We start from the raw sequence: 92,295 nt of genomic DNA on the forward strand, positions 1-92,295 counted from the left end.
TTCCCGGTCAGTGGTGGCGCATTATAGGGAGTCAGAAAAATCTGGCAAGTGTTTTTTTACATTTTTTTTCTAACTGCCTATTTACCACCCAAAAAGGCTACTTTTTGATTCTTTTTAGCGTTTCTGGCAACTCTGCGATACTGTTAATAACAATATCTGCATTATTGATTGCTTCATCGGTGACTGGCTCACCACTTTTCACTAATACAGTTGTACCGACTTTAGCAGCTTTACCCGCCAACATATCAGCAAGTTTATCACCCACCATAATAGATGATGCCATATCTATTTTTAAAAAAGCCTGTGCGTCTAATAGCATTCCTGGCTTTGGCTTACGACAATTACAGTCTTGGCGATATTCTTCTACTGTAGCCTCAGTATGATGAGGGCAAAAATAAATACCGTCTAAGTCGATACCGCGATCTGCTAATGACCAATCCATCCATTCTGTGAGTTGCATAAACTGGTCTTCTGTATAAATTCCCCGACCAATACCTGACTGGTTAGTTACAATAACTAATGCATAACCCATCTTTTTTAATTCGAGCATCGCTTCAATTGACCCTTCAATAAATTCGAAATCATCAATTTTATGTACATAACCATGATCGATATTAATTGTTCCATCTCTATCTAAAAAGACTGCTGGGATCCCGTTACTCACCTGTTTACTCCTAAAATTTAGTATCTTTTTAGTATCTCATGAAAAGAAATAAAAGGAGAATAGAATAAATAGAACAATCTTTATTGACTTAGACGTCTAGACGCCTTAACATCCAACCTTATTAGATACACTATCTAAAAACAATTCAGATAAAGTTAGAAACTATAAATGATAAAGCTCTCAAATATTAATAAAGTTTTCCAGCAAGGAAGCCGTAACATTCAAGCGCTTACTGATATTAGCTTGCATGTGCCTGCTGGTCAGATCTATGGCGTTATTGGTGCTTCAGGTGCGGGTAAAAGTACGCTTATTCGTTGCGTGAATATGCTTGAACGCCCAACTTCAGGCCAAGTTATTGTTGATGGACAAGATTTAACATCAATGACTGAAAAAACGTTGACGAGAGCACGTCGCGGCATTGGCATGATTTTCCAGCATTTTAACCTGTTATCTTCACGTACCGTCTTTGATAACGTTGCTCTCCCCTTGGAACTTGATAATACGCCTAAAGAAAAAATTAAAGAGCGTGTAAATGAATTACTCGATTTAGTTGGGTTAACTGAAAAGAAAGATGCATACCCAGCAAACCTTTCTGGCGGACAAAAGCAACGTGTTGCTATAGCTCGCGCATTAGCTAATTCACCAAAAGTATTACTATGTGATGAAGCGACAAGTGCGTTAGACCCCGCGACAACCCGTTCAATTTTAGAATTATTAAAAGATATTAACCGTCGATTAGGCTTAACTATCTTATTAATTACTCACGAAATGGATGTTGTAAAACGTATTTGTGATCAAGTTGCTGTAATAAGTGGCGGTCAATTAATTGAGCAAGACAAAGTGAGTGAAGTATTCTCTCACCCGAAAACACCTGTCGCTCAAGCGTTTATTCAATCAACATTAGTTATTGATATTCCAGATGATTATAAAGAACGATTAAAAACGGAGCCAGGTAAGGAATTATCACCATTACTCAAGCTCGAATTTACAGGGCAGTCTGTTGATGCACCTTTAATTTCAATGGCTGTACGCAAATTTGATATTGATATTAATATTTTAAGTTCACAAATTGACTACGCCGGCGGCGTGAAATTTGGTGTGATGCTCGCAGAGCTACATGGCATCAATGGTGGGGTTGAATCCACAATTGCATTTTTAAAAGAGCATCATGTGAAAGTAGAGGTTTTGGGTTATGTCTGAGAGAATGATTTACCTGCTGATTAACGGCACAATTGACACTATCACAATGACCTTTGTTTCCGGCTTTTTAGGTTTTGTTTTAGGTTTACCATTAGGTGTATTGCTCTATATTACACGCAAAGACCAAGTAATGGAGAATGTAGGGCTATATCGTGCTCTTGCAGTTGTAGTAAACATTTTCCGCTCTGTGCCATTTATTATTTTACTGGTGTGGATTATTCCATTAACTTCGTTTCTTGTTGGAACGACTATTGGTTTAAAAGCAGCAATCGTTCCTTTAACAATTGGCGCTGCGCCGTTTATTGCTCGCATGGTTGAAAATGCGTTATTAGAAATTCCAAGTGGTTTAATTGAATCAGCCCGTGCGATGGGAGCAACTCCACTTCAGATTATTCGTAAGATTTTGATCCCTGAAGCATTGCCAAGTTTAATTAATGCAGCCACTATCACGTTAATTATGTTAGTCGGATATTCTGCAATGGGTGGTGCAGTTGGTGCCGGTGGTTTAGGTCAAATCGCACTACAATATGGTTATCAAACCTATAACCCTGTTGTGATGAATACCGTTATTGTGCTCCTCGTCATTTTAGTAAACCTAATTCAGTTTGGCGGCGAGTATTTAATGAAAAAAGTTTCACATCGATAGTTAGTAAAATAGCTGCGCCGTTAAGGTGCTTATAAAGTCCGTTTTAAAGGGGTAAACCAATGTCTATTAAATTAAAATCTATCGCAGTTGTCGGCGCGCTATTAGGCACACTCGTTCTCACTGGTTGTGGTGAAAAAGAGAAAGATGCCAACAGCATCAAAGTTGGTGTGATCATGGGCAAAGAATTAGAAGTTGCTGAAGTCGCACAGAAAGTTGCTAAAGAAAAGTACGGTTTAAATGTTGAGCTCGTTTCATTTAATGACTTCGTTTTACCTAATGAAGCATTAAGTAAAGGCGATATCGATGCGAACGCATTCCAACACAAGCCTTATCTTGATCAACAAATTAAAGATCGTAACTACAAATTAGTTCCTGTTGGAAATACCTTTATTTATCCAATTGCGGCTTACTCTAAAAAAATTAAGTCGGTAGATGAACTCGCTGATGGCTCACAAATTGCGTTACCAAATGACCCAACTAACTTAGGCCGTTCATTGCTGTTATTACAGCAACAAGGTTTAATTAAATTAAAAGATGGTACTGGCTTAATGCCAACTGTTTTAGATGTGGTTGAAAACCCGAAAGACCTGAAATTTGTTGAGTTAGAAGCGCCTCAATTACCTCGTGCTTTAGATGACCAAAAAATTGCATTAGCGATTATCAATACGACTTGGGCGAGTAGTGCTACACCTAAATTAACACCAGCAAAAGATGGTTTATTTGTTGAAGATAAAGATTCTCCGTACGTAAATATTATTGTTGCTCGTGAAGATAATAAAGATAGTGAGAACGTGAAAAAATTTATTCAGGCATATCAATCAGATGAAGTAGCAAACAAAGCTAATGAAGTCTTCGATGGTGGTGCAGTTAAAGGTTGGTAATCTTTTTTATTATTTAAAAAACGATTAAAATACTAGACGGCTTAACGCCGTCTAGTATTTTTTGTAATTTATAGACTATAAAAACAACGCGGCATTATTTTGAATCATATAAGAAAGGTATAACTTATGAGACTGTTATTGCTCACTTTGGTAACATTTGTGTTAGCCGGGTGTGGAATTAACCAATACACGAGTCCAGGGCAAAATAAAGGTTTCACTAGTATGAAATTGTCTAAACCTGTACCGAAAGTAACAGAGCCAGACACAGCAAACGTTAAATTAATGAATAGCCCAGAAGAATTATTAGGGATGCCTTTCAAAGATTTAGGTGTTGTTTCTGGGGAATCTTGTCGAGAAAGCGTTCAAAGCCCTCCGGCAAATTTGAATACCGCAAAAAACAGTATGTTAACACAAGCTGCCTATATTGCGGCTGATGCCGTACTTTTACACCAGTGCCAAACCATGACCTCTCCTGGTTGTTATCAGGCAACTATCTGTGAAGGCAGTGCATTACAAATTGTTGAATAAATATCTTATGCAATCTTTTCAGTTTAATGTTATTGGGCACATTGAATCACCTTATAAAGAAAAGTTTGCAATCCCTCGCCAACCTGGACTTGTTCAGGGAGGTGCGGGACGCTTACATCTGCATTCTCAATTCAACGACTCAAATGCGGTGCGAGGACTCAGTCAATTTAGCCATGTTTGGGTTCTATTCGTTTTTCATCAAACAATGAAAAATGGCTGGAAACCGCTAGTGCGTCCTCCAAGGCTTGGTGGCAATGATAAAATGGGTGTTTTCGCAACCCGTTCAACATTTAGGCCAAACCCAATAGGCATGTCTCTTGTTGAATTACATGGAATAACAATAGAAAACAATCAAGTAACCCTTGAGCTTGGTAGCATTGATTTAGTAGACGGCACCCCTGTTATCGATATAAAACCTTACTTGCCCTTTGCTGAGGCAATACCAACTGCAACTGCGGGGTACGCACAGGACATACCTTCAGATGATATGCAGGTTATATTTACCCCAGAAATAGAAACTGAATTAGATGATTATCAAAATCACTACCCAGGTATTAAACAATTTATTTCACAAGTTTTAATGCAAGACCCTCGCCCCGCATATAAGAAACAATCTACTGAAACACGTGACTATGCAGTCCATTTATTAGATTTTAATATTCGCTGGCGGGTAATTGATGGTGTGACTGAAGTATTCGCTATCGAACCATACGAAAAATCACGTTAACCCCTTTTGGCAAGTCTCCGTCACTGGTAGACTAGCTCACTATATACCTTGGCAAATAAGTCGTTTGCCATAACTTGTTGTTCTAATGGAACCTATACAATGCGTACTAGCAAATATCTGCTCTCAACTCTAAAAGAGACCCCTGCGGATGCAGAAGTTATCAGCCATCAGCTGATGCTGCGTGCAGGAATGATCCGTAAACTTGCTTCCGGTCTGTATGACTGGTTACCCACTGGTGTTCGTGTTCTACGTAAAGTAGAAACCATCGTCCGTGAAGAAATGGAAAATGCAGGCGCTATCGAGGTATCTTTACCCGTCGTTCAGCCTGCAGATTTATGGCAAGAAAGTGGACGTTGGGAACAGTATGGACCTGAATTGCTGCGTTTTGTTGACCGTGGTGAGCGCCCGTTTGTTCTCGGCCCGACCCATGAAGAAGTGATTACAGATTTAGTCCGTAACGAAATCACCTCTTACAAACAATTGCCATTGAATTTATTCCAAATTCAAACCAAATTCCGTGATGAAGTTCGCCCACGTTTTGGTGTGATGCGCTCGCGTGAATTTATTATGAAAGATGCATACTCTTTCCACACTAGCCAAGAATCATTGCAAGAAACCTATGATGCGATGTACGAAGCCTACAGCAAAATTTTCACGCGTATTGGCTTTGATTTCCGTGCCGTTCAAGCTGACACTGGCTCTATCGGCGGTAGCGCATCCCACGAATTCCAAGTATTAGCAAAAAATGGTGAAGATGACGTTATTTTCTCTACCGAATCTGATTATGCCGCTAACATTGAATTCGCAGAAGCATTAGCACCAACAACGCCACGTTGCGCTCCAACAGAAGAGATGCGTCTTGTTGATACTCCTAATGCAAAAACAATCGCAGAGCTCGTTGAGCAATTCAATTTACCTGTTGAAAAAACTGTTAAGACATTGATTGTTCATGCGAAAAAAGATTCAGGTCACACGCTCGTCGCTTTATTAATTCGTGGCGACCATGAGTTAAATGAAATCAAAGCAGAAAAACACCCATTAGTGGCCAGCCCATTAGAATTCGCCACGGAAGCTGAAATCAGAAATGCAGTGAATGCTGGCCCAGGCTCTTTAGGCCCAGTCAATATGCCACTACCGATTGTTATCGACCGTAGCGTTGCAGTAATGAGCGACTTTGGTGCAGGCGCAAATATTGATGGTAAACACTATTTTGGCATTAACTGGGAACGTGATTTGGCGTTACCAGAAGCTTTTGATTTACGCAACGTTGTTGAAGGAGACCCAAGCCCAGACGGTAAAGGTGTACTGCAAATTAAACGTGGTATCGAAGTTGGCCATATTTTCCAATTAGGTACTAAGTACTCAGAAGCAATGAAAGCTTCGGTCCAAAATGAAGATGGACATAACCAAATCGTCACCATGGGTTGTTATGGCATTGGTGTAACGCGTATTGTTGCCGCTGCTATTGAACAAAGCCATGATGACCGAGGAATTATTTGGCCGGACGCAATTGCTCCGTTCCAAGTGGCTATTTTACCAATGAATATGCACAAATCTTATCGTGTTAAAGAAGTTGCAGAAAAACTTTACGCTGACTTAAAAGCAAATGGTATTGATGTGATTTTCGATGACCGTAAAGAGCGCCCAGGTGTGATGTTTGCCGATATGGAGCTGATTGGTGTTCCATACACTATCGTTATTGGTGACCGTAACTTAGACAACAACCAAATTGAATATAAATCACGCCGTAGTGATGATAAAGAATTGGTTGGCTTAGAAAATGTCATTAGCTTCCTAAAAGGTAAGCTCGGTAAATAAAATAAGTTAAAAGCTAGAAAATAAAGCCCAAATTTCGGTTATTTGAATTTGGGCTTCTTTTTTAGATGTCTCGGTACGAACCAATCTTAAAACCATCCGCCAAAATCTGTGATTTTAAATTTTCAGATGTTAATACTTCCAATTCATTTAAACGTGGATAAGCATAGTTACTTTTTAATAGCGCATTATCAATAAACGCAGGATGACTCATAACTTCAATAGAATTATTACCTTGTGCTTTAGCTTCATTAATAATCTTCAAAAATAACGCTTCTGAAATTTGATCACCATAAAACTCACTACTGAAACAGTCAGTGCTTGCCACTTGATATGATAATGGCGGCCAATTTTTCTCTAATTGGCGATCAACACGTAACGCGACCCCCTTTTCTTGGGCGAAAGCAACTACAATTGGAAAAATACCCTCAATCATATGAACATGATGATGGCTATCTATATGGCTCGGTTTTTGACCAAAAATTTCGATAAATTTTTGATATTGCAGATTTAGCTCTTGTTCAATCTCAATCAATGGTAAATCATTAATATCAATATCCCAAAGCCATTTACCCAATAGCCCATCACGGCTGAGAGTAGGCATTAATGAGAAAGGCTTCCCAGCCGTTAAAACAAAATGCATCCCCACTGCCAGATTCGGATTCTCTTGGCTTAATTTAGCCGCATGGGATATTGCGGGCATATTCATCATCGCGCTTGTTGAATGAACAACCCCATTACGATGAGATTCAATGATGCCGTAATTAACGGCCTCGCAGAGTCCAAAATCATCGGCATTTACAATAAGTAATACAGCCATATGCTCTCCCTTGACACTATAAGCTATTTGGCTAATTAACCTTCTTGCTCAAGCTGTTGTATTGCTTTAGCGAAGTTCGGTAGGTGTTTTTTATGGGCGATTAGTAATTCCTTAGAAATTAAACGCGCATCGTTATCAGAATGAATTAATGGGTTTAGATTCATCGCCAATAAAACATCATTAAACTGACCATTTACTGCAGCTTGGCTAGTGGTAATTTCAAAAGTTTTTAAGGTATAAATTAAACCAAGTACTTTATCATCAAAATGCTTTACTCGTGGGTGCGGTTTTGCGCCATCACGACCTAATAAGCATGTCATTTCGACTGTCCAGTCTTCAGGAATATTATCAATATGCCCATGATGTGGAATATTAACGTAGTGCTCCGTTTGTTTGTCATTGTATATTGCATTGATGACTTCACAAGCGGCATCTGAATAATAAGCTCCACCTCTTAATTCAAGCTCTTTAGGTTTTACATCTAATGTTGGATTTTTATATAGTTCAAAGAGTTGATGCTCAACTTTTTGCACGACTTGAGCCCTAGCCCCCCCTTTATAATACTCGCCAAGCTCAATCGCTAGCATTTCCTTAGGTTTAAAATAGTACAATAAATAAGAGCATGGGATCAGATTTAATCCACGAATTAATCCTTCATCAAAAGCAAGGTCTGTAATATTTTTAACTGAATTTGCGCTTAATGTTCCAGAGGCAATCCCTTCTAATAACTCATTAAACCGTGATGAACCATTTACAATAACGTCTTTGATAAAAACCATATGATTTAAACCAAATAAGTCGATAGATAATTCATCGCTATCGGATAGTTTCAAAACATCGGTAATAAACATTTTCATACCGATAGGTATATTACAAACACCAATAAAACGTTTGAAGTTAGTGTGGCGATAAACAGCTTCAGTTACCATACCTGCGGGGTTGGTGAAATTAATTACCCAAGCATTCGGGCAAATTTCTTCGACATCTTTAATAATATCAAAAATCACAGGTATTGTTCGCAGCCCTTTGAATAAGCCACCAGCACCGTTAGTTTCTTGCCCCAAATAACCATGTTTTAAGGGGATTGATTCATCCAACGCACGTGCTTTTAATTGCCCAACTCTTAATTGAGTCGTCACGAAATCAGCGTCTTTTAATGCTTCTCGCCTATCAAGCGTTTTAAATATCTTGAGTGGTATATTGGCATGTTTAACCATGCGCTCGCATAAATTATAGATAATATCTAATTTTTCTTTACCTTCATCAACATCCACTAACCATAATTCAGTAATAGGTAACTCATGGTAACGTTTAATAAAACCTTCTAGTAATTCAGGAGTGTAGCTACTCCCTCCCCCAATGGTGACAACTTTTAATTTCTGATTCTGAGTCATATTAACCTCATTGTACCTTTATAATAGACATAGAAAAGCACACCATCTTTATAGAAAAAGATGGATATGCTTGAGACGCATAGAAATGGGAAGATTATTTAGGTAATAATTTAACCTACCATTTTTTGTTCAACACTAAATAGATTTTTTCTGTAATCACTTGGTGTTAATGAAGTTAGCTCTTTAAATTTTTTAACAAATAAACTTGGACTGCTATAACCGGATTCAAAAGCAATATCCGTAATTGAATAATTAGTTATTTCGAGTTGCTTTTTAGCAAAATTAATTCTGATATCATTAATAATCTGCATTGGCGTTTTGCCATAATAGCGTTTTGTTGCCCGAGTTAAGTACTCTTGTGATTTTCCCGTTATCGAAATCATATTTTGTAGAGCACTTTCACTAAACATAGCGATATCATGCATTTCTTCCAATGTATTTTTTAGCCATTGAGGGGCATCATCTCGCATACTTTTTTCACGATAATGGCGTAATCGATTTACGACATTAAATGTAACCAACTCAATAAATTCATTAAATTCACTATCACGAAAATTTAATGATGCAATCACGGACTCTATATAAGCCATAAATTCATTTTTTAATTGATAGCCTTGCGATGCAACAAAATAACTTGGTAATAGTGGTAAATAATGTTTATCAAAAAATGATTTACTAATTCCAACATTGAGTATCCGTGTAGGCCCAAAATCATAAGAGCTTTCATGATGCGACCCTATTGGGAGAAAAATAAAATCTCCCCGCTCTAATAAAACTTTTTTCCCATTAATTATTTGATAACAACGCCCCGTTAGAACAATCATATATTCATAATAATCATGTTGATGCAGTCCACTTGCACTCTCAACTTTATTATAAATAAAGACATGAAAGGTTTTATTATTAAAAAGTTCACTTTCTTGAACGAGTTTAATTTCAGCATTAGTGTCGGTTCTATTCATCAGTGCCTGCATCATGGCTCCCTCTCTAATGGTTTAATTTTTCATGTAACTCAATTAACTCTGTAATTAATTCACGGGCTAACATGGCATTCATTAAATGATCTTGTGCATGAACCAGAACTAAGCTAACTTTGATTCGTCCTTCACCCATATCACTTTCAATCAATTGAGTTTGCACTTTATGCGCCTCATTCAGCGAAGAGTGCGATTGTGCCATTAAACTTTTTGCCGTCACAAAATCACCTTCTTTCGCCTTTTTTAATGCGGTATAAGCCAAGCTTCTTGCTTGCCCTGCATTAATAATCAGCCCCATGACAACTTCTTCAAGTTCATCCATAGTCGCATCTTCTTGGATATCATTAAGTTCAAACATACTTTTATCTCTATTTTGATGGGAGGAGCAAGCTCCCCCTTATTTTAAAACTTAAGTGCGTTAGCAATATCTTCTTCACTCTCTTCTTCATCGATTGTGTTTTGTGCTTTATTAGAAATCACAACGAACGGAAGATAAACGAGTACAGCCACACCAAGGTTAAATAATGCAAGTAGTAAGGCAGCGATACTACCATTAGTATTGAAGAATGCAGCAAGCCCCGTCGGCATTGTCCATGGTGCGATATTCGTCACTGGTGGGATAATCCCTAAATAATAAGCCGCGACCATTATTCCTGCCAATAAAGGCTGAATAAGAATAAATGGAATAAACATAACCGGGTTCATAATGATCGGTAGACCAAAAATAATCGGCTCATTAATTTGGAAAATACCTGCCGGTAATGCTAATTTCGCAACCTGACGATGGTCGGCACGACGTGATGCGATAAAAATAGCGATAATTAATCCTAATGTAGCGCCCGTTCCACCTAAGAATACATAGGAGTCAAGCATCGGTTTTGCCCACATATGGAAGGATTTACCCGCAGCAATCGCAGCATCAACTGAACCATACTCTGCATATAAAGACACGTTTTCTAATGCCCACGGTGTCATTATACCGCTGTCTAATGCGGTTAATGCAAGAGAACCATGGATACCAAAGAACCATAATAGAGAGGTAAATACAACATATGCCCAGCCAACAACATTCCCCATAGAAGCAAGTGGTGTGGATACTGTGTCCATAATGATTTGATGGAAATTACTACTAATACCGCTTAGCGCCCACGACACAATTCCCATAATTGATAAGATGATAAAACCAGGAATAAGTGCAGAGAATGAACGAGATACGGATGGTGGTACGCTATCTGGTAATCTAATCACCCAATTACGGCGAACAATAAAAGTGAACATTTCAGCAACGACTAACCCTAGAATGATCCCTGAAATGATATTAGCCCCACCGAGCCAATTAGCACCAACGGCATAAGCACCATTGACGTCATATGGTGTGACTGTCATAAAAGAAGCAACAGCTAACAAACCAGCAGCAAGTGGATCAACCTTACGTTCTTCCGCCAGTGCCATCGCAATAAAAAAAGGTGCCATTAAGGACATAATTCCCAATGTCCCGTTATAAACGTTTCCACCAATGGCTTTAAAACCATTTAGTGTTTCTATCGTTGAAGGCTCTAGTCTAACCCCCAAAGAATAGAAAAATGACCCTGTATCAAAACTCAGAAAAACATTATTAATTAACACAAACATTGCCCCAACTAAGGTCAGAGGCATAATTCGAATAAAACCATTCTTTATTGCATTAACATGAGGTTGCTTTCCCAATCTAACAGCGAATGGAAGGAGTACCTTTTCAAGCGAAGTGATAAAAAGACTCATAAAAATACCCTCAATTTTTTGAGTATGCTCCATTCTTAACTAATTACGTTATGTTAATAACGTTAATGTTGATGGAGTTATTATGTTGTAGAGGTTGTAAATAGCTTTTTGGTATTAGCTTGCAGTTTGTTTTTTTATAATTGCAACTGCAGCTTTTAGTACACCGAGCCCATCCACTTTTCCATACAAAAGTGAATCAATAACTTCAACTGGCTTGTTAGGTAATAATTTTTGGATATCCGATAACATCCAAGCAATTTGCGGGCCGAGTAATATCACATCCGCATCTACACCTTTTTCTGAAGCTAAGCTTTCAGGGAAGGCCTCTATATTGACAGGTACATCGTATTTTTCTGCTTGCTGTCTCATTTTGTTAACTAGCAGTGAGGTAGACATTCCTGCAGAACAAAATAGATAAATATTTTTCTTATTCATTCCTTATCCTTTGATTCGTTCTATTTTTTATTACCGCTATAACTTATAAGTTTTCTTATAGACTTATCATCTAACCCAACCCTACACACTAAAGCAATTAATTATCTCTAGTTGAATTGAGTATACTGCCTTCCCAGCATTTTCGATAATTCAAACTAACCAACAATTGTCTCCCATTGACCAGCAGCCATGACAATCCTCACATTTATATAAATATTTTGCGTCAATAAAAAAGTTATATTGATATCAAATAATGATAAGAAAAAAATTAAAGATGGGTAATACGGCGTTTTAATTGGTAATTTACAGCCCAAAAAGAAGAAGACCCACTTCAGTTGAAGTGGGTCTTCTTAAGAAAGAAAAAAGTACGAATTAGTTGCAAGAAGCAGATTTGTCGAACTTAATTGCACCTGTTGGGACTAATGCGGAATCAAACTGGCCATCTTCCATTGAAGGACGAATGGTATAATAACCTTCAATTTCAGCATAGACAGGTGTACCACCATCTACCCCAGTTTCTCCATACGCTTTTTCTAATTCAACACCAGAAACAGCGTATTGGCGACCACTATCGCACTCTTTGAAAACAGCTGCATCAGCCATATAGCGGTACTGCCCCACTTTTTTACTTGGCTTAACTTGGTCTAACGTATAATTCATCTGTGTTTCAATCGGGTTACCGTCTAAATCCAGCAAGGTCACTGATTGACCATCTGCTGATTGGGCAAAATAAGTACTTTCACCTTTAGGATTAGTTGCTCGTAGTTTATTATTTTCTATATCCCATTTACCAGTATCATGGAAAGCTGTATCACCATCTTTCGTTCCTAAGTAAACGAGCTGTTCAACATAACTACCATCTTGGTTAACTAACAATGTTGCCTCAATACCAGAGCAATCCGCGCAAGGTAAAACCCCTGTATAGACTTTATCGACTGGTGCTGCATCAATATTTTTTGTCGCACTCTGGCAGCCAGCTAACGTAATACTTCCAACCGCCATTAAGACTAACATTAGTGATTTTTTCATTATAATTCCCTTAAAACCATGTGTTTTAACTTGTTAACCAATATAAACATCATAGCATTTCATCTAATAAAAATATGTCAAACATAAGAAAATTCGGACATTACTGATAAAATACGTTGTGTATTGATTTAGTGAATAAGAATTGTCTTTTTCCCTGCGCTGTGATTATAGTTATTAAAGTTACTGTGCTATTATCGTACTAAGCACATTTTTGCTTAGTACAACATGTTCAAGGCGGCAATAACCGCCACTAACACAGTGGTGAGGGAATATGTCTACAGATACTGAATATCAACCTATCAATTGTGATGATTACGAATATCTAGAAATCGCATGCCAACGTCAGCTAAAGTTGCAAATAATACTTAATGACGGCGTGAATATTGAGGGGAAGGCCAGTGATTTACTCCTACGAAAAAAAGTTGAGTACCTGATTGTTGAGACACATGATGGAACCAAGGAGTTAAGATTGGATTGCATAATTTCCTTCAGTCATCCTGAAATCGGCACAATTGTTGTCGACCACTCTCACTAATACTCACGATTTTGAGTCCTTCTATAGCCCCTTATGGTAATCACAGTCATAAGGGGCTTCTCATTAATTTAATACCTTAAATTCCCCCTCTTTTTGCCAATCGATGGCAATGCCCAGAGACGCTTCATCAACCAACCCCTCAGGGGTAATAAAGCACCCTACTGCGGTAATGAGCTGGTCGTTATAATAAATTAATGGCACTCTTTCTCTCATCCATGGAGCTACGCCTAATTCTTGCCAGATCTTCTTACTGCTTCTGGAACGATGGCGTCCTACTATTTTCAATGTGCCTTGCAGCCCAAAACGGATTGTCACATTTTCATGCGAAAGTGGTGGCCGTATCTGCCCCTCTCCTTCCATAACTTGTAATATTCCTAAGGATTCAGGTAACTCAATAGCCTCAGGAAAAGCCCATTCAAACTGTTTATTTAATAGACTATTAATGCGCTTAACAACCCACAATGCGCCTTGATAACGACGAATTTCAAATTGCCCTAAGCGGCAAATAGGGTCAGCGTCTTGCCGAGCTAACGCGACTTCTTGCCAAATACGTTCCAATTGGTTAAATGGCGGCATTGGTAATTGGTGCAAACCAACCCAACGACGAATTAACGCATTACGTTTGGAAGATGAACACCCTTGCAAATCATCTATAAATAGGCCCCCTCGGTAATCCATCATACCTTCAAGGGTCTCTTTTAATAACTCATCGAGTAATGATTCTTGCTCAGCACATAACGCGGCACTGCGCGCGACAGCATGAGAAAAATGTGGCCAGCGCTCAGACAAAGTCGGCATAATATGAAGACGTAAAAAATTTCTATCATAACGGTCATCTTGGTTACTATCGTCCTCAACCCACGACAATTGTTGTTCTTGCATATAAGCTTCTAGCGCTATACGGGGTGTTGAAAGTAATGGGCGTAATAGCCATGTTGAACCGCAACACGCTGAAAAACTCAATAATTCAGGCATTGAAGACAACCCTGCTGGCCCACTACCACGCTTTAACGCTAACATGAAAGTTTCTGCTTGGTCATCAAGATGTTGAGCCGTAACTAATACCTCGCCTTCTTGTAATTCTTCTCGGTAAGCCTGATAACGAGCTTCTCGTGCTGCTGCTTCAATACCTTTTTGGCTTGAATCAACCACGACATGTCGGCAAATAAAAGGAATGTCCCATTGTGAACATAATTGAGCACAATGCTGCTCCCATTCGTTTGCTTTTCTATTCAAGCCATGATGAATATGAATAGCACGAATTTCTAGTGAAGGAAGCCGTTGTTGCCGAATAAGATAAAGTACATGTAATAAAACTGTAGAGTCAATACCACCACTGAATCCCACTAGAATTTTTTGAATACCACTTATTTTATTAAGAACTTGTTCAACAATTACTTGCGAATGCTGCGCCATTTATTCGCCCTTCTTACGACTTCTGACTTTGGCTTTTTGCGCCAACACACAGAACACCAGAAATAATTACCAGTAATACCCCAATTGCATACGCAATTTCAAAAACATCATTTAAGATTAACACTAACCAGAGTACCGATAATACGGGAGATAAAAATACCACAGAAGCTATTTTCGCTGAATGACCTGTATTCATCGCCTTAAACCACAAAATATAAGACACCCCATTGATTAAAATGCCATTAACCAGTGTTGGCCAAAAAGCTGCTTTTGAAGGTAACTGCATTTCACTAAATAGTATCAGTAAGGCAAAAGAAGTTAGCGTTGAAAAAATAAATAACCACACAGTACTAATATAGGGGTCTATCGAATATTGGCGAGAAAAAACTGACATTAGTGCAAAGCAAAATGCACCACTAAAAACCAGTAATAACGCTGTTGGGTTTTCAACATGTAGCTGTGTAATTTGCCCTTTAGTAAAAGTAATAATCACCGCAATAAAACCAACTATGATGCCAATTATTTGTCTTCCAGCTAATTTATCTTTTAGCAATACTACTGATAACAAGATAATAACTAATGGCCAGCTATATTGAATGACCAATACGGCGATACCATTTTCAATGGAATATCCGTAATACAGTAACAAGTAGAATAAACAATCAAGAAAACCAAGAACAAAGACTTTGATTAGTACATCTCTTGGCAAGATAAACAGTTTTGTCAGCCGATACCCAGAAGCAAGTGCAACAATAATTACAGATATCGCTGAAATTAAGTTTGACCAAAAAAGGAATTGGAAGCTATCCATACCTTCTTGCCCAAAACGAGAGACAATAGGAATAAAGCTCCATATCAATACGCAAGTAAAAGCATATAGCAAATAATTATATTGTCGCACCCTAGTTCCTATCTATTATTATTTTCAGCAGATGAATAATTTAAATCAAAACACTCTGTTATCATTAAAAATGACTAGCTTAAAAATAAAAAAACGGGAGCTGGCAAAAAGCAAACTCCCGTTTTTATTAACGATTAGCGGTTAATAATTAGCAATAACCATAGTCCATCAGACGCTGATAGCGGCGGTTTTTCAACGCTTCGGCATCTAATGCATCTAATTCGTTTAAGTCCTCATTCAGGCGTGCTTTTAGCTGTTCCGCAATTTCATCATAATTACGATGTGCACCGCCTAATGGCTCAGGAATAACATTATCAATTAATTTCAGTTCTTTAAGACGTGGAGCAGTAATCCCCATCGCCTCTGCTGCTAGTGGTGCTTTATCTGCACTTTTCCATAGAATGGAAGCACAGCCTTCTGGTGAAATAACAGAATAAGTACTGTATTGCAGCATATTGACTTTATCACCAACACCGATGGCAAGAGCACCGCCAGAGCCACCTTCACCAATAACAGTACAAATGACTGGGACAGATAAACGTGACATTTCACGTAAATTACGTGCGATAGCCTCTGACTGACCACGCTCTTCAGCACCAACGCCCGGATAAGCCCCAGGAGTATCAATAAAGGTAATAATAGGCAAGTTAAAACGCTCAGCCAGTTCCATCAGACGCAATGCCTTACGGTAACCTTCTGGGGCTGGCATACCAAAATTACGACGGATTTTTTCTTTTGTCTCACGCCCTTTCTGATGCCCAATAATCATAACTGGGCGACCATCTAAACGCGCCATTCCACCCACAATGGCTTTATCATCTGCATAAGCACGATCACCTGCTAATTCTTGGAAATCAGTAAAAATGCGAGAAATATAATCCAATGTATATGGACGACGTGGATGACGAGCGAGTTTAGCGATTTGCCAAGCTCCTAGATCAGAGAAAATTTTACGTGTCAGTTCAACACTTTTTTCACGTAAACGAGCAACCTCTTCATCTAGGTTGACTTCTAAGTTGTTATCTTGACGGCTAACCGCTGTTAGAGAATCAATTTTCGCCTCTAATTCCGCGATTGGCTGTTCAAAATCAAGAAAATCCAGACTCATAATATTCCTATTTTAGTCAAATTCTAATTCTACCTGCTCACTACCCAGCAGAGTTCGAAGATCGTTCAGAAGGGGATCCACTGGCGTCACACGCCAAACAACACCAAATTTAAGCTTGGCTCTGGCATCATCCTTCTGGTAATACAGATGAACCGGGATCGTTCCTGAACGATGAGGTTCAAGAGTACTGCGAAGCCGGTTCAGCAATTGATCGTTAATTTGTTTATCTGACAGTGAAATTGCAAGTCCTCGTGCATATTTCTCCCTTGCTTCACTAATATCCATTAACTCACGCACTGTCATTTTATTACCACCATTGAAATCATCAAAGCTGACCTGACCGGTGGCTATCAGGATATTGTCTTTTTCCAACATATGTTGGTATTTATCGAGTGCATCTGAAAATAACATAATATCCAGACGACCGGAACGATCATCAAGCGTACAAATACCTATTCTATTTCCACGCTTGGTTGTAATGACTTTAGCTGAAAGTACTAAACCTACCACAGTTGTCACTTGACCACGAGGGGTGGGGTTCACATCTTTTAATCTAAGCCCATTAGTATAGCGCTCTATTTCGCTCAAGTATCGCGTTATTGGATGCCCTGTTAAATATAAACCAAGCGTTTCGCGTTCACCATCCAATACCACCTGCTCTGGCCATTTAGGCACACTGGCGTATGAACTTTCAACTTGTTCAGGTGCTTCCGCTAATACACCAAACATATCTGCTTGGCCTATTGCCTCTGCTTTAGCGTGTTGGTCAGCCGCTTTTAATGCATCTTCAAGGGAAGACATCAATGCCGCACGGTGAGGGCCTAATCGGTCAAATGCCCCTGCCATGATAAGCTTTTCCATCACACGACGATTAATTTTTTTAATATCGACTCGCGCACAGAGGTCAAAAATCTCTTTAAATATCCCGCCTTGTTGACGCGCTTCAACAATCGCTTCAATCGGGCCTTCACCGACCCCTTTAATTGCACCGATACCGTAAACTATCTCACCTTCATCATTCACATGGAAGTGATATAGCCCACTATTGATATCTGGTGGCAATACTTTTAAGCCCATTCGCCAACATTCATCAACTAAACCGACCACTTTTTCCGTGTTGTCCATATCAGCGGTCATTACAGCAGCCATAAATTCAGCGGGATAGTGAGCTTTTAACCATAATGTTTGATAAGAAACTAAAGCATAAGCTGCTGAGTGCGATTTATTAAACCCATAACCGGCAAATTTCTCTACCAAGTCAAAGATTTTCATTGATAACTCGCCATCTACCCCGTTTTTGATTGCTCCTTCTTCAAAAACAGAACGCTGCTTCGCCATTTCTTCAGGTTTCTTTTTCCCCATCGCACGACGCAGCATATCTGCACCGCCAAGCGTGTAACCGGCTAAAACCTGAGCAATTTGCATAACCTGTTCTTGGTATAAAATAATACCATATGTGGGCTCTAGAACAGGTTTTAATGATTCATGTTGCCATTGTACATCTGGATACGAAATTTCTTCACGACCATGCTTACGGTCAATAAAGTTATCTACCATGCCTGATTGTAATGGCCCGGGGCGGAATAATGCTACCAGAGCGATCATATCCTCAAAGCAGTCGGGACGTAATCGCTTAATTAAGTCCTTCATTCCACGGGATTCCAACTGGAATACTGCCGTGGTTTCTGAGCGCTGCAGCATATCAAAGCTTTTTTGATCGTGCAGCGGAATCGCCGCAATATCAACCGGCTCTAAGTTTTTCTTAGCACGGCGCGCGTTGATCATTTCCAACGCCCAGTTAATGATCGTCAACGTCCGTAAGCCGAGGAAGTCAAACTTCACTAGCCCTGCATATTCGACATCGTTTTTATCGAATTGCGTGACGGGGTTATTACCTTCCGCATCACAATACAGTGGCGCAAAGTCAGTAATTTTAGTTGGAGCGATAACCACCCCACCCGCATGTTTACCGGCATTTCGAGTGACCCCTTCGAGTTTACGCGCCATATCGATAAGCGCTTTAACCTCTTCATCAGCTTCATAAATTTCAGGGAGCTGTGGCTCTGCTTCGAATGCTTTTTCTAGTGTCATACCGGGATCTGGCGGCACTAATTTAGAAATTCTATCAACAAAACCATATGGATGCCCAAGTACACGCCCCACGTCGCGGATAACCGCTTTTGCCGCCATCGTACCAAAGGTAATGATTTGTGAAACGGCATCACGCCCATACATTTGGGCTACGTGATCAATGACTTGGTCGCGTTTTTCCATGCAGAAATCGACGTCAAAGTCAGGCATCGAAACACGCTCAGGGTTCAAGAAACGCTCAAATAGTAAATCGAACTCCAACGGGTCAAGGTCAGTAATTTTGAGTGCGTAGGCAACAAGGGAACCTGCCCCCGAACCTCGTCCAGGCCCAACGGGTACGCCGTTATCCTTCGACCATTGGATAAACTCCATAACTATCAAGAAGTAGCCAGGGAAACCCATTTGGTTGATTACGTTGAGTTCGATATCTAAACGCTCATCATACTCAGGACGCCTTTCTGCCCTGATTTTTTCATCAGGAAACAGAAATTCTAAACGCTCTTCGAGCCCCTCTTTAGAGCGCATGACTAAAAAGTCTTCTGTTTTCATATCCCCTGTTGGGAATTGAGGTAAGAAGTATTCACCTAAACGGATCGTCACATTACAACGCTTAGCAATCTCTACACTGTTTTCTAGCGCTTCAGGGATGTCAGCAAACAGCTCACACATCTCTTCTTCGGAACGTAAATATTGCTGAGGGCTATAATTTTTAGGCCTTTTTGGATCTGCTAATGTAAAACCATCATGGATAGCAACACGTATTTCATGAGCGTCAAAATCACTACTTTCAATAAAACAAACATCATTCGTTGCAACGACAGGTAGGCCTTTTTTAGTCGCTAACTCGACAGCCGCATGTAGATAACTTTCTTCATCAGGCCGCCCTGTTCTGACTAACTCTAAATAGTAGCTATCTGGGAAATGAGTTTCATAGAATGCAAGACACTCATCCACTAAGGATTGGTTTCCCCTTAATAGAAATTGCCCGACATCCCCTTTACGGCCACCGGACAGAAGAATCAAGCCGTCTTTGTGCTTGGCCAGCCATTCTCGTTTTATCGTTGGCCCAACCGCACCATAGCCCTTTTGGTATGCTTCAGAAATCAGTAGGGTGAGGTTTTGATAGCCTTCATTATTACGCGCTAAAACAGTTAGGTGAGATATTTCATCACCTAATAATTCACTTTCCACATAAAAATCAGCGCCAATAATGGGTTTGATCCCCGCACCATGCGCTGCACCATAAAACCGGACTAACCCGCAAAGGTTAGTAAAATCGGTGATCGCGAATGCAGGCATACCCATTGAAGCCACTTTTTTAACCAGTGGCCCCGTTTTGGCTAGCCCATCAATCATGGAATAGTCACTGTGAACACGTAAATGAATAAAACGAGGTGATGCCATCGACCTAATACCTACTTATTGCTGTCTAAAGCTCTTCTCACAGGAGCAAAGCTTTTACGATGGAATTCGGTTGCACCATACTGCGCCAATTTTTCTAAATGATACGCGGTTGGGTAGCCTTTATGCTTCGCAAAACCATATTCAGGAAAAGCTTTGTCCAACTCAACCATTTCCCTATCCCTAATCACTTTAGCTAAAATGGATGCTGCGCTAATTTCTTGTACTAGGCTGTCGCCCTTAATTACTGCTTGTGAAGGCATTGGCAATTCAGGACAACGGTTACCATCAATTAAAACATACTCAGGAATAATGGATAAACCGGCAACAGCGCGCTGCATAGCTAACATAGTTGCATGTAATATATTTATATTATCAATTTCTTCTGGTTCTGCGCGACCAATACACCAACACAATGCTTTTTCTTGAATTTCATCAAATAATTTCTCACGTTTTTTTTCGGTGAGTTTTTTTGAGTCTGCCAACCCTATAATAGGGTTATTGGGATCAAGAATCACCGCTGCTGTCACTACAGCTCCGACTAATGGGCCTCGGCCTACTTCGTCAACACCAGCGATTAAATTTGCTTTTGGATAGATAAATTCCATTAATTTTTGACCATATCTAATACAGCTTCAGCCGCTTGTTTATCTGCGTCACAACGAATAAGCTGATGTAATTGTAAAAAAGTTTCTTTCAGGTTTTCAACCCGCTCGCCACCTTCTAGGAGTGGAAGCAACTGCTGTGCAAGTTTATCAGGCTGGCAATCCTCTTGTAGTAACTCTTTGACAATATCTTTTCCTGCTAACAAATTAGGCAAAGAAACATACGGCGTTTTCACTAACCGTTTTGCCAACCAGAAGGTGAAAGGTTTCATACGATACCCCACCACCATTGGGCATTTTGTTAGCATACATTCAAGTGCTGCCGTTCCTGATGCTAATAAAGTCGCATCTGCTGCAATCATTGCATCACGAGCTTGGCCATCTAAAGTATGAATTTGCAGCTCAGGCGTAGTATTTTGCTTTATCTCATCAAACTGCTGGCGGCGTTTTTCATTCACCAACGGCACCACAATATGTAAATCCGGGATATTACGCTGTAATATTTTCGCTGTATTAAGAAAATCTGCGCTTAGCATTTCGACTTCGGAATGACGACTTCCTGGTAGTAAGGCTAAACATTTAACATGCTCAGGAATATTCAGCCGATGTCGAGCGGCTTGTTTATCAGGGTGTAATGGAATGGCATCCGCCATTGTGTGCCCGATAAAACGGCAAGGAACATTAAAACGATCGTAAAAGGCTTTTTCAAAAGGTAAGAAAGCTAATACTAAATTCGTTGAACGACCGATTTTAAATACCCGTTTTTGACGCCATGCCCAAACTGATGGGCTAACATAATGAATGGTTTTAATCCCTTTCGATTTTAAGCGCCCCTCAAGGGTAATATTAAAATCAGGGGCATCAATTCCAACAAAAACATCTGGCTGTAATTCGGTAAAACGCTGGGTTAGATCCTTACGGATGGATAATAACCGAGGTAGGCGGCCGAGGACTTCAACGATACCCATGACGGCAAGCTCTTCCATTTCATACCAAGCTTCACAACCTTCGGCTTGCATTAAAGGACCAGCAACACCAACAAAGCGAGCATCTGGTATTTGCTCTTTAAGTGCACGGATAAGCCCCGCACCGAGAATATCACCAGATGTTTCTCCGGCAACAAGGCCAATAGTAAGTGGGCGGCTATTATTCACCGAAATTCGCTCCTTATTAAAGGCCTCGATTCATTAATACTAGATTAACGAATAATACCACGTTTAGACTGCGCTGAATCCTCTAAGAAATCACTAAACACTTTAACGTGTTCATTCGCTTTTGCCGCTTCTGCGATTTCTTCACGAGCTTCTTCTAACGATTTACCTGAACGATATAACACCTTGTATGCATTACGAATAGCATGTAGTGATTCTTTTTCAAAACCGCGGCGTTTTAGACCTTCAAGATTTAAACCAAATGGTGTCGCGTGGTTACCTTGTGCAATGACATAAGGCGGCACATCTTGTGCAACACCAGAGCAGCCACCAACCATAACATGAGCACCAATTTTACAAAACTGGTGAACTGCGGTCATCCCACCAATAATGGCATAATCACCAAGTGTTACATGACCACCTAGAGTACCGTTATTTGCAATAATACAACGGTTTCCAATGATACAATCATGAGCAATATGCACATTCACCATTAGTAAGTTATCATTGCCCACTTTTGTCAGGCCAACATCTTGAACAGTACCACGGTGAATGGTTACGCTTTCACGAATACGGTTTCTGTCCCCGATTTCAACTCGCGTTGGTTCGCCTTGGTATTTAAGATCTTGGTTAATCTCACCAATGGAAGCGAACTGGAAAATCACATTGTCACGACCAATTTTTGTATGGCCATTAACCACAACATGAGATTTCAGTTCAGTACCTTCACCAATTTCAACATTCGCGCCAATATAACAAAAAGGGCCAATACGAACATTGGCACCGATGATAGCTCCATCTTCTACGATAGAGGATGGATGAATATAGGCTGTTTTATCAATCATATCAGACCTCACGACGACGGGCGCACATCATTTCTGCTTCGCAGGCCACTTCTCCATCAACTTTAGCAACACCTTTAAAACGTGCAACTCCGCGGCGTTCTTTGATAAATTCTACTTCTAAGACCATTTGGTCTCCTGGTAGAACGGGACGTTTAAAACGCGCATTGTCTATCGCTGCAAAATAGTACAACTCACCCGGCTCTAATTTTCCAACGCTTTTAAACGCAAGAATTCCTGTCGCTTGCGCCATGGCTTCTAAAATCAATACACCAGGGAAAATAGGTTTACTTGGGAAGTGTCCTTGGAAAAATGGCTCGTTAAATGACACATTTTTCACTGCACGTAATGATTTGCCTTTTTCAAAATCCAATACACGGTCAACCAGAAGGAATGGGTAACGGTGCGGAAGCAGTTCTAAGATTTCTTCTATATTCAGAGTATGATTATCACTCATCGAAATACTCTTCCTGTCTATTAATACGGTTTAATTAATGAATCGGCCTGCTTTAACCTTAAATTAGGTTAACTGGCAGGCCGGAAAACGTAACTCAGATAACTATTTTAGCCTGAATTACAAAATGATTACTGTTTTTTTTGATTTTGGCTATCTAATTCACGCTCAACATGTTTCAGCCGCTTATTCATCTCATTGATATTTAAGACTAAAGCGGCTGTTTTACGCCAAGTTTTATTAGGCTGTAAAGGAATCCCTGAAGAATATACTCCTGGTTCAGTGATAGGTCTCATAACCATCCCCATTCCTGTTACTGTGACCTTATCGCAAATTTCCATATGGCCGTTGATAACACTGGCACCACCAATCATACAGTAACGGCCGATTTTTAAACTACCAGCCATGATAACACCACCAGCAACTGCGGTATTATCACCAATTATGACATTGTGTGCAATTTGGCACTGGTTATCGATAATAACCCCATTGCCAATTACTGTGTTATCTAAAGCACCTCGGTCAATGGTTGTACTCGCACCGATCTCAACACGATCGCCGATGATCACTGTGCCTAATTGAGGAATTTTGATCCAATTACCACGATCATTCGCATAGCCGAAACCATCAGAGCCAATGACTGTGCCAGATTGAACTAAACAGTGTTCGCCAATCTCAACATTGTGGTATACGCTGACATTCGCCCACAAACGGGTTCCTGTACCAATACGCGTATTTTTGCCCACAAAACAACCTGCGCCAATCACCACATTATCGCCAAGCTCAACACCACTTTCGATAACGGCATTTGCGCCAATTGCGACATTCTTACCAAGTTTTGCATCATCAGCAATTACCGCTGATGCATGGATATCTTCAGCTGGGCTTGGCGTTGTATCCATAATTTGAGCCATGCGTGCATAAGCAAGGTATGGGTTATCCACTACCAGAGCAGCCACTTTGCATGCTTCAAGATCTTTTGCTGTGAGAACCACCGCTGCAGCTTGGCAATCTGCCAATTTGTCACTATAACGGCTGTCAGATAGAAAAGTAATCTGTTGATTATTCGCTGAATGCATTGGAGCAATACCGGTGATGGTAATATCACCATCACCGTGTAATTGTGCATTCAACTGCTGAGCAAGGTCAGCCAATCGAATTGAAGACATCTATTATTTAACCTGTTTTTGAACCTGACTTGTAATGTCAACGCTATCTTTTGCATAAGCAACTGCATTTGCATCGATAACGACATCATAGCCTTCTTTAGCTGCAACAGCCTTAATAGAGTTCTGAATACGAGTTAAAATTTTAGTACGCTCTTCGCCTTGGCGACGGCGGTTGTCTTCTTCAAATTTTTGAGCTTTTTCAGCGAATTGATCACGTTTAGTCATGAGTTCAGATTCAAGCTTTTCGCGCTCACTTTGTTTCATTGTTGCACCATCACGACGCAATTTTTCAACGCGAGTTTGCAAATCTTTTTCTAGATTTTGTAACTCAGTCGCACGACTTTTGAATTCACTTTCAAGCTGTTTAGCAACGGCTTCACGCGCTGGCATATTTTGGAAAATTTCACCAACATTGACGATAGCGATTTTCTCAGCATAAGCCCCCGCAGACATTGCTAAAGCAATACTCACACCCGCTGCACACAACAATTTTTTCACACTAAACTCCTTAACCCATACGTATGGCTGGAAATTTTGGTTGCTCCCACAAAAAATGGGAGCCTTCATAGATAGAAACTGGAATAGATTACCACGTTCTACCAATATTAAATTGGAACTGTTCTGATTTATCCCCTTCGTAGTCCTTAATCGGCTGCGCATAAGAGAAGACCAGTGGTCCAAGTGGAGACATCCATTGTAAAGCCACACCCGCAGAAGCTCGGATATTGCTTGCCTTACCATAGTCAGGCATACCTTCGCGCCAAGCCGCAGGAATACTGTTCCAATTAGTGTCCCATACCGTACCTGCATCAACAAAGAGAGAGGTACGAACGGAGTTCGAATACTTCTCGTCAATAAATGGAGTCGGAGTGATTAACTCAAATGATGCCGCGTACATCGCATTACCACCGACCGCATCACTTGATGGGCTTCCAGGCTCTGGGCCATCTTTTCCATTAATTTTCTTCAAATAAACCGCTTTTGGACCGATATTATTCGAACGGAAACCACGAATGGTGCTTGAACCACCCGCATAGAAGTTTTCATAGAATGGCATTTGCTTACTGCCAATACCATCACCATAACCTGCTTGTGCACGCCCCAGAACTACCCAAGTTTCGTCTTCGTCCAGTGGATAATACTGCGCTGTATCAAAGCGTAGTTTATAGTATTCGTTATCAGAACCAGGAATTGTCACTTTACCCGATACGTTCGTTTTATTACCCGATGTCGGGAAGAAACCACGGTTTAACGAGTTATAAGTCCAACCTAAGTTAAGTGTGAAATCATCCGCATCAAAGCTTTCTTTATTACGTCCGTTCTCTGTAACTGGTGGATTTTTACCCATAGAATCAAGGTAATCCCACATAGCAGCTTGAGCACGCATATCCGAAAGTCGGTTATGAACATAACCCGCACCGACGCGGAAAGAGTTATTTTCATTAAATGGGAAGCTTAAGAAACTGTCTAGGCCATACGTTTTGTTGTTATAGCCTGATAGATCCGCATCTTTCGCACTAAAGTCGTTATAGAAAATACGACCGCCTAAGCTCACACCATTAACGGTGAAGTACGGGTCAGTAAATGAGAATTCAACGTTAGTTGAGTAGTCATTTTTACTTGCGTTAATACCAACTGCGTTACCTGTACCTAACCAGTTATCTTGTGTAACCCCAACTTGGAAGCTCACACCACTTTCAGTACCAAAACCGATACCAAAGTTCATTGAACCAGTATTACGCTCTTTAACCTTGTAGATAACATCTACTTGGTCAGGGCTACCAGGTACACGTTGAGTCTCTACATCAACAGTTTCGAAATAACCTGTACGATTCAGACGTTCTTTACCTAGTTCAACTAAATCATTCCCGAGCCATGCACCTTCCATTTGGCGCATTTCACGACGTAAAACAGTATCTTTACTGGTGTCATTGCCTTGGAAACGAATCTCACGCACATAGAAACGGTTACCTGCATCAATGTTTAAGTGCAATTTAACTGTTTTATCTGCATCGTTGATTTCAGGTTGTGTCATTACTCGAGGATATGCATAACCATAGCGGCCAAACATATCTTTGATTTTGTTTTCCATACTTGTCACTTGAGCACCGTTATATAATTCTCCCGGTGTAATAGTGATAAGCTCTTGGATTTCAGTTAAATGATCAGCCGTATTACCATTAACTTCGACACCCGATATTTTATATTGGTCGCCTTCAGTAATGTTAATAGTAATATAAATACCTTTTTTGTCTGGGGTCAGACTGACTTGCGTGGAGTCTATATTAAAACGCGCATAACCACGATCAAGATAAAAACTGCGCAGAGTTTCTAAGTCACCCGCCAGTTTTTGCTTCTGATATTTCTGGTCAGCAGCGAGGTTCCACCAAGGAACATCATCACGCAATTGCAGCTTATTAACTAATTCTGCTGTAGTGTAATTTTTATTACCTACAATATTAATTTGCTGAATTTGAGCTGAAACACCTTCAGAGAAAACAAATTTTAAATCCACACGGTTACGTGGCAAAGGCGTTACAACAGCTTTTACTGTTGCATTATATTTACCAACGCTATAGTAAAAGTCTTCTAAACCTTTTTCGATATTTGCAATTGTCGTGCGGTCGAGTGCCTCACCAACGCGGATATTTGAAGCTTCCAAGTTCTGCTTGAGCATATCATCTTTAACAGACTTATTGCCTGTAAAGGTGATACTTGCAATCGTTGGCCGCTCTTTAACTTGAACGATCAGCGTGTTTCCATCACGCAGGACCCTAACATCTTCGAAGTTACCGGTTGAAAATAGGGAACGAATCGAACGGCTGATATCATCGTTATCAACTGAATCGCCAACCCTAACTGGCATGTTCAATAATGCTGCACCAACGGCGACGCGTTGTAGACCTTCGAAACGAATGTCTTTAACTACGAATCCGTCTGAACCGTATGCAGTGGCGCTGCCGAAAAGCAGCGACGCTATGAGCAACTTTTTCATCGCCATCGTTGTTATGCGTATTCCTTACTGGTCCCCAGCTTACAAAAATTAGAAGCGAGAGAAATCATTAAAAAGTGCAAGTCCCATTAACAGAATCAATGCCATTGCACCTATCCGAAAACTAAAGTCTTGTACTCGCTCAGACACCGGACTTCCTTTAATTTTTTCAATTAATAAGAAGAGCAAGTGCCCCCCATCTAAAACAGGCAATGGAAACAGATTGATGATACCTAAATTGACGCTAATAAGCGCAATAAACATCAAATAATATACCAAGCCTGACTCGGCGGATACCCCCGCACCTTTAGCGATAGATATCGGACCGCTTAAGTTATTGAGTTTGACATCCCCAACAACCAGTTTACCCATCATATTGACCGTCAACTTCATTAACTGCCACGTCTTATCACTGGCTTGGTAAAACGCAGAAAATGGCCCATATTGTTGCACCATCTTATATTCATCTGCTAACGGTAACACTGAAAGTTCTACGCCTGCAAACCCAATTTTCTCCCCACGCGGCCCATCTTGGCTATCAGGGGTCAACGTGAGTGAAATCAATTGCTGCGACCGTTGCACTTCAAGTTTTAACGGGACGCCCGGGTTATTACGAATAATTCGTGTAACGGGATCCCACAGGCCCAGAACTTCCCCGTTAACACTCACTATTCTGTCGCCTTTCTGCAAACCTGCCCGTTCACCAGCTAACCCTTGCGTTACTTTTTGGATAACAGGGTCAATTCTTGCAGAGACAGGCATTATACCTACCGACAAAATTGGATCTTGTTTCTCTGGATCAAACTGCCAAGTGGTTAAATCAACCGTTTTAGTAATCGGTTCATTATAACCACTGGGTAATACTTGCGCTGTCAGTTCACGGTCACCGATTTTACCGACCAATGCTAAACGAACTGAATTCCAATCAGGAGTTTCGATGCCATCAATAGATTTTAGTTCCATTTTTGGTTCAAAATTTGCAATTGCCGCAATAGAGCCTGGCTTTACGTCTTCAATGACAGGTTTCACAGAAGGAACACCAATCATAAAGACTATCCAATAGACAACAATTGCTAATAAAAAGTTCGCGATTGGCCCTGCACCAATAATGGCAGCTCGTTGACCGACAGTTTTATTGTTAAACGCTTGATGGCGACGTTCAGGAGAAACGCTACCAACTCGCTCATCAAGCATTTTGACATACCCCCCTAAGGGGATTATCGCCAAAACAAATTCGGTACCATTCTTATCGACTTTGCGCCATAAGGTTTTGCCGAACCCTATAGAAAAGCGCTCAACATAAACACCACAGCGGCGAGCAACCCAGTAATGGCCGAACTCGTGTACTGTAATTAACACACCTATTGCGATAATAAATGCAACTAAACTCCAAATAAATCCCATGTATCTTCCTAAAGACCAAAACCGTTAAAAATTAACAAATTTAGCCCAGCAAAAACTGGGATTGCCGCTGTTAGGCTATCAATACGATCCAAGATACCGCCATGCCCTGGAATTAAGTGGCTACTATCTTTAATACCTGATTGGCGCTTAAACATACTCTCAGTTAAATCACCAAACACAGATACTACAACAACAATAATTGAAGTCACTAGCAAATAATCAGGCATCACGGGGATTGGCGCAAAGGCGCTAAATAACCATGAAATAATCCCAGCAGTTATAAGGCCACCCACCAAGCCTTCCCATGTTTTACCAGGAGATACCTTCGGTGCCATTTTGTTGCGCCCGATAGTACGACCAAATGCATAGGCACCTGAATCAGCCCCCCAAACTAGCAACATGACATACAATAACCACCAAGCTCCAAAGAATGTATCACTTTGATAACCAACGGTTCTTAAAACCATCATTCCACAATAAAATGGGATAATCGTTAACACGCCAAATAATAAGCGAATAACAACTGATTTGCCCCAAGAAGCGGAGGCGGGATAGGTAACAACTAAAATAATCGCTATCCCCCACCAAATAAGGCCAGCCCATAAACCATACAAAATCATAGGCTCAGAGGAGAACTGATTTATATCGGAAATAGAAAATTGCATTGCAAGTAATATTGCAGCAAAAACAACCGCTAAGCCTATGCGCTTAGCTTGAGAGTGCCAGCCGACAAATTGTGCCCATTCCCAAGCACCTAAAGCACAAACCGCGATCACGACAAGCCCAAAATTCGCTGGGGAAAGTAAAAACAGCGCCGCAATAACAATCGGTATTAAAATTATCGCAGTAAGCAAACGATATTTCAGCACATCTTTCCCCTATTCTTTGCCCAGTTCATCATCTGATTCAGCTCCACCATAACGGCGCTCACGCTTACTAAAAGCATCAACTGCACTCTGAAACACCATTTCATCAAAATCTGGCCACAAAACGTTGGTGAAATAAAATTCCGCATATGCGACTTGCCATAATAGGAAGTTGCTTATGCGATGCTCCCCCCCAGTTCTTATGACTAAATCGACATTTTCTTGGTCATGCATACAAATATGGTTATCGATACTTTCTTCATTGATGTCATCAATAGAAAGCTCACCACTTTGTACCTTTGCAAATACTTGTTTTACACTGTTACTAATATCCCAGCGGCCACCATAGTTCGCTGCAATATTCAGTTTTAGCCCAGTGTTGTTTTGCGTTAATGCTTCTGCCTTATCAATTCTTTTTCTGAGGCGTTCACTAAAACGGCTAATATCACCAATGACTTTTAGTTTTACATTGTTTTTATGTAGGTTCTTAACTTCATTATCAAGAGCAAAAACAAATAGCTCCATGAGAGAACTGACTTCTTTCTCTGGCCTTCTCCAGTTTTCACTGCTAAAAGCATACAATGTGAGCGAACTAATCTTATTTTTTACCGCAAAGCGCACAGAATTACGGACAGATTCAACGCCTGCCTTATGACCTGTAATTCTGAGCTTCCCTCTTTGTTTAGCCCATCGGCCATTACCATCCATAATGATAGCAACATGCTTAGGCATCATTGAATCAGAGAGATTTTCACCACTAGAGTTCATTAAATATTAATCCTTGTGAGTACCACTTTGAGTATACAGACCAATAATAACTACTATTATTGAATTTGCTGATAAGACACATCCTTAAATCTCTAAGAGGTACTATGTTATTTTTCTTTTTTTAAACACATCACATATTAAAGAGTTATTATGGCTATCAGCAACTAAATAAAACACATACCAGCGTTAAATTGTCTGAGCGATTATTTTTTCTGCATTTTTACGCGCTCGTTCGTCGATTTCTAAGACCTCTTCAATCGAAACAGGTTCAGAAAAAACTTGGCTATCTAATACATTGCGATTAATTTTTGCTATATCCGTAAAGCGTATTTTGCCTTCGAGAAAAGCAGCAACTGTCATTTCATTCGCTCCATTAAGTGCCGTCGTAGCGGCTTGCCCTTGGTGGCAGGCATCGATTGCAAGCTTCAAGCAAGGATAGCGTTGATAGTCAGGCTGAACAAATGTTAATGATGAAAGTGTTGCAAAATCAAGAGGTTTCGCACCAGACATGATACGCTGAGGATAAGCCATACTGTATGAAATTGGAGTGCGCATATCAGGCGTGCCCAGTTGTGCTATCACGCTGCCATCTTTATACCGAACCATGGAATGAATTACAGATTGAGGATGGATAATCACTTCCATTTGCTCGGCGCTCGCATTAAAAAAATAGCAAGCCTCAATATATTCTAGACCCTTATTCATCATTGTCGCTGAATCGACTGATATTTTTCGCCCCATCGACCAATTTGGGTGGTTACATGCTTCATCAGGAGTCACATTATCAAGATGCGATAACGGTGTATCCCTAAATGGCCCACCTGATCCGGTTAAAACAATACTTGAGATACCGGAAGCTGATAAATCGGCAAAACCTAAATTCAGTTGAATAATTTCAGGTAAACTCTGGAAGATAGCATTGTGCTCGCTATCAATAGGAAATACTGTTGCATTGTGCTTACGAATCTCATTAAAGAATAAACGGCCACTAGTAATTAAAGACTCTTTATTCGCTAATAATATTCTTTTACCTTTGCGTATTGCCGCTAAAGTAGGAAGTAAACCGGCAACCCCAGTAATAGCTGACATAACTTGGTCAGCATCATCCAGACCAGCAAGGTCAATTGCAGCTTGTTTTCCTGACAAAACTTCAGTTTTACAATTATTCTCAGTCAAAATAGTTTTTAGCGCTTTTGCTGACGATTCATCCGCCATTGAGGCATATTTCGGATTAAACTCAAGGCACTGTTTCGCCATTTCAGTGACATTCTTTCCTGCCACTAGAGCAACGATTTGAAATTTTTCGGGATTTTGGCGAACAACAGAAAGTGTATTTGTACCAATTGAGCCTGTAGAACCTAGGATTGTCAGACATTTCATAGTGATTGAGTACTCTGTATTAATTCAATACTGAGATTATATCAGCTTAGAGGTTAGAAAGGATTTTTTAATAAGCTTGAAAAATAATAAAGCCACGCTAACGCACACTTTTACAGTTTGCATTGGTGGCTTTATTATTATGATGGATTAAAACTCCATCAACTCTGCTTCTTTTTGCGCTAATGCTTCATCAACTTTTTTGATGTAGCTATCAGTCAGCTTTTGGATATCATCTTGTGAACGACGCTCGTCATCTTCACTGATTTCTTTATCTTTCAGTAATGCTTTCACTTTGTCGTTAGCATCACGGCGAACGTTACGGACTGCGATACGGCCTTGCTCTGCATCACCACGAACCACTTTAATTAAGTCTTTACGACGCTCTTCCGTTAATGGAGGAAGTGGAACACGGATAACAGTACCCGCTGATGATGGGTTTAAGCCTAAATCAGATGCCATGATTGCTTTTTCAATCGCAGGTGACATGCTACGGTCAAAAACAGAAATAGCTAATGTGCGTGAATCTTCAACAGTGACGTTAGCTAATTGGCGCAAAGGTGTCGCTGAACCATAGTACTCAACAGTGATACCGTCTAATAGGCTTGGAGATGCACGGCCTGTGCGAACTTTACTAATTTGGCTTTTGAATGCTTCAAGGCTCTTTTCCATACGGTCTTGAGCATCTTTTTGGATTTCGTTAATCACGTTTTCAACCCTTAAGAACTGGTTATTAAAGGCCGCATGCGACCTCGCTTAAATTGTCTGAATTTATATTAGATAATACATTTAAACTCAGGTCATGTCTCTGAGTATTAATTGTGAGAAATCAGAGTTCCTTCATTTTCGCCCATAACAACGCGACGTAAAGCGCCCGGTTTATTCATATTGAATACGCGAATCGGTAAGTTATGGTCACGTGCTAATGTGAATGCCGCTAAATCCATCACTTTAAGTTCACGTTCCAAAACCTCTTGGTAACTCAGATTTTCATAAAGGACTGCGTCTGGGTCTTTAGCAGGATCTGCTGAATACACACCATCAACTTTTGTCGCTTTTAACACGACATCCGCTTCAATTTCAATACCACGTAGGCATGCAGCGGAGTCTGTTGTAAAGAATGGGTTGCCTGTTCCTGCAGAAAAAATAACGACACGGCCGTGACGTAACAAGCTAATGGCCTCTGCCCAGCTATAGTTATCACAGACACCGTTAAGTGGGATCGCAGACATCAGTCTTGCATTCACATAGGCGCGATGTAATGCATCACGCATTGCGAGTCCGTTCATCACAGTTGCTAGCATCCCCATGTGGTCTCCGACAACACGGTTCATTCCAGCTTGTGCCAAACCAGCACCACGAAACAGGTTACCACCGCCAATAACCACACCGACCTGTATACCCAGTTCTATGAGTTCTTTAATTTCCTGAGCCATACGATCTAAAACGCTAGCATCGATACCAAAACCTTCTGCCCCTTGTAAGGCTTCGCCACTTAATTTAAGCAGAATACGCTGATAAACGGGTTTTGCATTGGTTGCCATGGTGTTCTGTCCTAACAGATATTTATTGGGGTAACACACGTAGAATTACAGTGTTCTACGTACCTAAATTTTGAATTAGTTTAAATATAATTTTTTTATACACAAGAATTCTAGCGCAATGCCTATGACGCTAACATCGCAGGGAATATACGTATATAAAACAGAGCCGCCAATTGGCGGCCCTTAGTTGATTACTTGCTCATTGCAGCAACTTCTGCTGCAAAGTCAGTTTCAACTTTCTCGATACCTTCACCTACTTCGAAACGAAGGAAACCAGAAACAGTAGCACCTTTCTCTTTCAGTAAGTCACCAACAGATTTGCTTGGGTCCATTACGAAAGGCTGGCCAGTCAGAGAGATTTCGCCAGTGAATTTGTTCATGCGACCGATAACCATTTTTTCAGCGATTTCGCGTGGTTTGCCAGATTGCATTGCGATGTCTAACTGGATTTGGTGCTCATGAGCAACAACATCAGCAGGAACATCATCTGGAGTCACATATTCAGGTTTGCTTGCAGCGATATGCATAGCGATGTGTTTCAGTAATTCTTCGTCAGCGCCTTCAGCCGCAACTAAAACACCAATACGAGCACCGTGCAGGTAGCTACCTACTTGTGCGCCTTCCAGGATAGCAACACGACGAATATTGATGTTTTCACCAATTTTCGCAACTAATGTTGTACGAGCTTCTTCGAATTTTGCTTTCAGCGCATCGATGTCAGCATTTTTGTCAGCAACAACAGAAGCCAAAACTTCTTTACCGAATGCTAAGAAGCCTGCGTCTTTAGCAACGAAGTCAGTTTCACAGTTCAGCTCAACCAGAGCACCTGTTTTACCACCGTTGAAAACTTCAGTCAGGATAACACCTTCAGCTGCAACGCGACCTGCTTTTTTAGCCGCTTTTGCTTGACCTGATTTACGCATGTTATCAATCGCTAATTCGATGTCGCCATTAGCTTCAACGAGTGCTTTTTTACATTCCATCATACCTGCGCCAGTACGTTCGCGCAGTTCTTTTACCAATGCAGCGGTAATTCCAGACATGTGATTTATTCCTCGATATTCCCCGTGGGAGTCTTCCCCACGTGGATAGTTCTGATTCATATATAAAAGGGGCCTAAATCAGGCCCCTTCTAACATATAGCAGTACCTGTATAGCAATACCTAAATAAGGGTTTGGGCCTTATTACTCAGCTTCTACTAAGCTTTCTTCTGCTTGAACAGCCAGATCTTGTGAACGACCTTCACGAACGGTGCTTGCTACAGCGCCCAGATACAGTTTGATTGCACGGATTGCATCATCGTTACCAGGGATAACGAAGTCGATACCGTCTGGATCAGAGTTAGTATCAACGATAGCAAATACTGGGATACCCAGGTTGTTTGCTTCTTTAATAGCAATGTGTTCGTGGTCTGCATCGATAACGAACAGAGCGTCAGGTAAACCGCCCATATCTTTGATACCGCCTAAGCTGTTTTCTAACTTACCAAGTTCACGAGTACGCATCAGCGCTTCTTTCTTAGTCAGTTTGTCGAAAGTACCGTCTTGTGATTGAACTTCTAAATCTTTCAGACGTTTGATTGACTGACGAACGGTTTTCCAGTTAGTCAACATTCCGCCTAACCAGCGGTGGTTAACGAAATACTGATCACAGCTGTTAGCAGCTTCTTGAACGGCTTCGCTTGCAGCACGTTTAGTACCGACAAACAGAATTTTGCCTTTACGAGAAGCAATTTTAGTCAACTCAGCCAGAGCTTCGTTGAACATTGGAACAGTTTTTTCCAGGTTGATGATATGAACTTTGTTACGCGCACCGAAAATGAAAGGTTTCATTTTTGGGTTCCAGTAACGAGTCTGGTGACCAAAGTGTACGCCTGCTTGTAACATATCGCGCATGGAAACAGTTGCCATTTAATACCTCTGTATTTAAGTAATTGGGGTTATGCCTCCACAAATCCCATGCTACCGACTCCAAAGCTGCGTTAAAACGCATAAGAGCACCCCGGTGCACGTGTCGATTTGTGTGTGTTATTACACAATTGAGTTTTAAGTTTCGCACATCCAATATTTTATCAACGACTTTATCTTGATGCCATAAAATGACATTTCGATGATGGTGATAAGAAATAAATGGATTGCCGGCGCGCTTTATACCATAAAACCAACCTAGAAGCCAACTTTTGTTGCTTTTTTCGCTCACAAAAATGCCTAAAAGTGGTTTTGATTTAAAGCCATTGACCTGAGCAATATTTAACCATTACTCAGGTCAATTATAGACGCTATTCGGTAAGATAAAAAAGCCTTATTTTTGCAATATCGTCTAGATGGTCTTCGTTACTATTTTTTTGCATTTTGTGCTGTTAAAAGCTCAAAATGAACAAGCTCCACTCCTTTCCTTATCTACTATAAAGTGACTTCGACTTTCGAGTCCGCTCGATAGCTAGTTGGCAGAAAATGCGGTGGCTGTTACCATATATCTCATCGATGTAAAATGGGCTACCTATTTTTCCCCCTCTTTTTTAACATGCCATCAAATCAATGTTGGCATGAATGGACTAAATTCATGGCTATTATTATCAAAACTGAAGAAGATATTCAGAAAATGCGTGTTGCTGGCCGCTTAGCAGCAGAAGTGTTAGAAATGATTGCTCCGCACGTTGTGCCGGGTGTTAGTACAGGTGAATTAGATCGACTATGTCATCAACATATTGTTGACGTACAGCAAGCTATCCCTGCGTGCCTGAATTATCACGGTTTTCCTAAATCTGTTTGTATTTCTGTCAATGATGTCATCTGCCACGGCATTCCTAGTGATGATAAAATCTTAAAAGATGGCGATATTGTTAATATTGACGTCACCGTTATTAAAGATGGTTTCCATGGCGATACCTCCAAAATGTTTATTGTTGGTAAACCAACTATTCAAGGTGAGCGCCTTTGCCAAGTCACACTAGACAGCTTATATTTAGCAATCCGGATGGTTAAACCGGGTATTCGCTTACGTACTTTGGGTAAAGCCATTCAAGAATTTGTCGAAAAACAAGATTTCTCAGTTGTGCGTGAATATTGCGGCCACGGCATTGGCCAAGGTTTCCATGAAGAACCACAAGTTCTGCACTATGATGCTGACGACAGTGGCGTGGTTCTACAAAAAGGGATGACTTTTACCATTGAGCCTATGGTCAATACAGGCGATCACCGTATTCGCACCATGAAAGATGGCTGGACAGTTAAAACCAAAGACCGCGGTTGGTCTGCACAATATGAACACACGTTAGTTGTGACGGATAACGGCTGTGAAATCCTCACTCTACGTAAAGAAGAAGAGCCGTTTATCTCTGCAGTATTAGTTAACGAATAATCTTCTCCATTGAGCCTTCCTAACCGAAGGCTCTTCCTCTGTTCATTTTTATCAAAAAACCGTAAGCTGGTAGCTAACCCCCTATTGCTATCAATACGGAAAGATAAAGATGACTGTAAATTCAGCTTCCTACCTCCCCCCTAATCAATTTAGTACTCTTGACCTTGAACTTAATTTATTAAGACAACATGTCGATGATTTCGATCAGTGGCTGGAAGAGGCTTTCAACCAAGGTAAAGATGTTGTCGACCTTATTCACTTGCGAAGTGATTACCTTGATGCGTTACTCACTCGATTATGGCAATCCTTTCAATTTGATAAGCAGCCTGATATGTCACTAATCGCCGTTGGGGGTTACGGGCGCCATGAACTACATCCACTTTCTGACATTGATATTTTAGTTTTAAGTAAAAAACCGCTTCCAGAACACATCGCTAGCGAAATTGGGCAATTTATCACTCTATTATGGGATTTGCGGTTTGATATCGGCCACAGCGTCCGTTCCCTCGCTGAATGCATCGAAGCCGGAAATGCAGATCTAACCACCGCAACTAATCTCATTGAATCACGGTTAATTTGTGGTGATGTCGCCCTGTTTTTACAATTACAAAAAACTATTTTTAGCGATGATTTTTGGCCTTCCGCGCTCTTTTTTGCTGCAAAAATTGAAGAACAACAAGAACGCCATCAACGCTACCATAGCACTAGCTATAATTTAGAACCCGATATTAAAAGTAGCCCTGGGGGATTACGGGATATCCATACCTTACTATGGGTCGGGCGGCGTCATTTTGGTGCAACCACCGTCGATGAAATGGTAGGTTTTGGTTTTCTCACTGAAGAAGAGCGCCAAGAACTCAAAGAGTGCCTAATATTTTTATGGAAAATTCGCTTTGCGCTCCATTTAGTGGTGAAACGTTATGATAATCGACTGCTATTTGACCGCCAGTTTAGTGTGGCTCGGTTACTGGGTTATGAAGGCGAAAAAAACCAACCCGTTGAACGAATGATGAAAGATTTCTATCGCGTCACTCGCCGTGTTCGGGAACTCAATCAAATGCTATTGCAGTTATTTGATGAAGCTATTTTAACACTTAACCCTAACGAAAAGCCCCGTCCTATTGATTCTCTATTCCAATTACGCGGATCATTGATTGACGTTATTGATGAAGAGTTATTTATCAAGCAGCCAGCCGCTATTTTAAAAATGTTTTACCAAATGGCTCGCTACCCAAATATTACAGGGATCTATTCCACTACTTTACGGCAACTACGTTATGCGCGGCGCAACCTTTCAGTACCATTATGTGAAATCCCTGAAGCCCGAAAACTGTTTATCAAAATTCTACGCCACCCTCGCGCCATCAAAGGTGCATTTGTCCCAATGCACCTTCATAGTGTACTGAGCGCTTATACCCCACTCTGGAGCAATATCGTTGGTCAAATGCAGTTCGACCTATTTCATGCATATACCGTTGATGAACACACTATTCGCGTACTGCAAAAAATTGATAGCTTTACGTTAGAAGAAAATCGTCGTGATCATCCATTGTGTGTCAGTGTTTATCCCAAATTATTGCAACCTGAACTTTTACGATTAGCTGCCATTTTTCACGATATAGCTAAAGGCCGATCAGGAGATCATTCCGACCTTGGCTCTGATTTTGTTTATGATTTTGCCTTACTGCATGATTTTTCTGTCAAAGAAGCTGAATTAGCTTCATGGTTGGTTAAAAACCACTTATTGATGTCGGTGACAGCTCAACGGCGTGATATTCAAGACCCCGATGTCATTAAACAATTTGCAGGGGAAGTTAAAACTGTTTCACGGCTTAACTACTTGATGTGTTTAACGGTTGCAGACATTTGCGCGACAAATAGCACACTGTGGAATAGCTGGAAACAAAGTTTAATTCGTGAACTTTTTTTATCTACAGAACATCAATTAAATCAAGGCATGCAGAGCACCCCTGACTTACGCGAACGCATTCGTCATCATCGTTATCAAGCTTTATCATTACTACGCCAATCATCAATTGATGAAGAAAAACTGCTGGGGTTATGGTCCCGCTGCCATGCCGATTATTTTTTACGTCATACGCCATCCCAATTAGCATGGCATGCTAAGCACTTACTAGCCCATGACTTGAGCCAGCCTTTGGTATTAATCAGCACACAACCTAAACATGGCGGAACAGAAATTTTTATTTGGTGCCATGATAAACCCCATTTATTTGCCGCTGTCGCCAGCGAATTGGATCGGCGAAATTTAAGCATTCACAGTGCTCAAATTTTTACTAACAAAGACAATATGGCCATGGATACCTTCGTCGTTCTTGAGCCTAACGGTAACCCTCTATCCAAAGACAGATACGACCACATCCGAAAAATGTTGTTATTAGCCGTTCAGCAACCAGAAATATCACTGCCTAAGCCACGTACTCTGCCGTCAAAATTACGTCACTTTACCGTGCCAACAAAAGTCAATTTTCTACATTCCACCAACGACCGTCGCACCTATATGGAACTGTTCGCCTTAGATCAACCAGGTTTATTGGCTCGCATCGGTCATATTTTTGCTCAAATGGAAATTTCTCTATATGGCGCACGCATCACGACAATTGGCGAAAAAGTGGAAGATTTCTTTGTTTTAGCTGATAAGGAACACAAAGCGTTGACTAAAAATATGCAACAAGAGTTATCAGAAAGGTTGACAGAGGCCCTAAAATCGAAGGATAAAATATAGCGTCCATCACATTTTTATGGTGAACGTTCACTTTTTATAACATTCAAGAGGAAAATACAATCAATGCAGCATTTACAAGCGATCATTGAACAAGCGTTCGAAGAGCGAGCCAGTATCACACCAAATACGGTATCAAACTCAGTAAAACAAGCCGTGTTAGATACCATTGCATTACTCGATAGCGGAGAATTACGTGTAGCTGAAAAAATTGCCGGTGTTTGGGTTACCCATCAATGGCTGAAAAAAGCTGTTTTGTTATCATTTCGCATTCAAGATAACCAAGTGATTGACGGTGCAGAAAGCCGTTATTTCGATAAAGTTCCAATGAAATTTGCGGATTATGACCAAGCTCGCTTCGAAAAAGAAGGCTTCCGAGTTGTTCCTCCTGCCGCTGTTCGTAAAGGCGCTTATATCGCTAAAAATAGCGTATTAATGCCGTCATATGTCAATATTGGTGCTTACGTCGATGAAGGCACAATGGTAGATACATGGGCAACCGTTGGTTCATGTGCACAGATTGGTAAAAACGTGCATTTATCTGGTGGTGTAGGGATCGGTGGCGTATTAGAGCCATTGCAAGCTAACCCAACAATTATTGAAGACAACTGCTTTATTGGTGCTCGTTCTGAAGTGGTCGAAGGGGTGATTGTTGAAGAGGGTTCCGTTATTTCAATGGGGGTTTATCTGGGGCAAAGCACCAAAATCTATGACCGTGAAACAGGTGAAACTCATTACGGCCGAGTCCCTGCTGGCTCCGTAGTTGTTTCAGGTAATTTGCCATCTAAAGATGGTCGCTACAGCCTGTATTGCGCCGTCATTGTAAAAAAAGTTGATGAGAAAACTCGCGGTAAAGTGGGTATTAATGAATTATTAAGAATGATTGATGAGTAATTAAACGCCTAAAATCTCACGCCAAACCTGTTACTGGTTTTTATAATAAACTTTTATAGTGAGCCACTGTAATTAGGTTAAAAAACTAAAGCTATCCCGAATCGCATACCCCCGTATGCAACTCGGGTGGCCATATCAGTGTTACCTTTTAATATTAGCGCATTAATTGCAAAGAGAAGTTTGTCAATTTCTACAAATCGCGCATAATATGTCCGTGGCTTTTGCCGTTTACCTCTAATAAAACTGTATTATTTTATTTTTCATTATAATGATGCTGTTTGTGTAATAACATCATTATATCTATCACCCAAACGAATTGGATAGATAGCTTATTAACGAGAAATAGACCGATATTGTTACGGCCTGCTCACACTATCACTTTGTTCACCGACTCTGTCTCTACAGTAAAGCGAGCTAACATGTACGATAATTTGAAAAGTTTAGGCATCAGTAACCCTCAAGATATTGACCGCTACACCTTACGCCAAGAAGCGAATAATGACATTTTAAAAATTTATTTTCGCAAAGATAAAGGGGAGTTTTTCGCTAAAAGCGTAAAATTTAAATACCCACGCCAGCGTAAAACTATTGCGGATGGTAATAATAATTTCAAAGAAATTAATGAAATTAACACTAACCTACGTTACGCCATTGAAGAACTAGATCAAATTTGCCAAACAGATCAAACTGACATTGATTTAAAACACAAAATTCTCGATGACTTACGCCATCTTGAACATGTGGTTTCAAATAAGATCGCAGAAATTGAAGCAGATCTAGAAAAATTGACCCGTAAATAATTTACAGGTGAAATGATTAATTTACTGCGCCGTAGCACTGCCAATATTTATCATTAATATAGGTAATACTACGGTGCAGACATTTAAAGCAGCTCCGCCCATGCTTCAACCCAAGGCTTAGCAAACTCCTCAGGAACATCCACCTCAATTGCATCAATAAATAAAATATCGCCAATACGGGTCGCTGATTGTTCAGCTAACAGTTCATCGAAACGAATACCTGCGCCACAAAAACTTTCATAGCTGCTATCACCTAAAGCAATTATTCCGTAACGTAAATCAGGTTGATAACCGACAACATCTTTGATTTCACTATATAACGGAGCGATGGTGTCAGGTATATCCCCTTGCCCTGTAGACGAAGTCACAATAAGTGCAATTTCATTACCTGAATTATAAAGTTGCCAATCGCTCAAGGTGGGCTCATCAAAAACAACCACTTCATGCCCTTGCTGCTCTAAAATTTCTTGTGCTGTTTCCGCAACAGCTAAAGAGTTACCATAGACAGTTCCAACAAAAATGCCTATTTTTGACATAACATTCCCTCTATTTCATAGTTAACTTGATGAGTTAATAACGTTTATCCCTAATTTTGCAACTGTATCTGACCATCCAAATTGCTCAATTAATGATAACCATTGTGTATCCCACGTAGCCACTAACGATATATTTTCTTTTGTTATTGGGTGATTTAAATTTAATAAGCTGGCATGTAACATCAGGCGAGACACTGAAAAATGCGTATTCACCCCTCGGTTTTGGCGTAAGTCTCCATGCTTGCTATCACCAATAATAGGGTGACGAAGATGAGACATATGCCTTCTCAATTGATGTTTACGGCCAGTTTCAGGTTTTAACTCAACTAAACTAAATCTTGATGTTTCATATCGCCCAATCGCAATAGCGCATTCAACTGTCGCTATCGGTTTACAGTGGGTAACGCATTCCTGTAAAACAGGTTCACGTGATGCATGTTTATCCGCAATTTTATCTAACTCTTCTAATAGCGGGTAATCGATGGTTTGCTCTTCGGTTAAATAACCGCGAACGACAGCGTGATACACTTTTTCTAACTGATGGTTTTCAAATTGAGCCGATAACAGCCTTGCGACGTCACTCGATAACGCAAATAGTAATATACCTGACGTCGGCCTATCGAGGCGATGAATGGGGTAAACATACTGGCCAATTTGGTCACGTAGTGTCTGCATCACAAATACGGTTTCTTTACTGTCCAGCCAACTGCGATGCACTAACATACCAGCAGGCTTATTAACCGCTACCATATATTCATCGTGATAAATAATTTCCAGCATCAATAAATTACCCGCAGGTCTTAGTGGAGAAAAAACCATCTAACTCACGCAAATAATTGATAAGTAGAGTATATTGTTCTTCTTCATCATGCTTATACGCTTCTTCAAAATAAGGAGCGACCGCAAAATTAGTTGGCAGCGTAGCCCCTTGTTCAATTAACATTTGTAGACGAGGTATTAAAATCCACTGCAGCCACTCTATAGCCTCCATCGTATCAATACAAAAAGGCTCTACGCTGTTAAAAGCCTCGGGTGAAGGTGGTTGTTCATTCCAAAGAGATTTTAATTTCATTTCCTCTTCTAAGTGACGAAGTTTCTCAATAATACGTTGTTCAATATTCATACTTAAACTCATTTAGTGATGGCTGCAGCAAATATACGGTATTTTCTATCATAATTCTGTCGGATACATGGGGTTAAGCCTTAGCAAATACAAGTTTATTTATTTTGCATATTGATAATAATTATTATCGTAGCTATTAATCGAACAACTCATTTAATAAGATTTGTTTATGTTTTGTTGCAGATAGCACATGTAAGATTAAATGTTTTATCAATTTAGTACTTACAGAATAATTAACAACAAAATGGTTTATCTATGGGACGACTAAAACAGTGGCGTAAGGAAAATAAAGTCTGGAAAGCTTTAAACTCTAACTATATTGAATTAAAAAGAAAAATACGTATTTCAAAGCTACCTTCGTCACAATATCAGCATTATCAAGTTATGTGCCAAAACTACCGTAGTGCGCAATTTTCTTCAGTTATTGAAGGCGTTCCTCATTTTATCGAACGCCCTATAAATAAGTATCTACATAAAAGCTGGAGCGGAAAACAAAAACTATCAACCGCCAGCTACACGCTCAATTTAATTGAAAGTACATTCAAGCCCGAAGCTATTGAAGCTATGTTTTCTGCTAAGCGAGAAGGGCTTCTCGTGGCAAACATTGAATTAAAATCAGGAGAGTTCGCTCAATTAACATTGATTTACTCTCAATACCCTCGAGAAGGCGACCTCACTTTACACTTGAGAAATGAGACCGGTGACGATATTTATTTAATGAGTTTTTCCTTCGGCCCAGAAGGACAATTGTACGTGTGCTCTTTGCAAGGCCCTTCCACTGAACAAAGTGTCGATCAAGTTAGGTTGATAACTAAGCAAATGCACGGTATTAGGCCCAAAAATTTATTAATGTCAGCGGTTTATGCAGTAGCAGCCTTCTTTGATGTAAAATCAATATTAGGAATTTCAAACCAGTGTCATATTAAGAGCCAGCATTTGAAATCAAGCTATGATACGTTTTGGCAAGAATGCGGTGCCACGAAAACACCTGATGGTTGGTTCCAATTACCTATTCAAGAACCCGTACGAGATATAGAGTCAGTGAAAAGCCAGCGTCGTGCTGAATTTCGCCGCCGAGAAGCGCTCCGAGATTCCATGACCCAAGATATTATTGCTTCGCTAACTAAAAATTCAATTAGATTAGAACATTGATTTAAATAAATTAAAGTATCTTTAATTTTTTCACATCACTCCGCTACAATAGGTATTAACTAAAAAAGCCAGTCAACCGAAGCTGACTGGCTCATACTTTAAAATTTACGCATCCTGCTAATGACTTCCCGTCATTCAACATCCTGTTGATTAAAACAAATTTATAGATTTATCACCTAATCGCGTTCCATCGCCTTGTTTTAAACAATTTTTACACCTCACATGAAGGTATAAAAAGCTAAACGAGTTTACCCTGTCCAGCGCGATAAGAATGCATTAAATCTATTAATGAAACAACCTAGCAAAATAAACAATAACACGGTAAAAATACGCAAAAAGTACAAACCAGATAGTAACGCCATGAAATTAAAAGTTAAATAATTATCATTACAATATAAAGAACATTTTTTAAGAAATTACTTAGCTTAATTGTAGGCATTTACTTACACAAACCCGCTTAAAAACACTTACCCCTGAGGCTCAACAACAACCACTAGCTCATCGAGAAAACTTGTTAAATTCGAAGAAAGTACACGCCTTTCCTGACTACCAAATTTTTCTAATATAATTTCCCCCGTGAGATTACACATTGATATCATTTCAATCTCTGATTCCAACGTTGCAATGAATAACGTGGGTGATAGTTTTAAACGCTTTTGAGTCACTAAATGACCAATTAAATTTTCTTGCAAACGAATGAAATCATCTTCATTCCACACCTGTACTAAACTCAACGTAATATCACGAAATGTGGCTTTCATATCGCCAGCAAGCTGTGCAGTATAAAAAGCATGGATATCACCTTGTAAATTAATCTCCAATGCTGTCGCAACTTTATCTAAGCTCGTATCCTTTATTGGAAATGGTTGAGGTTCCCAGTAAACCCAGTTTTCACCTGTGCGGACAATACATGGCGATGGAATACCATATAAGTCTGTTGAGGCGGGAGGTAACCCCGTTTGTTGGTGCCATTGTGAAACATATTTCTGAGTAAAATTATGTAGTGCGGCAGAATGTGAAGTATTCATAATTATGTGTTTTTTGTCGTCAATTTAAAGAGAAAGGCGTCAATGTTGTCGATAAATGGTATTATGACAGAAGTTCACAGACGAAGAAAATATCCCAATTTTACCTATTAGCCTCATTTTCAGTTTATGAAGTATAAGGACCTATATGTCACACTACCAGAATAATCCCGCACTTAATAATTTAACTCTTGGAAAGAAAACGGATTATCATGATCAGTATGATGCCACATTATTACAAGCTGTCCCTCGTAGCTTAAATCGTGACCCTTTAGCCATTCACGCTAAAGCACTTCCATTTCACGGTGCTGACATTTGGACAATGTATGAGCTTTCATGGCTAAATCAGCGCGGTGTTCCCCAAGTAGCAATCGGCTCGATTAGTGTTGATGCAAATAGCGAAAACTTAATTGAATCTAAGAGCTTTAAGCTTTACCTAAATAGTTTTAACCAAACACGTTTTGAAACTTGGGAAAATGTGCGAAGCGCTTTGCAAAATGATTTATGCCGCTGTGCTAATGGCCAAGTAAGCGTTACACTTCATAAATTAGAGCACTTTGCTCATCAACCTATCCAGCCATTACTTGGCGAATGTATTGATGAACAAGAGATTGATATTGATAATTATGAGTTTAATCGAGATTATTTGGCGAATAGCACCCAGCAACAAGTTGTTGACGAAACGTTAGTGAGCCATTTATTAAAATCAAACTGTTTAATTACCAACCAACCTGACTGGGGCTCTGTGCAGATCCACTATTGTGGACCCAAAATTGATCGTGAAGCCTTATTACGCTACTTGGTCTCATTTCGCCATCATAATGAGTTTCACGAACAATGCGTTGAACGCATTTTCACTGATATTATGCAATTGTGTAAACCTGAAAAATTAAGTGTTTATGCACGCTATACTCGCCGTGGAGGGCTTGATATAAACCCATGGCGTAGTAATGAAGAATTTACGCCAGAACTAGGTCGTTTATCACGACAATAAGTATATATAGTTGAAAAGTAAGTGTAATTAATACATTTGCAGTACAATTCACATATCAAGAACCCATGGGGTAAAGGAGTACTACTTGATTACTCATATCAGTCCATTAGGATCTATGGATCTACTCTCTCAACTTGAAGTTGATATGCTAAAACGCACGGCCAGTAGCGATTTGTACCAATTATTTCGAAATTGTTCTTTAGCCGTTTTGCATTCAGGCAGCTTAACTGATAGCAGTAAAGAGCTATTAGAAAAAAGTAAAGATTTTGATATCAATGTATTACGCCGTGAGCGTGGCGTTAAGCTTGAACTTATCGACCCACCAGAAAAAGCTTTTGTTGATGGTAAAATTATTCGCACCTTACAAGCAAACCTATTTGCCGTATTGCGTGACATTCTATTCGTCCATGCGCAAATTACCCATGCCAAAGAACAATTTAATTTAGACCTCGAAAATGGCACACATATTACCAATATGATTTTCTCTATCTTGCGTAATGCCCGTGCCCTGCATATCGATGAAGACCCGAGTATGATTGTTTGCTGGGGCGGCCACTCAATTAATGAAATTGAGTACCAATATGGCCGTAAGGTAGGTAATGAGCTTGGGTTGCGTGAGCTAAATATCTGTACAGGCTGTGGCCCGGGTGCCATGGAAGCACCGATGAAAGGTGCAGCAGTTGGCCATGCACAACAACAATACAAAAATAGCCGTTTTATCGGCTTAACTGAGCCTTCAATTATCGCCGCTGAGCCACCAAACCCATTAGTGAACGAACTCATCATTATGCCTGATATCGAAAAACGTTTAGAGGCATTCGTTCGATTAGGTCATGGGATTATTATTTTCCCAGGAGGTGTCGGTACCGCCGAAGAGTTACTGTATTTATTGGGTATTTTAATGGACCCAGCCAACAGTGAACAAGTTCTACCACTGATTTTAACGGGCCCAAAAGAAAGTGCGGAATACTTTGAAGTATTAGACGACTTTATTCGACACACTTTAGGTGATGAAGCCAGTAAGCATTACCAAATTATTATTGATGATGCTCAAGAAGTCGCTCGTGTAATGAAACGCAGCATGCCACAAGTTAAAGAAAATCGCCGTAGCACAGGTGATGCCTATAGCTTCAACTGGTCAATTAAAATTGCTCACGATTTACAACATCCATTCGAACCAACGCATGAAAATATGGCATCACTGAACCTCCACCCAGGGCAAGCACCTGAGAAACTGGCTTCAGATTTACGCCGCGCTTTCTCCGGTATTGTGGCTGGTAACGTGAAAGAATTTGGTATGAAAGCCATCGAAAAACATGGGCCATTCAAAATTCACGGCGATAGTGAGCTAATGAAGCGTATGGATGTGTTATTACAAGGCTTCGTTGAGCAACATCGTATGAAATTACCGGGTGGTACGGCATACGAACCTTGCTATGAAATCGTGAAATAAGTAAATGTTGGCGTATTTATGATCCACTTATTAATTATTGATGCATTAAACTTAATACGCCGTATCCACGCGGTGCAAGGAAGCCCGTGTGGAGAAACTTGTTTATCTGCAATATCGCAGTTGATCGCCCATACTGATGCCACGCACATTGTTGCAGTGTTTGATGAAGAAGGACGTCACCAAAGCTGGCGCCATGAAAAACTCCCCGATTATAAAGCGGGGCGACAACCTATGCCTGAAGATCTGCATGCTGAACTCCCCACCCTAATAGCCTTATTTAAAGAAAAAGGGGTTCACTGCTGGCAGTCTGAAGGGGATGAAGCCGATGATTTAGCCGCTACCTTAGCAACACGCATTGCGGGATCGGGGCACACAGTTACCATCGTATCCACAGACAAAGGTTACTGCCAACTACTTTCCCCTAACTTAAGAATTCGCGATTATTTTCAAAAGCGCTGGCTAGATATCCCTTTTATCGAAAAGGAATTTGGCGTTTCTCCTAATCAACTTCCTGATTATTGGGGGCTTGCAGGGATCAGTAGTAGTAAAGTTCCCGGTGTTGCAGGGATTGGTCCTAAAAGTGCCACGACACTATTGCAACAATATCACTCTATTGAAAATATATTTGCCAATTTAGATAACCTTGAAGAGAAATGGCAGAAAAAGCTCATCAATCAGCAGGGAATTGCATTGATTTGCCGAGATATTGCGACTTTAAGAACCGATATCCCGATACGAGGGAATCTAAATCAGTTGCGTTATGCACCCAACTAATAGAAAACAGAAAAGCCACTTAATGATGAAGTGGCTTTTTTATTGACTGATTCTATAAATTAATAATACTCACGTGCCATTGGATTTGCCGACCATATCCTCATCACATGTACAGTTACTTCTTCGCGGTCATGATAAAGCTGTTTCGCTTGAATCAACACATTAACGCCTTGCTCTTTAAGCTGTGCTTTCATCTTTTCTAAGATATGTGAAACTTCTTCATAGCGCTTTTTCATCGGCAATTTTAAGTTAAAAATGGCCTCTCGGCACCAACCTTGAGCAAGCCAATCAGTCATTAGCGCAGCAACTTTAGCTGGTTTTTCAACCATATCGCAGACTAACCAAGTAATATTATGGGAAGTAGGCTTAAATTTAAAACCATCTTCACGGTGATGCTTAACCTGCCCTGTATCCATAAGGCTTTCCGCCATTGGGCCGTTATCTACAGCATCCACCATCATACTGCGTTTCACTAATTGATAAGTCCATCCCCCTGGGCATGCTCCAAGATCGACAGCTTTCATCCCACTAGCTAGACGTTCTTCCCATTCTTCATAAGGAATGAAGACGTGGAAAGCTTCCTCAAGTTTTAAGGTTGAACGGCTCGGTGCATCTGATGGGAATTTTAACCTTGGGATCCCCATATAGAAATTTGAACTATTATTGGTATACGAATACCCGGTATAGCAGCAACCAGGGGCAATAAAGAACACATGAATAACGGGTCGCTTAAAGTTTTCGATTGGCAATAAGATTTTTTCTTTACGTAATGCATTACGTAAAGGTACCGTAAACTTGCGGCAAAACTTCAAGAGTTCTTTCGATTCATTGGTATCAGCAACTTCAACACGGAGATCTCCTGCCCGCACAACTTGCTGACTCAATGCATTTACAATCGGGGTAATACGGTCTTCAGGCGGTAAATCCTTAAGTAAATCCCCTATTACAATCATTTGACGAGCAAAAATTAATTCTCGAAAAGGCAACGTTCGTGCGAGTTTGTCCGCATCTTCTGCTTGGTAGCACTCAAAAATAACATAACCACTGTTTTCTTTTACGCGGGCAAAACCATAAATTTCTTTTTGCCCTGCTTTATCTGTAATTTCTGCTGCACATTCTTTTTCAAAGCCTGGACGGCAATATAGTGCAATTTTATTACTCATTGCGTGACGCCGATTTCCTTAGACGCATAGCGCCAATAACTACTAACAGCCAACCAATTAGGAAACATACACCACCTATTGGCGTAAAATAAGAGAAGTATTTTACCTGCAATAGTGCCATACAATAAAGGCTACCGCTAAAAAGAAGTATCCCAACAGAGAAAAACACACCTGACCAATAGAACCACAGAATTATTTTACGTAATAAAATTGCCCCTAGCACCATTAGTGCAACAGTATGCAACATTTGATAACGTAGCCCTATTTCAATCCAGTCCATTTGATGGACACTCATAATTGACGATAACGCATGTGAACCAATAGCTCCAAAAGCAACAGTAAAGAAGCCACTAATTCCTGCAAAAATTAACATCAAACGACTATTCACAGTAACACCTTTTATTTAAATACTTGATTACTGAATAAGCGCCACATCTTGGTCACCCGTAATAAAACCTAATTTTTCTTGTTCACTTGCCGCCTGCCCAAGAATCCATTGGCGAAATGCAGCTATTTTGCCTAAATCTGCCTGATTTTCTTGGCAAACTAAGTAGAATGCATTTTTACTAACTAACACCTCACTAAAGGGACATACTAAGCGCCCTGCGTCAATTTCATTTTTAGCCATAACATTATTCGTCAGTGCAACTCCCTGACCATGAACAGCAGCTTGAATAACCATCGCACTATGACTAAAAATGGGACCTTGCTGTACATTAACGACATTTTGTAACTCTAGTTGCTTAACATATGCTTGCCAGTCTCTTCGTGAAGAATCGTGAAGTAACGTATGTTTTGCTAAATCTTCAGGAATTTTTAGTTGGCTATCTCCAGTTAATAAAGATGGTGAACATACCGGCATTAAATATTCAGCATAAAGCCTATCTGTTCTTAGCCCTGGCCAATTACCTTTACCGTAGAAAATAGCGACATCAACGTCATCTGCCAATTTATCTTCTTCTCTATCTACAGCTTGGATCCGCACATCAATTCCTGGATAGGCCTGGTTAAAGCCTGAAAGCCTTGGCACCAGCCACTGAATCGCAAAACTTGGGGATAAACTAACCGTTAATGCTCCTTTTGCACTTCTGGCTTGTAACTTACGCGTTGCCTCGTTTAAAGAAGAGAAAATCTCTTTAATATCAAGGTAATAACTTTGACCTTCTTCTGTCAATAACAATGATCGGTTGCGCCGACGGAATAATTTCAGCCCAAGGAAATCTTCTAAACTTTTCATTTGGTGGCTAACGGCCGCTTGAGTTACAAATAATTCTTCTGCTGCCTTAGTAAAACTTAAATGACGAGCAGCAGCATCAAAGACTCTCAGTGCATTTAGGGGCGGTAATCTTTTAGACATAATCACTTCTACTTGGCATCTTGTTATGCATTAGTTTTTTTCATCCGAAGCATTATAATTTGTCCCTTGAGGATACGCTAGTAAATACCTATAGTATGCACACTTCCTAAGCCGGAACGAAAAGTTACAGAGTTTAGTTACTTTGAAACTTTTGGCTTTGTGGTTGTGATGTTGTGTTTGCAAGTTGTCTGGTTGAACCAGACCTTTGTAGCTTTAGCTACTGTTTTTTCACTTCCTGTACATTTACCCTGTCTGTCCATAGTGATTTTATATAGTGCACCGCCAACGCGCGGTGCTTTTTTTTACTCTTTTTTAATGCTATTTCGGTATTTACTTAAGCAATTTAACTTAATAAATACAAATAACTATAGATAATTGTAAGTGTACCGAAAAAACTTTCAGTAAGATATTTAAGATAAATCTTGAAAATTAGTTACTAAGTACTTAAAAAAATAAATTTATAAACAAAAGGCATTGCATTGCAACGCAAAACACTGAATCATCTTGAAACCACATCTAGAAGAATTGCTAACAATTAATACCAAACGTAACAAAATATTTCAATGGTTAGATTAAAAAATGATAAGTTTAAATTAATCAGAAAATAACTATAAATGTACTAATAAATGTACAATCAACTAACACTGCACTCAGTAAAATCAAATACATTGAAATTTTGACTAAAAAGAAAATACTCATGGATCATTTTAGCGCCACCACATTTCGCCTCGCCTTCCCAGCGATAGACTCATCAACACTATTTTTTGATAGTGCGGCAACAGCATTAAAGCCTATCGCCATGATCAATGCATCTAATGACTATTATCGCTTGTCTGGCAGTTCGGTATATCGAGGGCAGTCATCTGAATCATTGAAATTAACACGTGATTATGAGCAGGGGCGAATCCGTGCTGCAAAATATATTCATGCTTCCAGTGAAAAAAATATTATTTGGACACGCGGAACAACTGAGTCAATTAATTTAATTACACAAGGTTATTTTCGCTCAACATTAAAACCTGACGATGAAATTATTGTCAGTGAAATAGAACATCATTCAAATTTATTACCTTGGATTATGCTTTCACAGCAAACTGGCGCAAAAATTATAAAATGGCCGGTTGAAAAGAACCTGACATTGAGTCTTGATGTACTCCAATCTAAATTATCTGAAAAAACGAAAGTCATCGCTATCACTCAAATGTCCAATGTAACTGGCTATCAACCCGATATACAAACGGTGACTCAGCTCGCTCACCAAGTAGGAGCTTTAGTCGTTGTTGATGGCGCACAAGGTGTCGTTCATAGCCCGATTAATGTCAGTGAGCTGAATATTGATTTCTATGCATTTTCAGCACATAAGTTATATGGGCCAACTGGGCTTGGAGTTTGCTACGCCAAAACAGAACTTTTAGAGCAAATGACCCCTTGGCATGGTGGAGGGAAAATGTTGACCCACGTCACATTTGACGATTTCACTCTTGCACCTATTCCACAACGATTCGAAGCCGGAACACCGAATATTGCAGGGGTAATTGCCTTTTCTGCTACCCTAGAGTGGCTGGAAGGAATAAATTTAACACTAGCAGAAACATATAGTTGCTCACTAATCGAATATGCCACTAAAAAACTATCGGCACTTCCCGGCTTTATTCGCTATAGTGTGCCTGATTCTCCTTTGCTATCATTTAACTTCAAAGATATTCACCATAGTGATCTAGGTGCCCTCTTGACCGAACAAAATATTGCATTACGCTATGGTCAACATTGCACCCAACCATTAATGGATGCATTAAATATCAGTGGCTGCTTGCGTATCTCAATGATGCCGTACAACAACCGGGAAGACGTCGATAAATTTATCGATGCAGTCACCGTTTCACTTTCTATACTCAATGAATAAATCAATAAAGGAAGCCTAATGACTTCGACTAACCATGAACTTGCTCCGCACCCATTCGGTACAGAGATTAAAATTCAAGAAATAGTTGAACAGTTTTCCACACATAAAGCATGGGAAGATAAATACCGTTTATTAATTCAATTTGCGAGAAAATTGCCGGCGCTGTCTGATGATGAAAAGCTGCAAACTCAAGAGGTTAAAGGCTGTGAAAACCGAGTTTGGATTGGAGCACTTCTCAATGATGATGAAACATTTCATTTTTATGGGGATAGTGAAGGCCGAGTGGTGAAAGGGTTATTTACCATTTTGTTAGCGGCAATAGAGCAAAAAACAGCGAAAGAAATCATGGAAATTGATTTTAATAACTTATTAGCTCAAACCGGCTTACCTAGCCAGCTCAGCGAATCCCGCCAAAATGGTATTCAATCACTCATTACGGCAATTCAAAATATTGCCAATGAAATGACACCTGCGTAATTCATTGAATGAGGCTATCTATCGCAATAGCCTCATTCACTTTACTGCTGTTCCATTTCCCGTTGTGATTTTGCTATCATCTTTTTAAGTGCATGTGAGACAGCAATAAACCCAAAACTGGCTGTAACCATAGTCACCGCACCAAAGCCTGAAGCGCAGTCCATACGCTTAGAGCCATCCGCAGTGCTTTTTGCCGCACACACAGTGCCATCACTTTGCGGATAAACAAGCTGTTCAGTAGAAAAAACACAGTCAATCCCGAGCTTTCCTTTGCCATTTTTAACAACGTTAAAATCGGATTTTAAGCGTTCGCGCAACTTAGCGGCTAAAGGGTCTTGAACCGTTTTAGCTAGGTCTGTCACTTGAATCTGTGTTGGGTCGATTTGTCCACCAGCCCCACCTGTGGTGATAATGGGTATTTTAAAGCGTCTACAATACGCTAACAACGCAGCTTTAGGCCTTACACTATCAATGGCATCAATGACATAATCAAACCCCGTGCTAAGGTAGTGAGCGACATTATCAACAGTAATAAAATCATCAATAACATTCACTACACATTCGGGGTTAATTTCTAAAATACGATTTTTCATCACATCAACTTTTGGTTGCCCAACTGTCGACTTGATGGCATGTAATTGGCGATTGGTATTAGTCACACAAATATCATCCATATCAATTAATGTGATATGCCCAATACCTGAACGAGCAAGCGCCTCCGCGGCCCACACGCCTACCCCACCAATGCCAATGACACAAATGTGGGAACGTGCAAAAAGATGAAGAGCATGTTGCCCATATAAACGCCCGATCCCAGCAAAACGCTGCATCCAAGCATCAGAAAGCTTAGCTTGCATAATAACGAACAACCTCAGTTAAAACTGTAACTACATTGAACCAAATAGCGGCTGGCTTTTTTTCAGCACCCAAACTCGCCCGTAATGGTTATAAAAACCGGCCATTTTTCCGGCTTCATGGCCTATACCGTGGTAAATATCAAAATGATGCCCTTTAATCGCACCACCAACATCCAAGGCTACCATCATACGCATTTCGTACTGCCCCGTAAATTTCCCATTATTATCTAACACAGGGATCTCCGCGAGTAAGGCTGTTCCCGGTGGAATGAGAGTTTTATCTGATGCAACAGATGCTTTAGCAATTAAAGGAACCGCACTTGCGCCTCTAACAGGGACAAATGATTGCGGTTTAAAAAATACAAATGACGGATTTTCTTCTAATAGCTGGCGAACTTCTTGCTCGCTATGCTGATTCGTCCAATCATGGATAGCTTGTAATGACATTTGGCTCAGAGGAACTTCACCGCGGTCTACCAGCACTTTTCCGATACTTTTATAGGCGTGACCATTTTTACCTGCATAACCAAAGAAATTCAGTGGGCTGCCATCCCCAAAATCAACATAACCACTTCCCTGAACTTCCATCATAAAATTTTCAACCGGCGAATTACTATAAGCTAAAATTAAATGATCACTCAGGGCACCATTATAAATCGCCGCTCGGCTAGGTAAGCGTGTTTTTCCTTTTGGCGGCATACCGTACAACGGATAACGAAATTCACCTTGAGCCATACGGCGCGCCTCGATCACAGGTGTGTAATACCCTGTAAATTGTACGTTTCCATAATTATCAGCGCCTTCCATTTGGAAAGCGGTTAAATTGAAATTTGCCAATTGAGCCGGGTTCCCCCCCGCCATCAACCAGTTTTCTATAGCATGATAGGTATCGTTGTTATTTTTAAACAATCGCGGTGATGCATTTTTAATTTCATTAACTTGTTGATTAAAATCTGGCGCATTTATTGGTCGCCCCTGTACATTCACTTGATTTACTTTCTGTAAATCTTGTACTAAGCGACCATCTTTATATTGTTGGCCTTTATCCGTTGGATGGGTTTGGCATCCAGCTAATAAGGAAAGAAATACGCTGGTTACTAACCATTTTTTTACTATTTGTTTATTGACGATTTTTGTTAGCCCTATATTCATGCTCTACCACCCAAATAAATCCAACAATCCAATATGAAGCGCACAATAGCAAACCCAATTAGGGAATGAAACGTGTAAATATATTTAGTTAGGTTATTTTCCTCTCTCTACTCACTAAAGAGCAAAAAACAGGCAGACAGAACAGATTTTGTTCTGTAAATGCTAAATTTTGAAAAAAAAACACGAAAAAACTTGCATCAGATCTCATCCCGAGTATAGTGCCCGCATCGGACGCGGGGTGGAGCAGCTTGGTAGCTCGTCGGGCTCATAACCCGAAGGTCGTTGGTTCAAATCCAGCCCCCGCAACCAATTACTGATTAAATCAGTAAAGTAACAAAAAATCTGCAGTATAAAGTCGTAAAAATTCAGTCGCGGGATGGAGCAGCATGGTAGCTCGTCGGGCTCATAACCCGAAGGTCGTTGGTTCAAATCCAGCTCCCGCAACCAATTTTTTACCTCTTCAGTCGCGGGGTGGAGCAGCATGGTAGCTCGTCGGGCTCATAACCCGAAGGTCGTTGGTTCAAATCCAGCCCCCGCAACCAATTCTTTCAAATACCCTTTCTAATTCAATTACCTTTTTAGTACCACTATAATAAATTCTATTTTTACCCATCGATAAAAACAAAAAAGGCGACTCACACACGTTTATCACCTTTCTTTATTTTAATCTGATTTAAATTAATTAGTTGCGAATTGCTAATGCACCGCCATTACGGAAATAAGCTTTTACCCCTTCAAAAATGGATTCTGCCATTTGTTGTTGGAATTTAGCTGTTTTCAATTTCCGCTCTTCTTCTAAATTACTAATAAAAGCCGTTTCAACGAGAATTGATGGGATCTCTGGAGCCTTCAACACTGCGAACCCGGCTTGGTCAACTCTGTTTTTATGCAACTTGTTAACTTTTCCCATCCGTTTTAGTACTTCGTCACCAAATTTCAAACTGTCGTTAATCGTCGCTGTTTGCACGAGATCAAACATCGTATGGTCGAGATACACATCTCCACTTTTACTCACACCACCCACTAAGTCCGCTTCGTTTTGTGTTTGTGCTAGGTAGCGAGCCGTATTACTGGTCGCACCTTTCGTTGATAACGCAAAAACAGAAGAACCGCGGGCTGAACGGTTAGTAAACGCATCTGCATGAATTGAAACGAATAAATCAGCCTGCATTTTACGTGCTTTCGCCACTCGGACTTTTAACGGAATAAAGACATCTTCATTACGAGTCATATAGGAACGCATTTTAGGGTCTTTATCTATCAAAGCTTTTAAGCGCCGTGCGATCTGTAAAACCACATCTTTTTCACGTGTCTTATATTTGCCTATCGCACCAGGGTCTTCACCACCATGCCCTGGGTCGATCATAATAATAATGGGGCGATCCGTCCCTGCTTTTCCAGGCTTCTTCGCTTGAGCAGGCATGCTTTCCTCAAGATCACCTTTATTATAATCCTCAAGTAATGCCAATAGAGGATCATCATTGGTGTCAACACCTTTACCTGGATAAAAATCAAGAACTAAGCGGTGCTTAAATTCCGCAACAGGGGCCATCGAGAAGAATTGAGGACTAACTTTATTTTTAACTTCAAATACCAAGCGAACCGTTTTCGGATCAAATTGCCCAACTCTAACCAGTTTAAGGTAAGGATCACGTGTTTGAATTTGGGTTCCCATATCCTTTAATACATTATTTAACTGCACCCCTTCAAGATCGACCACAATACGCTCAGGGTTATTAAGCACAAACTGGCGGTACTTCAATGGAGTACTAGATTCCAATGTTACCCGGGTATAGCTGGATGCAGGCCAAATGCGCACAGCCACCACGCTGCTACTCGCAGAAAAACCGAATGGGCTAATGCTCAGTAACATAACTGCAGCTGCGCCCTGAATAAAACGACGCTTCGATGGGTTGTGATCTTGGTGACTCATCAATAATTCCGAACCTAGAACTGAAAAATAAAGTGATTTTAGGATAATTGCTAATAACTAGACTTGAAATACGCACTCTAACTAATCATTTGCACTCTGTCATTAAGAATATATCAAAGCATCTATAGAGTTACATTAATGAGTATAACCTAATCATACCGAGAGAAAATATTTGTGAGTGACTTTCTGTGTCAATTTTATGCAATTTAATTTTCGTAGAGTATATCTAGTTAAATTTAGAGATATGTAAACGATAAAAATAAAAATGTTACTTTTTTTATCCCATCTTTTACTTGATATTTCCCAACAAAAAGAATAAAAATACATTATTAACGAATAAAAATTCAATTAAGAGGGTTGTTATGAAAGAGCGCAGCACCGAGTTGGTTGATGAGTTTCGCCATTCGGTCCCTTATATAAACGCCCACCGCGGCAAAACATTCATTATTATGCTTGGTGGTGAAGCGATTGCGCATGAAAATTTTCCTAGTATTGTCAATGACATAGGATTATTGCATAGTTTAGGCATCCGAATTATTGTCGTTTATGGTGCTAGGCCTCAAATTGAGGATATCTTAGCTGAACACAAATATGATGCGGTTTATCATAAACATACTCGCGTAACAGATGCGAATACACTTGAATATGTAAAACAAGCTTCTGGAGCTTTACAATTAGATATCACGGCTCGGTTATCTATGAGCTTAGGTAATACCCCGCTTCAAGGCGCACATATTAATGTGGTTAGTGGTAATTTCGTTATTGCTCAACCTCTAGGGGTTGATGATGGCATTGATTATTGCCACAGCGGAAGAATCCGCCGTATTAATGAAGAAGCCATTAATAATCAGTTAGATAATGGTTCCATTGTGTTGATTGGGCCGGTTGCAGTCTCTGTCACAGGAGAAAGTTTTAATCTGACCTCTGAAGAAATTGCAACTCAATTAGCAGTAAAAATGAAAGCGGAAAAACTGATCGGTTTTTGCTCCTCACAAGGTGTAGTAGATAAAGAAGGCAATATTTTGTCTGAATTATTCCCAAATGAAGCAGAAAACCGCATTCAAGAGCTGGAATCTGAGGGCGATTACTACTCAGGAACCGTGCGTTTTCTACGTGGAGCCGCAAAAGCTTGTCGCCGGGGTGTCCGCCGTAGCCACCTATTGAGCTACCAAGAAAATGGTTCTTTAATTCAAGAATTATTCTCTCGCGATGGTATTGGTACCCAAATAGTCATGGAAAGCGCGGAACAAATCCGCCGTGCAAACATTAATGATATTGGTGGAATATTAGAACTTATTCGCCCATTAGAGCAGCAAGGGATTTTAGTTAGACGTTCACGTGAGCAATTAGAAATGGAAATTGATAAATTTACCATTATTGAACGTGATAACTTAGTCATCGCTTGCGCAGCGCTTTACCCTTACCCAGAAGAAAAATTAGGTGAAATGGCATGTGTCGCTGTTCATCCTGATTACCGTAGTTCATCTAGGGGAGAGGAGTTACTGCACCGTATTGCCGTACAAGCAAAACAATTTGGTTTAGACAAGCTATTTGTACTAACAACTCGTAGCATCCATTGGTTTCAAGAGCGTGGTTTTACCCCCGCGGAGATTGAGATGTTACCAATGAAAAAACAGGCTTTATATAATTACCAGCGCCGCTCTAAAATATTGATTTTAGATTTAAAAAACCAAGCTGATAAGTAAATATTAGAACATTCAAAATGAGCACTATTTAGTCAATTACTTTAACCCCAAACTATACAAGGATGCATAGTTTGGGCTATGGCTTTAACACAAATGAATAACCACTAAGCTATCTGAATAACCCTTGCTTTCTCACACAAAGGAATGGAGTCTAAATGCGCTTGTATTGCAGCTTTCATCTCAGCGAAAGAAGTACCATAAAAATAAAATGCCGTTTCTGTCGGGCCATCCCAAACCCCGTGAATACTCCCAATATCTTCCACTGCTTCATCTAGAGTATCGAATACTTCATTGATATCCCCATTTTCATAAACGTCATCAGCGAGCTCTGTCCCGTTGAAATAAATAGCCATACCTTCATCTGAGCCAAAATCGATTCGAACATCTTCGCCATGAATGAATAAACGAGAGCCCTTTGGAGCTAACATTGAAGAAAAAAGTTGAATAATTAAACTGATATTTTCGTCACTAGCTTCTTCAAGTGCTATTTCTATATCGCATTCTTGCGCTTCGCCATTATCACTTAATAATGTTCCACCACCTGTAACATGGATATTTTTACCCATGCTTTTCATGACTTCATTAAATGCATCTTCTAAATCACCACGCCTAATCGGTTCAAGTCTTGCATTTAATGTTACTGTAATTGCCGTCATTGCTTGCTGGTTATCCATCTCATTACCTTTACTTTTGGGTTAAATATTCACGTAACTTACATATAAACTAGTCACATTAATTGGGTCGCTAAACCACTTCGCCGCTTGGTTGGTGTTTCAACTGCTCGACGTAATACCTTTGGGCTGCCATAAAGAGATAGCTCTTTTTTAGCTCGAGTTATCGCCGTATACACCAGCTCACGAGTCATTACGGGAGAATATACATTTGGTAAAACTAATGCGGTATGAGCAAACTCCGAACCTTGTGATTTATGAACGGTCATTGCATAAGCTGTTTCATGTTGTGGAAGTCGGTTAGGTTGTACCCCACGAATAGTCCCATCTGGAAATTGAAAATAGGCTCTCAGTGCATTTTCTTCATCCGGTAAAATGATACCTATATCCCCATTAAAGAGTCCTAATGGGCTGTCATTACGGCTAATCATAATTGGCCGGCCTGCATAGTGTTTATTCAATAAATTATATGGACGGTTTATTATCCCTTGCCTATGAAATAATTTTTCCAATTTATCGTTAAGGCCAATGACGCCAAAAGGGCCTTCTCGCAGAGCTGTTAGTACCCGATATTGGTTAAATTTTTTCAAAACTTGCTCAGGATCTTCTTTATTTTTAACCGCTAATAGATATTCCTTATAATTTTCAGCGGCATCTAATAAAATTTTCGCGTAATCATCTGCGGTTTCTTGAATATAACTATGTACATCTGGCCGCTGCTGATTTAGTAACTGTTGAACTCTAGAAACATTACCTTTATTTACAGCAAAAGCGAGTTGGCCAATTCCTGAATCTGCCGAAAAACGGTAGCTTTTACGTAGCAAACATAGGCTATCACGAATAACTGGGCCGCTTGGTGATGCATAAGATTCAACTGAATGCCCTGTTAACTCCGAAAGTTGGGACGCTCTTTCTGCACTATAACCGTTATCAGCAAACTGACAGATATCCCCTAATACTGCCCCTGCCTCGACTGAGGCTAATTGGTCTTTATCACCTAGAAATATTAACTTTGCATTTTCAGGTAATGACTCAAGTAATTTGCTCATCATGGGTAAATCTACCATTGAGGCTTCATCAACAATCAGTACATCAAGAGATAAGCGATTATCTCGGTTATAGCGAAACTGCTGGCTCTCAGGTTGAGCCCCTAGTAAACGGTGCAATGTTTTTGCATGATTAGGCAAAACAGCGTGTTCTTCATCGGTTAAAGGCATTTTTTTCATCGCCTCTCCGAGGGACTCCGTCAACCTAGCTGCAGCCTTACCGGTTGGAGCCGCCAACTCTATTCTAATTTTATGGTGATACTTAGTTTCAAGTTTAATTAATGCAGCAAGGATACGTGCAACTGTTGTGGTTTTTCCTGTTCCTGGCCCCCCTGATATAATTGACACCTTACTCGTTACAGCAACTGCTGCTGCAACTTTTTGCCAATCTATATCATCAGTAATGGGAAATAAGCTGTCTAGTACATTCTTAATTTGAACATTATTTTGCTTATCTATTAATGTATTAGAGAAAAATTTCGCAACATACTGCTCATATTGCCACATCCGTTGAAAATATAAATATTCCCCTGAAAGCACCAAAGGAGAGATTTTGTTTTCTGTTGATAATGACACTGCATTTGCTTGTCTGAGCGTTTGATAGAGCTCTTGCTCACTCGGCTCTCCCATTTTTTGCCAAAACGCAGTTGCTAACTCTGGATGCCTTCCCGCAAACAATTTTTCGGGGTCAACATCCGCCAGTGCTAGGCAAACGTGCCCAGCCATAGTTTCTGCGCTAAGGAGTGCGGCAATCATAAGTACTATAGGACACTTATCATCAGAAATGCTGTAAGCAAATTGTACATCTAGAGGTGTAAAGATATTCTTCTCAATAGCCTGATTAAATAGGGATTTCATTAAGTTGGTTCCCCTTGCTGAACATTTTTAAATAAGCTATCTAACGCTTCAATAAAAGGCTCTATAGGGCGATAAAAGAAAATGCCGTTACTTGAGTGAATATTATCTATGCCTCGTAAAAATAAATAATAAACGCCACCAAAATGAGTTTCATAATCATAATTAGGCATTCTTTGCTTGAGGTAACGATGTAACGCTAACGAATATAGTTGATATTGCAAATCATAGCGGTGGTCTATCATCGCTTCAGCCATGGCTTCTTGCGTATAAAAACTGGCATCTTTCCCTAAATAATTTGATTTATAATCAAGAAGATAAAATTTGCCTTTCCAGTAAAAGGTGAGGTCAATAAACCCCTTTAAAATACCCTGAACTCTCTCAAAATTTAGCGGAGGACAACGTTGTGATAATGGGTCATATTGGTGCGTTATCTTATCTAAATGACTGGCACTCAATAGGGAATCAATAGGGAGATAAAACTGCATTTCATCCAATTGGTCTTGAGCCTGTAATGCAGATAAACATAAGCCGTCTTCTGATAGTGGTGCCTGTACAATTGCATGCAGCCATTCTTGCAGCATTGGTGCCCACTGTATGTCAAACCCTGAGGATTCAAGTTTTTCAGACAACCATTCTTGAGAAACATGCCCACTAAAATCAATCTCCTCCATCAAGCTATGCAAAAATGTTCCCGGTGATGCACCTTTAGGAAATTGATGAGGAGTTAGGATAAGAGACTCGTCTTCCTGTTGCTCCACATCAACACTAGCCTCAATATCCATATTAGGGGCTAATGAATTAGCAAATTGCAATGCTGAAACTGATTCTTCTGCTTCAGTATGGCTTGAACCGTAACTTAACCCAGAATAGCTGGTAACACGCCAATGGTCATTAAAATGACGAGTCACTGCTCTTGCCGATAAGTTTACGCTATCATTTTGTTCTAACAATACGCGTTCCGACTTAGGCTGATTAATCACTGCAACATCAATAACGTCATTGCTAATTTCAGCCAGCATATCATTCAGTAGTAGGCTATCTCCTGCTTGCCCTTTTTGGATGACGTAACCCAGCGCAGATAAGTGTAAATCGGTTTCACCACTTTTTTTTCTGTTACCTTTAATTAATGGTGCAATACCGACACTACAGTGATAGATAGCCCTTGTGAGTGCTACATATAATAAGCGTAGGTCTTCTGCTAGACGCTCTTCATCAGCTAGAGCAACATTTTCTTCACTATCGTTTAAATCTAGCCGTACTGCATAATCCGTTCTATCGTGATATAAACCTTTAGATTGGGGTAGAAAATTGCTCGCAAAAGGCAACCAAACAATCTTATATTCAAGGCCCTTAGATTTATGTATGGTACTGATCTGCACCAAATGTTTATCACTTTCAAGACGCATTTGTTGTGCGTCAGATTGATGATCAGGATGAGCAATTTGTTGCGCCAGCCAACGTGTTAGTGTGTGCTCACCTTCAAGCTGTAATGACATTTCTTGTAACAGCTCACCAATATGCATCACATCCATCAAACGGCGCTCTCCATCGGCACCTGATAATAACGTTTCTGCAATTTTCCTCTGCGCCATGACAATTCTAAGCATGGGGAGCACGCCTCGTTTTTGCCACACCATGGCATAACGAGCAAATTCATCTACAATTTTTTCCCACGATTTTTCATCATGGTTTAAGTCATCAATTTGTTTAGCGGTTAAACCCAATATTCCTGTCGCCAATGCACTGCGCAAAACACGTTCTTTTTCCGGTGTTAAAACTGCCTGTAGTAACCACAGTAAATCTCTCGCTTCCGGTGTTGAAAATACACTTTCCCGATTAGATTGAAACACAGAAGGGATATTTAACCGATTTAAAGCATCACGAATCAATACAGCTTCACGTCGGCTACGAACCAACACAGTAATATCAGAAGCTTCTACAGGAGTATGTGCTCCTTTATTGTCAAAATAGCTACTACCCTGAAACCCGCCTTGTAAATATTGTGCGATTTGCGCTGCACATTGTGAAGCTGTTGCCTGTTCATATTCAGCAACTGAGACACCTTCTGCTTCCACTTGCCAAAATGTAAGTGCTTTGACCACTTCGCCATCATGAATAAGTTTTTTACCGCTATTTTGCTTAGCGAAATTAACGGGTTGAAAAGGAATTTGCTCAAAAATAAATGGTGACTGACAGCGGCCAAATAAGTGATTAATAGCTTCAACCATATTTTGCGATGAACGATAGTTAGTCTCTAATGTGTAGTGAGCACTAACTTCATTTTTTGCTTCGATATAGGTGAAAATATCTGCGCCCCGAAAAGCATATATAGCTTGTTTAGGGTCGCCGATGAAAAGTAATGCGCTGTCATTAACTTCCCGATAAATTCTTTGAAAAATACGGTATTGCTGTGCATCTGTATCTTGAAACTCATCTATCATCGCAACAGGAAAGCGTTGACTAATAGCTTGAGCTAAAAATTTCCCACTTTCTTGAGCAAGAGCACCGTCTAAACGGGTCAATAAATCATCAAACCCCATTTCACCACGATTATGTTTTTCATTAGTAATCGCTTCCCTCACCTCTGAAATGGCCAGTGGAATAACCAGATCTTTTAGAGTTAATGATTGAGAAAGTAGCTCATCTATACTTTGGAAAACAATATGTTCTGGCCCTAAGCCACTTTTTGATTTTTTATGTAATACCGTTTGTGAGAAACGTTCAAGATCTTTAGGAAGCTGATAATCTTCTGTTTTTTCTTGAGCCCATTCGCCTATTTTTATCAGCCATGTAGGTAGAAAACGAGTACTATAACTTCGTTTATCCACATCTGAATCAGCGATAAGCTTCTCAAAATCCGCTGAGTTTTCTAACCAGGCCGTTTTAACTGACTCAATTAACAAGATTAGCCGCTGATGCCGTTCTTCTAGAGTTTCTACTTGTTTCGGTTGGTTAATAATTAAAGGAATGTCACCTTGCAAGAAAGGTTTAATCTCCGAAAGTAATGCTTCAGGACTAGTCCACAGTGACTGAATGACTTTCGTCATGGAGTAATTCAGAGGATAAAAATGGCGGCGCCAAAAGTCTGCACAAGCTTGTTTTTGAATCGGAAATTCATCTTGAATCATTGTTTGTTCGAACAATACTCCCGACTCAAATGCATTATGAACTAGCATTCTTTGGCAAAAACCATGGATAGTATATATGGCGGCTTCATCCATTTGCCTTTCCGCTACCTGCAACCATTGCGCAGCGAATTTTCTTTGGGATTCCCCCGAAAGCTCAGCTAATAATTCAAGATACTCAGGTTGCGACTCGAAACCAACGCCATTTCTTAAGCAAACTAAGCGCATATCATGAATACGTTGACGAATACGTCCCCGTAACTCATTCGTCGCAGCCTCAGTAAATGTTACAACTAAAATTTCTTCAACACTTAACGGCCTAGGAAACGCATTAACGCCTCCCAGGCCTAATAAAAGCCGCAGATAAAGTATACCAATTGTATATGTTTTACCCGTTCCTGCAGATGCTTCAATTAACCGCTGCCCACGCAGAGGTAAGGAAAAAACATTCAGTAATTGGGACTCTACCTGCACTTTATTCACTCAGCATCTTCCTTTATTGGTAAAATCTTTTGCAACTGAGAAGCTGTTGGGTAAAGCACCCAATCTTTCAGATGAGCATACCCCACTTTAGTATCAACTCCTTGGCCTATAACTTGGGAGCTAACTGCTAACCCCTTATGCTTTATAACTGCATTTTCATAATACTCAATGACTTGTTCTTTCGTTGCTGTCCCTAAAGTTGCAATAACTTTTTCACGAGTATCAAAACTGAAAATATTTCTCGAAAAATCAGATGAATAACGGCCTACTTCCTCATAGAACGTTTGAGGTGGTTGATTCATCTCCATGATAATAGATTGTTTATATTGATTAAATTCATCTATCGGCAGTTTTTTCAGTTTCTCTAATGCTTGAAGATAGAATTGTTGGTAACGAGTATTCAAGTAACTCGGTGTTTTGGCATTACTTTGAATTAAAAAGCCCATTCCCCACTGATCCCCCAGCCCTGCTTTAAAAGCAAATACTGCGTAACCCAGTTGCTCATTGGTTCTTAATTGGTCATAAAACCAAGGCTGAATTACCTTAGAAAGAATACCTGATAATACTGCGCCATCAATGCGGCTATAACCGTCCGGAATAAAGATTTCAGCAAGTGCATTATCTGAGCTATTCCCCTGTTTATGGAAATCTGCTAGGTAATTTTTGTCGATAACTACAATATCACCACGCCACCAATTGGTACCTTCGCTCTTTAATAATTGCTGTGCATCTTTAATAGTTTTAATGCTTTGCGACTCAGTCATATTACCAAAGACCAGCGCTTGTAATGCTGCACTTTTAACTATCATTTCACGGTAGTTAGTGATGTCTTGCAATGAAATTTTATCTAGCTCGGCTAAACGCTGTTCTTGCTCAAAATAAGGTACACTATTAATACGCTGAAGCGGTTGCATCGCTAGCTCATAAGCTTTCGCATTATTAGCAACTTCAATTTGCTCTTTATACCAAGATTTTGCTTGAGCTAATTCTTGTTCCGTTGGCTCAAAATTCAGGTATAGCTTTATCATGGATAAAAAGAGTTCAGGTAAATGTTGGGTGTAACCACTGGCATTTAATTGCAGACCGATTCCCTGAGAAACAGAGACAGACATGCCAGCTACAGATGCCTGATATTGCAGTTCATCCATTTTCAATGAAGCGATATATTGTAATAAAGAGCCCGTTACTTGTTGCTTAGCATCTTTATCACCTTGGTTAGAACGTAATGATAAAGTGATACTCGCCTTTGGCTCATCTGCAAAATATTGACTTGGCATATATAACACTCGTGTATTGCCATCTTGATAGATGAATTCGGGGTGTTTATAAACCTTATCAGCTTTAATTAGTGATAAATTATCAGCAATATACGGGTTTAAAGCAGGCAATTTAAAATTCATTTTAGATTCTAAACTTGCCCAGGTTTTAAATTGTTTTGCTGTGATTTTATTGACCTGATACGGTGCATCGACAAAATAGGCTTTTTTGTTATTCGGTTCATTTGGACTAATAAACCAAATCCTCGCCTCTTGCGCAGTGAGCTCTGATAAACGCTGTTTAATCGCTTCAGGGTCATACTTATCTGCAATGTAATCTGAATCAAGAACATGATTAACAGGAACATCAATCATTTGGTCTGATAACCATTCAATGTAGTTCATATCCCTGACAATTGAACCATAACGGAATGATAAATTAAGAACTTTTGCTATTTCATCAAAGTAACTTTTATTGACCCCATCATTTTTAATTAACTCAAGATAAGAAAAGATAGCTGCAATAATTTCGTCTCTTTCTTGTAACCCTTTATCAGTCAATGTCACATAAATAGAGAATGAACCATAGTTTCTATCTAAATTTGGAGTGGCAGAGGCACTGATACCTTCAGCAAGCCCTTGCGATATTAACCAATCAGCCAATGTTCCGGGGCTTCTATTACCAATTAAGTAACTAATATAGTTGTCACTTTTACTGCGAAAATCTGCCATATTATTTTTAATACTGAATTCAATTTGTATGGCTTTTTGCGGTTGCGCTGGCACATAATGAATAATAATGCCTTTTTCATTATCCGTTACTGCTGGGATATTAACAGCGGGAACACTTGCGTTAAAATTAGGTATACGCCCAAATGTTTCCTGTGCAATATTCGCTAATGATTCGATAGATTGGTCGCCGTAAAGCACTGCATTCATTAGGTTTGCAGAATAATACTGCTTATAAAAACCCACAAGCTCATCTTGTAGTTTGCTATTAGGTTTATCTTTCAGAGTCTCTAAATTTCCCCCCGAAAAACGTGAGTTCGGGTGTAATGGGTTCAATGTTTCAGAACGTACTTGCCATATACGCATCCCGTCACGAGAACGTGCCATTGTAAGTTCTGCATTAACTGCATTACGTTCTCTGTCTGCATTAATCGGGTCTAAAAGTGGCTCAGCTAATGCATCTGCAAGCCTATCCGTCGCTTCTTTTAATGCACCATTTTCAACTTCAAAGTAATAAGCAGTACGATGAGAAGCGGTACTTGCATTATGGCTACCACCGTGTTTTTGCAAAAATTCAGAGAAACTACTTGGCTCTGGGTACTTTTTGGAACCCATTAAAACCATATGCTCTAAATAATGAGCCAGCCCTAATTGGCTATTTGGGTTTTCAATACTACCAACAGGTATCGATACCGCAGCCAATGATTTTGTTGCTTTGGCATCTGATACCAATAAAACCGTCATATCATTACTAAGTTTGATGGCTTTATATTCCCTAGGGTCTCTTTCACTTTTATTTACTGTTTCAGGCAAAACTTGCCAAAGTGGTTGCGCTGCTATTGCTTGACCACCGAAAAAAATTATCAGTAATAAAAATAGATGAGCGATATTTTTGGATAAATATTGCATCCTTTGTTGCTCTCCTGTCATTTCAAGTATTTTGTCATCGGTAATAAAAACCGTTGAGTGTTTGATAACAAAGATTTAATCATCGCATCATCAATGCTTCTACAAGTTCTTGACACATAATCGTCTTCCATCTCACCTTTTTGCATCTGACTTCCTTGTAAGCTTTGGAGCAAAGCAGATAATGCTTTTTGTTGAATTTCTTCACTCGAAAAATCGTACTGTTTTGTCTTTTTATCAAAGCAAGCTTTAACCCAACTCCAACCACTTTGAGAAAGAAGAATTAACGGGGAATTAAACCCTTCACAATAGCCTACGACTAAATCTTGTAGATAAGCCAATGCATCTTCTTTGCTAATAGCAGCAAACTGCCAAATACTATTATCTCTTCCTAGTGCAAGGCTTTCCCCTTCACCAATTTGCGAGTTAAATAGCAAATGTTCCACCCATAGCTGTACCCCATCATTAGCAGTTAAGTAAGCCGGGCGATATCGTACCATTCCTGTTTCATGAATATTTTTCAATAAACCAGTAATTTTTATCCCATTTAACTGAAAATCTAATGGATAATCAAATAGCTGCATATCATATTCTTTAACTTTTTCAGCTAATGGCGATATCTCGTTCAACTGCTGTTCCCAAAAAAGTTGACCAAATTGCCTAGCAGGCAGCTGACCCGATGCTTTTAAAGCAGAATAAAAAGGCTCAATGTTCTTATCTTTGACAAGTAAATCTAAAATTTGATCATTAATTTTATATCGTTGTAATCTACCTAAGTTAAATGGCTCTTCTTCTGGCAGTTCGGTTTCTTCAATAGAAAAATGGACTTTCAAACGCTGTTGAAAAAATGCCCTGATAGGGTGACGATAAAATCGTAATAATTGTTCTAAAGAAATTTCAGTAATGGGCTCTCGAGTTTCAAGTATTGAACAAAATGGTTCATCAACTTTATTTGTTGTTTTTGCGGCAGGTAACCACTCACTCGCAAAACTCTGATAAGGCGTTTCAGGCAAGAAATTTTCTTTTGCGAATGGGACTCTATTATGCTGGATGACCAGATGCTCACTTAATCGTTTAGCGCTTTCATCAATAGTCAAAGTTTCATCACCAACTAAACAAAAGCTTTGGCAAATATAATCAATTAATTCAGTAACTAATACCGATGGATTACAAGGCTGATTATCACGAATAGAAAGCCCAATATAACTAACATAAAGTTGTTTAGATGCTGAATTCAATGCTTCTAAAAACAGATATCTATCATCATCCCGGCGTTTTCGGTCTCCACGCATAGGCTTTTCAGCCATCAAATCAAATCCTAATGGTGGTATATTTCGCGGATAAGCACCATCATTCATCCCCAGTAAGCAGACAACTTTAAATGGTACTGAACGCATTGGCATCAAAGTGCAAAAATTAACGGCTCCAGCCAAGAAACGTTGACTAATTTTTTCATCATCAAAGCGAACTGAAAGTTCATCACGAATTAAACGCAATGGAACTTGTTCTTCATATCCTGAAGTTATCGCATTATCAATGATTTGATGCCACTGTTCTGTTAATAGTGCGAGAACAAGTTCAGTTTCCCCATCAACCATAAAGTAGCTATCAAGTAGTTGCTGACAAAGTTCTTTCCACTCTTCAAGTAGGCGTTCTTGTGCTAATAAAGAGCGCCATTCTCTTAGTGTATTAATTAATAGCGCTAATTTCCCGGCAAGCTGGGCGGCTAAGCCACTACACTCATCATAAGGTAAAATACCATTCCACGGGCCATTTCTGCTATCCATTGCATAGCCAAGCAACATTCTACTTAAGCCAAATTCCCATGTATTTTGCCCTATCACTGGTAAAGCAAAAGAACGTACATTATCGTCATCAAGCCCCCAGCGGATCCCTGATTCATTAACCCAGCGGCGTAATAAACTTAACTCGCTTTCATCAATACCAAAACGTTGAGAAAAAGCAGAAACTTCAAGTAGGCTAAGAACTTGCTCCGTTGAAAAACGACTCTGAGGTAAGTCGAGTAGCATAATAAATGCTTGTAAAATTGGGTGAGCTTGCAGTGCTTTTCTATCTGAAATTGAAAATGGGATATAACGAGTTGATGCCGTATTACCAAAAACAGCCTGAATATAGGGTGCATAGCTGTCAATATCGGCCACCATGACTATCACATCACGCGGTGTTAGCGATGAATCTTGCTCAAAGAGAGAAAGCAAATGATCTTGTAATACCTCGACTTCACGCTGTGCACTATGACATAAATGGAATGTTATCGAATCATCTAGCTCATTGATTGGTCGTTTACCAATACTCGTTTCATAATTTTCTAATGTTGTCCCTAATTGAGCATGGTTTTCGAGATCTAAAATATCCTGCTGAACATTCTCTAATAAATTGGCTCGTTCAGTATCAACATAGGCCGAAATTTCATTCGCACTATCGATTTGAGAAATAAAGTATAGGTTGTCTCGACCTAACCTTCCCCACGAGGCAAGCAGTGGGTTTGCGATATCCTGTTCGCCATTTTCATTAAATAAATTAGGAATATGCTCTTCGAGTTTAAAACGTGAAATTTCATGTTTATCAAGATAATGGCGAAGTTTTCTTTGCTGTAACCTAGCTAAAAACGACGCGCTTTGAATGTCCCCCCAATAATAGCGACAAGGGTTAGTAAACATTAAATGAACATCTGTATGTTCTGCTATTGCATTGATAGCTTGTAGATAAACAGGTGGAAGAGATGAGATACCGCAAATAAAAATACGCTTTGGCAGCAATTTTCCTAAATCAGGGTTCAATGATAATGTATCAATAAAATGTTGATATAAATTAGCTCGATGCCAAGGTGGCTGTTTTAGTTCATTTGAATATTCAACAAGGCACTGCCATAGACGTTTTTGCCATAGTTGATTTTCACTTAGCCCCTCTATTAGTTCATTTTTTTGCCATACTCCAACCCATTGTGGGCGATAAACCAAATATTGGTCAAATAAATCAGCAATCCTACCAGCAAGCTGATGAAGTTTACGTTTATCTGTATCTTCTTGAAGATAATGCTTTAAAGGTTCAAATTCTTCCTCATTAATGACAGTTGGCAATATTGTCATTAGTTTCCATGTCATAGCTTGCTTGGTATAAGCGCTTTCTTTTGGAATATCCGGTAAGACTCGCCTAAACATGTCCCAAATGAACGTTGCTGGTAAGGGATAGCTAATATTTGCAGCAATACCAAACTGCTTAGCAAGTTCGATTTGCAGCCATTGTGACATTCCAGGGCTTTGTACTAAAATTATTTCTTGCTCAAAAGGGTGAGAAAGTGGTTCATTTTTCATTAAATGAGTCATTAGATCTTTTAATAAATCTAATTGATTAGAATGATACACTTGGAACATAGTACTCTCCTGTTGAGCAATACCAACGGCTTAATGAAAATGGCTGTTTTTTTATCGTTAACGATACCATTAACTCAGTACAGTTATCGGCTCGCGGTAAGCGAGTTGTTTGTATTTTCCACTCAGGGTAACGCAAATTTGGATCTATGGAAGAATTTTTCTCCCCTGATATTGGTTCCCCTAACATTGAGCTTTTCTCTAATGTACTATGTAACACTCTAATGGCCGAAGAATTCATATACAATTTATTAAAATTCAATATGATATATTGCGAATAGTTTACCAAAGCTACCAGTGAAATAGCAAAAATAACCACGCCAATCATTGCCTCTACTAATGCAAATCCTTGCTGCTTTGTTTTCATTAGCAAAATCCTTTTTTTATCACTGGGCAATAATCTAACCACCCTTTTTTACGAGAGAAAAACTGTTGCTTATTTGCATCCCATACTACCCATCGATAAACTTTAATATCATTCCCTAAGAGATAATGACTTTGCCCCGACAGCACGAAATCCGCCCCTTTGTAATGTTTTAAGCAACTTTTCCATTGTTGATTTTCCTCTTTCTGGCAAACCCAACGCTTTAATCCTCTATATTGACTATCCCAATGTAATGTTCCCCCCCAAGCAAGAGCTGACTCTGCTTTATTAAAAGCATCGAAATATTTAATTTCCTTATGCAACTCATCCCGAGCTCGTTCTTGGAAAAAATGCACCGATTTAATCAATAATGTGCCTATTGTGATAAAAATAATAACCATAAGCAGAGAAACGTTTCCCTGTTGTTGCTCTATATTCTTCATAGATTTCTAACTAAGACCGCTATTCGGTAATTAAATGTTTGATTAGGTAATAACTCTGTTTTAAGGCTTATTTCCATTTCAAGTAATTGGGTATTTTCCCGCCAATCAAATGCTAATTTTTTAACTTTGATTAGCTTCTCATCAAATAATGATTGCCAACGAGTCCCATCACAATTTCGGACATTTCGATTAGACTCTAATTTTTCATTATTTAACCGATAACCAAAATAATCAGAATCTTTAGATTTGGATTTAATATCTTCCCACCTACCCGATAAATCTTGGTCATAAGCAAAAATAATGCACGAGTTATTCCCTTTGCTTAAAAATTTTGATGTGATTTTTAAAGGTTCTTCACCACAATTTAGGCTACTACAGTAACCTATCCTTCTAAAATCTTTTTCCATATTTATCAATGTTTGCCTTATATCCTTGTCTATTTGGTATTGAATGTAAGTTCGATAGGTTTGCTTAAATAATGTAGGAATAGCACTCATCGCTGATACACAAACAATGCTACTGATAGCCATTGCCATTAATATTTCAATGAGTGTAAATCCCTGCTGTTTTTTTAATTTATCGTTATTTAAGGGATTCAACATTTAGGTACCCCTGTCATTTTTTTATGACTACAGCTTCTAATACGGCCTAATGAAGAAATATAAATTGTGATTTGCTGATTCTGATTTTTTAGCTCTATGCTAAAAGCACGGATCGTTCCCTGCTTACCATATAGCTGAATTGAAGTACGGCTTGCTTTACTAAGTTCTATTCCTTGGTGCCTTTTTGCTGTTAACTTGCCAACCTCTTGCTTGCTGTTCGCATCTTTAACATCAAGCTGCCAATCATTTCTACCAGCCTTAACGGATAATATTTGATACCTATTTAAATAGACACCTTCTGTCATTTGGCTATAAATAAACTCAGATACTTGCCTAGCCGCATCGATTAACCGCTGCCTTTCTACTTGCTGTTGCCATTGATATAAACCAGAAAAAATAACAAAAGAACAAATAAATAAAACAGTCATAATCTCAATTAAGGTGAAACCACGCTGCGTTGTATTTAATTCAACTTTCATTTTGTTGTGACCCCACTTTTTATATGCAAGACAGAGATTGCCAAAAAAAATCTGTCTAGCGAGGTTTGTCATTACAAACTGCATAACGCTTCGCAACAAAATAAATAAATGCATAACAATACAAGTCAATTTGCGAGCTGCTTCGCAAAGAAATAGTTAATTCAAAATAAATGTAAGAAAGTAAATTAATTATGAACCAAGATAAAATTCATTAAGAAAGATGGGATAGATAAAGGAGGAAAATTGATGATAAGTTAAAAAACGATAATAAGATGGTTTTCCGATAAAACCATCTTAGTAAACAATTTATTCGCTAATCAAACAGTAAACGGATATTTGATAGCCTCATGGCACTGGTACCCTTCGAGAGTAAAATCATCCGAAGTCACCCATGTTTCGAGGTCTTCTAATGACTGAATTTTGGGGTTAATAAACAATGAAGGGGAAGCAAACGGCTCACGTTTTAGTTGGACATCACGCATTAAAGGCAGTTGGTTTTCATAAATATGTGCATTCACAATTTTATGGTAAGCCTTACCTGCTTTATGGCCTGAAATACGAGCCATAAGAGCTAGCAAAACAAAACATTGTACTTGGTTGAAATTTAAACCAAGCGGTACATCACAGCTACGTTGGTAAGATGTTAAATGTAGGGTATCACCTAGCAATGAAAAAGTATGAGTATGCATGCAGGGACGCAAGCAACCCATTTCAAATTCACCAGGGTTATAGAAAGTGATAATTTCTGCGCGGTCATCAATTCCATTTTTTAAGTTATTGACGACTTTTTTCAGCTGATCTAAATGTGTTCCATCTGGGCGTTGCCATGAGCGCCCTTGAACACCATATACGCGGCCCATATCATCCTCACCTTTGCGATAAGGGTTATTCAGCCATGCTTGGTTCTCATTTGCATTGGCATTCCATGTATTACAACCAATTTCACGAAATTGAGCCGCATTGTCGTAGCCACGTAGATAACCAAGAAGCTCAGCTATCGCCGCTTTATAAAAGCTTTTACGAGTCGTAATCAAGGGGAATTGATTATTGCCCACATCATATTCAAGGTCAGCGTTAATAACGGTTAAACAACGAACGCCTGTTCGTTTATTTTCAACCCATTGCCCTTCATCAATAATACGTTGGCATAAATCAAGATACGGCTTCATAGTGACTCTCTTTTAAAAAAATAACTTAAGTGGCTAACCTTTGTCTCGTTGTACTTCATTGCTTTATTTACAAAATAGTTATATTCAACAGACTAAGTTAGCCCCAATAATTGTATTTATTAACTCTTTGTAGGCTCTTTTAGTGGCTTATGGGCTGGCACATTTTTGCCATATTTGTAAGCCCAAACAATCATCAGAACGCCAATAATAATCATCGGAATTGATAGAATTTGTCCCATACTAATACCACCAAATAAACCAAGCTGTGCGTCTGGTTGCCTAAAGAATTCAACAATAATCCTAAATGCACCATAACCAATCAAGAATAACCCGGAAACACTCCCCATTGGACGAGGTTTACGCACAAATAAGTTCAAAATAAGGAACAGAACAACTCCCTCTAAGAACATTTCATAAAGCTGTGATGGGTGTCTAGGTAGCACACCATACTGCTCTAATATGGGTAATAACGAAGGGTCCTGTGCGGCAAGTTGAATATCTTCACTGCGTGAATGTGGGAATAAAAATGCCCATGGCGTATCGAGTGTTACTCGTCCCCATAGCTCCCCATTAATAAAGTTCCCAATACGGCCCATGCCTAAGCCAAATGGGATCAATGGTGCAACAAAGTCAGATACTTGCAGGAAACGACGGCGAGTACGGTGAGCAAACCACATCATGGCACATATCACACCGATTAGGCCGCCATGGAAGGACATGCCACCATCCCAAACCTTAAATAGATATAAAGGATCGTCAAGAAAAACAGGGAGATTATAAAAGAAAACGTAACCTAACCGACCACCGACAAATACGCCAACAAAGCCAACATACAGCAAGTTTTCTACTTCGTTTTTTGTCCAGCCACTATTGGGTTTTGCAGCGCGACGCCCTGCTAGCCAAAGGGCAAAAACAAAGCCAACAAGGTACATAAAGCCATACCAGTGTAACGATACTGGCCCAATCGAGAACATAACAGGATCTATTTCCGGAAATGCTAAGTAGTTGTTACTCATTGTTCCCCACTTTTTAATCATTAAGCCAACTACTCGTCGACTATTACATATTCAACAGGCTTCAATTTGTGAAGCCCCTGAAGCATACAACAAAAAGTATAGTCATTTATACTTGATATTTTTCAAACTAAACCAAATTAAATACTTACATCTTGTTGTAAGTTAAATCCCACCACGTACAAAACCGCCTAAATGGTGTTGCTCCATAAATTCACTCGCCTCTAGCCTGACACTATCACTCGTTTCCGCAGCCAATAACTTAGGTACTAACTGCGACATCAAGGCTGGGTCAAGCTGGCGGATTAAATATTTCATGCGAGGAACACTACGCCCACTCATACTTAAGGAGCGATATCCTAGAGCAATTAATACCATTGCGCTGAGTGGCTGCCCTGCCATTTCCCCACAAACACATACAGGGAGTTGAAGGCGTTGGCACTCTTCACTTACTTTTGCTAAAAAGCGCACAATTGAGGGATGAAGATTATCATATAGCGCCGCTACATGGGTGTTATTACGGTCAACAGCAAGTAAATATTGTGTAAAGTCATTAGTCCCGATAGAGATAAAATCAACGCGTTTTTTTATTTCCGGTAATAGAAATAGCAAAGAAGGAACTTCAAGCATAATACCAATTTGGGGCATCTCAACTGGCATTTTTAATAAAAAACTCACTTCGTCCCTTGCTCTTTTTATCAGCAAAATTGCTTCGTCTATCTCATTAACACTGGTCACCATCGGTAATAAAATACGTAAATTACCTGAAAACATATTCGCCCGTAACATAGCCCTTAGCTGGATTAAAAAAATCTCGGGCTGGTCCAGCATGATGCGAATACCGCGCCAGCCTAAGCTTGGGTTTTCTTCGCTAATTGGCATGTATGGCAACTGTTTGTCCGCCCCTATATCAAGGGTTCTTAACACTACAGGCTTGGTAGGGAAAAGTTGTAAAACTTCTTTATAGAGTTGTTTTTGCTCATCTTCCGAGGGAAAACCATTGTGCAACATAAAAGGCAGTTCAGTACGATACAGGCCAACGCCATCAACCCCTGTGTTAATCTGTTGCTCGTAGCGCGGACTTAAGCCTGCATTAAGGTAAATATGAACTTGTTCGCCGCCTTTAAGTGCTGCATCTTGTTCAAGAGTTCCTTCCGCTAAGCGACTAATAACATTTTCTTCTTCAATGATTTGCTGGTATTCCTGAACAATTAAATTTTCAGGTTCAATAAAGAGCTCACCACGGTAACCATCTAATATTAAATGGCGGTTATGTAATAACGAAGGCTCAATATCCGCCCCCATAATCGCAGGAATTCCCATAGCTCTGATTAAGATAGCTGAATGAGAATGCGTTGCTCCGTCACGCACAACTACACCGGCAAGTTGTTCAATAGGTAACTCAGCCAATACACTAGCACTTAATTCATCAGCAACTAAAATAAAACGTTCTGGCCATTGCTCATTTGCGGTAAGTGAATCATCAAGATGAAATAATAAGCGTTGACCTAATGCTTTTAAATCGGCCCCTCTTTCCCTTAAATAAAGGTCACGCAGGCGAGAAAACTGCTCTACATAATTTTCAATAACTGTTTTAACTGCCCATTCAGCAGTTGCGTTATCATTGATGGCGGCAAACAGATGTTTTTTTAGCTGTGGGTCACTCAGTAAATGATTGTAGAGATCAAATATCGCCGCACTTTCTTTTGCTGAGCTCGCCATAAAACGTTTACTAATACGACGACATTCCGCTGTAGCACTTTCGAGGGCGGCGACAAGGCGTTGTTTTTCTTTGTCGATATCAATAGCGCTTGCTTGAAAAATACTATCTAAAGAAGGTTGGGAACTATCTTGCCATCCATAAGCCATTGCAATTCCTTGTGATACAGGAATCGCTTTAATTCTATTTTGCCGATATTGCCCAAAAATACCTTTTGCTTGTGCTTGCGACAAAATCACGGCGAGTTGCATCGACAACGTTACCATGAAAGATTCTTCGGTTTCATTAAACAGCCGTTTTTCCCGTTGCTGTACGACCAGCACGCCTAATAATTGGCGACGGTATACCACGGGAACACCTAAGAAAGCTTTTAATTGTTCTTCTTTAAGCTGAGGCAGGAATTTATATTGAGGATGTTCACGAATATCGGCTAGATTGAGCATCTCAGACTGGCGCCCTACGGCCCCTACGACACCTTCATCAAAACCTAGACGAATAGCAATCCCGCTAGGTTTTTTTAACCCGCGGGTTGCCATTAAGTAATAGCATTGGCGAGGGTGATCAGCTAAATAAATAGAACAAACGTCTGTTCTCATTGCTTTGCAGGTCTCATTCACCAACACTTCTAGCGCATCAGTCAAACTTGTCGCCATTGCAACTTTTTCGACAATTTCACGTAAACGCGTCAACATAGGCTACTTTGCTCCACGCCTACGGTTATTAAAAGAGGGCCGTTGTGGTAATTTTTGTTCCTGTAAAGGCATAACTACGGGAGCGAATTCTTTCATGACACGCCGATAAACTTCACGTTTAAAAGAAACCACCTGCCTAACAGGATACCAATAACTGACCCATCGCCAGCCATCAAATTCTGGCGATTTACTGCGCTGCACGTTTATATCGGCATCATTGCATTGAAGTTGAAGTAAAAACCAACGCTGTTTCTGCCCAATACAAACAGGTTTTGTATCCCAACGCACCAAACGCTTGGGTAATTTGTAACGTAACCAATTACGGGTAGATGCCAATAACCTGACATCTTTACGCTGTAGCCCGACTTCTTCGTATAGCTCACGATACATCGCCTGTTCCGGCGATTCCCCAGGATTGATGCCTCCTTGAGGAAACTGCCATGAGTGCTGACCATAGCGGCGGGCCCATAAAACTTGCCCTTGCCGATTACAAATTACAATTCCTACATTCGGGCGGTAGCCATCATCATCAATCACAGACTACCTCAATAACCAAATTTGAAAGATGCCTAATTGTTTCACACATACCTAAACTGGTAAACCTATATCAATACAGTTTGCAGATATGTCTGAAGTCACTACAATAGTGAACATCTCAACGGGGTGCCGAACTTATTTCGGCTGAGAAATAACCCGTAGAACCTGATCCGGTTAATACCGGCGTAGGGATTTGAGCCTCCGTCTGCATATCTGCACCGGTTTCTCCTCAAATCCTGTGTCACTATCTTTTAGCGCAGGAAAAAGCATGTTTAAAAACAAAATTATAGCATCGTTCTTTACCTTTGGTGCACTCAGTTTAAGTCAATTAGCATGGGCGGATAAACCAACGCTTACTGTTTATACCTACGATTCCTTTGCCGCAGAGTGGGGTCCAGGACCACAAATTAAAAAAAATTTCGAAGCGCAGTGCGATTGTGAATTAAAAATAGTGGCGCTGGGGGATGGTGTAGCCCTGCTAAACAGACTCAGAATGGAAGGAAAAAATAGCAAAGCAGATGTGATTTTAGGATTAGATAATAATTTATTAGATTCTGCTGAAAAAACAGGCCTGTTTGCTCCTGCCGACATTAATACCAGTGCATTGAAGCTGCCTATTTCGTGGGATAGCTCAACATTCATTCCTTATGACTATGGCTATTTCGCATTCATATATGACACTAATAAAATTAAACAACCACCAACAAGTATGGATGCATTATTAAATAGTGAAAATAATTGGAAAATTATTTACCAAGATCCTCGAACCAGTACGCCCGGACTTGGCTTAATGCTGTGGATTGAAAAACTGTATGGCGACAAGTCTGCGGATGCATGGCAAAAAATGGCAGGCAAAACACTCACCGTAACTAAAGGTTGGAGTGAAGCTTATGGCCTGTTCTTAAAAGGGGAAGGTGATTTTGTACTCAGTTATACCTCATCGCCGGGTTATCAAATGCTTAATGACCAAAAAGATAACTATGCTGCGGCATTATTTAATGAGGGTCACTATATGCAAGTTGAGGTGGCAGCAAGGCTGAAAAATAGCCCACAGCCGGAGCTTGCCAAGCAGTTCTTGCAGTTTGTCTTAACGCCTGAATTCCAAAATACCTTGCCAACAACAAACTGGATGTATCCGGTCATTGATATTCCCTTACCTGAGGTATACAACCAGTTACCTCTACCTGAAAAAGCCTTACAATTTAGTTCTCAAGAAGTGGCCAAAGAACGCCAAAATTGGACTCGTTTATGGCAAACCGCCGTCAGTCGCTAATTAATTTGTCTCTACTACCGGGGGCGTTGGCCTCCGGATTACTGATTACGGTTGCACTTATTAGTTTTGGTGCACTGTGGTTTTTTGCACCTGAAATTTCAATGACTGACATTATTAGCGATAGCTATTTGTGGCATGTGATTGGCTTTACTTTCTGGCAGGCTTTTTTATCCGCTATTTTTTCTGTAATCCCTGCTATTTTTCTTGCAAGAGCACTACACCGCCGTCGTTTTTTTGGGCGAACCCTATTTTTACGCTTATGTGCAATGACGTTGGTTCTTCCGGTGTTAGTTGCCGTATTTGGTATTTTATCAGTTTACGGGCAAACGGGTTGGCTGGCTAAACTTTGTCAATTACTGGGATTTAATTACACCTTTTCACCTTATGGCCTAAAAGGCATTTTGTTAGCGCATGTATTTTTTAACATGCCACTGGCAACACGTATGCTATTGCAATCTTTAGAGAATATCGCTATTGAGCAACGGCAGATTGCAGCACAACTGAGGTTTAATGAGTGGCAGCAATTCACTATTTTAGAATGGCCCTATTTACGGCGGCAAATATTACCCACTGCCGCATTAATTTTCATGCTGTGCTTTGCCAGCTTTGCGACGGTTCTCGCTCTGGGAGGCGGCCCGGCAGCAACCACCATCGAATTGGCTATTTACCAAGCACTTAATTATGATTTTGATTTAGGACGAGCCACCCTTTTGGCGCTCATCCAGCTGTTTTTCTGTGTCGGTTTAATGTTTATCTGCCATAGAGTAAATAGTGTATTTTCAGTGGGGTTTAGCCAACAAGCGCAATGGGTTGACCCCGCTGATAACGCATTTCGTCGTATTCGTGACCTGCTGCTCATTGTCGCTGCCATGTTATTGCTACTTCCCCCACTATTCGCGGTTATTTTCGATGGGTTAAATGGGCAACTTTGGGCGGTATTGCAGCAACCCGCCTTATGGCAAGCCACGGCAACCTCTGTGTTTATTGCACTGTGTGCTGGTACTGTCTGCGTGGTACTTACCTTAATGTTGTTATGGAGCAGCCGTGAATTGCGCTTACGCCAAGCGGCTCGTCTAGGGCAAGCCTTAGAACTTAGTGGGTTAATTATTTTAGCCATGCCCGGTATCGTGCTCGCGACAGGTTTTTTTATCTTTTTTAATGAAACGGTAGGCTTACCTGAATCCCCTTACCCATTAGTTATCATGACTAATGCTTTGTTAGCCATTCCCTATGCGTTAAAAGTATTAGAAAACCCTATGCGAGACAGCGCTGAACGCTATAACCCATTGTGCCAATCACTTGGCATTTCTGGTTTTAATCGTTTCCGAATTATTGAACTTAAAGCATTACGCAAACCTATTTTCCAAGCTCTCGCATTTGCTTGTGTTATCTCAATTGGTGATTTTGGTGTTGTCGCGTTATTTGGCAATGATAACTTCCGCACACTCCCTTATTATCTTTATCAGCAAATAGGGGCTTACCGGTCAAACGATGGGGCTGTTACGGCCATGTTATTGTTATTACTTTGCTTTTGCTTATTTAGCTTGATTGAACGTATCTCAGGAAAACACCATGATTAAATTGACTCAGCTAGATTACCAATACGACAACCTGACAATGTCATTTGATTTTTCTGTTCAGTCCGGTGAGTCTGTGGCAGTTATGGGGCCAAGTGGTGCAGGGAAAAGTACGCTATTAAGCTTGATTAGCGGCTTTCAATTTCCCAAAAGCGGTACAATTGCGCTCAATGGCGAAGACCATACTTTTAGCCCTCCGGCTAAGCGCCCTGTTTCTATGTTATTTCAAGAAAATAATTTATTTTCACACCTGACAATCCGGCAAAACATTGGTCTTGGACTGCAACCCAATTTACGTCTGAATAAAACGCAAATTCAGCGAGTTGAGCAAATGGCGAGCCGTGTCAGCCTGAGTGAATGTTTAGATAGGTTACCGGCACAACTGTCGGGGGGGCAACGTCAACGCGCGGCATTAGCACGCTGCATGATCCGCAATCAACCAATTTTATTACTTGATGAGCCTTTTTCAGCTCTCGACCCTGCATTACGCCGAGAAATGCTGCTATTACTCAGGGAAATTTGTGCAGAAAAATCAATCACATTGTTAATGGTTTCGCATAATGTTGATGATGCTTTACAAATTGCCCCGCGGACACTGGTTATTGCAGAAGGGAATATTGCCTACGATGGTGATACTCAATACCTATTACAGGGACAAAGCGCTGCGTCTGCTTTACTGAGTATCACAAGCGTTTCCAATAATTAGCACTGTATAAATTCACACTATTCGCGTATATTTATCGTAACTATTTTTTATGCAAGTTTTATGCGAGTAGCCTAATGACCCAACTTATCGCTCCAGCAGAAAGAGGCTTTATTCTTAGCCGTCACTGGAAAGACACCCGCCACGGTGTTGAGGTCTCTTATTGGCTACTCACTGATAACCAACCTCAAAAGGTCACTGTTCCCTATCAAAAAGCCATTGGTTTTTTAGCTGAATCTCAATTCCCTCAAGTAAAACATCTATTAGATGAACAACCCAATATTACCTACCGGCTCCTTGGATTAATTGATTTTAAACGCGAAAAAGTCTATGCGATTTATTGCCAGCAATATCGACAATTACAGAATCTTGAAAAAAGCTGCAACGAATTGGGTGTCGAATTATTAGAAACAGATATTCGCCCAAGTGAACGGTATCTAATGGAGCGCTTTATCGCGGCCTCTGTCTGGTTTTCTCGAAATCAGCAAGGGGAGTTTCAACTAAAACCTTGCGAAGGCTACCGCCCCTTAGTCAAAGCTGTTTCCCTTGATATCGAAACCAGCCAACATGGTGAACTCTATTCTATAGGGCTGTCTGGCTGTGGTGACAATGTGGTATTTATGTTAGGGCCAGAACAAGGGCCTGCATTGAGCTCTGAACATCGCTTAATCTATGTGAATAGCCGCCCGCAATTACTTCATAAGCTCAATGAATGGCTTCACCAATACGACCCTGATGCCATCATTGGTTGGAACCTAATCCAATTCGACTTACAAGTATTACAAAAGCATGCTGAGCGTTATGGCATCCCATTATTGTTTGGTCGACAAAACAAAAAATTGGAGTGGCGAGAGCATGGCTTTAAGCAAGGGGTATTTTTTGCCGCTGCTGAAGGCCGGTTAATTATTGATGGTATTGATGCATTAAAAGCAGCAACATGGAGTTTTTCATCATTTAGTTTAGAGTTTGTCGCTCAAGAACTCCTTGGCGAAGGTAAAGCGATTGATACCCCTTATGACCGAATGGATGAAATCAACCGCCGCTTTGCTCACGATAAACCCGCTCTAGCACACTACAATATTCAAGATTGTATTTTAGTCCATCGGATCTTTGAAAAAACCGATTTAATGGCTTTCTTGCAAGAACGTTCAACAGTAACTGGCCTTGCTGTTGATAAAATGGGCGGATCTGTCGCAGCATTCTCACACCTTTATATTCCCCGTCTACACCGCCTTGGCTTTGTCGCGCCCAACCTGACGGAACATAAAATGCAACTGAACCCCGGGGGCTTTGTCATGGACTCCCAACCTGGGCTATATGACTCCGTATTAGTTTTGGATTATAAAAGCCTATATCCTTCAATTATTAGAACTTTTCTCATCGACCCTGCGGGTATGATTGAAGGATTAGCGCATCCAGACCTTGAATATTCTGTTCCTGGTTTTCGCCAAGCTTGGTTTTCTCGTACAACCCACTGTTTACCCGATATTGTCAGCCATATCTGGCAAGAACGGGATAAAGCCAAAAAAGAACATAATGCGCCACTATCCCAGGCGTTGAAAATTATTATGAACGCATTTGCTGGGGTACTAGGCGCTGAAGGGTGCCGTTTTTTTGACCCAAGACTGACTGCATCAATCACCATGCGTGGCCATGAAATTATGCGTACAACCAAACGTTTGATTGAGTCACAGGGTTACCAAGTTATTTATGGGGATACCGACTCCACATTTGTATGGTTACGAGACGCCCACAATGAAGAGCAAGCGCAAAAAATTGGCTTTGCTTTACGTGATTACGTGAATAGCTGGTGGAAAAAACATTTAGCTGAAGAATGGCAATTAGAGGGGGTTTTAGAACTTGAATATGAAACCCATTACCGCCGATTTTTGATGCCAACGGTACGTGGTGCTGAAATGGGGAGTAAAAAACGCTATGCAGGGCTGAGTAAAGACACCATGGTATTTAGAGGGCTGGAAACCATTCGCTCGGACTGGACTCCCTTAGCACAAATATTCCAAAAAGAGCTCTATACCCGTATTTTTTATCGCCAACCTTACCGTGAATATATTCGTGAATATGTGCAAAATATTCGTTCAGGCCAATATGATGACCGTTTAGTTTACCGTAAACGCCTGCGCCGAAAATTGACTGATTACCAAAAAAATGTTCCTCCGCATGTTCGAGCTGCTCGTACCGCTGATGACTATAATTTAAAATTACAGCGCCCTTTGCAATATCAAAATGGTGGTTGGATAAACTATATTATCACTCAGGCAGGGCCTGAACCGCTGGAAATCATCACGGCAAAACCGGATTACGAACATTATATTTCCAAGCAAATCAAACCAATAGCAGATGCTATCTTGCCTTTCTTACAAGATGACTTTGATACCCTGCTAACTGGGCAAATTACCCTGTTGTTTTAAAATTTATTCTACCTTTGATGTTTTTTTAACAGGTGACGATAGCCTTCGGTTGAATTAATATATCGCCCCTTTGGTGTCTCGCACGTCTGGCTACACAAATTATGCGTGATAATCAACAATACTCATTATAATTCAAATAGACTGACTCATTGTCTCGGCCACAAGCCCAGCAAACGCCTTAGTGCTCACTTTGCTGCAATTTGAATAATTAAATGTGTATAATTAATCATCAGGTAACGACTATTTTTAAAATAATTCGAACTCTTCCTTGTGTAACTATTAATGAGCTACACCAACACTGGGCGAAGACACTGATAAAAATTGTCTTAAAAAATCTAAAAAATAAACTCTCAATTTTATGGAATTAAGTTAAATCTATGCCATTTACTCTTGGTCAACGCTGGATCAGCGATACAGAAAGCGAACTTGGATTAGGTGCCGTCGTGGCAATTGATGCCCGAATGGTAACGTTGCTTTTTCCTGCTAGTGGCGAAAACCGCCTTTACTCTAGCAGTGATGCCCCTATTACCCGAGTGATGTTTAATGAAGGTGATACCATTACCAGCCACGAAGGCTGGCAACTTCAAGTTGAAAGCATTGAAGAAGATAAAGGATTATTGACTTACATCGGCACACGTTTAGATACGCAAGAAACCGGTGTGAGCCTTAGAGAAGTGTTCCTCGACAGCAAGCTCACATTCAATAAGCCGCAAGATCGTCTATTTGCTGGGCAAATTGACCGTATGGACCGTTTCGCTTTACGCTTTCGTGCGCGCAAATTCCAAAGCGAGCAAGTCAAACATCAAGCGACAGGCCTACGCGGTATTCGTGCAAGTCTGATCCCACACCAATTACATATTGCCAATGAAGTGGGAAAACGCCACCATCCGCGTGTATTACTCGCTGACGAAGTCGGCTTAGGTAAAACCATTGAAGCGGGGATGATTATCCACCAGCAATTAATGGCAGGCCGTGCAGAGCGCGTCTTAGTTATTGTTCCTGATAGCTTACAGCACCAATGGCTGGTTGAGATGCTACGCCGCTTTAATCTGCGTTTTTCTTTATTTGATGATAGCCGTTACAGTGAAGCACAGCATGATAGTGATAACCCATTTGAAACAGAACAACTCGTTCTGTGTTCACTGGATTTCGTCCGTCGTAACAAGCAGCGTTTTGACCAATTAGTTGAAGCGGGCTGGGATATGATGGTCGTCGACGAAGCTCATCACTTACAGTGGAGTGAGACCGCCCCGAGCCGCGAATATCAAGTTATTGAAACATTAGCTGAAAATATTCCTTCTATTTTGCTATTAACGGCAACACCAGAGCAACTTGGCCAAGAAAGCCACTTCGCTCGCTTGCGTTTACTTGACCCTAGCCGTTTTCATGATTACCAAGACTTTATTGCTGAGCAAGAAAACTACCGTCCTGTTGCTGATGCGGTTTCACTGTTGCTGTCGGGTGACAAACTGACTAATGACCAGCAAAATTTACTTAACGAATTAATCAAAGAACAAGATATCGAACCACTGCTAAAGGCTGCAAATCTTGAAGGTGAAGATGGCAATGCTGCGCGCCAAGAGCTGATCAACATGTTAATGGACCGCCATGGTACTAGCCGCCTGTTGTTCAGAAATACCCGAAATGGCGTCAAAGGCTTCCCTCGTCGTGAATTACATTCGTTAAAAATGCCATTGCCCACCCAATACCAAACCGCAATTAAAGTGGCTGGTATCATGGGCAGTAAAAAAGACGTTGAAACACGTGCAAAAGAAATGCTCTACCCTGAGCAAATTTACCAAGAGTTCGAAGGTGAAAACGCCACGTGGTGGAACTTTGACCCGCGGGTTGAGTGGTTAATGGGCTTTTTGACCGCAAACCGCCATGAAAAAGTGTTAGTGATCTGCGCGAAAGCCGCAACTGCACTACAATTGGAGCAAGTGTTACGTGAACGCGAAGCGATTCGTGCTGCCGTGTTCCACGAAGGGTTATCGTTATTAGAACGTGACCGAGCTGCTGCCTATTTTGCATCTCAAGAAGAAGGCGCGCAGGTTCTATTATGTTCTGAAATCGGTTCTGAAGGGCGTAACTTCCAATTTGCTAACCAGTTGGTGATGTTCGACCTGCCGTTTAATCCAGACTTACTTGAGCAACGTATCGGCCGTTTAGACCGTATTGGACAAAGCCGTGATATCAGCATTCATGTGCCTTATTTAGAAAATACCGCACAATCTGTGTTGATCCGCTGGTATCACGAAGGCTTAGATGCCTTTGAACATACCTGCCCAACAGGCCGAGCTATCTACGATAAATACTACCAACCATTACTGCAATTTATGGCTGAACCGACAGTCACAGAAGGTTTTGATGATTTTATTAAAACCTGCCGTGCAGAGCATGACAGCTTGAAATTACAATTGGAACAAGGCCGTGACCGTTTGCTTGAAATGCATTCAAACGGTGGCGAGTCTGGCAATCTGTTGGCTGAAGAAATTGGTGAAGGTGATAACGATACCGAATTGGTTAACTTTGCACTCAATCTTTTTGATATTGTCGGTATTAATCAAGAAGATAAAAGTGATAACCTGATTATCCTCACACCTTCAGACCATATGTTAGTACCTGATTTCCCAGGACTTCCTCAAGATGGTTGCACCATCACGTTTGATAGAGAGCAAGCACTTTCTCGTGAAGATACGCAATTTATCAGCTGGGAGCACCCTATTATTCGTAATGGTTTAGATTTAGTGCTATCTGGCGATACCGGCAGCTGTGCGGTTTCTTTATTGAAAAACAAAGCGCTGCCTGTTGGCACCTTATTGACTGAACTGATTTACGTTGTGGAAGCTCAAGCACCTAAGAACCTGCAAATTAGCCGTTTCTTACCCGCAACTCCGGTACGCTTATTAATTGATTTAAAAGGTAATAACTTATCATCTCAAGTTGAGTTTGAAAGTTTTAACCGCCAATTAAATGCCATTAACCGCCATATGGCAAGCAAACTGGTCAATGCAGTACAAAATGAGGTTCATTCGGTATTACGCTTATCTGAGCCAATGATCGAAAAAGAAGCCAACGCATTGATAGAGAATGCAAAAGAAGCGGCTGATAAGGCGCTAACGTTGGAGCTTTCTCGTTTAGAAGCACTAAAAGCGGTCAACCCAAATATCCGTGATGAAGAACTTGATATTATTGAGGAAGAACGCCAACAACTGATGACTAATATCGACCAAGCTACATGGCGACTAGATGCGATTCGTTTAGTTGTGGTAACTCATCAGTAGCCGACTTGCTGTGAGTACGCTGTCGCTCATTCAAATAGCTTATTATTAGTAATTTGAATTATAGTAAGCGTAAACTAAAATAGTCACTTATTTCTCCCTCATCTGAGGGAGAAATTATTTAAAAGCTTCGGAGTTACACACGTTATGATGGAACCCTACCAACCTGCTGTTGAACCTTGGTTGCATATACTTTACCAAGATGCTCACATCATTGTGGTGAATAAACCTAGCGGGTTACTCTCTGTTCCCGGAAAAGCGCCAGAGCATCATGACAGCATTATGAGCCGTGTTCAGCGTGATTTTCCCGCCGCTGAATCCGTACATCGGTTAGATATGGCGACAAGTGGCGTCATGGTTGTGGCACTGCACAAAAAAGCTGAACGCGAACTTAAACGCCAATTTAGAGAGCGTGAGCCGAAAAAATTCTATATTGCTCGTGTTTGGGGTCATTTAGAAAAAGAAGAAGGCTTGGTTGATTTGCCGCTAATTTGTGATTGGCCAAACCGCCCTAAGCAAAAAGTGTGTTTCGAAACAGGGAAATCAGCACAAACCGAGTACCAAGTTTTACAATATGAAGAACAAGCCACTCGCGTAAAGCTTTCCCCTATTACGGGTCGTTCGCACCAACTTAGAGTCCATATGTTAGCGTTAGGTCACCCTATCCTTGGTGATCGCTTCTATGCTCACGATGAGGCCAAAGCGCTAGCTACTCGCTTACAATTACATGCTCAGGAATTATACATCACCCACCCTGAATACGGCACGCCAATGCATTTTACCTGCCCACCGGATTTTTAACGGTCTCTAATCGATTGATTAGATTTCAATATTACCAGTGCAGAAATTAACTCACTCTATTTTTGCGCTGATTATTTTCCCGTTTGTTTTTACCCTAAGAACATACATAACTATGTAACTAGGGTTCGCGAGCGCAGCCAACAAAGCGAGATTTTTTGGTTTTTCTTCGTTAACCTGATTTCCCCTAAATAGTTCGTGTTGCAGCTAGGCGGCAAGAGAGCAAATCCTTAGGAGCGTAGATAACTACGTGACTAGGGTTCATGAATGAAGACAACAAAGCGAGATTTTTTGGTTTTTCTTCGTTAGCCTGATTTCCCCTAAATAGTTCGTGATGCAGCTAGGCGGCAAGAGAGCGAATTCCTAGGAGCATACAGTAGTATGTGACTAGGGTTCGCGAGCGCAGCCAACAACGCTGCGGCGCGAAATATGACGGGGAAATTTATTTGAAGCCGAGCTCCTTCTTGACTAAGTCATAAGCTGCTTGGATTGATTGCGCTTTCTGCTTCGCTATTTCCATCATTTCTGGCGGCAAACCTTTCGCAACCAATTTATCTGGGTGATGTTCGCTCATTAATTTACGATAGGCACGCTTAATTTTTGTTGGGTCATCACTCGGGGACACACCAAGGACTTTACAAGCATCTTCAAGGGTTGGGCCATTCGATTGCTGATAATACCCTCCTGATTGCTGCTGAGAGTACCCTTGGCCAAATTGGCGACCACTTTGGATCATATCCAAGAACTGTTCAAACTGAACCTTAGAAATACCTAACTCTTCAGCAATGATAAACAGCACTTTTCTTTCGTTTGGGTGTAGCTGCCCATCTGCAAAAGCTGCCTGTAATTGAATTTCCAGAAACATCTGAATCAAGTCAAAACGGCCATAACAGGCCATACGTAATTGTTTTAATACATCACGTAATGGAAAGTTAGGGGATTTGCCTTCTCTAAATGCTTGTTGAGCCGCTTTTCGTGTTTCTCCGTGTAATTGCATTCTGTCCATTAAATTGGTTGCAAGCTGAATATCTGTCTCGGTTACACGGCCTTTGGACTTCGTTAAATGCCCCAAAATTTGGAAAGTGCTAGCAAAGAAAATAATTTGGCGATCACGCTTATTCATTCTCCCTGCAAATTTACGTTGAATCGATGCTTTATCAAAACCATGCCCAATAATTAACCCAATTAGCGCCCCCCAAAAACCCAATCCAGAGACGATTGCGAGTATAACGCCAATAATTTTGCCCCAATAGTGCATATATCCCTCAATTCTTCAATGCTCAAAATGCAATTTTGCATTATCATACTATTCATTCAGCTCTATGCATAACTACCCGCGCGTAAAGTTTCTTACATTATACTGGCGCAAAGTGGTTGGCTAAGTTAGTCTTTGAGCGTTTGCTGGCGATGCCAATGATGACGGAACCCCATATTTAATGATGAAAAAAAGCTATCCAACACTACTCGCCACCATGGTATGGGCGGCAATTTATAGTCAGCAAGCGCATGCTGACCTTGCACAGCAGTGTATGCTGGGTGTCCCTGTTTACACAAAACCGATTGTAAAAGGTGACCCTAACGACCTGCCGATTCACATTACCGCTGAAGATGTCCGTGGTGAATACCCTAATTTTGTTGAATATGAAGGTAATGTCGATATTCAACAAGGGAACCAAACATTAACCGCTGATAAGGTTAAACTCACGCAAACAGAAACTGCGGGTGAGCTGCCTGTCCGTGAAGTAACCGCCACCGGTAATGTTCACTACGATGACCCACAAATTATCTTAAAAGGCCCTTCTGCGTGGTCTAACTTAGATAATAAAAACACTGATGTGAATGATGGTAACTACATGATGGTAGGCCGTCAGGGACGTGGTGACGCGACGAAAATGAAAATGCGTGGTGAAAACCGTTATTCTATTATGGAAAACGGCACATTCACGACCTGTTTGCCCGGCAATAATAGCTGGAGCGTTGCGGGCTCTGAAGTGATTATCGACCGCGAAGAAGAAGTGGCTGAAATTTGGCATGCACGTTTTAAAGTGGGTGACGTGCCTATTTTCTATAGCCCATATATGCAATTGCCGATTGGTAATAAACGCCGTTCCGGTTTTTTAATTCCGACGGGAAGCTATTCAAGTAACGATGGGCTAGAGTTCTCATTACCCTATTATTGGAATATTGCGCCAAACTACGATGCCACAATTACCCCACAGTTTATGACCCACCGTGGAGTAAAATTAAATAATGAATTCCGTTACCTCATTGCTCCTGGTACAGGCACCGTGGCCTTTGATTTCCTAAATCATGACCGAGCTTATATCAAGGACAAAGAACGTGGTAAGCGTGAAGACCGTGATAGTGATGACCGTTGGTTATTCTATTGGCGCCATTCTGGGACTTATGCAGGGCACTGGAATTTCAGCTCTGACTATACCAAAGTGAGCGACCCTAGCTATTTCACTGACTTTAGTTCCCAGTATGGTAGCACCACTGATGGCTACGCTACGCAAAAATTCAGTGCAGGTTATTCAGATACAAACTGGAATGCAAAAGTTACTCACAAACAATTCCAAATTTTTGCTGATAACCCCAACAAACGTGCTTATAAAGCAGAGCCACAAGTGGACTTCAATTATTATAAAAATAATTTAGGTGCCTTTGATGTGCATACTTACGCACAAGCTGCTCGTTTTACTAGTGTGGGGAAAAATAACCCTGATGCAACTCGCTTACACATCGAACCAGAAGTAAACCTGCCATTATCTAATGGCTGGGCAAATATGAATAACAGCATCAAATTGTATGCGACTCATTACGACCAAGATATCCCACGCTCAAATACAGATAAAAGCTTAGAAAAAAATGTGACTCGTGTTCTGCCAATGTTTAAAAGTGACGCGAAAGTTGTCTTCGAACGAGACCTTTTCCAAGGTAGTGATTTCGTTCAAACATTAGAACCACGTGTCCAATATTTATATATTCCGTATAAAGATCAAGATAATATCAATAACTTTGACTCTTCATTGTTGCAGTCAGACTATAGCGGTTTATTCCGTGACCGAATTTACAGTGGCCTTGACCGTATCGCCTCTGCAAACCAGTTCACCACAGGTGTTACAACCCGCGTGTATGATGATGCTTTAGCTGAGCGGTTTAATTTCTCAGTGGGTCAAATTTATTATTTCGAACGCCCACGTGCGGGTGATTCAAATCGCCCAATTGATGATAAAAGTAACACTGGCTCATTATTGTGGGCCACTGACTCTATGTGGCGAATTGATGATAATTGGGGCTTGCGTGGTGGTTTACAATATGACCGCCGCCTCGGTAATGTCACCATGGGGAATGCGGTTGCAGAATACCGTTTAGATGCCGATCGTTTAGTTCAGTTGAACTACCGTTTCGTTGACCGCGATTATATTCAAGCAACCTTCCGTCGTGAAGATACTGCGAATGGCGGCTATACCTATACGCTGCCTGAATACCAACGTGGTATTTCACAAGTGGGTACTGTAGTTAGTTGGCCATTAAGCGAGCGCTGGGGTTTTGTGGGCTCATATTATTATGATACCAAACAACAGCAACCTGCGAGCCAACTTGTTGGTTTGCAATACAATACTTGCTGCTGGGCGGTCAACCTTGGCTATGAACGTAAGATAGTTGGTTGGCAAAAAGAGAAGTTCAGCAGTGAATATGACAATAAATGGTCAATCAATGTGGAACTTAGAGGCCTAAATAACAATCATAGTTTAGGTAGTCAGAAGATGTTAGAAAGTGGCATTATGCCTTATCAACGTGCTTTCTGATAAAAATAACATAGAGTTACTGTCAATAACTCA

The 92,295-nt window shown here is 40.3% G+C and carries 76 protein-coding genes, 3 tRNA genes and 1 riboswitch; of the genes, 28 read left to right on the forward strand and 51 right to left on the reverse strand.

What is annotated here, in order from left to right; all coding sequences use genetic code 11:
* Positions 1-97: 97 nt before the first annotated feature.
* Positions 98-664: a D-glycero-beta-D-manno-heptose 1,7-bisphosphate 7-phosphatase gene (gene gmhB / locus PSF31_RS13840; RefSeq protein WP_094961152.1), complete on the reverse strand. Its 567-nt coding sequence runs from the start codon at positions 662-664 to the stop codon at positions 98-100.
* 168 nt (positions 665-832) lie between these two features.
* Between gmhB and metN the strand changes: the two genes are divergently transcribed.
* The 6 genes from metN (at position 833) to proS (ending at position 6,464) form a co-directional block, all read left to right on the forward strand.
* Positions 833-1,864, forward strand: coding sequence for a methionine ABC transporter ATP-binding protein MetN (gene metN, locus PSF31_RS13845; RefSeq protein ID WP_096864095.1), 1,032 nt, complete (start codon positions 833-835; stop codon positions 1,862-1,864).
* Positions 1,857-2,510, forward strand: coding sequence for a methionine ABC transporter permease MetI (metI, locus tag PSF31_RS13850; RefSeq protein ID WP_004257375.1), 654 nt, complete (start codon positions 1,857-1,859; stop codon positions 2,508-2,510). The genes metN and metI overlap by 8 nt, the downstream gene beginning before the upstream one ends.
* A gap of 59 nt (positions 2,511-2,569) precedes the next feature.
* A complete protein-coding gene (locus tag PSF31_RS13855; RefSeq protein ID WP_004257378.1) occupies positions 2,570-3,391 on the forward strand; it encodes a MetQ/NlpA family lipoprotein in 822 nt (273 codons plus the stop codon).
* Positions 3,392-3,517: 126 nt separating this feature from the next.
* Positions 3,518-3,919, forward strand: a complete 402-nt coding sequence (gene rcsF, locus PSF31_RS13860) for an Rcs stress response system protein RcsF (protein WP_004257380.1) — start codon at positions 3,518-3,520, stop codon at positions 3,917-3,919.
* A gap of 7 nt (positions 3,920-3,926) precedes the next feature.
* Entirely contained in the window at positions 3,927-4,646 is a 720-nt protein-coding gene (gene tsaA, locus PSF31_RS13865) for a tRNA (N6-threonylcarbamoyladenosine(37)-N6)-methyltransferase TrmO (protein ID WP_096864094.1), read from the forward strand.
* A 99-nt stretch (positions 4,647-4,745) separates the two neighbouring features.
* Complete coding sequence (gene proS, locus PSF31_RS13870; RefSeq protein ID WP_004257383.1) at positions 4,746-6,464, forward strand: proline--tRNA ligase; 1,719 nt, start codon at positions 4,746-4,748, stop codon at positions 6,462-6,464.
* A 61-nt stretch (positions 6,465-6,525) separates the two neighbouring features.
* On the opposite strand, the gene chbG is transcribed toward proS, so the two are convergent.
* From chbG to PSF31_RS13905, 7 genes are all read right to left on the reverse strand, one after another.
* Positions 6,526-7,281: a chitin disaccharide deacetylase gene (gene chbG / locus PSF31_RS13875; protein WP_096864093.1), complete on the reverse strand. Its 756-nt coding sequence runs from the start codon at positions 7,279-7,281 to the stop codon at positions 6,526-6,528.
* A 35-nt stretch (positions 7,282-7,316) separates the two neighbouring features.
* On the reverse strand, positions 7,317-8,675 hold the full coding sequence (locus tag PSF31_RS13880; RefSeq protein WP_004257387.1) for a 6-phospho-beta-glucosidase: 1,359 nt from the start codon (positions 8,673-8,675) through the stop codon (positions 7,317-7,319).
* Between the two features lie 110 nt (positions 8,676-8,785).
* Positions 8,786-9,637, reverse strand: coding sequence for a transcriptional regulator ChbR (chbR, locus tag PSF31_RS13885; protein WP_164456347.1), 852 nt, complete (start codon positions 9,635-9,637; stop codon positions 8,786-8,788).
* A gap of 25 nt (positions 9,638-9,662) precedes the next feature.
* Positions 9,663-10,010: a PTS N,N'-diacetylchitobiose transporter subunit IIA gene (gene chbA / locus PSF31_RS13890; protein WP_004257393.1), complete on the reverse strand. Its 348-nt coding sequence runs from the start codon at positions 10,008-10,010 to the stop codon at positions 9,663-9,665.
* Between the two features lie 44 nt (positions 10,011-10,054).
* Entirely contained in the window at positions 10,055-11,413 is a 1,359-nt protein-coding gene (gene chbC / locus PSF31_RS13895; protein WP_036957985.1) for a PTS N,N'-diacetylchitobiose transporter subunit IIC, read from the reverse strand.
* 114 nt (positions 11,414-11,527) lie between these two features.
* Positions 11,528-11,848, reverse strand: coding sequence for a PTS sugar transporter subunit IIB (locus PSF31_RS13900; protein ID WP_094961145.1), 321 nt, complete (start codon positions 11,846-11,848; stop codon positions 11,528-11,530).
* 372 nt (positions 11,849-12,220) lie between these two features.
* Positions 12,221-12,877 carry a copper resistance protein NlpE N-terminal domain-containing protein gene (locus PSF31_RS13905; protein ID WP_094961144.1) on the reverse strand — a complete coding sequence of 219 codons (657 nt, stop codon included), beginning with the start codon at positions 12,875-12,877 and terminating at the stop codon, positions 12,221-12,223.
* Positions 12,878-13,148: 271 nt separating this feature from the next.
* On the opposite strand from PSF31_RS13905, the gene rof reads away from it, so the two are divergent.
* On the forward strand, positions 13,149-13,412 hold the full coding sequence (rof, locus tag PSF31_RS13910; RefSeq protein ID WP_004257417.1) for a Rho-binding antiterminator: 264 nt from the start codon (positions 13,149-13,151) through the stop codon (positions 13,410-13,412).
* A 63-nt stretch (positions 13,413-13,475) separates the two neighbouring features.
* On the opposite strand, the gene tilS is transcribed toward rof, so the two are convergent.
* From tilS to rpsB, 19 genes are all read right to left on the reverse strand, one after another.
* Positions 13,476-14,828, reverse strand: a complete 1,353-nt coding sequence (tilS, locus tag PSF31_RS13915) for a tRNA lysidine(34) synthetase TilS (RefSeq protein ID WP_096864092.1) — start codon at positions 14,826-14,828, stop codon at positions 13,476-13,478.
* A 13-nt stretch (positions 14,829-14,841) separates the two neighbouring features.
* Positions 14,842-15,729 carry a DMT family transporter gene (locus tag PSF31_RS13920; protein ID WP_094961142.1) on the reverse strand — a complete coding sequence of 296 codons (888 nt, stop codon included), beginning with the start codon at positions 15,727-15,729 and terminating at the stop codon, positions 14,842-14,844.
* Between the two features lie 148 nt (positions 15,730-15,877).
* Entirely contained in the window at positions 15,878-16,837 is a 960-nt protein-coding gene (gene accA, locus PSF31_RS13925; RefSeq protein WP_004257429.1) for an acetyl-CoA carboxylase carboxyl transferase subunit alpha, read from the reverse strand.
* 12 nt (positions 16,838-16,849) lie between these two features.
* Positions 16,850-20,332, reverse strand: a complete 3,483-nt coding sequence (dnaE, locus tag PSF31_RS13930; protein ID WP_036957990.1) for a DNA polymerase III subunit alpha — start codon at positions 20,330-20,332, stop codon at positions 16,850-16,852.
* 11 nt (positions 20,333-20,343) lie between these two features.
* Positions 20,344-20,937, reverse strand: coding sequence for a ribonuclease HII (rnhB, locus tag PSF31_RS13935; protein ID WP_004257437.1), 594 nt, complete (start codon positions 20,935-20,937; stop codon positions 20,344-20,346).
* On the reverse strand, positions 20,937-22,088 hold the full coding sequence (lpxB, locus tag PSF31_RS13940) for a lipid-A-disaccharide synthase (RefSeq protein ID WP_096864091.1): 1,152 nt from the start codon (positions 22,086-22,088) through the stop codon (positions 20,937-20,939). The genes rnhB and lpxB overlap by 1 nt, the downstream gene beginning before the upstream one ends.
* 44 nt (positions 22,089-22,132) lie before the next feature.
* Complete coding sequence (lpxA, locus tag PSF31_RS13945) at positions 22,133-22,930, reverse strand: acyl-ACP--UDP-N-acetylglucosamine O-acyltransferase (RefSeq protein WP_096864090.1); 798 nt, start codon at positions 22,928-22,930, stop codon at positions 22,133-22,135.
* Between the two features lies 1 nt (position 22,931).
* Positions 22,932-23,384, reverse strand: coding sequence for a 3-hydroxyacyl-ACP dehydratase FabZ (fabZ, locus tag PSF31_RS13950; RefSeq protein WP_004257450.1), 453 nt, complete (start codon positions 23,382-23,384; stop codon positions 22,932-22,934).
* Positions 23,385-23,512: 128 nt separating this feature from the next.
* Positions 23,513-24,550 carry a UDP-3-O-(3-hydroxymyristoyl)glucosamine N-acyltransferase gene (lpxD, locus tag PSF31_RS13955; RefSeq protein ID WP_094961138.1) on the reverse strand — a complete coding sequence of 346 codons (1,038 nt, stop codon included), beginning with the start codon at positions 24,548-24,550 and terminating at the stop codon, positions 23,513-23,515.
* A gap of 3 nt (positions 24,551-24,553) precedes the next feature.
* Positions 24,554-25,048 carry a molecular chaperone Skp gene (gene skp, locus PSF31_RS13960; RefSeq protein ID WP_036957991.1) on the reverse strand — a complete coding sequence of 165 codons (495 nt, stop codon included), beginning with the start codon at positions 25,046-25,048 and terminating at the stop codon, positions 24,554-24,556.
* An 88-nt stretch (positions 25,049-25,136) separates the two neighbouring features.
* Positions 25,137-27,551 (reverse strand): outer membrane protein assembly factor BamA, encoded by a 2,415-nt coding sequence (bamA, locus tag PSF31_RS13965; RefSeq protein ID WP_004257462.1) that lies wholly within the window; start codon positions 27,549-27,551, stop codon positions 25,137-25,139.
* Between the two features lie 42 nt (positions 27,552-27,593).
* A complete protein-coding gene (gene rseP / locus PSF31_RS13970; protein ID WP_004257481.1) occupies positions 27,594-28,946 on the reverse strand; it encodes a sigma E protease regulator RseP in 1,353 nt (450 codons plus the stop codon).
* A gap of 8 nt (positions 28,947-28,954) precedes the next feature.
* Positions 28,955-29,815, reverse strand: coding sequence for a phosphatidate cytidylyltransferase (gene cdsA / locus PSF31_RS13975; RefSeq protein WP_094961137.1), 861 nt, complete (start codon positions 29,813-29,815; stop codon positions 28,955-28,957).
* A 9-nt stretch (positions 29,816-29,824) separates the two neighbouring features.
* Complete coding sequence (gene uppS, locus PSF31_RS13980; RefSeq protein ID WP_004257489.1) at positions 29,825-30,580, reverse strand: polyprenyl diphosphate synthase; 756 nt, start codon at positions 30,578-30,580, stop codon at positions 29,825-29,827.
* A 186-nt stretch (positions 30,581-30,766) separates the two neighbouring features.
* Positions 30,767-31,960, reverse strand: coding sequence for a 1-deoxy-D-xylulose-5-phosphate reductoisomerase (gene ispC, locus PSF31_RS13985; RefSeq protein WP_004257491.1), 1,194 nt, complete (start codon positions 31,958-31,960; stop codon positions 30,767-30,769).
* A gap of 147 nt (positions 31,961-32,107) precedes the next feature.
* Complete coding sequence (gene frr, locus PSF31_RS13990) at positions 32,108-32,665, reverse strand: ribosome recycling factor (RefSeq protein WP_004257496.1); 558 nt, start codon at positions 32,663-32,665, stop codon at positions 32,108-32,110.
* Between the two features lie 107 nt (positions 32,666-32,772).
* A complete protein-coding gene (pyrH, locus tag PSF31_RS13995) occupies positions 32,773-33,501 on the reverse strand; it encodes a UMP kinase (protein WP_004257499.1) in 729 nt (242 codons plus the stop codon).
* 191 nt (positions 33,502-33,692) lie between these two features.
* Positions 33,693-34,544 (reverse strand): translation elongation factor Ts, encoded by an 852-nt coding sequence (tsf, locus tag PSF31_RS14000; protein ID WP_004908761.1) that lies wholly within the window; start codon positions 34,542-34,544, stop codon positions 33,693-33,695.
* A 142-nt stretch (positions 34,545-34,686) separates the two neighbouring features.
* Entirely contained in the window at positions 34,687-35,412 is a 726-nt protein-coding gene (gene rpsB, locus PSF31_RS14005) for a 30S ribosomal protein S2 (RefSeq protein ID WP_004257504.1), read from the reverse strand.
* Positions 35,413-36,064: 652 nt separating this feature from the next.
* Here rpsB and map point away from each other — a divergent pair.
* The 4 genes from map to PSF31_RS14025 all read left to right on the forward strand — a co-directional run bounded on the left by map (position 36,065) and on the right by PSF31_RS14025 (position 41,299).
* The gene (map, locus tag PSF31_RS14010) at positions 36,065-36,862 is read left to right on the forward strand and encodes a type I methionyl aminopeptidase (RefSeq protein ID WP_036957992.1); all 798 of its coding nucleotides are present in this window, start codon (positions 36,065-36,067) and stop codon (positions 36,860-36,862) included.
* A gap of 109 nt (positions 36,863-36,971) precedes the next feature.
* Complete coding sequence (gene glnD, locus PSF31_RS14015; protein WP_096864088.1) at positions 36,972-39,608, forward strand: bifunctional uridylyltransferase/uridylyl-removing protein GlnD; 2,637 nt, start codon at positions 36,972-36,974, stop codon at positions 39,606-39,608.
* A gap of 63 nt (positions 39,609-39,671) precedes the next feature.
* Entirely contained in the window at positions 39,672-40,499 is an 828-nt protein-coding gene (gene dapD / locus PSF31_RS14020; protein WP_096864087.1) for a 2,3,4,5-tetrahydropyridine-2,6-dicarboxylate N-succinyltransferase, read from the forward strand.
* 419 nt (positions 40,500-40,918) lie between these two features.
* Entirely contained in the window at positions 40,919-41,299 is a 381-nt protein-coding gene (locus tag PSF31_RS14025) for a DUF3461 family protein (protein WP_004908747.1), read from the forward strand.
* An 83-nt stretch (positions 41,300-41,382) separates the two neighbouring features.
* On the opposite strand, the gene PSF31_RS14030 is transcribed toward PSF31_RS14025, so the two are convergent.
* Genes PSF31_RS14030 through PSF31_RS14040 form a run of 3 tightly spaced genes read right to left on the reverse strand, consistent with a single transcriptional unit; the run spans position 41,383 to position 42,958 of the window.
* Positions 41,383-41,835 carry a flavodoxin gene (locus tag PSF31_RS14030; RefSeq protein ID WP_004257522.1) on the reverse strand — a complete coding sequence of 151 codons (453 nt, stop codon included), beginning with the start codon at positions 41,833-41,835 and terminating at the stop codon, positions 41,383-41,385.
* A 21-nt stretch (positions 41,836-41,856) separates the two neighbouring features.
* The gene (gene truC / locus PSF31_RS14035) at positions 41,857-42,615 is read right to left on the reverse strand and encodes a tRNA pseudouridine(65) synthase TruC (protein ID WP_004257524.1); all 759 of its coding nucleotides are present in this window, start codon (positions 42,613-42,615) and stop codon (positions 41,857-41,859) included.
* Between the two features lie 7 nt (positions 42,616-42,622).
* Positions 42,623-42,958 (reverse strand): YqcC family protein, encoded by a 336-nt coding sequence (locus PSF31_RS14040; RefSeq protein WP_004257526.1) that lies wholly within the window; start codon positions 42,956-42,958, stop codon positions 42,623-42,625.
* A 255-nt stretch (positions 42,959-43,213) separates the two neighbouring features.
* Here PSF31_RS14040 and PSF31_RS14045 point away from each other — a divergent pair, with 255 nt between their 5' ends.
* On the forward strand, positions 43,214-44,110 hold the full coding sequence (locus tag PSF31_RS14045) for a DUF535 family protein (protein WP_096864086.1): 897 nt from the start codon (positions 43,214-43,216) through the stop codon (positions 44,108-44,110).
* Positions 44,111-44,577: 467 nt separating this feature from the next.
* Here the strand turns inward: PSF31_RS14045 and syd are convergent, their stop codons facing one another.
* Positions 44,578-45,138, reverse strand: coding sequence for a SecY-interacting protein (gene syd / locus PSF31_RS14050; RefSeq protein ID WP_272683202.1), 561 nt, complete (start codon positions 45,136-45,138; stop codon positions 44,578-44,580).
* Between the two features lie 145 nt (positions 45,139-45,283).
* Here syd and queF point away from each other — a divergent pair, with 145 nt between their 5' ends.
* The 3 genes from queF to xni all read left to right on the forward strand — a co-directional run bounded on the left by queF (position 45,284) and on the right by xni (position 48,356).
* Positions 45,284-46,129: an NADPH-dependent 7-cyano-7-deazaguanine reductase QueF gene (gene queF / locus PSF31_RS14055; protein WP_096864085.1), complete on the forward strand. Its 846-nt coding sequence runs from the start codon at positions 45,284-45,286 to the stop codon at positions 46,127-46,129.
* An 85-nt stretch (positions 46,130-46,214) separates the two neighbouring features.
* Entirely contained in the window at positions 46,215-47,582 is a 1,368-nt protein-coding gene (gene ppnN, locus PSF31_RS14060) for a nucleotide 5'-monophosphate nucleosidase PpnN (protein ID WP_036957994.1), read from the forward strand.
* Positions 47,583-47,600: 18 nt separating this feature from the next.
* Positions 47,601-48,356 carry a flap endonuclease Xni gene (gene xni, locus PSF31_RS14065; protein WP_096864084.1) on the forward strand — a complete coding sequence of 252 codons (756 nt, stop codon included), beginning with the start codon at positions 47,601-47,603 and terminating at the stop codon, positions 48,354-48,356.
* A 59-nt stretch (positions 48,357-48,415) separates the two neighbouring features.
* On the opposite strand, the gene rlmM is transcribed toward xni, so the two are convergent.
* The 3 genes from rlmM to PSF31_RS14080 are packed head-to-tail and all read right to left on the reverse strand — an operon-like array spanning position 48,416 to position 50,876.
* Positions 48,416-49,519 carry a 23S rRNA (cytidine(2498)-2'-O)-methyltransferase RlmM gene (gene rlmM / locus PSF31_RS14070; protein ID WP_094961128.1) on the reverse strand — a complete coding sequence of 368 codons (1,104 nt, stop codon included), beginning with the start codon at positions 49,517-49,519 and terminating at the stop codon, positions 48,416-48,418.
* The gene (locus PSF31_RS14075; RefSeq protein ID WP_004908716.1) at positions 49,512-49,907 is read right to left on the reverse strand and encodes a DUF423 domain-containing protein; all 396 of its coding nucleotides are present in this window, start codon (positions 49,905-49,907) and stop codon (positions 49,512-49,514) included. Before PSF31_RS14075 ends, rlmM begins: the two co-directional genes overlap by 8 nt.
* A 27-nt stretch (positions 49,908-49,934) precedes the next feature.
* A complete protein-coding gene (locus tag PSF31_RS14080) occupies positions 49,935-50,876 on the reverse strand; it encodes a transcriptional regulator GcvA (protein WP_004257564.1) in 942 nt (313 codons plus the stop codon).
* A 697-nt stretch (positions 50,877-51,573) separates the two neighbouring features.
* Between PSF31_RS14080 and csdA the strand changes: the two genes are divergently transcribed.
* Together csdA and csdE are read left to right on the forward strand one after the other, a co-directional pair.
* A complete protein-coding gene (gene csdA, locus PSF31_RS14085) occupies positions 51,574-52,779 on the forward strand; it encodes a cysteine desulfurase CsdA (RefSeq protein ID WP_096864083.1) in 1,206 nt (401 codons plus the stop codon).
* Between the two features lie 18 nt (positions 52,780-52,797).
* Entirely contained in the window at positions 52,798-53,256 is a 459-nt protein-coding gene (gene csdE, locus PSF31_RS14090; RefSeq protein WP_004257574.1) for a cysteine desulfurase sulfur acceptor subunit CsdE, read from the forward strand.
* A gap of 41 nt (positions 53,257-53,297) precedes the next feature.
* Here the strand turns inward: csdE and tcdA are convergent, their stop codons facing one another.
* Both tcdA and mltA read right to left on the reverse strand, forming a co-directional pair.
* Positions 53,298-54,113 carry a tRNA cyclic N6-threonylcarbamoyladenosine(37) synthase TcdA gene (tcdA, locus tag PSF31_RS14095; protein WP_004257579.1) on the reverse strand — a complete coding sequence of 272 codons (816 nt, stop codon included), beginning with the start codon at positions 54,111-54,113 and terminating at the stop codon, positions 53,298-53,300.
* Between the two features lie 30 nt (positions 54,114-54,143).
* Complete coding sequence (gene mltA, locus PSF31_RS14100; RefSeq protein WP_004257581.1) at positions 54,144-55,265, reverse strand: murein transglycosylase A; 1,122 nt, start codon at positions 55,263-55,265, stop codon at positions 54,144-54,146.
* A gap of 232 nt (positions 55,266-55,497) precedes the next feature.
* On the opposite strand from mltA, the gene PSF31_RS14105 reads away from it, so the two are divergent.
* From PSF31_RS14105 to PSF31_RS14115, 3 genes are all read left to right on the forward strand, one after another.
* Positions 55,498-55,574 (forward strand) — tRNA-Met (locus tag PSF31_RS14105).
* 61 nt (positions 55,575-55,635) lie between these two features.
* Positions 55,636-55,712: transfer RNA gene (locus PSF31_RS14110), tRNA-Met, on the forward strand.
* An 18-nt stretch (positions 55,713-55,730) separates the two neighbouring features.
* Positions 55,731-55,807 (forward strand) — tRNA-Met (locus PSF31_RS14115).
* Between the two features lie 140 nt (positions 55,808-55,947).
* Here PSF31_RS14115 and amiC read toward each other — a convergent pair.
* Complete coding sequence (gene amiC / locus PSF31_RS14120; RefSeq protein WP_004257585.1) at positions 55,948-57,198, reverse strand: N-acetylmuramoyl-L-alanine amidase AmiC; 1,251 nt, start codon at positions 57,196-57,198, stop codon at positions 55,948-55,950.
* 362 nt (positions 57,199-57,560) lie between these two features.
* On the opposite strand from amiC, the gene argA reads away from it, so the two are divergent.
* Complete coding sequence (argA, locus tag PSF31_RS14125) at positions 57,561-58,904, forward strand: amino-acid N-acetyltransferase (protein WP_036957996.1); 1,344 nt, start codon at positions 57,561-57,563, stop codon at positions 58,902-58,904.
* 104 nt (positions 58,905-59,008) lie between these two features.
* On the opposite strand, the gene PSF31_RS14130 is transcribed toward argA, so the two are convergent.
* From PSF31_RS14130 to rppH, 13 genes are all read right to left on the reverse strand, one after another.
* The gene (locus tag PSF31_RS14130) at positions 59,009-59,578 is read right to left on the reverse strand and encodes a hypothetical protein (RefSeq protein WP_004257593.1); all 570 of its coding nucleotides are present in this window, start codon (positions 59,576-59,578) and stop codon (positions 59,009-59,011) included.
* A 53-nt stretch (positions 59,579-59,631) separates the two neighbouring features.
* Positions 59,632-61,479 (reverse strand): exodeoxyribonuclease V subunit alpha, encoded by a 1,848-nt coding sequence (gene recD / locus PSF31_RS14135; RefSeq protein ID WP_096864082.1) that lies wholly within the window; start codon positions 61,477-61,479, stop codon positions 59,632-59,634.
* The gene (recB, locus tag PSF31_RS14140; RefSeq protein WP_096864081.1) at positions 61,479-65,087 is read right to left on the reverse strand and encodes an exodeoxyribonuclease V subunit beta; all 3,609 of its coding nucleotides are present in this window, start codon (positions 65,085-65,087) and stop codon (positions 61,479-61,481) included. Before recB ends, recD begins: the two co-directional genes overlap by 1 nt.
* Positions 65,084-67,981 (reverse strand): pitrilysin, encoded by a 2,898-nt coding sequence (gene ptrA, locus PSF31_RS14145; protein WP_096864080.1) that lies wholly within the window; start codon positions 67,979-67,981, stop codon positions 65,084-65,086. The genes recB and ptrA overlap by 4 nt, the downstream gene beginning before the upstream one ends.
* Before the next feature lie 17 nt (positions 67,982-67,998).
* Positions 67,999-71,373: an exodeoxyribonuclease V subunit gamma gene (recC, locus tag PSF31_RS14150; RefSeq protein WP_164560940.1), complete on the reverse strand. Its 3,375-nt coding sequence runs from the start codon at positions 71,371-71,373 to the stop codon at positions 67,999-68,001.
* Positions 71,351-71,737 carry a type IV pilus modification PilV family protein gene (locus tag PSF31_RS14155; protein WP_110591275.1) on the reverse strand — a complete coding sequence of 129 codons (387 nt, stop codon included), beginning with the start codon at positions 71,735-71,737 and terminating at the stop codon, positions 71,351-71,353. Before PSF31_RS14155 ends, recC begins: the two co-directional genes overlap by 23 nt.
* Positions 71,737-72,177, reverse strand: coding sequence for a DUF2509 family protein (locus PSF31_RS14160; RefSeq protein ID WP_004257609.1), 441 nt, complete (start codon positions 72,175-72,177; stop codon positions 71,737-71,739). Before PSF31_RS14160 ends, PSF31_RS14155 begins: the two co-directional genes overlap by 1 nt.
* Positions 72,174-72,779 carry a prepilin peptidase-dependent protein gene (locus PSF31_RS14165; protein ID WP_004257611.1) on the reverse strand — a complete coding sequence of 202 codons (606 nt, stop codon included), beginning with the start codon at positions 72,777-72,779 and terminating at the stop codon, positions 72,174-72,176. The genes PSF31_RS14160 and PSF31_RS14165 overlap by 4 nt, the downstream gene beginning before the upstream one ends.
* Positions 72,773-73,258, reverse strand: a complete 486-nt coding sequence (locus tag PSF31_RS14170) for a prepilin-type N-terminal cleavage/methylation domain-containing protein (protein ID WP_096864079.1) — start codon at positions 73,256-73,258, stop codon at positions 72,773-72,775. Before PSF31_RS14170 ends, PSF31_RS14165 begins: the two co-directional genes overlap by 7 nt.
* A 317-nt stretch (positions 73,259-73,575) precedes the next feature.
* Positions 73,576-74,427: a thymidylate synthase gene (locus PSF31_RS14175; protein WP_096864078.1), complete on the reverse strand. Its 852-nt coding sequence runs from the start codon at positions 74,425-74,427 to the stop codon at positions 73,576-73,578.
* Positions 74,428-74,546: 119 nt separating this feature from the next.
* Positions 74,547-75,443, reverse strand: a complete 897-nt coding sequence (lgt, locus tag PSF31_RS14180; RefSeq protein ID WP_036957999.1) for a prolipoprotein diacylglyceryl transferase — start codon at positions 75,441-75,443, stop codon at positions 74,547-74,549.
* A 162-nt stretch (positions 75,444-75,605) separates the two neighbouring features.
* Positions 75,606-77,852, reverse strand: a complete 2,247-nt coding sequence (ptsP, locus tag PSF31_RS14185) for a phosphoenolpyruvate--protein phosphotransferase (protein ID WP_096864077.1) — start codon at positions 77,850-77,852, stop codon at positions 75,606-75,608.
* 3 nt (positions 77,853-77,855) lie between these two features.
* Positions 77,856-78,389 carry an RNA pyrophosphohydrolase gene (gene rppH / locus PSF31_RS14190; RefSeq protein ID WP_004257639.1) on the reverse strand — a complete coding sequence of 178 codons (534 nt, stop codon included), beginning with the start codon at positions 78,387-78,389 and terminating at the stop codon, positions 77,856-77,858.
* A gap of 112 nt (positions 78,390-78,501) precedes the next feature.
* A riboswitch (TPP riboswitch) is annotated at positions 78,502-78,599 on the forward strand.
* Positions 78,600-78,657: 58 nt separating this feature from the next.
* On the opposite strand from rppH, the gene thiB reads away from it, so the two are divergent.
* The 6 genes from thiB (at position 78,658) to rluA (ending at position 88,453) form a co-directional block, all read left to right on the forward strand.
* Positions 78,658-79,662, forward strand: coding sequence for a thiamine ABC transporter substrate binding subunit (thiB, locus tag PSF31_RS14195; RefSeq protein ID WP_096864076.1), 1,005 nt, complete (start codon positions 78,658-78,660; stop codon positions 79,660-79,662).
* Positions 79,638-81,242: a thiamine/thiamine pyrophosphate ABC transporter permease ThiP gene (gene thiP, locus PSF31_RS14200; RefSeq protein ID WP_096864075.1), complete on the forward strand. Its 1,605-nt coding sequence runs from the start codon at positions 79,638-79,640 to the stop codon at positions 81,240-81,242. The genes thiB and thiP overlap by 25 nt, the downstream gene beginning before the upstream one ends.
* Entirely contained in the window at positions 81,235-81,945 is a 711-nt protein-coding gene (gene thiQ / locus PSF31_RS14205; RefSeq protein ID WP_096864074.1) for a thiamine ABC transporter ATP-binding protein ThiQ, read from the forward strand. Before thiP ends, thiQ begins: the two co-directional genes overlap by 8 nt.
* Positions 81,946-82,019: 74 nt before the next feature.
* Complete coding sequence (locus PSF31_RS14210; RefSeq protein ID WP_096864073.1) at positions 82,020-84,371, forward strand: DNA polymerase II; 2,352 nt, start codon at positions 82,020-82,022, stop codon at positions 84,369-84,371.
* 377 nt (positions 84,372-84,748) lie between these two features.
* Entirely contained in the window at positions 84,749-87,655 is a 2,907-nt protein-coding gene (gene rapA / locus PSF31_RS14215; RefSeq protein ID WP_096864072.1) for an RNA polymerase-associated protein RapA, read from the forward strand.
* 144 nt (positions 87,656-87,799) lie between these two features.
* Entirely contained in the window at positions 87,800-88,453 is a 654-nt protein-coding gene (gene rluA / locus PSF31_RS14220) for a bifunctional tRNA pseudouridine(32) synthase/23S rRNA pseudouridine(746) synthase RluA (RefSeq protein ID WP_094961106.1), read from the forward strand.
* Between the two features lie 439 nt (positions 88,454-88,892).
* Here the strand turns inward: rluA and djlA are convergent, their stop codons facing one another.
* Positions 88,893-89,708 (reverse strand): co-chaperone DjlA, encoded by an 816-nt coding sequence (gene djlA / locus PSF31_RS14225; protein WP_004257658.1) that lies wholly within the window; start codon positions 89,706-89,708, stop codon positions 88,893-88,895.
* Positions 89,709-89,886: 178 nt separating this feature from the next.
* Between djlA and lptD the strand changes: the two genes are divergently transcribed.
* Positions 89,887-92,262, forward strand: a complete 2,376-nt coding sequence (gene lptD, locus PSF31_RS14230; protein WP_004257662.1) for an LPS assembly protein LptD — start codon at positions 89,887-89,889, stop codon at positions 92,260-92,262.
* Positions 92,263-92,295: the final 33 nt, after the last annotated feature.

It is taken from the genome of Providencia sp. PROV156 (assembly GCF_028480905.1).
Lineage (GTDB): Bacteria > Pseudomonadota > Gammaproteobacteria > Enterobacterales > Enterobacteriaceae > Providencia > Providencia hangzhouensis.

What these genes read in the sequence shown, in the direction of transcription:
- metN (WP_096864095.1), top strand. Translation starts at nt 833, where the DNA reads ATGATAAAGCTCTCAAATATTAATAAAGTTTTCCAGCAAGGAAGCCGT.
- metI (WP_004257375.1), top strand. Translation starts at nt 1,857, where the DNA reads ATGTCTGAGAGAATGATTTACCTGCTGATTAACGGCACAATTGACACT.
- PSF31_RS13855 (WP_004257378.1), top strand. Translation starts at nt 2,570, where the DNA reads ATGTCTATTAAATTAAAATCTATCGCAGTTGTCGGCGCGCTATTAGGC.
- rcsF (WP_004257380.1), top strand. Translation starts at nt 3,518, where the DNA reads ATGAGACTGTTATTGCTCACTTTGGTAACATTTGTGTTAGCCGGGTGT.
- tsaA (WP_096864094.1), top strand. Translation starts at nt 3,927, where the DNA reads ATGCAATCTTTTCAGTTTAATGTTATTGGGCACATTGAATCACCTTAT.
- proS (WP_004257383.1), top strand. Translation starts at nt 4,746, where the DNA reads ATGCGTACTAGCAAATATCTGCTCTCAACTCTAAAAGAGACCCCTGCG.
- chbG (WP_096864093.1), bottom strand. Translation starts at nt 7,281, where the DNA reads ATGGCTGTATTACTTATTGTAAATGCCGATGATTTTGGACTCTGCGAG.
- PSF31_RS13880 (WP_004257387.1), bottom strand. Translation starts at nt 8,675, where the DNA reads ATGACTCAGAATCAGAAATTAAAAGTTGTCACCATTGGGGGAGGGAGT.
- chbR (WP_164456347.1), bottom strand. Translation starts at nt 9,637, where the DNA reads ATGAATAGAACCGACACTAATGCTGAAATTAAACTCGTTCAAGAAAGT.
- chbA (WP_004257393.1), bottom strand. Translation starts at nt 10,010, where the DNA reads ATGTTTGAACTTAATGATATCCAAGAAGATGCGACTATGGATGAACTT.
- chbC (WP_036957985.1), bottom strand. Translation starts at nt 11,413, where the DNA reads ATGAGTCTTTTTATCACTTCGCTTGAAAAGGTACTCCTTCCATTCGCT.
- PSF31_RS13900 (WP_094961145.1), bottom strand. Translation starts at nt 11,848, where the DNA reads ATGAATAAGAAAAATATTTATCTATTTTGTTCTGCAGGAATGTCTACC.
- PSF31_RS13905 (WP_094961144.1), bottom strand. Translation starts at nt 12,877, where the DNA reads ATGAAAAAATCACTAATGTTAGTCTTAATGGCGGTTGGAAGTATTACG.
- rof (WP_004257417.1), top strand. Translation starts at nt 13,149, where the DNA reads ATGTCTACAGATACTGAATATCAACCTATCAATTGTGATGATTACGAA.
- tilS (WP_096864092.1), bottom strand. Translation starts at nt 14,828, where the DNA reads ATGGCGCAGCATTCGCAAGTAATTGTTGAACAAGTTCTTAATAAAATA.
- accA (WP_004257429.1), bottom strand. Translation starts at nt 16,837, where the DNA reads ATGAGTCTGGATTTTCTTGATTTTGAACAGCCAATCGCGGAATTAGAG.
- dnaE (WP_036957990.1), bottom strand. Translation starts at nt 20,332, where the DNA reads ATGGCATCACCTCGTTTTATTCATTTACGTGTTCACAGTGACTATTCC.
- rnhB (WP_004257437.1), bottom strand. Translation starts at nt 20,937, where the DNA reads ATGGAATTTATCTATCCAAAAGCAAATTTAATCGCTGGTGTTGACGAA.
- lpxA (WP_096864090.1), bottom strand. Translation starts at nt 22,930, where the DNA reads ATGATTGATAAAACAGCCTATATTCATCCATCCTCTATCGTAGAAGAT.
- fabZ (WP_004257450.1), bottom strand. Translation starts at nt 23,384, where the DNA reads ATGAGTGATAATCATACTCTGAATATAGAAGAAATCTTAGAACTGCTT.
- lpxD (WP_094961138.1), bottom strand. Translation starts at nt 24,550, where the DNA reads ATGTCTTCAATTCGATTGGCTGACCTTGCTCAGCAGTTGAATGCACAA.
- bamA (WP_004257462.1), bottom strand. Translation starts at nt 27,551, where the DNA reads ATGGCGATGAAAAAGTTGCTCATAGCGTCGCTGCTTTTCGGCAGCGCC.
- rseP (WP_004257481.1), bottom strand. Translation starts at nt 28,946, where the DNA reads ATGGGATTTATTTGGAGTTTAGTTGCATTTATTATCGCAATAGGTGTG.
- uppS (WP_004257489.1), bottom strand. Translation starts at nt 30,580, where the DNA reads ATGAACTCTAGTGGTGAAAATCTCTCTGATTCAATGATGCCTAAGCAT.
- ispC (WP_004257491.1), bottom strand. Translation starts at nt 31,960, where the DNA reads ATGAAATGTCTGACAATCCTAGGTTCTACAGGCTCAATTGGTACAAAT.
- pyrH (WP_004257499.1), bottom strand. Translation starts at nt 33,501, where the DNA reads ATGGCAACCAATGCAAAACCCGTTTATCAGCGTATTCTGCTTAAATTA.
- tsf (WP_004908761.1), bottom strand. Translation starts at nt 34,544, where the DNA reads ATGTCTGGAATTACCGCTGCATTGGTAAAAGAACTGCGCGAACGTACT.
- rpsB (WP_004257504.1), bottom strand. Translation starts at nt 35,412, where the DNA reads ATGGCAACTGTTTCCATGCGCGATATGTTACAAGCAGGCGTACACTTT.
- map (WP_036957992.1), top strand. Translation starts at nt 36,065, where the DNA reads ATGGCTATTATTATCAAAACTGAAGAAGATATTCAGAAAATGCGTGTT.
- glnD (WP_096864088.1), top strand. Translation starts at nt 36,972, where the DNA reads ATGACTGTAAATTCAGCTTCCTACCTCCCCCCTAATCAATTTAGTACT.
- dapD (WP_096864087.1), top strand. Translation starts at nt 39,672, where the DNA reads ATGCAGCATTTACAAGCGATCATTGAACAAGCGTTCGAAGAGCGAGCC.
- PSF31_RS14025 (WP_004908747.1), top strand. Translation starts at nt 40,919, where the DNA reads ATGTACGATAATTTGAAAAGTTTAGGCATCAGTAACCCTCAAGATATT.
- PSF31_RS14030 (WP_004257522.1), bottom strand. Translation starts at nt 41,835, where the DNA reads ATGTCAAAAATAGGCATTTTTGTTGGAACTGTCTATGGTAACTCTTTA.
- truC (WP_004257524.1), bottom strand. Translation starts at nt 42,615, where the DNA reads ATGCTGGAAATTATTTATCACGATGAATATATGGTAGCGGTTAATAAG.
- PSF31_RS14040 (WP_004257526.1), bottom strand. Translation starts at nt 42,958, where the DNA reads ATGAATATTGAACAACGTATTATTGAGAAACTTCGTCACTTAGAAGAG.
- PSF31_RS14045 (WP_096864086.1), top strand. Translation starts at nt 43,214, where the DNA reads ATGGGACGACTAAAACAGTGGCGTAAGGAAAATAAAGTCTGGAAAGCT.
- syd (WP_272683202.1), bottom strand. Translation starts at nt 45,138, where the DNA reads ATGAATACTTCACATTCTGCCGCACTACATAATTTTACTCAGAAATAT.
- queF (WP_096864085.1), top strand. Translation starts at nt 45,284, where the DNA reads ATGTCACACTACCAGAATAATCCCGCACTTAATAATTTAACTCTTGGA.
- xni (WP_096864084.1), top strand. Translation starts at nt 47,601, where the DNA reads ATGATCCACTTATTAATTATTGATGCATTAAACTTAATACGCCGTATC.
- rlmM (WP_094961128.1), bottom strand. Translation starts at nt 49,519, where the DNA reads ATGAGTAATAAAATTGCACTATATTGCCGTCCAGGCTTTGAAAAAGAA.
- PSF31_RS14080 (WP_004257564.1), bottom strand. Translation starts at nt 50,876, where the DNA reads ATGTCTAAAAGATTACCGCCCCTAAATGCACTGAGAGTCTTTGATGCT.
- csdA (WP_096864083.1), top strand. Translation starts at nt 51,574, where the DNA reads ATGGATCATTTTAGCGCCACCACATTTCGCCTCGCCTTCCCAGCGATA.
- csdE (WP_004257574.1), top strand. Translation starts at nt 52,798, where the DNA reads ATGACTTCGACTAACCATGAACTTGCTCCGCACCCATTCGGTACAGAG.
- tcdA (WP_004257579.1), bottom strand. Translation starts at nt 54,113, where the DNA reads ATGCAAGCTAAGCTTTCTGATGCTTGGATGCAGCGTTTTGCTGGGATC.
- mltA (WP_004257581.1), bottom strand. Translation starts at nt 55,265, where the DNA reads ATGAATATAGGGCTAACAAAAATCGTCAATAAACAAATAGTAAAAAAA.
- amiC (WP_004257585.1), bottom strand. Translation starts at nt 57,198, where the DNA reads ATGAGTCACCAAGATCACAACCCATCGAAGCGTCGTTTTATTCAGGGC.
- argA (WP_036957996.1), top strand. Translation starts at nt 57,561, where the DNA reads ATGAAAGAGCGCAGCACCGAGTTGGTTGATGAGTTTCGCCATTCGGTC.
- PSF31_RS14130 (WP_004257593.1), bottom strand. Translation starts at nt 59,578, where the DNA reads ATGGATAACCAGCAAGCAATGACGGCAATTACAGTAACATTAAATGCA.
- recD (WP_096864082.1), bottom strand. Translation starts at nt 61,479, where the DNA reads ATGAAATCCCTATTTAATCAGGCTATTGAGAAGAATATCTTTACACCT.
- ptrA (WP_096864080.1), bottom strand. Translation starts at nt 67,981, where the DNA reads ATGCAATATTTATCCAAAAATATCGCTCATCTATTTTTATTACTGATA.
- recC (WP_164560940.1), bottom strand. Translation starts at nt 71,373, where the DNA reads ATGTTCCAAGTGTATCATTCTAATCAATTAGATTTATTAAAAGATCTA.
- PSF31_RS14155 (WP_110591275.1), bottom strand. Translation starts at nt 71,737, where the DNA reads ATGAAAACAAAGCAGCAAGGATTTGCATTAGTAGAGGCAATGATTGGC.
- PSF31_RS14160 (WP_004257609.1), bottom strand. Translation starts at nt 72,177, where the DNA reads ATGAAGAATATAGAGCAACAACAGGGAAACGTTTCTCTGCTTATGGTT.
- PSF31_RS14165 (WP_004257611.1), bottom strand. Translation starts at nt 72,779, where the DNA reads ATGTTGAATCCCTTAAATAACGATAAATTAAAAAAACAGCAGGGATTT.
- PSF31_RS14170 (WP_096864079.1), bottom strand. Translation starts at nt 73,258, where the DNA reads ATGAAAGTTGAATTAAATACAACGCAGCGTGGTTTCACCTTAATTGAG.
- PSF31_RS14175 (WP_096864078.1), bottom strand. Translation starts at nt 74,427, where the DNA reads ATGAAGCCGTATCTTGATTTATGCCAACGTATTATTGATGAAGGGCAA.
- lgt (WP_036957999.1), bottom strand. Translation starts at nt 75,443, where the DNA reads ATGAGTAACAACTACTTAGCATTTCCGGAAATAGATCCTGTTATGTTC.
- ptsP (WP_096864077.1), bottom strand. Translation starts at nt 77,852, where the DNA reads ATGTTGACGCGTTTACGTGAAATTGTCGAAAAAGTTGCAATGGCGACA.
- thiB (WP_096864076.1), top strand. Translation starts at nt 78,658, where the DNA reads ATGTTTAAAAACAAAATTATAGCATCGTTCTTTACCTTTGGTGCACTC.
- thiP (WP_096864075.1), top strand. Translation starts at nt 79,638, where the DNA reads ATGGCAAACCGCCGTCAGTCGCTAATTAATTTGTCTCTACTACCGGGG.
- thiQ (WP_096864074.1), top strand. Translation starts at nt 81,235, where the DNA reads ATGATTAAATTGACTCAGCTAGATTACCAATACGACAACCTGACAATG.
- PSF31_RS14210 (WP_096864073.1), top strand. Translation starts at nt 82,020, where the DNA reads ATGACCCAACTTATCGCTCCAGCAGAAAGAGGCTTTATTCTTAGCCGT.
- rapA (WP_096864072.1), top strand. Translation starts at nt 84,749, where the DNA reads ATGCCATTTACTCTTGGTCAACGCTGGATCAGCGATACAGAAAGCGAA.
- rluA (WP_094961106.1), top strand. Translation starts at nt 87,800, where the DNA reads ATGATGGAACCCTACCAACCTGCTGTTGAACCTTGGTTGCATATACTT.
- djlA (WP_004257658.1), bottom strand. Translation starts at nt 89,708, where the DNA reads ATGCACTATTGGGGCAAAATTATTGGCGTTATACTCGCAATCGTCTCT.
- lptD (WP_004257662.1), top strand. Translation starts at nt 89,887, where the DNA reads ATGATGAAAAAAAGCTATCCAACACTACTCGCCACCATGGTATGGGCG.